Source organism: Mycobacterium sp. ITM-2016-00318, assembly GCF_002968285.2.
Taxonomy (GTDB): domain Bacteria; phylum Actinomycetota; class Actinomycetes; order Mycobacteriales; family Mycobacteriaceae; genus Mycobacterium.
Map to the genome: position 1 here is coordinate 5,345,897 of NZ_CP134400.1, position 112,826 is coordinate 5,458,722.

Annotated in this window: 104 protein-coding genes and 6 pseudogenes (1 of these 110 cut by a window edge); 48 read left to right on the forward strand and 62 right to left on the reverse strand. The window is 66.8% G+C overall.

What is annotated here, in order from left to right; translation table 11 throughout:
- Both C6A82_RS26335 and C6A82_RS26340 read right to left on the reverse strand, forming a co-directional pair.
- A protein-coding gene (locus C6A82_RS26335; RefSeq protein WP_105342164.1) for an SDR family NAD(P)-dependent oxidoreductase crosses the window boundary here: on the reverse strand, positions 1-92 show its 5' end (the start). Its footprint begins 799 nt before the window's first position; 92 of the gene's 891 nt are visible here — the first part of the coding sequence; it begins with the start codon at positions 90-92; its stop codon lies beyond the left edge, outside the window.
- On the reverse strand, positions 89-1,222 hold the full coding sequence (locus C6A82_RS26340) for an FAD-dependent oxidoreductase (protein ID WP_311101936.1): 1,134 nt from the start codon (positions 1,220-1,222) through the stop codon (positions 89-91). The genes C6A82_RS26335 and C6A82_RS26340 overlap by 4 nt, the downstream gene beginning before the upstream one ends.
- 46 nt (positions 1,223-1,268) lie before the next feature.
- On the opposite strand from C6A82_RS26340, the gene C6A82_RS26345 reads away from it, so the two are divergent.
- Both C6A82_RS26345 and C6A82_RS26350 read left to right on the forward strand, forming a co-directional pair.
- Positions 1,269-1,529 carry a hypothetical protein gene (locus C6A82_RS26345; RefSeq protein WP_105341306.1) on the forward strand — a complete coding sequence of 87 codons (261 nt, stop codon included), beginning with the start codon at positions 1,269-1,271 and terminating at the stop codon, positions 1,527-1,529.
- 36 nt (positions 1,530-1,565) lie between these two features.
- Entirely contained in the window at positions 1,566-2,966 is a 1,401-nt protein-coding gene (locus C6A82_RS26350) for an HNH endonuclease signature motif containing protein (RefSeq protein ID WP_311101556.1), read from the forward strand.
- Here C6A82_RS26350 and C6A82_RS26355 read toward each other — a convergent pair.
- From C6A82_RS26355 to C6A82_RS26365, 3 genes and pseudogenes are all read right to left on the reverse strand, one after another.
- Positions 2,963-3,787 carry an alpha/beta fold hydrolase gene (locus C6A82_RS26355; protein WP_105341579.1) on the reverse strand — a complete coding sequence of 275 codons (825 nt, stop codon included), beginning with the start codon at positions 3,785-3,787 and terminating at the stop codon, positions 2,963-2,965. The genes C6A82_RS26350 and C6A82_RS26355 overlap by 4 nt on opposite strands.
- A 41-nt stretch (positions 3,788-3,828) precedes the next feature.
- Positions 3,829-3,927, reverse strand: a pseudogene (locus C6A82_RS26360) (carotenoid oxygenase family protein); the annotation flags it as partial.
- Positions 3,928-3,977: 50 nt separating this feature from the next.
- Positions 3,978-4,931: a hypothetical protein gene (locus tag C6A82_RS26365; protein ID WP_233216710.1), complete on the reverse strand. Its 954-nt coding sequence runs from the start codon at positions 4,929-4,931 to the stop codon at positions 3,978-3,980.
- A gap of 279 nt (positions 4,932-5,210) precedes the next feature.
- Here C6A82_RS26365 and C6A82_RS26370 point away from each other — a divergent pair, with 279 nt between their 5' ends.
- On the forward strand, positions 5,211-5,792 hold the full coding sequence (locus C6A82_RS26370; protein WP_105341578.1) for a forkhead-associated protein: 582 nt from the start codon (positions 5,211-5,213) through the stop codon (positions 5,790-5,792).
- Positions 5,793-5,815: 23 nt separating this feature from the next.
- Here C6A82_RS26370 and C6A82_RS26375 read toward each other — a convergent pair whose 3' ends face one another.
- Complete coding sequence (locus tag C6A82_RS26375; protein ID WP_311101557.1) at positions 5,816-6,496, reverse strand: hypothetical protein; 681 nt, start codon at positions 6,494-6,496, stop codon at positions 5,816-5,818.
- A 9-nt stretch (positions 6,497-6,505) separates the two neighbouring features.
- The gene (locus tag C6A82_RS26380) at positions 6,506-7,396 is read right to left on the reverse strand and encodes a DMT family transporter (protein ID WP_233217038.1); all 891 of its coding nucleotides are present in this window, start codon (positions 7,394-7,396) and stop codon (positions 6,506-6,508) included.
- Between the two features lie 67 nt (positions 7,397-7,463).
- Between C6A82_RS26380 and C6A82_RS26385 the strand changes: the two genes are divergently transcribed.
- The gene (locus C6A82_RS26385) at positions 7,464-8,423 is read left to right on the forward strand and encodes a DNA polymerase domain-containing protein (RefSeq protein WP_105346947.1); all 960 of its coding nucleotides are present in this window, start codon (positions 7,464-7,466) and stop codon (positions 8,421-8,423) included.
- Here the strand turns inward: C6A82_RS26385 and C6A82_RS26390 are convergent.
- From C6A82_RS26390 to C6A82_RS26400, 3 genes are all read right to left on the reverse strand, one after another.
- Entirely contained in the window at positions 8,411-9,490 is a 1,080-nt protein-coding gene (locus C6A82_RS26390) for a spore photoproduct lyase family protein (protein ID WP_105346946.1), read from the reverse strand. The two genes, C6A82_RS26385 and C6A82_RS26390, sit on opposite strands and share 13 nt — an antisense overlap.
- Positions 9,491-9,732: 242 nt before the next feature.
- Positions 9,733-10,905 (reverse strand): metallophosphoesterase, encoded by a 1,173-nt coding sequence (locus C6A82_RS26395; protein ID WP_105346945.1) that lies wholly within the window; start codon positions 10,903-10,905, stop codon positions 9,733-9,735.
- 3 nt (positions 10,906-10,908) lie between these two features.
- Positions 10,909-12,099, reverse strand: coding sequence for a hypothetical protein (locus C6A82_RS26400; RefSeq protein WP_105346944.1), 1,191 nt, complete (start codon positions 12,097-12,099; stop codon positions 10,909-10,911).
- 149 nt (positions 12,100-12,248) lie between these two features.
- On the opposite strand from C6A82_RS26400, the gene C6A82_RS26405 reads away from it, so the two are divergent.
- From C6A82_RS26405 to C6A82_RS26415, 3 genes are read left to right on the forward strand one after another with little or no spacing between them, the layout of a single operon-like run.
- Positions 12,249-12,491 (forward strand): BatC protein, encoded by a 243-nt coding sequence (locus C6A82_RS26405; protein WP_105346943.1) that lies wholly within the window; start codon positions 12,249-12,251, stop codon positions 12,489-12,491.
- Positions 12,492-12,501: 10 nt separating this feature from the next.
- Positions 12,502-13,710, forward strand: coding sequence for a cupin domain-containing protein (locus tag C6A82_RS26410; protein WP_105346942.1), 1,209 nt, complete (start codon positions 12,502-12,504; stop codon positions 13,708-13,710).
- Positions 13,707-14,603 (forward strand): sucrase ferredoxin, encoded by an 897-nt coding sequence (locus tag C6A82_RS26415; protein WP_105346941.1) that lies wholly within the window; start codon positions 13,707-13,709, stop codon positions 14,601-14,603. Before C6A82_RS26410 ends, C6A82_RS26415 begins: the two co-directional genes overlap by 4 nt.
- On the opposite strand, the gene C6A82_RS26420 is transcribed toward C6A82_RS26415, so the two are convergent.
- Both C6A82_RS26420 and C6A82_RS26425 read right to left on the reverse strand, forming a co-directional pair.
- The gene (locus C6A82_RS26420) at positions 14,582-15,688 is read right to left on the reverse strand and encodes an acyl-CoA dehydrogenase family protein (protein WP_105346940.1); all 1,107 of its coding nucleotides are present in this window, start codon (positions 15,686-15,688) and stop codon (positions 14,582-14,584) included. The two genes, C6A82_RS26415 and C6A82_RS26420, sit on opposite strands and share 22 nt — an antisense overlap.
- A gap of 7 nt (positions 15,689-15,695) precedes the next feature.
- A complete protein-coding gene (locus C6A82_RS26425; protein WP_105346939.1) occupies positions 15,696-16,871 on the reverse strand; it encodes an acyl-CoA dehydrogenase family protein in 1,176 nt (391 codons plus the stop codon).
- A gap of 232 nt (positions 16,872-17,103) precedes the next feature.
- Between C6A82_RS26425 and helR the strand changes: the two genes are divergently transcribed.
- Positions 17,104-19,311, forward strand: a complete 2,208-nt coding sequence (gene helR, locus C6A82_RS26430; protein ID WP_199193863.1) for an RNA polymerase recycling motor ATPase HelR — start codon at positions 17,104-17,106, stop codon at positions 19,309-19,311.
- A gap of 39 nt (positions 19,312-19,350) precedes the next feature.
- On the opposite strand, the gene C6A82_RS26435 is transcribed toward helR, so the two are convergent.
- The 5 genes from C6A82_RS26435 to C6A82_RS26455 form a co-directional block, all read right to left on the reverse strand.
- The gene (locus C6A82_RS26435) at positions 19,351-19,542 is read right to left on the reverse strand and encodes a hypothetical protein (RefSeq protein ID WP_142406002.1); all 192 of its coding nucleotides are present in this window, start codon (positions 19,540-19,542) and stop codon (positions 19,351-19,353) included.
- Positions 19,543-19,676: 134 nt separating this feature from the next.
- Positions 19,677-20,396, reverse strand: coding sequence for a CoA pyrophosphatase (locus C6A82_RS26440; protein ID WP_105346950.1), 720 nt, complete (start codon positions 20,394-20,396; stop codon positions 19,677-19,679).
- A gap of 194 nt (positions 20,397-20,590) precedes the next feature.
- Positions 20,591-20,815 (reverse strand): anti-sigma factor, encoded by a 225-nt coding sequence (locus C6A82_RS26445; RefSeq protein ID WP_105346949.1) that lies wholly within the window; start codon positions 20,813-20,815, stop codon positions 20,591-20,593.
- An 8-nt stretch (positions 20,816-20,823) separates the two neighbouring features.
- Positions 20,824-21,459 carry an RNA polymerase sigma factor gene (locus C6A82_RS26450; protein WP_105346937.1) on the reverse strand — a complete coding sequence of 212 codons (636 nt, stop codon included), beginning with the start codon at positions 21,457-21,459 and terminating at the stop codon, positions 20,824-20,826.
- Positions 21,456-21,965 carry a YkgB family protein gene (locus tag C6A82_RS26455; RefSeq protein ID WP_105346936.1) on the reverse strand — a complete coding sequence of 170 codons (510 nt, stop codon included), beginning with the start codon at positions 21,963-21,965 and terminating at the stop codon, positions 21,456-21,458. The genes C6A82_RS26450 and C6A82_RS26455 overlap by 4 nt, the downstream gene beginning before the upstream one ends.
- A gap of 110 nt (positions 21,966-22,075) precedes the next feature.
- On the opposite strand from C6A82_RS26455, the gene C6A82_RS26460 reads away from it, so the two are divergent.
- Positions 22,076-22,240 carry a hypothetical protein gene (locus C6A82_RS26460; RefSeq protein ID WP_311101558.1) on the forward strand — a complete coding sequence of 55 codons (165 nt, stop codon included), beginning with the start codon at positions 22,076-22,078 and terminating at the stop codon, positions 22,238-22,240.
- A 369-nt stretch (positions 22,241-22,609) separates the two neighbouring features.
- Here the strand turns inward: C6A82_RS26460 and C6A82_RS26465 are convergent, their stop codons facing one another.
- Genes C6A82_RS26465 through C6A82_RS26485 form a run of 5 tightly spaced genes read right to left on the reverse strand, consistent with a single transcriptional unit; the run spans position 22,610 to position 25,801 of the window.
- A complete protein-coding gene (locus C6A82_RS26465) occupies positions 22,610-23,227 on the reverse strand; it encodes a TenA family protein (protein ID WP_105346935.1) in 618 nt (205 codons plus the stop codon).
- A 10-nt stretch (positions 23,228-23,237) separates the two neighbouring features.
- Positions 23,238-23,462 (reverse strand): hypothetical protein, encoded by a 225-nt coding sequence (locus C6A82_RS26470; RefSeq protein WP_105346934.1) that lies wholly within the window; start codon positions 23,460-23,462, stop codon positions 23,238-23,240.
- Positions 23,463-23,504: 42 nt separating this feature from the next.
- The gene (locus C6A82_RS26475; protein WP_105346933.1) at positions 23,505-24,236 is read right to left on the reverse strand and encodes an SDR family oxidoreductase; all 732 of its coding nucleotides are present in this window, start codon (positions 24,234-24,236) and stop codon (positions 23,505-23,507) included.
- 9 nt (positions 24,237-24,245) lie between these two features.
- On the reverse strand, positions 24,246-25,394 hold the full coding sequence (locus tag C6A82_RS26480; RefSeq protein ID WP_199193864.1) for an RNA polymerase sigma factor: 1,149 nt from the start codon (positions 25,392-25,394) through the stop codon (positions 24,246-24,248).
- Positions 25,394-25,801 carry a YciI family protein gene (locus tag C6A82_RS26485; protein ID WP_105346932.1) on the reverse strand — a complete coding sequence of 136 codons (408 nt, stop codon included), beginning with the start codon at positions 25,799-25,801 and terminating at the stop codon, positions 25,394-25,396. Before C6A82_RS26485 ends, C6A82_RS26480 begins: the two co-directional genes overlap by 1 nt.
- A gap of 287 nt (positions 25,802-26,088) precedes the next feature.
- Between C6A82_RS26485 and C6A82_RS26490 the strand changes: the two genes are divergently transcribed.
- The 3 genes from C6A82_RS26490 to C6A82_RS26500 all read left to right on the forward strand — a co-directional run bounded on the left by C6A82_RS26490 (position 26,089) and on the right by C6A82_RS26500 (position 27,324).
- The gene (locus C6A82_RS26490; protein WP_199193862.1) at positions 26,089-26,229 is read left to right on the forward strand and encodes a hypothetical protein; all 141 of its coding nucleotides are present in this window, start codon (positions 26,089-26,091) and stop codon (positions 26,227-26,229) included.
- Between the two features lie 87 nt (positions 26,230-26,316).
- The gene (locus tag C6A82_RS26495; RefSeq protein ID WP_105346930.1) at positions 26,317-27,030 is read left to right on the forward strand and encodes a GAF and ANTAR domain-containing protein; all 714 of its coding nucleotides are present in this window, start codon (positions 26,317-26,319) and stop codon (positions 27,028-27,030) included.
- A gap of 6 nt (positions 27,031-27,036) precedes the next feature.
- A complete protein-coding gene (locus tag C6A82_RS26500) occupies positions 27,037-27,324 on the forward strand; it encodes a hypothetical protein (RefSeq protein WP_105346929.1) in 288 nt (95 codons plus the stop codon).
- Positions 27,325-27,332: 8 nt separating this feature from the next.
- On the opposite strand, the pseudogene C6A82_RS26505 reads toward C6A82_RS26500, so the two are convergent.
- A pseudogene (locus C6A82_RS26505) lies at positions 27,333-27,970 on the reverse strand (ANTAR domain-containing protein).
- Between the two features lie 98 nt (positions 27,971-28,068).
- A pseudogene (locus C6A82_RS26510) lies at positions 28,069-28,898 on the reverse strand (LLM class F420-dependent oxidoreductase).
- A gap of 87 nt (positions 28,899-28,985) precedes the next feature.
- Here C6A82_RS26510 and C6A82_RS26515 point away from each other — a divergent pair.
- Positions 28,986-29,108 carry a hypothetical protein gene (locus tag C6A82_RS26515; protein ID WP_255419254.1) on the forward strand — a complete coding sequence of 41 codons (123 nt, stop codon included), beginning with the start codon at positions 28,986-28,988 and terminating at the stop codon, positions 29,106-29,108.
- A gap of 35 nt (positions 29,109-29,143) precedes the next feature.
- On the forward strand, positions 29,144-30,334 hold the full coding sequence (locus C6A82_RS26520) for a metallophosphoesterase (protein WP_105346928.1): 1,191 nt from the start codon (positions 29,144-29,146) through the stop codon (positions 30,332-30,334).
- On the opposite strand, the gene C6A82_RS26525 is transcribed toward C6A82_RS26520, so the two are convergent.
- Positions 30,306-31,490 carry an MFS transporter gene (locus C6A82_RS26525; RefSeq protein ID WP_105346927.1) on the reverse strand — a complete coding sequence of 395 codons (1,185 nt, stop codon included), beginning with the start codon at positions 31,488-31,490 and terminating at the stop codon, positions 30,306-30,308. The two genes, C6A82_RS26520 and C6A82_RS26525, sit on opposite strands and share 29 nt — an antisense overlap.
- 44 nt (positions 31,491-31,534) lie before the next feature.
- Here C6A82_RS26525 and C6A82_RS26530 point away from each other — a divergent pair, with 44 nt between their 5' ends.
- Positions 31,535-32,152, forward strand: a complete 618-nt coding sequence (locus C6A82_RS26530; RefSeq protein ID WP_105346926.1) for a CGNR zinc finger domain-containing protein — start codon at positions 31,535-31,537, stop codon at positions 32,150-32,152.
- A 34-nt stretch (positions 32,153-32,186) separates the two neighbouring features.
- On the opposite strand, the gene C6A82_RS26535 is transcribed toward C6A82_RS26530, so the two are convergent.
- Positions 32,187-33,764, reverse strand: coding sequence for an FMN-binding glutamate synthase family protein (locus C6A82_RS26535; protein ID WP_311101559.1), 1,578 nt, complete (start codon positions 33,762-33,764; stop codon positions 32,187-32,189).
- Positions 33,765-33,904: 140 nt separating this feature from the next.
- On the opposite strand from C6A82_RS26535, the gene C6A82_RS26540 reads away from it, so the two are divergent.
- Entirely contained in the window at positions 33,905-35,164 is a 1,260-nt protein-coding gene (locus C6A82_RS26540; protein ID WP_105341274.1) for an MFS transporter, read from the forward strand.
- 218 nt (positions 35,165-35,382) lie between these two features.
- Here the strand turns inward: C6A82_RS26540 and C6A82_RS26545 are convergent, their stop codons facing one another.
- Positions 35,383-36,261: a nitroreductase gene (locus C6A82_RS26545; protein ID WP_311101560.1), complete on the reverse strand. Its 879-nt coding sequence runs from the start codon at positions 36,259-36,261 to the stop codon at positions 35,383-35,385.
- A 144-nt stretch (positions 36,262-36,405) separates the two neighbouring features.
- Between C6A82_RS26545 and C6A82_RS26550 the strand changes: the two genes are divergently transcribed.
- Complete coding sequence (locus tag C6A82_RS26550; protein ID WP_105342107.1) at positions 36,406-36,867, forward strand: SRPBCC family protein; 462 nt, start codon at positions 36,406-36,408, stop codon at positions 36,865-36,867.
- A 10-nt stretch (positions 36,868-36,877) separates the two neighbouring features.
- Complete coding sequence (locus C6A82_RS26555; protein ID WP_105342114.1) at positions 36,878-38,227, forward strand: NAD-dependent epimerase/dehydratase family protein; 1,350 nt, start codon at positions 36,878-36,880, stop codon at positions 38,225-38,227.
- Positions 38,228-38,463: 236 nt separating this feature from the next.
- Here C6A82_RS26555 and C6A82_RS26560 read toward each other — a convergent pair whose 3' ends face one another.
- Positions 38,464-38,667 (reverse strand): zinc-ribbon domain-containing protein, encoded by a 204-nt coding sequence (locus tag C6A82_RS26560; RefSeq protein ID WP_105342112.1) that lies wholly within the window; start codon positions 38,665-38,667, stop codon positions 38,464-38,466.
- A 27-nt stretch (positions 38,668-38,694) separates the two neighbouring features.
- On the opposite strand from C6A82_RS26560, the gene C6A82_RS26565 reads away from it, so the two are divergent.
- Positions 38,695-39,120: an EVE domain-containing protein gene (locus tag C6A82_RS26565; RefSeq protein WP_105342105.1), complete on the forward strand. Its 426-nt coding sequence runs from the start codon at positions 38,695-38,697 to the stop codon at positions 39,118-39,120.
- 9 nt (positions 39,121-39,129) lie between these two features.
- On the opposite strand, the gene C6A82_RS26570 is transcribed toward C6A82_RS26565, so the two are convergent.
- Positions 39,130-39,516, reverse strand: coding sequence for a hypothetical protein (locus C6A82_RS26570; protein WP_105342103.1), 387 nt, complete (start codon positions 39,514-39,516; stop codon positions 39,130-39,132).
- A gap of 124 nt (positions 39,517-39,640) precedes the next feature.
- Between C6A82_RS26570 and C6A82_RS26575 the strand changes: the two genes are divergently transcribed.
- The 3 genes and pseudogenes from C6A82_RS26575 (at position 39,641) to C6A82_RS26585 (ending at position 42,721) form a co-directional block, all read left to right on the forward strand.
- Positions 39,641-40,192, forward strand: coding sequence for a TetR/AcrR family transcriptional regulator (locus C6A82_RS26575; RefSeq protein ID WP_105342101.1), 552 nt, complete (start codon positions 39,641-39,643; stop codon positions 40,190-40,192).
- A gap of 72 nt (positions 40,193-40,264) precedes the next feature.
- The gene (locus C6A82_RS26580; RefSeq protein ID WP_105342111.1) at positions 40,265-41,293 is read left to right on the forward strand and encodes a fused (3R)-hydroxyacyl-ACP dehydratase subunits HadA/HadB; all 1,029 of its coding nucleotides are present in this window, start codon (positions 40,265-40,267) and stop codon (positions 41,291-41,293) included.
- Positions 41,294-41,367: 74 nt separating this feature from the next.
- Positions 41,368-42,721: pseudogene (locus tag C6A82_RS26585) on the forward strand (NAD(P)/FAD-dependent oxidoreductase).
- An 8-nt stretch (positions 42,722-42,729) separates the two neighbouring features.
- Here the strand turns inward: C6A82_RS26585 and C6A82_RS26590 are convergent.
- The 7 genes from C6A82_RS26590 to C6A82_RS26620 form a co-directional block, all read right to left on the reverse strand.
- Positions 42,730-43,710 (reverse strand): MOSC domain-containing protein, encoded by a 981-nt coding sequence (locus C6A82_RS26590; RefSeq protein WP_105342717.1) that lies wholly within the window; start codon positions 43,708-43,710, stop codon positions 42,730-42,732.
- Positions 43,711-43,719: 9 nt separating this feature from the next.
- Entirely contained in the window at positions 43,720-45,129 is a 1,410-nt protein-coding gene (locus C6A82_RS26595) for a cation:proton antiporter (protein ID WP_233216788.1), read from the reverse strand.
- A 5-nt stretch (positions 45,130-45,134) separates the two neighbouring features.
- On the reverse strand, positions 45,135-45,992 hold the full coding sequence (locus C6A82_RS26600; RefSeq protein ID WP_105342718.1) for an ABC transporter permease: 858 nt from the start codon (positions 45,990-45,992) through the stop codon (positions 45,135-45,137).
- Complete coding sequence (locus tag C6A82_RS26605) at positions 45,992-46,849, reverse strand: ABC transporter ATP-binding protein (RefSeq protein ID WP_233216789.1); 858 nt, start codon at positions 46,847-46,849, stop codon at positions 45,992-45,994. Before C6A82_RS26605 ends, C6A82_RS26600 begins: the two co-directional genes overlap by 1 nt.
- 19 nt (positions 46,850-46,868) lie before the next feature.
- Positions 46,869-52,421 (reverse strand): type I polyketide synthase, encoded by a 5,553-nt coding sequence (locus C6A82_RS26610; protein WP_311101561.1) that lies wholly within the window; start codon positions 52,419-52,421, stop codon positions 46,869-46,871.
- Positions 52,422-52,465: 44 nt separating this feature from the next.
- On the reverse strand, positions 52,466-54,229 hold the full coding sequence (locus tag C6A82_RS26615) for an NAD(P)/FAD-dependent oxidoreductase (protein ID WP_396836842.1): 1,764 nt from the start codon (positions 54,227-54,229) through the stop codon (positions 52,466-52,468).
- Positions 54,230-54,388: 159 nt separating this feature from the next.
- The gene (locus C6A82_RS26620) at positions 54,389-55,258 is read right to left on the reverse strand and encodes an alpha/beta fold hydrolase (RefSeq protein ID WP_105342675.1); all 870 of its coding nucleotides are present in this window, start codon (positions 55,256-55,258) and stop codon (positions 54,389-54,391) included.
- A gap of 173 nt (positions 55,259-55,431) precedes the next feature.
- Between C6A82_RS26620 and C6A82_RS26625 the strand changes: the two genes are divergently transcribed.
- On the forward strand, positions 55,432-57,513 hold the full coding sequence (locus tag C6A82_RS26625; RefSeq protein ID WP_105342672.1) for an AMP-binding protein: 2,082 nt from the start codon (positions 55,432-55,434) through the stop codon (positions 57,511-57,513).
- A 35-nt stretch (positions 57,514-57,548) separates the two neighbouring features.
- Here C6A82_RS26625 and C6A82_RS26630 read toward each other — a convergent pair whose 3' ends face one another.
- On the reverse strand, positions 57,549-58,661 hold the full coding sequence (locus tag C6A82_RS26630; RefSeq protein WP_105342670.1) for a glycoside hydrolase: 1,113 nt from the start codon (positions 58,659-58,661) through the stop codon (positions 57,549-57,551).
- A 552-nt stretch (positions 58,662-59,213) separates the two neighbouring features.
- Here C6A82_RS26630 and C6A82_RS26635 point away from each other — a divergent pair.
- Positions 59,214-59,474, forward strand: a complete 261-nt coding sequence (locus tag C6A82_RS26635; RefSeq protein ID WP_142405882.1) for a hypothetical protein — start codon at positions 59,214-59,216, stop codon at positions 59,472-59,474.
- A 411-nt stretch (positions 59,475-59,885) separates the two neighbouring features.
- Here the strand turns inward: C6A82_RS26635 and C6A82_RS26640 are convergent, their stop codons facing one another.
- The 6 genes from C6A82_RS26640 to rpsF form a co-directional block, all read right to left on the reverse strand.
- Positions 59,886-61,268: an LAGLIDADG family homing endonuclease gene (locus C6A82_RS26640; protein WP_311101562.1), complete on the reverse strand. Its 1,383-nt coding sequence runs from the start codon at positions 61,266-61,268 to the stop codon at positions 59,886-59,888.
- A 109-nt stretch (positions 61,269-61,377) separates the two neighbouring features.
- A complete protein-coding gene (gene dnaB, locus C6A82_RS26645) occupies positions 61,378-62,760 on the reverse strand; it encodes a replicative DNA helicase (protein ID WP_105341647.1) in 1,383 nt (460 codons plus the stop codon).
- 480 nt (positions 62,761-63,240) lie between these two features.
- Complete coding sequence (gene rplI, locus C6A82_RS26650; RefSeq protein ID WP_105341646.1) at positions 63,241-63,699, reverse strand: 50S ribosomal protein L9; 459 nt, start codon at positions 63,697-63,699, stop codon at positions 63,241-63,243.
- A 29-nt stretch (positions 63,700-63,728) separates the two neighbouring features.
- Positions 63,729-63,986 (reverse strand): 30S ribosomal protein S18, encoded by a 258-nt coding sequence (rpsR, locus tag C6A82_RS26655; protein WP_105341644.1) that lies wholly within the window; start codon positions 63,984-63,986, stop codon positions 63,729-63,731.
- A gap of 37 nt (positions 63,987-64,023) precedes the next feature.
- On the reverse strand, positions 64,024-64,536 hold the full coding sequence (locus tag C6A82_RS26660; protein WP_105341642.1) for a single-stranded DNA-binding protein: 513 nt from the start codon (positions 64,534-64,536) through the stop codon (positions 64,024-64,026).
- A 105-nt stretch (positions 64,537-64,641) separates the two neighbouring features.
- Complete coding sequence (gene rpsF / locus C6A82_RS26665) at positions 64,642-64,932, reverse strand: 30S ribosomal protein S6 (RefSeq protein ID WP_311101563.1); 291 nt, start codon at positions 64,930-64,932, stop codon at positions 64,642-64,644.
- 151 nt (positions 64,933-65,083) lie between these two features.
- Here rpsF and C6A82_RS26670 point away from each other — a divergent pair, with 151 nt between their 5' ends.
- Positions 65,084-66,403, forward strand: coding sequence for an adenylate/guanylate cyclase domain-containing protein (locus tag C6A82_RS26670; protein WP_105341448.1), 1,320 nt, complete (start codon positions 65,084-65,086; stop codon positions 66,401-66,403).
- Between the two features lie 92 nt (positions 66,404-66,495).
- Here the strand turns inward: C6A82_RS26670 and C6A82_RS26675 are convergent, their stop codons facing one another.
- The 4 genes from C6A82_RS26675 to C6A82_RS26690 all read right to left on the reverse strand — a co-directional run bounded on the left by C6A82_RS26675 (position 66,496) and on the right by C6A82_RS26690 (position 71,912).
- Positions 66,496-67,236, reverse strand: a complete 741-nt coding sequence (locus tag C6A82_RS26675) for an SGNH/GDSL hydrolase family protein (protein WP_105341446.1) — start codon at positions 67,234-67,236, stop codon at positions 66,496-66,498.
- Positions 67,233-68,792 (reverse strand): glycosyltransferase family 87 protein, encoded by a 1,560-nt coding sequence (locus C6A82_RS26680; protein WP_311101937.1) that lies wholly within the window; start codon positions 68,790-68,792, stop codon positions 67,233-67,235. Before C6A82_RS26680 ends, C6A82_RS26675 begins: the two co-directional genes overlap by 4 nt.
- A gap of 182 nt (positions 68,793-68,974) precedes the next feature.
- Positions 68,975-71,485 (reverse strand): transglycosylase domain-containing protein, encoded by a 2,511-nt coding sequence (locus tag C6A82_RS26685; RefSeq protein WP_396836758.1) that lies wholly within the window; start codon positions 71,483-71,485, stop codon positions 68,975-68,977.
- The gene (locus tag C6A82_RS26690; RefSeq protein WP_105347563.1) at positions 71,478-71,912 is read right to left on the reverse strand and encodes a DUF5318 family protein; all 435 of its coding nucleotides are present in this window, start codon (positions 71,910-71,912) and stop codon (positions 71,478-71,480) included. Before C6A82_RS26690 ends, C6A82_RS26685 begins: the two co-directional genes overlap by 8 nt.
- Positions 71,913-72,023: 111 nt before the next feature.
- On the opposite strand from C6A82_RS26690, the gene C6A82_RS26695 reads away from it, so the two are divergent.
- The 11 genes and pseudogenes from C6A82_RS26695 to C6A82_RS26745 all read left to right on the forward strand — a co-directional run bounded on the left by C6A82_RS26695 (position 72,024) and on the right by C6A82_RS26745 (position 83,447).
- Complete coding sequence (locus tag C6A82_RS26695) at positions 72,024-72,929, forward strand: DUF1707 domain-containing protein (RefSeq protein WP_158261661.1); 906 nt, start codon at positions 72,024-72,026, stop codon at positions 72,927-72,929.
- Between the two features lie 17 nt (positions 72,930-72,946).
- A pseudogene (locus C6A82_RS26700) lies at positions 72,947-73,707 on the forward strand (DUF1707 domain-containing protein).
- Positions 73,708-73,845: 138 nt separating this feature from the next.
- Positions 73,846-74,397 carry a PadR family transcriptional regulator gene (locus C6A82_RS26705; RefSeq protein WP_105347547.1) on the forward strand — a complete coding sequence of 184 codons (552 nt, stop codon included), beginning with the start codon at positions 73,846-73,848 and terminating at the stop codon, positions 74,395-74,397.
- 48 nt (positions 74,398-74,445) lie between these two features.
- Complete coding sequence (locus C6A82_RS26710) at positions 74,446-75,522, forward strand: inositol-3-phosphate synthase (protein ID WP_105347561.1); 1,077 nt, start codon at positions 74,446-74,448, stop codon at positions 75,520-75,522.
- Between the two features lie 99 nt (positions 75,523-75,621).
- Positions 75,622-76,539, forward strand: coding sequence for an alpha/beta fold hydrolase (locus C6A82_RS26715; protein WP_105347545.1), 918 nt, complete (start codon positions 75,622-75,624; stop codon positions 76,537-76,539).
- 111 nt (positions 76,540-76,650) lie between these two features.
- Complete coding sequence (locus C6A82_RS26720) at positions 76,651-78,735, forward strand: PhoX family phosphatase (protein ID WP_105347543.1); 2,085 nt, start codon at positions 76,651-76,653, stop codon at positions 78,733-78,735.
- A gap of 22 nt (positions 78,736-78,757) precedes the next feature.
- Positions 78,758-79,549, forward strand: coding sequence for an LLM class F420-dependent oxidoreductase (locus tag C6A82_RS26725; RefSeq protein ID WP_105347542.1), 792 nt, complete (start codon positions 78,758-78,760; stop codon positions 79,547-79,549).
- Positions 79,550-79,646: 97 nt separating this feature from the next.
- Positions 79,647-80,333, forward strand: a complete 687-nt coding sequence (locus C6A82_RS26730) for a GntR family transcriptional regulator (protein WP_105347540.1) — start codon at positions 79,647-79,649, stop codon at positions 80,331-80,333.
- A 49-nt stretch (positions 80,334-80,382) separates the two neighbouring features.
- Positions 80,383-82,182 (forward strand): ABC transporter substrate-binding protein/permease, encoded by a 1,800-nt coding sequence (locus tag C6A82_RS26735; protein ID WP_105347538.1) that lies wholly within the window; start codon positions 80,383-80,385, stop codon positions 82,180-82,182.
- On the forward strand, positions 82,182-82,922 hold the full coding sequence (locus C6A82_RS26740; protein ID WP_105347536.1) for an amino acid ABC transporter ATP-binding protein: 741 nt from the start codon (positions 82,182-82,184) through the stop codon (positions 82,920-82,922). Before C6A82_RS26735 ends, C6A82_RS26740 begins: the two co-directional genes overlap by 1 nt.
- 57 nt (positions 82,923-82,979) lie before the next feature.
- Positions 82,980-83,447 (forward strand): MarR family winged helix-turn-helix transcriptional regulator, encoded by a 468-nt coding sequence (locus C6A82_RS26745; RefSeq protein ID WP_105347535.1) that lies wholly within the window; start codon positions 82,980-82,982, stop codon positions 83,445-83,447.
- Here C6A82_RS26745 and C6A82_RS26750 read toward each other — a convergent pair.
- Entirely contained in the window at positions 83,444-84,784 is a 1,341-nt protein-coding gene (locus C6A82_RS26750) for an MGH1-like glycoside hydrolase domain-containing protein (RefSeq protein ID WP_105347560.1), read from the reverse strand. The two genes, C6A82_RS26745 and C6A82_RS26750, sit on opposite strands and share 4 nt — an antisense overlap.
- A gap of 34 nt (positions 84,785-84,818) precedes the next feature.
- Here C6A82_RS26750 and C6A82_RS26755 point away from each other — a divergent pair, with 34 nt between their 5' ends.
- Positions 84,819-85,484 carry an SDR family oxidoreductase gene (locus C6A82_RS26755; RefSeq protein ID WP_105347558.1) on the forward strand — a complete coding sequence of 222 codons (666 nt, stop codon included), beginning with the start codon at positions 84,819-84,821 and terminating at the stop codon, positions 85,482-85,484.
- 48 nt (positions 85,485-85,532) lie between these two features.
- Here C6A82_RS26755 and leuS read toward each other — a convergent pair whose 3' ends face one another.
- On the reverse strand, positions 85,533-88,409 hold the full coding sequence (leuS, locus tag C6A82_RS26760; protein WP_199193900.1) for a leucine--tRNA ligase: 2,877 nt from the start codon (positions 88,407-88,409) through the stop codon (positions 85,533-85,535).
- A 171-nt stretch (positions 88,410-88,580) separates the two neighbouring features.
- Between leuS and C6A82_RS26765 the strand changes: the two genes are divergently transcribed.
- A complete protein-coding gene (locus tag C6A82_RS26765) occupies positions 88,581-89,477 on the forward strand; it encodes an LpqN/LpqT family lipoprotein (RefSeq protein WP_105347533.1) in 897 nt (298 codons plus the stop codon).
- Positions 89,478-89,511: 34 nt separating this feature from the next.
- Complete coding sequence (locus C6A82_RS26770; protein WP_105347531.1) at positions 89,512-89,904, forward strand: hypothetical protein; 393 nt, start codon at positions 89,512-89,514, stop codon at positions 89,902-89,904.
- Positions 89,905-89,920: 16 nt separating this feature from the next.
- Here the strand turns inward: C6A82_RS26770 and C6A82_RS26775 are convergent, their stop codons facing one another.
- Positions 89,921-90,526, reverse strand: coding sequence for a YqgE/AlgH family protein (locus tag C6A82_RS26775; protein WP_311101564.1), 606 nt, complete (start codon positions 90,524-90,526; stop codon positions 89,921-89,923).
- 78 nt (positions 90,527-90,604) lie between these two features.
- Between C6A82_RS26775 and C6A82_RS26780 the strand changes: the two genes are divergently transcribed.
- Positions 90,605-91,888, forward strand: a complete 1,284-nt coding sequence (locus C6A82_RS26780; protein ID WP_105347529.1) for an MFS transporter — start codon at positions 90,605-90,607, stop codon at positions 91,886-91,888.
- A 10-nt stretch (positions 91,889-91,898) separates the two neighbouring features.
- Entirely contained in the window at positions 91,899-92,672 is a 774-nt protein-coding gene (locus C6A82_RS26785) for a TIGR03084 family metal-binding protein (protein WP_105347555.1), read from the forward strand.
- A gap of 31 nt (positions 92,673-92,703) precedes the next feature.
- Here C6A82_RS26785 and C6A82_RS26790 read toward each other — a convergent pair whose 3' ends face one another.
- The 3 genes from C6A82_RS26790 to C6A82_RS26800 form a co-directional block, all read right to left on the reverse strand.
- A complete protein-coding gene (locus tag C6A82_RS26790; protein ID WP_105347527.1) occupies positions 92,704-93,174 on the reverse strand; it encodes a peptidoglycan-binding protein in 471 nt (156 codons plus the stop codon).
- Positions 93,175-93,355: 181 nt separating this feature from the next.
- Positions 93,356-93,778, reverse strand: coding sequence for a pullulanase (locus C6A82_RS26795; protein ID WP_105347525.1), 423 nt, complete (start codon positions 93,776-93,778; stop codon positions 93,356-93,358).
- A 17-nt stretch (positions 93,779-93,795) separates the two neighbouring features.
- Positions 93,796-95,226 (reverse strand): CCA tRNA nucleotidyltransferase, encoded by a 1,431-nt coding sequence (locus C6A82_RS26800; protein ID WP_105347524.1) that lies wholly within the window; start codon positions 95,224-95,226, stop codon positions 93,796-93,798.
- Positions 95,227-95,304: 78 nt separating this feature from the next.
- Here C6A82_RS26800 and C6A82_RS26805 point away from each other — a divergent pair, with 78 nt between their 5' ends.
- From C6A82_RS26805 to C6A82_RS26835, 7 genes and pseudogenes are all read left to right on the forward strand, one after another.
- Positions 95,305-96,186 (forward strand): NUDIX hydrolase, encoded by an 882-nt coding sequence (locus C6A82_RS26805; protein WP_105347522.1) that lies wholly within the window; start codon positions 95,305-95,307, stop codon positions 96,184-96,186.
- The gene (locus C6A82_RS26810; protein WP_396836759.1) at positions 96,183-98,600 is read left to right on the forward strand and encodes a hypothetical protein; all 2,418 of its coding nucleotides are present in this window, start codon (positions 96,183-96,185) and stop codon (positions 98,598-98,600) included. The genes C6A82_RS26805 and C6A82_RS26810 overlap by 4 nt, the downstream gene beginning before the upstream one ends.
- Before the next feature lie 110 nt (positions 98,601-98,710).
- On the forward strand, positions 98,711-102,394 hold the full coding sequence (gene murJ, locus C6A82_RS26815; protein WP_396836843.1) for a murein biosynthesis integral membrane protein MurJ: 3,684 nt from the start codon (positions 98,711-98,713) through the stop codon (positions 102,392-102,394).
- A gap of 120 nt (positions 102,395-102,514) precedes the next feature.
- A pseudogene (sigM, locus tag C6A82_RS26820) lies at positions 102,515-103,081 on the forward strand (RNA polymerase sigma factor SigM); the annotation flags it as partial.
- Between the two features lie 268 nt (positions 103,082-103,349).
- A complete protein-coding gene (gene trxB / locus C6A82_RS26825; protein WP_105344848.1) occupies positions 103,350-104,348 on the forward strand; it encodes a thioredoxin-disulfide reductase in 999 nt (332 codons plus the stop codon).
- Positions 104,345-104,686, forward strand: a complete 342-nt coding sequence (gene trxA, locus C6A82_RS26830; protein WP_105344850.1) for a thioredoxin — start codon at positions 104,345-104,347, stop codon at positions 104,684-104,686. The genes trxB and trxA overlap by 4 nt, the downstream gene beginning before the upstream one ends.
- Before the next feature lie 195 nt (positions 104,687-104,881).
- Positions 104,882-106,066 carry an N-acetylmuramoyl-L-alanine amidase gene (locus C6A82_RS26835; RefSeq protein WP_105344852.1) on the forward strand — a complete coding sequence of 395 codons (1,185 nt, stop codon included), beginning with the start codon at positions 104,882-104,884 and terminating at the stop codon, positions 106,064-106,066.
- 9 nt (positions 106,067-106,075) lie between these two features.
- On the opposite strand, the gene C6A82_RS26840 is transcribed toward C6A82_RS26835, so the two are convergent.
- The 9 genes from C6A82_RS26840 to rpmH all read right to left on the reverse strand — a co-directional run bounded on the left by C6A82_RS26840 (position 106,076) and on the right by rpmH (position 112,281).
- The gene (locus tag C6A82_RS26840; RefSeq protein WP_105344854.1) at positions 106,076-106,846 is read right to left on the reverse strand and encodes an acetyltransferase; all 771 of its coding nucleotides are present in this window, start codon (positions 106,844-106,846) and stop codon (positions 106,076-106,078) included.
- A gap of 218 nt (positions 106,847-107,064) precedes the next feature.
- A complete protein-coding gene (locus C6A82_RS26845) occupies positions 107,065-108,036 on the reverse strand; it encodes a ParB/RepB/Spo0J family partition protein (protein ID WP_105344856.1) in 972 nt (323 codons plus the stop codon).
- On the reverse strand, positions 108,033-109,019 hold the full coding sequence (locus C6A82_RS26850; RefSeq protein ID WP_105344857.1) for a ParA family protein: 987 nt from the start codon (positions 109,017-109,019) through the stop codon (positions 108,033-108,035). Before C6A82_RS26850 ends, C6A82_RS26845 begins: the two co-directional genes overlap by 4 nt.
- The gene (gene rsmG, locus C6A82_RS26855) at positions 109,016-109,714 is read right to left on the reverse strand and encodes a 16S rRNA (guanine(527)-N(7))-methyltransferase RsmG (RefSeq protein WP_105344859.1); all 699 of its coding nucleotides are present in this window, start codon (positions 109,712-109,714) and stop codon (positions 109,016-109,018) included. Before rsmG ends, C6A82_RS26850 begins: the two co-directional genes overlap by 4 nt.
- Before the next feature lie 58 nt (positions 109,715-109,772).
- Positions 109,773-110,348 carry a R3H domain-containing nucleic acid-binding protein gene (locus tag C6A82_RS26860; protein WP_105344860.1) on the reverse strand — a complete coding sequence of 192 codons (576 nt, stop codon included), beginning with the start codon at positions 110,346-110,348 and terminating at the stop codon, positions 109,773-109,775.
- 37 nt (positions 110,349-110,385) lie between these two features.
- On the reverse strand, positions 110,386-111,444 hold the full coding sequence (gene yidC, locus C6A82_RS26865; RefSeq protein WP_233216913.1) for a membrane protein insertase YidC: 1,059 nt from the start codon (positions 111,442-111,444) through the stop codon (positions 110,386-110,388).
- A 43-nt stretch (positions 111,445-111,487) separates the two neighbouring features.
- Positions 111,488-111,760 carry a membrane protein insertion efficiency factor YidD gene (yidD, locus tag C6A82_RS26870; RefSeq protein WP_105344864.1) on the reverse strand — a complete coding sequence of 91 codons (273 nt, stop codon included), beginning with the start codon at positions 111,758-111,760 and terminating at the stop codon, positions 111,488-111,490.
- Entirely contained in the window at positions 111,757-112,116 is a 360-nt protein-coding gene (gene rnpA, locus C6A82_RS26875; protein WP_105344866.1) for a ribonuclease P protein component, read from the reverse strand. Before rnpA ends, yidD begins: the two co-directional genes overlap by 4 nt.
- A 21-nt stretch (positions 112,117-112,137) precedes the next feature.
- The gene (gene rpmH / locus C6A82_RS26880; protein ID WP_082932683.1) at positions 112,138-112,281 is read right to left on the reverse strand and encodes a 50S ribosomal protein L34; all 144 of its coding nucleotides are present in this window, start codon (positions 112,279-112,281) and stop codon (positions 112,138-112,140) included.
- Between the last annotated feature and the right edge of the window lie 545 nt (positions 112,282-112,826).

The following is a 112,826-nucleotide window of genomic DNA, read 5'->3' on the forward strand; positions in this document are numbered from 1 at the left end:
GTGCCGAGACCGACCCCATTGGTCGCACCGGTCACGACGACGCGCTTACCTGCAAGATCGCCCAGCCGGTCCGTGGTCCACTCCGCTGTCACGGGGTCAGGTTAATCGGTCGGTTGTCGCGGACGCCGCGGTAGATGCCCCAGCGCACGATCACCGGCATCAGCACCCGGTCGAACGACCAGGCGGGGAAACGGAACGCCTGCCCTTTGGGGGTGAAGACCTCGAGGCCGTTCGGCTGGACACCGAGCACCGAGCCCCAGCGCCGCTTCGGCGCCCGGTAGGCGCGCAGCGGCTTACCCGCGTATGCGGCCTTCACGTTGTAGGCGAGAATTCCGTCGCCCCGGTTCCGGGCCGAGCTGCGCAGCGGGTCGGTCGCCGCGACGTCGCCGACCGCGAACACGTTCGGGTGGCCGGGCACCTGCAGCTGCGGAGTCACCGTGACGAAGCCCCGCTCGTCGAGGAGTTCGGCGGGCAGCCAGTCCGTGTTGGGCCGAACCCGGCCGATCGCCCACACCACCGCATCGGCCGAGGACGGCGGCTGCCCGGTGCTCCATTCGACGGGCTCGCCGGTGATCTCGTCGCAGTCGAAGCCTGCGGGTATCACAGCGCGGTGGCCGGGATGTAGTCCCACGCCGGCGTCGCCGAGCCGCCGCCGCACCTTCTCCCAGATTCCGGGGTGGTGCGAGGGCAGCGCGCGCTGGCCGGGAAAGTACAGGTCGACCCGTTTGTCGGGCCACGTGGTGGCGATCTGGGCCGCGCTGCTGATCGCGGCGGCGCCACCACCGACGACGATGACGGATCCGGCGTCGGTCAGCCGGGTGTGCGCGTGGCGCAGGTCTTCGCCGATCTCCTTGTGCGACTGCAAGTTCGGTGTGCGCCAGAAGCCATTCGTGACACCGGTCGAGATGACGAGGGCATCGAAGTGCTCGTGAATACTGGCACCGTCGTCACCACGGACGGTGACGATGCGGGCATCCAGGTCCACACCGATGAGCGTGCCGTGCACGGTGCGCACCCGGTCGAGCGCCCTGAACCGGTCGAACGGAATCCAGTTGGCTCTGGCCCATTCCTCGGGCCGCGACAGCCGCCAGCCGAGTTCCTGACCGCTGACCAATGCGGGCTTGGCCGATATGCCAACGACGTCGAAGTCTTTGGCCAGCCGGATGGCGGTGAGGACGCCGCTGTCGCCAAGTCCGGCGATGACGACGCGGTGGCGGCTGATCACACCGTTGAGGCTGCCATATCGGAGGGCTAACCTAAGAGCCACCATGACGCACTCACTGCGAAGGCTGACGGCGGCGGCACTGTCGGCAGCGGTGCTGGCCGCGGTTCCGATGGCCGGGGTCATCGTGTTCACGCCTGCGATCAGTTCGGCATGCCTACCCGGCGAGACCGCGGGCGCCGACGCATGCGCAGCGTTCTGTCTGCCCGGCAAGGCGCTCGACGTCGCCACCGGGTTGTGTGTGCCGGTGCCCAATCCCGCGCCCAACGGCGTGAACCCGCCGATCTATCCGCCGGACTCTGCCTAACGGTTCTTGTCGGTGCTTCGAACTAGTGTTCGAAGTATGAGTTCGGTTGGCCTTGATAAGCGCATCGATGAGATGAGCGCGATGTTTGAGGCGGCGCTCGCCGAACCTGTGGACGGAACGGCTGCTGAGCGCGCTGCCGCGGCCCAAAAGTGGGAGGTCTTCAAACGTCGGTGCGCGGTAATGGATCACCGCATCGTGGTCTCGCTGGGGGAGCTGCCGGTTGAGGAGTTGGGTGAACCGTCGATGGCCGCGGCGTTGTCCACGCTGTTACGGATCTCGCGCGAGGAAGCAAACCGCCGGATCAAGGAAGCCAAGGATCTGGGGCCGCGCGTGGCGCTGACCGGCGAGCCGCTGGATCCGATGCTGTCCAACACCGCGGCTGCGCAGCTGCGCGGCGACATCGGGTTCGAACACGTGAAGATCATCCGGAAGTTCTTCAAAGACTTGCCTGGTTTCGTCGATCACGACACCCGCGAAGCCGCCGAAACCCAACTCGCCGAGTTGGCGTGCGGGCTGGGGCCCGACCAATTACGCAAGGCCGCTGACCGGCTGGCGATGATCCTCGACCAAGACGGCGAACTATCAGACGCCGACCGGGCCAAGCGCAGCTACTTCACCAAGGGCAGGCAGCGGGCCGACGGCATGAGCGAGTTTCGCGGTTGCGCGGATGCCGAACTGTCCGCACTGCTCGACGCGGTGTTCGCCAAGTGGGCGGCACCGGGGATGTGCAACCCCGATGACGAAGCCCCCGGTGTGGACGGCGAGCCCAGCCTTGAAGCGATCAGAAAAGACCTACGCACCGCCGGGCAGCGCAATCACGACGCCCTCAAAGCCCTCTGCCGAGCCTTGTTGGCCTCCGGGCAACTCGGCAGCCACAAGGGACTGCCGATGACGATGGTCGTCTCCACGACTCTCAAAGAGCTGCAATCCGGTGCAGGTCATGCCGTCACCGGCGGCGGCACCCTGCTGCCGATGCGCGAGGTCATCAAGCAAGCCGCCGCGGCCCACCAGTACCTGTGCGTGTTCGACGACCACACCGCAGAGGCGCTGTATCTGGGCCGGGCGAAACGACTCGCCTCCAAGGCCCAACGCCTCGTGCTCTACGCCCGCGACCGCGGCTGCACATTCCCCGGCTGCACCGCACCGGCGTATCACAGCGAGGCACACCACCGCAACGGCGACTGGTCCCAGGGCGGACTGACCAACATCGACGACCTCACACTGGCCTGCGGCACAGACAACCGCCGCGTCAAACCCGGCGGCTGGACAACCCGCACCCGCGCCGACGGCCGCACCGAATGGCTGCCACCGCCGAACCTCGACACCGGGCAGCGACGCGTCAACAACTACCACCACCCCGAGCGCTACCTCATCCCCGACGAACACGCCACCGAAAACAGCGAGGGCGACGAAGACGGCGAGAGCGACAAACCCTAGGACTGCAAGAACTTCAGCAGGTCGGCGTTGATGACGTCGGCGTGGATTGTCGGCATGCCGTGCGGAAGGTCCTTGTAGGTCTTGAGGATTCCGTTGGCCAGTAACTCGGCCGACTTCGGTCCTGCCGCCACATACGGGACTATCTGGTCGTCCTCGCTGTGCATGACCAGGACGGGGATCGTGATCTTCTTCAGGTCCTCGGTGAAATCGGTCTGCGAGAACGTGACGATGCCGTCGTAGTGCGCCTTGGCTCCGCCCATCATTCCCTGCCGCCACCAGTTCTCGACGATCGCCTCCGACGACTCGACGCCGGGGCGGTTGAAACCGTAGAACGGGCCCGATGGCAGATCGCGGTAGAACACCGAACGGTTCGCGGCGAGTTGGGCCTGCAGATCGTCGAATACGGCCTTCGGCAGTCCCTCGGGGTTGGCGTCGGTCTTCACCATCAACGGCGGCACCGCGCTGATGAGCGCCGCCTTCACCGCACGACTCTCGCCGTGGCGGGCCAGATAGTGCGCGACCTCGCCGCCGCCTGTCGAATGCCCGATGTGGATCGCGTCGTGCAGGTCGAGGTGCTCGACGACGGCCGCGAGATCGTCGGCGTAATGGTCCATGTCGTGGTTGTCGGCGACTTGCGAGGACCGTCCATGGCCGCGCCGGTCGTGCGCGATCACGCGGTAGCCCTTCGACAGGAAGAACAGCATCTGGTTGTCCCAGTCGTCGGCCGACAGCGGCCAGCCGTGGCTGAAGACGATCGGCTGACCCGAGCCCCAGTCCTTGAAGAAGATCTCGACGCCGTCGTTCGTGGTGATGGTGGGCATGACGACGACTCTAGAGAGTCACAGCAGCGGCTGGGACCGCGCTACGACGCGGGCGTCGGCACCCAGTTGCCGTGGAATCCGGCCGGAACCCGATGAGGCACCTTGATGCTCGCGACGTCGTCCAGCGTCTGGGCGTCGATCGCGACCGCGTCCACGACTCGTTGGCCTCGGCCAGGACGCGAATCGGTTCCTAGGCGTCGTTCAAGCCGGTCCGCAGCAGGTCCCATGCGAGCCTGCGGGCCTCGGCCGCCTTCTCGTACATGAGGCGCTGCACCGAAGGAATCGGATTCGGCTCGCTCGCGCGGCCTTCGACGATGTCGGTGCAGACGTCCTGCGCTACCTGGATTCCCATCAGGACCGCCTCGTTGACACCCTCGAGCGCCTGATTGAGGCGGTTGTCGTCGACGATCTTGTGAGCGTTGGCGAGCTCGACCGAGAAATCGTTCACGACCTGACCGATCTGCTCGAAGATCGGCAGCATCGCCTGCTCCCGCTCGACGCGGTCGGTGCTACTCAGGATGCCCGCACCCCGGTTCCACAGCGTCGCCAGCATCTGGGTATGCAGGCTCACCGCCCGCGACACCTCGATCACCGCCTGCTTCTGCAGCTGACTCCGCAGATGGGTGCGCTCGAGCGAAGCCTGCCTGCGTTGGGCGTCCAACTCCGCGCGGTGCGTCTTCTGCCGGCTTTCCAGCTCGGCCTCATGGAGTTTCCGGTTCTGCGCGAGCTCGCGCGCCAACCGATCTTCGGCCGCGACGACCTCGGCGGCCGAGCGCGCTTCGGCGGCGGCCATCTCGTGGCGCAGCCGGTCGGCGGCTTCTGCGGCCCGCTGATTCGCCTGACGCTGAATATTCACGGTTTGCCACATGAGTATCAGGACGGCCCCCAGCACGACGGCGCCGAAGAACCAATCCGACTTCGAACCGGTCTCGCCGGGAGCGAGCAGGATGAACCACGCGATCGCCAGGCCGCCCGCGGCGCCACAGGAGAGCCAGCCGACTCCGCGCCAACCGTCGATCGCAGCGAACAGCCCGCTGGCCTCGCCGCGCAGGGACACAGGCTCGGGCGTGGGCTCTACACCGTGCCGCGCCTCAGCGCGTTCTGACTGGTCGTCGGCCGTGGAGGACTCGACTACTCCGGTCATTCCGATCTCCCGTTCCGCCCCGAGCCTCCCCGCCGTGCGGGGCACAGACCAGAGCCGTACCGCGCACCATCTTCACACCGTCGGTCCGGCTCGGTTTCCCCGAGGTTTGAGGTCGGCGGTTTTCCGCAGGTCACAGTTGGGCGGGCAACTGGCGGTAACGCGCGGCGCCGTCGCCCGCTAGTGTCAGTCCGTGCTCAAGTCGAGCGGGGCGACCGGCAAGCACGCGTCGTCGGCTGCTCACCGCTATCGGAATTGACCTCTCTTCAGATTCGAGGGCCCATGGGACAGTCCGTGCCACAAGACGATTCGTCGATCATCGTCAGCCTTTCCGAGGCGGCGATGCACATGTACAGCGCCGCCATCGACGCGTTGCCGTTCGCCGAGGACAAGAAATTTCACAAGCGGGCCGATGTCGTGCTGGAGGGGATGCGCAAGCTGCGCACCGCCCTGGCCGACGCAGCAAGCACAAGCAGGCCGTCATCCGCGGTGATCGTGGAGCTCAGCAATGTTCGGCGGCGTTACGACCTCCTGATAGAGCACGCCGCGGCGGCACCGGGGTCGAGCCTCGGGCAGCAGCTGTACGTCACCCGTGTGCACGCCAAGCTGTCGGCCGAAGAAGTCGCCAACGGCGCCGGGCTGCCCACCCGCCTGCCCGACGAGTTGGAGGCGGGCGGCACGCCGAACGATGACCAGGCAGCAAAGATCAGGGACACGATCGTCGCGCTCGGCGGCGTGCCGGGCACCGAGCATCACCTCTACCACGATCCCGAGCCCGGCAATGACGAGTCGGAACACCACGACCACGACGAGCATCACGTCAACGGTCACGAAGAACAGTTCGCCGAAGAGCACGCCGGCTGAGGCACCCGCAAGGCGTGCGGCAACTAGCCGTCGAGTTCGCCCGTGATGCCGCGTTCGATCGCGGCGCGGGTCCGCTCCGGCAGCACCACCAGCCCGTCGAGTTCGCGGCGTGCGACGTCGAAGGCGCGCTCCCGCTCATGCGGTGTGGCCGCGGAATCGGTCGCGATCCGCATCGCGCCGTGCGCGCGCGACAGTCGCTGCTGCTCCTCGCGTGAGAAACCGCTGCGCCGCTTGCGGATCGCCTCGGCTTCCGCGACGTCGAACGCCGTCACGTACTCCTCGACGGCGTCGAGGTACTGGCGCGCGGCCTCGCTGTCACCGAGGAGGTCGCCCGCGTCGGCGGGACGCAACATGTCGGCACGCAGCTTGGCACGGTGGAACCGCTGCGTGAGCGGTTCACGCATATCGGTCATGAGCGGATAGTCGAGCAGCTTGCTGACGTCGATCTCGTAGTCGAGCCAGCGGGTGTCGGTCCGGTCGTGCTCGCGCACCATCCGCATGATCGCCTGCCACTGCGCGGCCTTGTTGGTGCGTTCCTGCTCCGCGCGCCCCGTGCTTCTCGCGTCCGCGGAAGCGTCGAGCTGCGGGGTGTCGTCGGTGCGCTCCCGGACCTTGGACACCGCCTTGTAGCCGCCGTAGACCAGACCGATCACCGGCACGGCCACGATCAGCAGCTCGATGATCCGGACAATGAGCAGGCCCACACCGCCAGGCTACGGCGGTGTCTGCGTTTGCGTTTGCGGCGACTCCCGAGCGCCGAGGAGCAGCGCGACGACGACGAGCGCGATGCCCGCGATCTCGGGCGGCGTCGGCACCTGGCGCAGCACCACGACCCCGATCAGCGACGCAGTGACCGGCAGCAGCGCCAGCAGAAGGGCGAACTTGGCACTGCCGATCTGCACCAGGACGAGCTGATCGAGCACGTAGGGAATCGCGGTGGACAGCAGGCCGATACAGACGCCGAGCAGCCATGTCCGCGGGTCGCCGAACACCGAAGCGTCGACGGCGGCCTGCGGAACGAGGATGACGGGGGCGGTGACGATGGCGGCCAGCGCCATTCCGACCGCGAGCGAGTCCAGTCCGGAGCCGGCATCGGCCACCCGTTTACCGAGCAGGATGTAGCCGGTCCACATCGCCGCGGCCGCCAAGGCGAACAGCACGCCCGCGAGGTTGCCGTCGAACTCCACTCCTGCCAGCAGCACCACGCCGACCGACGCCAGTGCAACGGAGAGGACGTCCCTGCCGCGCCGCGATCCCAGCGCTGCAACGGCGACCGGACCGAGAAACTCGATGGCGACGGCGGTGCCCATCGGGATCCGTGCCATCGCTTCGTAGAAGGCGACGTTCATGGCGGTCGTCACGAGGCCGAACATCAATGCGACACCGGCTTGCCGCCGACTCCATCGGTGGCGCCACGGCCTGCGCCACGCCACGAGCGCGACGGCCGCAGCCGCAATTCGCAACCATGCGACGGTCGACGGTTGGGTGGTCTCGAACAGGAAGACGCCGATGGCGGCGCCGACATACTGGGAGACGGCCCCGACGATGAAGACGATCGGGATCGTCCATCCCGGCAGCAGCGATCGAGAAGCGATGGGACGCAAGACTACGTCAGTGCTGACGCGCGATCAGGCTGCGGCTCACCATGCCGTCAGCGCCTAGGGTGGCGACATGGGCGCTGAAAGCGAGGAGCGCGCGGGGGTCACGCTCACCAACCTCGACCAACCGCTGAGCCCGGACGCCGGCGCCACCAAACGCGACCTCGTCGACTACCTTGACGCGGTCGCGGACAGGATGCTGCCGACTCTGGCCGACCGGCCGCTGACCGTGCTTCGGGTGCTGCGCGGCCAGAAGCCGTTCATGCAGAAGAACGTGCCGAAGTACACGCCGGACTGGGTGAAGACCGTCCCGATGTGGGCCGAGGCGTCGAAGCGGGAAGTGCACTACGCGTTGTGCGATGACCGGAGGACGCTGTTGTGGTTCGCCAACCAGCGTGCGGTCGAGTACCACCCGACGTTGGGCCTGGCCGACAACATCTACCGGCCGACTCACATGGTGCTCGATCTCGATCCGCCCAGCGACGACGACTTCGCCGCCGTGGTCGCGGTCGCGCATCTGGTCCGGCAGGCGCTGATGGACAGCGGGTTGTCGGGCGCGGTGAAGACGAGCGGCGCCAAGGGGATTCACGTGTTCGTGCCGATCGACGACGCCGCGCCCGTCGACGACGTCGCAGCAGCCACGCGCGCGCTGGCGGCGCGGGCCGAGGCACTCGATCCTTCCGTGGCCACAACGGCGTTCATCGTCGCGGACCGCGGCGGCAAGGTTTTCGTCGACTCCACCCGCGCAGGGGGCGCCACCGTCGCGGCCGCCTACAGCCCGCGCCTGCGCCGGGGCACCCCGGTGTCGTTTCCGCTCGACTGGTCGGACCTCGACCGCGCGAACCCCGGCGACTTCACGGTGCACACCGCGATCGAGGCGCTCGGCGGACACGACCCGTGGGCGGATTCGATGCCCGAACCTCAGCGGCTACCGGCAGATCTGATCGAGCAGGGGCGCACCATTCCCGTCGCCCGGGTGGCCGCGATGCACGAAGGCAAGCGCCGCGCCCGCGCGCGCCGTCAGAAGGCGTAGCGGATGCGGCAGGTCGGCAGCTTCTCGGCGACGAGGTCGGTGAGCTGCTGCACCCACCGGCCTTTCCACGGCGACTTGTATCGCACGTTCCACTGTCCGCTCTGACTTCGTTTGAGCTGCTGCAGGTCTGGCCGCCACAGCAGTTCCTCGCCCTTGGGATGCCAGCCGAGATTAACGTCATGCAGCCCTTCGTTGTGGGTCAGGAAGATGACCTCGGCGGCGAGCTGGGCCTTGGCGCGGTCACTCGTGCCGTCGGCGATCTGCTCGAGCAGCTCCGCCCAATCGGCGAGCCAGTCCTCACCGACGATGACCGGGCTGAAGTTGAGGTGCACCTCGTAGCCTGCGTCGACGAAGTCGTCGATGGCGGCGATCCGGTCTGCGATCTTGGACGTCCGGATGTCGACGACGCGCGACGTCTTCTCCGGCATCAGAGAGAACCGCACGCGGGTGCCGCCGCGCGGATCGAGGTCGAGCAGGTGGCGGTTCACCAGCTTGGTCGCGAAGGTGGCCTTCGCGTTCGGCACCCGGGCGAAGAGGCCGATGAGGTCGGCGACGTTGTCGGACACCATCGCGTCGACCGAGCCGTCGCTGTTCTCGCCGATGTCGTAGATCCAATCGACGGGGTCGCACTGGTTCGGGTCGGGCTTGATGCCCTGTCGGGCGGCGTGGCGTTCGAGGTATCCGAGGATCTTGTCGATGTTGGCGAAGACGGTGATCGGGTTGGCATAGCCCTTTCGGCGCGGGACGTAGCAGTACGAGCACGCCATCGCGCAGCCGTTGGCGGTGGACGGCGCTATCCAGTCGCTGGACCGTTCGTTGCGCCGCGCCGAGAGGCTCTTCTTCTCGCCGAGGACGAGGACCTCTCGCTTGGTCCGCACCCAGTCCTCGACGTTGCCCTCATTGCCGTAGAGGCCCGGAATCGCCTGATGGGACGGAACTTCGATCAGCTCGGCATCGGGAAACCGGTCGAGCACCTGGCGAGCGCGGTCGAACCGGTCGATACCCGGCTCGTGGTAGATCCGCTTGATGTCCAGAAGCCGTCCGGCGAGGTCGATCGAGGCAGTCACGCAGCGGTCAACGGTTGACCTTGGACCGCGGTTCCGACGATCAGGCGACGAGGTCCTGCGCCGCGACGCTGTCGCACGACGCGCATGCCTCGTTCTCGAGGTCGAAATGGCCGCAGATCGGACAAATGAAGTCAAGCATCAGCCGCGCCTTCCAGGCTGGAGTGTGGAAAATAGGCGCCGGCCGTCTGCAGCGCTGGTGAGCTTGTTACCCGAGGGCCGCCGAGGCGAAACCGGGCCGGATATTACGAGTTATTACGGCTCGGCTCGAGCGCCACCACGGTGATGTCGGGCGGTGCACCGACCCGAACGGGCGGGCCCCAGAAGCCGGCGCCGCGAGTGACGTAGAGCTGCGTTCCGTCAACGGTCGACAGTCCGGCGAGCGAGGGCTGCACCGCATCGACGATGTAGTGAAACGGCCACATCTGACCGCCGTGGGTGTGTCCGGACAGCTGCAGGTCCACGTTGCGCGCGGCGGCTTGCGCCACCTCAACCGGTTGATGGGCAAGCAGAATCGTCGGCCGCGACCGGTCCACGCCCGACAGTGCGCGGTCGAAATCGGGCGGGTCCGATTTCTCCTTCCCCGCGACGTCGTTGACGCCGACGAGGTCGAACGCCGCCGCCCCGCGTCGGATCGCCGTGTTCTCGTTGCGCAGCGGCTGGATACCGAGCCGTTCCAGCTCGCGCAACCAGGACGCGGTGTCGTCGACGAAGTACTCGTGGTTGCCGGTGACGAAGAAGGCGCCCTCGGAGGACACCAGATCCCGCAACGGTTGCGCCGCCGACCCGAGCTCCGCCACGGTTCCGTCCACCAGATCGCCGACGATCGCGACCAGGTCGGGCTCGGTCTCGTTGATCAGCGAGACGATCCGTTCGGTGTGGGCGCGGCCTGCCAGCGGCCCGAGATGGATGTCGGACACCACCGCGATCCGGAAGCCGTCGAAAGCTGGATCGAGGCGACGCAGCCGTACCGGGATCCGAAGGAGTTCAGGTGGGCCGAGCGCACTCGCCATGCCCGCGCCGACGAGGCCGACCGATGCGGCGCCCGCGGCGACGGCGCTCGCCCTTGCGAGGAAGACGCGGCGGCTGAGCGCCGTTGGTTCGGCCTCGGGTGTGTCCTGCGGATCGCGTTTCACCCAACGTCGCATCGCAAGTCGGACCGGCTCGAGTGCCAGCAGGGTGAGAAACAGGTACACGATCACGCCGAACCAGACGTATCCCGGCCACGCGAACCAGGACGATTCACGCCACCCGAGCACTCTCGGCAGTAGCAGGGTCCCGACCAGAAGCACGAGCAGGGCGACGAGTACGGCGGAAAGCATCCGGCGGGCGCGACCCGTCGTGGTGTCCTTGATGAGCCGCTTCCACACGTACAGGTGCATCAGCCCGAGGACTGTGCCGAGGATGACGATGAACATGCGTCAACAGGTCAACGGGGGCAGGGCGTCGACACGCAGGACGCCTGTGCTCGGCGGCGGCTCCGTGTCCGTTGCGCCGAGGCCGACCGCGACGGACCCGCCGTTCGCGCCGCCGACGGACGGTCGCAGGTAGGTCAAGGCACCTGACCGGGTGTCGACGACGGCTGCGCTGGTGTCGTAACTGCTGTCGTCGCGCCCTTTCTCGACGACGATGTAGGGCCCGACAACCTGCAGCGGCAACGGCTCCTGCGCGCCGCCGTGCGGAACTCTTCCGGTGATGCGCACCAGGCCGGACTTCGGTGACCAGTACGCGAGAGCGGGCTGCGCTCCGCTGGTTCCGGTGGCCCACGCGTAGACGTTGCCGTCGGTGACGAGCGTGAACTGGTCGCGACCGGTGCCCAGCGCACCGGCGACCGGCGGCGGCAACGCGTCGGGAATCTTCAGCTCGGTCCTGGCGCCGGTGGCCTGGCCCCACGCCACCTCCCAGGACAAACCCGCGGCGCTCGCCCGCACGTTGCGCATATCGCCGGAGGCGACGTCGGTCACGGCGCCGGTGTTGAGGTCGTAGGACCTGATCGTGCCGGTGTCGCCGGGGTAGGTGTCGCGGGTGATCCAGTAGACCTTGCCGCCGAAAAGGGCGAACGAGTCGATGGTTTTGCCGCCCGACGACAGGTCGCCCGACGAACTCTCCACGACGTTGCGGAGCGGCCCGCCCTGGCGGTCGACCACATCGATACGCATCAACGTGGGAAGCACCCCGTTAGCGGCCCGTGGCTCGTGTGCCACGCCGACGATCACCCACCGGTCGTCCATCGCGACGGTCCCGATCCGGTGCCGATCGGGCTCCGGCACGGCGTAGATCTCGGTGACGGCCTTGTCGGCGCCGACGAGCAGGAGATCGCGGGTGTCTCCGTTGTCCCGCGACACGGCGACCTCTCCCTGTCGACCGACAGCCATCGGGACGTTCGAGACGCCACCGGTGTCGACGACGCTCTCCTCGATCGCCGTCTGCCAGGCAGCGGGTAGCGCCGTCTCGCAGGACGGCAGCGTCGTCGACTCGGGCGCGGCGACCGTACTCACAGTGGTCGCGGCGGTTCGTTCGGGGGCGGATTCGGTCGAACAGGCCGACGCGGCAGCCGTCAGGACCGCAACCGCAAAGGCGCCTGCGGCTACGCGCAGCGCAACATCGACCACACCGGGAGACTAGCGTGCGCACGCTCCGTCGGCGCTGTCGCAGCGACGAAGTCCGACCCGTCGTTTCGTTTTGCTGTTCTGCGGCAATTCTCCTGCGCACGTGGCCGCACCAGCTCGCGTTGCGGCCACGACGAGAGAAAGGATCGCGCATGGCGCTCGACGATGACGACATGACCACCTCCGGCGGTGGCGGGGAGGGTACCGCTGACGGCGGCTCGAATCCCGAAGGCCACGACGGCGGCGCCGACGGCAGCGCGGGCGAGGGCCCCGCGGACGGCGGCTCGAATCCCGAAGGCCACGACGGCGGCGCCGACGGCAGCGCCGGTGAAGGCCCGGCCGACGGCGGCTCCAACCCGCAGGGTCACGACGGCGGCGCCGACGGAACCGCCTGACCGCTGCTCCATGCTGAGCCGCTGCATCGCGATCGATCCCCAGACGTTCGCAACGGAGTACTGGGGTCGAAAGCCACTGCTCAGCCCAGCCGACGCGCTTCCCCGCGACTTCGGTGATCTGTTGTCGCCCACGACGGTCGACGAGTTGATCGCCGAGCGCGGGGTGCGCGCGCCGTTCATCCGGCTCGCCAAAGAGGGCGACGTACTGGCCAAGGACTGCTATCTCGGTCCCGCCGGATTCGGCGCGGAGATGCCCGATCAGGTCGACTCCGCCAAAGTGCTCGCGCAATTCGCCGCAGGCGCCACCATCGTGCTTCAGGGCCTGCACCGGCTCTGGCCGCCGCTGATCGACTTCGTCCGGCAGGCGGTCGACGACCTCGGCCATCCTGTACAGGCGAACGCCTACATCACGCCGCCGACGAACCGCGGCTTCGATCCGCACTACGACGTGCACGACGTCTTCGTGCTGCAGGCGGCGGGCCGGAAGCGGTGGATTGTCCACGAACCGGTGCACACCCACCCGCTGCCGTCGCAGCCATGGACGCAGCACCGTGCCGCGATCGCCGAACGCGTCACCGACGATCCCGTGATCGACACGGTGTTGTCGGAGGGCGACGCGTTGTACCTCCCGCGAGGATGGATCCACTCGGCCCAGGCGATGGACAGCACGTCGGTCCATCTCACCATCGGCGTGTCCCCGCTGACCGGACTCGACGTCGCGCGCTCGGTCATCGACGAACTCGCGACAGTCGACACGTTCCGCAAGCCGCTGCCGATGGGCGCCGACCCGACCGACCGGGATGAGATCATCGCCACGGTGACCAAGGTGATGGCCGAAGTGGTCGACGCACTGCGCGACGAGGCGTCGGTGCTGAGCAACGGCGCGGCAGCCAAACTGCTACAACGCCACGCCGACCGGACCCGCCCTGCGGCGGTCCGTCCACTGGCCTCTCTGCAGGCCGGCGAAAACGCCTCCGCGGCAAGGGTTCGCTGGCGTCACGGACTCGCGTCGACGGTCGAGCACAAAGGCGGCCGTGCCGTGCTTCGGTTGCCCGACAAGGTGATGACACTGCCGATGTCATGCGCGGAAGCCGTCGAGGCCCTGCGTACCGGACGGGTCACCGACGCGGGCACGCTACCCGGCCTCGACCACGCCGACGGAACGGTCCTGATCCGCAGGTTGCTGCGAGAGGCGATCCTCGTACCGGTCATCGAATGACGGCTGCGAGACGGGTGCCGTGCAGCGACCAGTCGCTGGCCCGTGACGATCCGATGTACGGTACGGCCTCCGCAGGCTTCTCCTGGGTACTACTCGAATTGCCCGGCGCCTGGGGACCTTCGGCGTTCTTCCAGTCTCCTAACATCATCGATCCCGAGCTGGGACGCGCCATCGTCCGCCGCGTTGAGGCGGCGAAGATGCGCATCGCGGCGATCCGCCGCCCTGGCCGCCGACCGGCCGAACCGCAGTGGCGATGGTTCGTGGCGCATTCCCGTGAGGGCAGCGAAGCGTTGTACAGCGGCGCCGTCACCGACCCCCGCGAATATCTCGACATCGCCCTCGACGGCAGTGACGGCACCCTGTCGACCGATCCCGTCGTCGCAATCTGCGCGCACGGCAAGCACGACCAGTGTTGCGCCGTGCGGGGAAGAGGCGCGTGTCAGGCGATCGCGGCGCGGTATCCCGAATTCACGTGGGAGTGCTCGCATTTGGGCGGTGATCGCTTCGCCGCTACCATGCTCGTCCTGCCCGAGGGACTCTGCTACGGGCGAGTCGACTCGGCGGATTCGGAGGATCTGATCCGGCTGTACCTCGAGGGCCGGCTCGACAACCGCTTCCTGCGTGGGCGGACGTCGTTGCCGCACGCGGTGCAGGCCGCCCAGTACTTCGCCAGGCACGCGTACGGCGACGACCGCATCGCGAGCCTTTCACCGCTGTCGGTCGACAAGGCCGAGCACAGAATCCGGGTGACGCTGCGCGGCGATACGGGGCCGATCAAGGTGGATCTGACGGAGGAGATGTCGGAGCCGCTGCTGTCGCAATGCCACGCCAGCGTCGCAGGCAGCGTCCGGATGTTTCGGCTCGCCTCGATTCAGAGGGAAACGGTTCCGTAGGAGCCGATGTTCGCGACGAGCACGCGCGTCTGGTCGTCGGCGGTGCCGAAAGTGTTGTCGATGGCCGTGAGTCGGGCCGCATAGTGGCCGACCGGGTACTCCGCGGTCATCCCGATACCACCGTGCAGCTGGATGGCCTCCTGCGCGATATGCCGTCCGGACCGGCCGATCTGCAGCTTGGCCCTCGCGGCGACGACAGGATCGAACCGGCCGTCGGCAATCGACATGGCGGCATAGAAATTCATGCTCCGGGCGAGTTCCAGCGACACGTACATATCGGCGGCCCGCTGGGTGAGCGTCTGGAAGTTGCTCAGCGGGACGCCGAACTGTTTGCGTTCACCGAGATACCCGGTCGTCAGCTCCAGCGCTTCCTCCATCGCACCGACGGCTTCGGCGCAGAACGCCGACTGGTACCGGATGACGGTGCGCGCGATGTGCTCGCCGGCATCCCCGCCGGATCCCAGCGGCTCGGCGGGCACGGAGTCGAAGTCGAACTGGGCCGCCCGTCGGCCGTCGAACGTGCGGTAGGAATGCCGGTCCGCTGCGGCGGCGTCTACCAGGAACAGTCCCTGCCCGCCGTCGGGGAGGGACGCTGTCACGATGACCTTGTCCGCCGAATCACCTGCCAGCACAGGGTTTTTCCGGCCACTGACCGCCCAGGTGTCGCCCTTTCGCTCGGCCCGGGTGGTCAGCCCGCCCGCGGGTACCCGCATCCCGGGTTCGTCGTGCGCGAAGGCGAGCAGCGTCTCGCCGGCCGACACCGCGTCGAGGAGGGCCTTCTGTCCGTCGGTGCCCACCTCGGCGATCAGGCCGCCGGGGATGAGCGCCGCCTGCGCGACCGGTTCCGGCGTGAGCCGCCTGCCGACCTCGGTCATGATCACCATGATCTCGATCTGGCCCGCCTCTGCCGGATCGAAGCCGAGGCCGAGCAATCCCACCTCGGCGAGCTGACTCCACACCTCGCGGCTCCAGCCGAGTTCACCGCCGATGACCTCGTTGTAGCCGGCGATGTCGTAGTTGCGTGACAGCACCTCGCGGGTGACATCGCGCAGCAGTTGTTGCTCCTCGGTCAGTCCAAAGTCCACAGTCGGCTCACAATCCCAGAATCGTCGACGCGATGATGGTGCGTTGAATTTCGTTGGTGCCGCCGTAGATCGACGTCTTCCGGTAGTTGAGGTAACGAGGTGCGGCGTTCTGTGCCCACGGCGGCACGTCGACGCCATCGCCCGCCTCGAACGGCAAGGCGGCGGGGCCTGCCACTTCGACGAGCAGTTCGGTGGCGGCCTGCTGCAGCTGGCTGCCGCGCAACTTGAGGATCGACGACGCCGGGTTCGGCTTCCCGTCGGCTTCGGATCCGCTCACGCGCATCTGCGTGAGTTCCAAAGCCAGCAGCCCGTTTTCGATCGCGGCGACCCTGGCGGCGAACAGCGGATCGTCGAGCAGCGTCCCGCCGTTGAGTTGCACTTCGGCGGCGCGTTCTTTGACCTGCGCCATCCACAGCTTGGTGTTGCCGATGCGGGCGATGCCGGTGCGCTCGTTGCCGAGAAGGAACTTCGCATACGTCCAGCCGTGATTCTCCTCGCCGACAAGCTGGTCGGCAGGCACCCGCACGTCTTCGAAGAACACCTCGTTGACTTCGTAGCCGCCGTCGATCAGCTTGATGGGGCGCAGCGTGATGCCCGGGGTGTCCATCCTCGCCAGCAGGAACGAGATACCCGCCTGTCGCTTGGGGGCGTTCGGGTCGGTGCGGGCGAGCAGGAAGATCCAGTCGGCGTACTGACCGAGCGTCGTCCATGTCTTCTGGCCGTTGACCACGTAGCTGTCCCCGTCGCGTACGGCGGTGGTGCGCAGCGACGCCAGATCCGATCCCGCCTCGGGTTCGGAGAACCCCTGACACCACCAGATGTCGAGGTTCGCGGTGGGCGCCAGGAACCGCTCCTTGAGCTCTTGCGAGCCGAACTGGGCGATGACCGGACCGACCATCTTCGCGTTGAAGGGCAGCGGTTCAGGCACCCCTGCCAACTGCATCTCGTCGAGCCAGATCTGTCGCTGCAGCGGCGTCCAGTCCTTACCGCCCCATTCGACCGGCCAGTTCGGCACGGCCAGTCCGTGCTCGTTGAGGATCCGCTGGCCGGTCACCAGGTCGTCCGGGTAGCGAAGGGCGCCCGCCTGCGCCCGCCCGCGGAGGTCATCGGGGACGGCGGTGGTGTAGATGCGCCGTAACTCCTCGCGGAAGGCGGCATCCTCGTCGCTCAGCGCCAACTTCACACCTGAACCCCGTTCTGTAGCAGCACTGCACCCGTCGCTCACCCGAGATACCCGCTGAGGGCGGCGCCCATGTGGCGCCAAAGAAAAAGGGAAGGGATCGATTTCCCTTCCACTATCAATCTATAGCGCACCCCGGGGCTTGCGGCAAGGCCGGGGTCATGCTTCACAATCATCGCCTGACCTGCAGCCGTTGGCGTAGGCCGGTACAGCGATTCGCACCATTTGGGGGCATGTGACCACTCGAGAGTACGACGACGAACTGCAGTCCGAACAGCAGCACGTAAGCGACCTCTACCGACGGCTCGACGCCGAACGGGCGCGGGTGCGCGAGAGCTACGCAGCAGCTTTGCGGAGCCCGATCGACAAGAAGGACGGCGGCACCCTCGTGCAACGGGATTCCGAGGTGCGTGCGCTCGCCATGGAGATGCGGCGGCTCGACGTCGCCGACACCGGGTTGTGCTTCGGCCGGCTGGACGCCGTCTCCGGCGAGCGGTCCTACATCGGCCGCATCGGCATATTCGACGCCGATGACGACTACGAACCGCTCCTGACCGACTGGCGCGCCCCTGCGGCCCGCCCGTTCTACACGGCGACCGGCGCGAACCCGGAGAACATGCGTCGTCGTCGCCAGTTCCACAGCCGAGGTCGGCAGGTGGTCGACTTCACCGACGAGATCCTCGGCCGACCCGACGGCAGCGAACGGGGCGGCACGGGCGATGCCGCCCTGCTCGCGGCGGTCAACGCGCCGCGCGGCGACGGTATGCGCGACATCGTCGCCACCATCCAGGCCGAACAGGACGAGATCATCCGGCTCGACCACCCAGGAGTGCTGGTCATCGAGGGCGGTCCCGGTACCGGCAAGACCGTGGTGGCTCTGCACCGCGTCGCATACCTGCTCTACACCCAGCGTAGGCGGATCGAGAACCACGGCGTCCTCGTCGTCGGTCCGAACTCGGCGTTTCTGACCCATATCGGCCGCGTCCTACCGTCGCTGGGCGAAACGGACGTGGTGTTCATGACCGCCGGGGATCTGGTCCCCGGTCTGCACGTGACCGCCGACGACACCCCGCACGCCACGCGGCTCAAGGGCTCCCTGCAGATCCTCGACGTCCTGGCCGCCGCGATCGCCGATCGGCAACGGGTGCCCGCGCATCCGATACTGGTGGAGCTGACCGACGTCACGGTGCGCATCGACGCCGAGACCGCGCAGTGGGCCATCGAGGAGGCGCGCGGCAGCGGCCTGCCCCACAACGAGGCGCGTGCGAAGTTCGTCGAGATCGTCACCTACGTGCTGACCGAGCGCGCAATCGCCAGGATCGGACGCGGCTGGCTCACCCGGGAAGACCGCCAGGCGTGGGAGAACCTGCGCAGCGATCTGCTGGCCGAGCTCGCGGCGAACGAGACCTTCACCGCTGCCGTCGACGAGCTGTGGCCCATCCTCACCCCAGAGTCGCTGCTGGCGTCGCTGTTCTCGTCAGCCGAGCGGCTTGCGGCCGCGGGGGCCGACGCCGCGCTGTTACGCAGCCAAGGCGACCCGTGGACGGTCTCCGATGTGCCGCTGCTCGATGAACTCGTCGACCTGCTCGGCCCCGACGAGCCGGTCGACGATGCCGCCGAGCGGGAACGTCGGGCAGAGGCGCAGTACGCCGAGGGCGTGCTGGACATGATGGTCAGCCGTGAGGACCTGATGTCCGACGAGGACCACCTGCTGGCGACGGACCTGCTCTATGCGGAGGACCTCGCCGAGCGCTTCGTCGAGCGCGACACGAGGGAGCTCGCCGAGCGAGCCGCGGGGGACCGGGACTGGACGTATCGCCACGTCGTAGTCGACGAGGCGCAGGAACTGTCCGAGATGGATTGGCGGGTGTTGATGCGACGCTGCCCGAGCCGCTCGTTCACTGCGGTCGGTGACCTCGCGCAGCGGCGATCCGTCGGCGGGGCGACGTCGTGGGATTCCATGCTCGAGCCCTACGTCCCCGGCCGATGGGTGTACCGCTCACTGAGCGTTAACTACCGCACCCCGGCGGAGATCATGGCTGTCGCAGCAGACCTGCTCGCCGAGTTCGCGCCGGGCGTCCAACCGCCTGACTCGGTCCGCTCGACCGGCGTACGGCCGTGGTCGAAATCGGTCACCGAGAATGAGTTGCCTTCGGCGATAGCGGAATTCGTCCGCGCGGAAGCCGAGCGTGACGGCACGAGCGTGGTGATCGGTCCCCCCGGCGTGCCCGGCACCGTACCGCCCTCGAAGACGAAGGGGCTGGAATTCGACGCGGTTCTGGTTGTGGAGCCGGGCCGCATCCTCGACCAGGGACCGCGTGGCGCCGCCGAGTTGTACGTCGCGCTCACCCGCGCGACGCAACGACTCGGTGTGCTGCACAGTGGGCCGCTGCCTCGTGCTCTTGGCAGGCTCGAGGGTAAGGACGCCGACGCTCGGATATGAACGTGAACCCGACGGCGCCGGCCTGCACTGCAGCGAGCGTCAGCGTCGGCGGAAGTTGATCACCACGGCGTTCTCGCGGTCTTCGCGTGGCTCCGGACGCGGACCCTGATAGGACGGGTGCCTGCGCATCGCCGCCCGCAGTTCGGCGGAGCGCCGGCGGGCCGAGCGCCGGGCAGGATGCGTCTCGAGCGATATGACATTCGCTGCTGCGGCCGTCGTGGCCACGGTCATCACCACCTCGCTGGACAACGGGGTTGTCGTTGCTGCCGATGGTGCCCGGCGTAACTGAGTCGAACCATCAGAGCCACCCGTGAACTGGCTGAGAAATGCCCCGGTTTACGGATCCGTAAACCCCGTCAAAGCACCTATTTCCAGGCGAAAACCGGCTGCTCGAGCTGGTCGACGGGGTCCTGTCGTCCCTCCAGCCCCAGCCACCGCAACTGCAACAGCACCGCCCCGGTCGGGGCATGAATCAGGTCGTTGCCCAACGGGATCTGGACCACCGGCCGCGGGCTCTCCGGAATGGAGATGAAACGGGGCGAATCGTCGCGCTGCAGCTGATGAAGGCCGACCCGGTAGACCGCGACCACCTCGTCGGGTGAGGGTTGCGGGTCGAGCCGCCCACCGCCCCAGATGACCACCGGGGTGATGACGTAACCCGACCGGGTCGGATAGTCGTCGAGCAGGCCGATGACGTCAGACTCGTTGCACCGCACACCGACTTCCTCGTCGAGCTCGCGCAACGCGGCGTCGACGACCGTCTCTCCCGGATCGAGTCTGCCGCCAGGAAGAGCCCACTGCGCCGCATGTGTGGACAGCCGGGTTGCTCTCCGGCACAACAGGAACGCTGCACCGCCAGACACGTCCACCATGCGGCCGTCGAGGCCGGCCAACGCCACCTCGCGGCCGTCGTTCCAGTGGTCCACGTTCACCGGATCGACTCTGTCGTCGCCGATCTCCGAATCGACGAGCACGACTGCGACGGCCGCGTGCCGCTTCGTCGGATCAGTCACGGCCCGCCGCGGGTGTTGCGCGAGGTGGCTTCTGATCCGTTCCCGAAGCGCGTCGTCGTAGGTGATGGTCACCGCTCGACCATAGAACCACCGCGCGGCGGTCAGCACACGGCGTCGACGTACACGGTTGACGATCACCGCGTGGCCGGCCTCCTGCAGTTGCATGACGACCGTGTTGACGTCGCGCGGGCCTCCGGAGCATGGTGATCCGTTGACGCCGTTGACAATCGGTGGTGGCCAGATACGTCCCGACCGTTACAGAGGTGCTACCGCCAGTCGCGGAACGCATTCATCAATCGGTCGCGGAACGACGGATCCAACGTCTCGTCGTCGACCTTTCCCAAGGTGTCCACCGTCGCGCGAAATTGCTGCAGATAGTTCGCGCAACCGTCGCATTCGAGCAGATGGACGTCGACACGTGCCCTGGTGTCGGGATCGAGCGATCCGTCGAGATATGAGGTGACGAGCTCGACGAGCTCATTGCAGTCCATGTCGCCGGTCACTTCGCATCCTTCAGATAGTCCTCGAGCACCTGTCGTACCGCGGCCCGTCCGCGGTGGAGGAGCACGCGCTGATTGGCCACGCTGATGTCCAGCAGCTCACGCACTTCGGCCGAGTCGAAACCCAGCATGTCGCGCGTCGTCACCACGACTCGCTGTCGCTCCGGCAACTTCTCGAGTTGGTTGCGTGCGACGGTGATGAGTTCGTCGCCGAGCACCGCGCCCTCCGGCGTTTGCGGAAAGGGCTCGGGCGCAGCATCTTCGCGCCAGTGGCCGGGCCATTCGTCGTCGGCCGCGCGGAAGCGCCCGGAGTCCACCGTGCCGCCGGTGAAGGCCATCACTTCCACCTCCGTATCACGCCGTTCCCTCAGGGCGCGCGCTTTGGCGATGTTGATGAGGATGCTGAAAAGCCATGTGCGCAAAGAAGTCCGGCCCTCGAACTTGGGAATGCCTTTGATCAGCGCGATCCATGCTTCCTGCACCACTTCCTCGGCGCTGGCGTGGGTTCGCACGTATCCGCGGGCGACGCGCAGCATCGACGGCGTGTGGCGGTCGACCAACGCGGCGTAGACCGCCTCATCGCCGACCCGCAGGCCCGCGATGACAGCGGTCTCGTCGCTTGCAGCCGTGGTCATCTGGGCGACAGCGTAACCATTTCAGCGGTCAACCGGGCCGAGCGCAGGGCATCGGTGAGGGTCCAGATCGACAGGCCGAGCAGCGCCACGTCCTTGATGAGGAACTGGCCCGATGTCGACAGCATCGGGAATCCGGCCTGCGACGCCTCGAATACGCCGGGCGTGGTGAACAGGAACGTGATCGTCGCGGCGAACAGCCCGATCGCGATGACGCTGCCGATGGCCGACAGGCGCGGTGCCCACGGCTTCACCGCCAACAGCACCGCCGCGGCGACTTCCACCGCACCGAGCAGCGCGGAGAACGTGGTGACGGAGAAGAGGTCGTACATCCAGCTCATCAGGGGACTGTTGACCACCAGTGGTTCGATGCCGTATGCCTCGAAGGACGTGAATTTCATCAGGCCGATCCAGCCGATGACGACCACGAGGCCGTAACGGGCGAAGTGCCCGGCGAGACCGTCGAGGGCCGTAGCCGGTGAAGCGGTGGTGTTGAGAGTGTCGGTCATGACGTCGGCTCCTTCTTCAGATCTTCAATGGTTGTATCTGCTCAGTGCCGACGACGAGTCGAACCGTTACACGTCTGCCGGGACGGGGCGCGGACGAGGACGATGGAGGCGTGCCCGAGGGTGACACCGTGTACGCACTGGCCCGCCGCCTCGACGAGGCGCTGCGCGATCGCGTGCTGACCCACGGCGAACTGCGGGGGTGCCCGCACATGCGACGGCGGACCTCGCCGGGCACACCGTGCTGGCTCATGTCACGCACGGCAAGCATCTGCTGACCCGGCTCTCCGGCGATCTGACACTGCACACCCACCTAGGCCTCTCGTCGCAGCCCTGCTCGACCAGCGGTGCGTGGCGGGGTTCGGCAACCTGTGGGCCAACGAGTTGTGCTTCCTGCGCGGACACAATCCGTGGACACCGGTCGCAGATGTCGACGTACCGGCGGTGTTGGACGTGGGGGCCAGGGCGCTGCGTCATTCGGCGACGGTCCTCGGCGCGATGCAGGTGACGGGTGACCGGCCGTGCGGGCCGCCCGTGCCTGCGGTGCGGAACCCGGGTCCGCGTCGTCGCCGAGGTCGCGAACGACCCGCAGCGGCGCCGGACCTGGTGGTGTCCAGCCTGCCAGCCCGAACCGGGGTGCGGCTGACTCAGTGCCGCGGTGTGAGCGACGCCTCGAAGAACGCCAGTTCCAGCCGCATGGCACGCCGATAGGCGCTGCGCACGGCAGGCGTGTCGGGCTGTTCGTCGAGCAGCCGTTCCAACGCCGCGGCGGTCGACTCGAATTCGGGGTCGGCGTAGGTCTGCACCCACTGCGCGTACGGCCCGGCGGTCTCGGCGTCGAGCGACGTTCCGAGCCACGCGTACAGGCGCATGCAGGGGGTCATGGCCGCGAAGATCACGCCCAGATCCTGCGTCGCCGCCGTTGCGAGAAGGAACTCGGTGTAGGCGAGGGTCGCAGGCAACGGCTCGACGCCGGCCATGTCGATACCCCAGGAGCCTGCGTAGGAGCCGTGTAGTCCCAGCTCATGCCGCACCCCGGCGAGAAGATCGGCCAAGGTGAGCAGAGTCGAGGTGTCGGTGCTGCGAGCGAGCGCCAAAGCATATGCGCGCGCGAAGGATTCGAGGAAGAAGGCGTCCTGGGCGAGGTAGCCCGCGAACGCCTCTTTGGACAGCGAGCCGTCGCCGATACCCCGGACGAACGGATGCGCGAGCACGTCGGCGGCGACATCGGCGCTGTCCGACCACAGTGCAGCAGACAGTGTCACGTCGGACCGATCAGCGCTTCAGCCAACCCTTGACAGCGTCCAGGTCCCTGGATGTGGACATCAGGATGTTGTCCTTGTACAGCGCGCCCCCGCTGATCGCGTGGCTGCCCTGCCAGACGATGTGAACGCGATCGGGCCTGCGTAGGTAGTAGTCGCTGCGGTCGGCGTCCCTGTGCTGCCAGCCGGCCTGCTCGGCAAGGCTGATCACCTCGTCGCGCTCGGCGGTTGCCGTCATGGCACGTACCTCCTCTGTTGCATGGCTACGCTATCGCCGAGTTCAGACCTGAGACAAACCGCCGTCGACGCACAGTTCGACACCTGCGACGAAGCTGCTCTCATCGCTGGCCAGGAACAGGGCCGCCGCTGCTATCTCCTCGGGTCGACCGAGGCGGCCGATCGGGATCGTCGATGCCAGTTCCGAGCGGACCGCTTCGGGCACGGATTCGAACATCGCGGTGTCGGTGGGGCCGGGACTCACGACGTTGACCCTGATCCCCCGCGGTGCCAGTTCGGTGGTCCACGTGCGCGCCAACGCCCGCACCCCGGCCTTGGCCGCGCCGTAGACGCTGAACCTCTCGGTGCCGACATTGGCGGCGATCGAGCCGACGAGGACCACCGTTGCACCTCGAGTCATCAGAGGCAGCGCCGACTGCACGGCGAACAACAGGGACCGGAGGTTGACTCCGACGAGACGATCGAAGTGGTCCTCGGTGATGCTGTCGATACTGCTGGGTTCGCTGAAGCCGGCGTTGACGACTAGGACGTCGATCCGGCCGGAACGCGAGCCGACTTGATTGACAACGGCTTTGACATCGTCGAGCCTGCCCGCATCGGCCTGCACCGCGTGCGAACGCTGCCCGACACGAACGTGGGCCGCATCGAGGTCGGCCTGCCGGCGGCCGGTGAAGTACACCTCGGCACCTTCGGCGGCGAACCGTTGCGCGATCGCCAGCCCGATGCCGCTGGCGCCGCCGATCACCAACGCCACCTTGTCGTCGAGTCTGCTCATCGCCGAACTCTAGCCCCGGCGGAGCGCGGTGGCACGCAGCGTGAGGTGGTTGCGTTCGGCCATGCTCTGCGCCTTCTCGGCCGCCTTCACATAAAGCTCGACCGCTGTCTCGATGTCGCCGGCCCGCTCGTGAAAATAGGCCCTCGCCGCGGTGTGTCGCGGAAGCTTCTGGTCAAGCCTTTCGAGGGCGGCCAGGCCGGCCTGCGGGCCCTCGGCTTCACCGACCGCGACAGCGCGGTTGAGCTGCGCGACAGGATTGTCGGTGAGACGGACCAGCTCGTCGTACCACTCGACGATCTGCACCCAGTCGGTCTCGTCGGCCACCCTGGCGTCGGCATGCAGCGCCGCGATGGCGGCCTGCGCCTGATATTCGCCGAGCCGGTCACGCGCCAGCGCGGCCTGCAGCACGGCCACGCCCTCGGCGATCAGATCGGTGCGCCACAGAGTGCGGTCCTGGTCGGCCAGCGGCACCAGGCTGCCGTCGGCGCGGGTCCTTGCGTCGCGTCTGGCGTGGTGGAGGAGAAACAGGGCGAGCAGCCCGGCGACCTCTGGGTGGTCGGTCGTCGCGAACAGCTGGCGGGCCAGCCTGATCGCCTCCGCCGCCAGGTCGACGTCTCCGCCGTAGCCTTCGTTGAACACCAGATAGAGCACCTTGCACACCGTGCGTAGATCGCCTGCACGATCCAGCCGGACGTCTACGACGGTCCGCTTGGCTCGTGAAATCCGTTGCGCCATGGTCGATTCGGGAACGAGGTAGGCCTGTGCGATCTGGCGCGTGGTGAGACCGCCGACAGCCCGCAGTGTGAGGGCGACCGCCGAGGACGGACTCAGGCTCGGGTGAGCGCACAGAAAGTACAGGGCCAGGGTGTCGTCAGTGGTTTCGGTCGGTCCCGGCGGCACGTCGGCCGCCAGAGATTCTCGGTTCCGTCGCGCGGAGTCGGCTCGTGCGAAGTCGACGAAGCGGTGCCAGGCGGTGGCGACAAGCCACCCCTTAGGGTCGTCGGGCGGGTTTTCTGGCCACGTCTCGACGGCCCGGATCAGCGCCTCCTGTACGGCGTCCTCCGCGGTGGCGAAGTCCGCCCCGCGGCGGACGAGGACCGCCAACACGCGCGGGATGAGCTCACGTAGCCGAGCCTCGTCCACCGCGCCGGAGGACATCACTCCGTGACGGTGGCCGGAGAGCCCATGAAGGGCCGCACCTCGAGCCACTCGTGGATCGGCCTGCCGCCGGCCCCCGGCGCTGCCGACAACTCGCCCGCGAGTTCGACGGCGCGCTCGAATGAATCGACGTCGATGATCATGAAGCCGGCGATCAGGTCCTTGGTCTCGGCGAACGGGCCGTCGGTAACCGGTGGCCTGCCCTCGCCGTCGTGGCGGACCCATGCCCCATCGGCAGACAGGGCCTGGCTGTCGACGTATTCGCCGCTGTCCTTGAGGCGGTCCGCGAAGTCGTCCATGTACTTGATGTGCGCCTCGACCTCCGCGGGCGTCCACTGGTCCATCGGCACGTCGTTGACCGCTGCGGGTGCGCCTCGGTAATGCTTGAGGAACAGGTACTTCGCCATCGTTTTCTCCCTTCAGGTTCGCGACCCTAGTTGGTCGCACATCCCTGGGACGGAGCCGTCAAGGCGTTCTCGACATCCCCGCGAGAATTCTGGGCGACCGGGTGCTGGCACCACGGCGACAAGCCGGTGACCCCGCCCTGATGTCCAGTGTGGCTTCGCCAAGAGGAACCCGGCGTTCGCTAGCCGTGAAGTCAAGATCGGTCAACGCTTTGCGGCTGGCTGTGACGGGTGAACGCGCGCAGTACGGGTATGCGGCACGGATCAACGACACCACTGAGGGGCGAACGATGAACCAATCGGGTATGGCCCGGAAGGGCATCGACCCTGACGCCGATCCGGAGATCAAGACATCGGGCACTGAACAGCCGGACCAGGCCGAGGGTGAAGCGGACGACGCGGAAACCGGAGAGGCTTCGACCGAGGGTTAGAGGGCTACGTTTGCGCGTCGGCCGGTGTGGTAGTCCACCGTCGTCCGCCGAGTAGACCGTGTATGCATTGCGAGGAGGTGACGTCTGGTGACGACGGACCGGGGCCCGGCCGAGGAGTTGGCAGGTGCGTTCGCCCGCATCTCGGGAATGTTGCTCAGCGAGGCGACAGTCGCGACCGCCCTTTCGACGGTGACGTCGCTCGCCTCGGACACAATCGCCGGCAGCACCGGATCGGGTGTCAGCCTGCTCGATTCCTCCGGGCAGCGGATCACGTCCGCGGCAACGGATCGTCTGGTGGAACAACTCGACGACCTTCAGTACCACCTGGACGAAGGGCCGTGCCTGACCGCGTGGCGCGATCTCACTGTGATCCGCTCTTCCGGCTCCGGTGATCAGCGGTGGCCGTCGTGGCGGCCGCGAGCCCAGGAGATGGGCCTGCGTTCCTTCATCAGCGCACCGTTGATCCACGGCGAAGACGCGCTCGGTGCCATCAAGGTCTATTCGACCGCCGTCGAGGCGTTCGACGATCGTGATGAAGACCTGCTGCGGCGCTTTGCCGCGCAGGCGGCGATATTCGTCGCCAATGTCCAGACGGTCCGCGCCGCAGAACACCTCAGCGATCGGCTCAAGGAGACACTGCGCGCCCGCGAATTGATCGCGATGGCGCGCGGCATCGTGATGGAACGCCGAAAGGTGGGACCCGATCAAGCCTTTCGCGAGCTGGCGGCCGAGTCTTACCGCAGCAGGCGGCTCCTGCACGATGTTGCGGCAAGCATCGTCGCTTCTCCGGCGGACGGCTGACCGCCGATGACGACCCCCGGCGACCTGCGTCAGCGCTTCAACCAGGCGTTCGAGGCGGCCGACCTGACGCTCGACGAACTGTGGATGCGCTACTTCAGCCTCGGCGGAAACGCGGGTCACTTCGAGCTGGACGCGTATCTCAACGGAGCGATCGCACTGCCTCCGCTGCAGCACGACATTCTCGCGCAGGCAATCAACGAGCGACTCGACGAGATGGCGCCGCCGCGTGCTCCCTACAGTGACGACTTCCATCGGGTCGACCCAATAGACGAGGGCGGGCCCGCAGCGCCGTGAGAGCCGGCTCAAGAATCGCCGCGGGTCGCGATGACCTCGTGCGCGATGTCGACCAGTGGAGTGTTCTTTTTCCTGCGAGAGCCGCCGCAGCATGTCGAACGCAGCAACGTCGTGGATGTCGAAGCACTCCATGAGGATTCCCTTGGCCTGACCGATGCGATCCCTGCTCGCCACCGCTGAGCGAAGCTGCTCGCTCTCGAGGTTGGACGTGATCGCCGCGACGGCGTGGGCGGCGAGCACCGCTCCGGTCGTCTGTCGTTCGGCATCCCGTTCCGTCGGCTGGTAGTTGATAGGTGAGCGCCCCCGCCGTCCGCTCGTGTGTGTACAGCCGGAAAGAGAGCCCGCTGAGGACACCGAGCTTGCGGGCAGCGGCGGAGTAGGCGGGCCATCGACTCTCTTGTCGAAAGTCCTCGGTGCGTACGACATCGTCGTGGAGCGCCGCATCGATGCACGGCCCTTCTTGCAGCGCGTGCTGCAGTTCGTCGAGTTCATGCGGCACCTCGTCGGTACCGGCATGCGATTCGAACGTCCGACCCATCTTGAAAGGGAGTATCCCTGGGATCAGCTCCACCGCGGCCTTGCTCACCGCTTCGAGAACGGTCTCCGCGGAGCGTGGTGCCACGACGGCGCGGGCCAGCTCGGCCATCCGCACCGCCAGCCGATCATTGGCGGCTGAGCCATGCACCCCGCTTGCCCGGTCAACGCTTGATCAAACCGGCCGGCCGCACATCGGACCCTAAGCGCTCATCCGCGGTACTTCGCCACCTGCTCGGCGTACTCGTCGAGCAGACGCAGCGACTCGTCACGCGGCTTGGTCGGCAGCAGCAGCGCAAGCTGGCCGAAGCCCAGTTCCTCGGTGGCGCCCCAGTAGCCGGGATCGACGGGTGTGCCGAATTGCGCGAGCGGAACATCATGGCCTGCGCCGTCGCGCATCTCGTTGATGCGCTGGGTCAGCCGTTCGACCGGAAGCGGGTTGGAGATCCAGCCGGCGCCGTGGCGGACCACCCGCTTGACGGTGGCGTTGGAGTCGCCGCCGATGAATATCGGCGGGTGCGGCTTGCGAACCGGCTTCGGACGCAGATAGGACGAGCCGAACTCGACATAGGCGCCGTGGTACTCGGCGGGTTCGTTGGTCCACAGCGCCTTGATGGCCTCGATCCGTTCGTCGAGCAGGGCGCCCCTCGTCTTGGGATCGGTGCCGTGGTGGCGCAATTCCTCGATGTTCCACCCCGCCCCGACGCCGAATACGAAGCGACCGTTGGAGATCAGGTCGATGCTTGCGGCCTCTTTCGCCGTGATGATCGGATCACGCTGGATGAGCAGAGCGATTCCGGTGACCAACCGATCTTCGACGTCACCGCCGCGGCGGCGGCCAGCGTCACGAACGGGTCCAACGTCCGGTAGTAGATGGACGGCAACTCGCCGCCCATCGGATACGCCGACTCGCGGCTGGCGGGGATGTGCGTGTGCTCGGCGATCGACAGCGCTTCGAACCCGCGCTCCTCGACGGCGCGCGCCAAGGAGACCGTGTCGATTGTGTCGTCGTTGACGAACGTCGAGATCCCGATCTGCATGTGCGCTGGCAACGCTCGCTCACATGGCGCTATTCCCCCCGCGCCGCCTCGATGATTCGCGGCGGCCGCTGCGGGTAGTCCGGTGCAGTGACCGCGCCCGGTCGGGATGTGCCCGACGAACAGCAGGAAGGCGCTGAGACGGTGCCACCGGCAAGCCCTGCGTACTCCACACCGCCGCCCGAGGGAATGCCCGACGCGGACGACGACTAGGTGGAGGGGTCCGTCGCGTCGGTAGCGTCGTTGAGGTGACAGACACCCCTGCCGAAGTAGTCGAGTCGACCGAATCGCCTGCGCGGTCTCCGCGGAGGTGGCGACGGCTGGCCGTGGTGCTCGCCATCCTCCTCCTGTTGTTCGGCGTGCCGGCCTGGACGCTGTTCGGACCCGGCACCCGGTGGCCGACCGCCGTCGTCGCAGCGGGGGCCGCCGTGTTCGCCGCGGCGTTCGTTGCCCTGCCGGTGCTGATGATGCTCGGTCACGGCCGCAGGCACCGTGACCGAGCGGCCGTGGCCGCAGACGCGTTGCTCGGGGCGGCCTGGGTGCTGTTCGTCTGGTCGGTGCTCGGCCTGGTCGTGGAGTCGATGCTGGCGCTGGCCGGTGTCGACGACCCGCTGTTGTCGCGAGTCGTCGCGGCCTCGGTGGTGGTTGTCGTCGCGGTGCTTCTCGCCTGGGGTCACCTCGAGGCGATGCGGGTCCCGCGCGTCAAAGCCCTCGACGTCGACATCGACGGACTCGGGCCGGGGCTCGACGGCACACGGGTCGCGGTGATCACCGACACGCATTACGGACCGATCGACCGCTCACAGTGGTCAGCGGGCGTGGTGGCGAGGGTCAACGAACTCAGCGCCGACATCGTGTGCCATGTCGGCGACATCGCCGACGGCACCGTCGGCATCCGTGAGCAGCAGGCCCGACCGCTCGCATCGGTGAAGGCGACGTCGGCCAGGGTCTACGTCACCGGCAACCACGAATACTTCAGCGAGGCGCAGGGCTGGCTGGACTACATGGAGAGCATCGGCTGGACGGCGCTGCACAACCGGCACGTCGTCGTCGAGCGCGACGGCGAACGGCTCGTCATTGCCGGCGTGGACGACGCCACGGCACGCGGCTCCGGTCTGCCGGGGCACGGCGCGGATCTGGCCGCAGCACTCGCAGGTGCCGATCCCGGTCTACCCGTGGTCCTGCTCGCACATCAACCGAAGCAGGTGGTGCACGCAGCGCGCGCGGGTGTCCAACTGCAGATCTCCGGCCACACCCACGGCGGCCAGATCTGGCCGTTCAACTTCCTGGTTCGGCTGGAGCAGCCGGTGGTGCACGGACTGAGCCGCCACGGCGACCGGACCGCGCTGTACACGAGCCGAGGAACGGGCTTCTGGGGTCCGCCGTTCCGGGTGTTCGCGCCCAGTGAGATCACGCTGCTGACACTTCGTCGCTCCTGAGGCGCCGGCACAGGGGCAGGCCGCCCGCCACCAGGATCGTGCCGGTGAGCGCGAACGCGATACGCAAGTCGGAGGCGGCGGCGATGACGCCCATCACGGCGGGCCCGGCCACCCCGCCGACGCCGAGGCAGCTGAGGGTGAGGACCAGGCCGCTGGTCGGATGGCGTGGATGTAGCCGTTGGTTCCAGATCGCCAGCAGCGCGGCGAACGGCATGTACGCGAAGCCGAACGTCAGCGCGGCCACGGCGGCCACGGCGGCGTTCGACGGCGATACCGCCAACCCCGCGATCGAGGCGGCCAACACCGCCACGGCAGCTTGCAACGACTGGGCAAGACCCCAGCGCGCCACCGCAGCGCCGCTTGCGAGGCCGCTGACGCCGCCGATGCCGACGATCAGCCACATCAGCGCGCTCCAGCGGGCGCCAAGGCCCTCGCTGCGGACCATGTCCACCGCGAAGGTGAAGAAGACTGCGCCCGCCGCTCCGTAGAGCGCGCTCATGAGGCATACCGGCAGCGCGTCGGCCGTCGGCCGGAAGCGTGCCCGCGTCTGCTCGGCGGCCGGGCCCGTTGGCCTGCCGCTCGCCATTGCGCGGTACGCCAGCAGGGTCACCGCCGCCGCAGCCGCGGTGAGGACCAGCCAGATCGCTCGCCAGTTTCCGCCGGGCCGGTCCGCTGCCCAGAGCGCCAGCCCGCCGGCGATGATCAGGCCGAACGTGGTGCCGCTACTGATGACCGACAGCGCCGGATCCCGCAGGCGCGACGCCACACCCGTCGTCACGGCATCGGCGAACGGACCCCACACCATTCCCGAACTGGCCGCCGCGATCACCACACCGGCCATCAGCGTCGGGGTACTGCCTGCGCACGCGATCAGGGCGAGTCCGGTGACGGCCGCGAGATTGGCCAACAGCACCGGCAGCCGGGGGCCGTAGCGCGCGGTCAGCGCGCCGCAGCTGAGCAACGACACGAGGTACATGACCGAAGCGGCGCTGCTGATCGCCCCGATCGTGGCGGTGGTCAATCCGAACTCGGCCCGGAAGGCGGACACGAACAATCCGAAGCCGTATCGCGCGAATCCGAAGCCGACGGCGACCGCCGCACATCCCGCCATCGCCATGGGCAGCGCCGCCGAGTCACGTGGCGTTGTTACCGTCATAATATGTTTGACGGTAACATGCTGACGGTCGATACTGAAAGGCGATGAGAACGCCGGAACGTGCAAGCGACGCCTCAGCCGTCGAAGAGCTCCTCGACAAGGCGCTGTCGCTGAAACCCGCGCCAACGCCCCTGCACCATGTGCAATTACTCCTCAACACGCGCAATCTGCTCGCTGGATACGACCTGCTGAGCGACGAAGCGACGGCGCGGCGGTGCCTGGCCCTCATCGGCGCCAGGGACGGCCACAGTGCGCCGCGCGACCGCGACGACGCCATGTTGTCGTCGCTCATCGATGTGCGGGAGGCGGTTCGTGAGTTGTTGTTGTCTCATGCCGCAGGCCGGACGCCCGACCAGAAAATCCGTGAGCGGATCCGGGCGGCCGGCGCAGCCGTGCGCCTGAGCGTCGACCTCGATGCGTCAGGCATGCCGATCGTGGTGCCGCCCGAGGACGCCAGGGGTGCAGACCGCATCATCGCCGATGTGATGGCGGCGATCGCCTCAGCGGATCCCGACCAGCTTCGCCGATTGAAGGCGTGCGTCAACCCAGAGTGCGGCTGGGTGTTCTTCGACACGAGCCGCAGCCGCAGCGGCACATGGTGCGCGATGAACGTGTGCGGTGCCCGGCACAAGATGGAGCGTTACCGAAGCCGCGGGCGCTGATGCCGGTCTTCAGTGCTCCTCAGCCTTCAGTGCCTCAGCCGACCGCGGACGACGACGACGGCGCAGAACCACCCTGCGTGTCAACGATCGTCATCAGCCGGATGATCTCCTCGCGGTCAGCGGCCGACGGCATTCCCATGCCCGGCTTGTAGTCGTAGACCTCGTGCAGCGGTGTGGATCCCGTGCGGCCGGTCAGGATGTCGACCGCCTCTGAGTCGATCAGCCCGGGATGCTCGACGCCACATGTCTCGGCGACTTTGACCAGATCGCGGCGCAGCGCCTTGATGTAGTTCGCGACCCGCTCCGCCTTCACCTCCGGCACCAGGCCGCGGGCCAGCCACGCGTTCTGGGTGGCGACGCCCGTGGGACAGGTGTCGGTGTGACACTTCTGCGCCTGAATACAGCCGATCGCCAACATCGCCTCTCTGGCGACGTTGACCATGTCGCAGCCCAGCGCGAAGGCCACAACCGCGTTGTCGGGCAGTCCGAGCTTGCCGCCGCCGATGAAGGCGACCCGCTCTGCCAGTCCCTGCTCGGCGAAGATCCGGTACACCCGGGCGAAACCGACCTGGAAGGGCAGCGACACCGTGTCCGTGAAGATCAGCGGCGCCGCGCCGGTGCCGCCCTCGCCGCCGTCGATCGTGACGAAGTCGACGCCTCGGCCCGTCGACCGCATGAGATCCGTCAGGTCGTACCAGAAGTCGTCGTCGCCGACCGCGGACTTGATTCCCACAGGAAGACCGGTCTCCGCGGCGAGCAACTCGACCCAGTCGAGAAGACTGTCGGCGTCGGAGAACTCGGCATGCCGCGACGGGCTGACGCAGTCGTGCCCCTCCGGTACGCCGCGGGCCTCGGCGATCGCGGCGGAAACCTTCGCGGCGGGCAGCAGACCGCCGAGACCCGGCTTCGCGCCTTGGCTCAATTTGATCTCCAGGGCGCGCACGGGAGCCCCTGCCACCGCCGCCTTGAGTCTCTCGAGGTCGAAACGACCGTCGGCGTCGCGGCAGCCGAAATACGCGGTGCCGATCTGGAAGATCAGTTCGCCGCCGTGCCGATGATGGCGGGAGATGCCTCCTTCTCCGGTGTTGTGCAGACAGTCGGCGAGCGCCGCACCACGGTTGAGGGCTTCGACGGCGTTGGCCGACAACGACCCGAAGCTCATCGCGGAGATGTTCACCACGGAGGACGGCCGGAACGCGCCGGTTCTGTCCCGTGCCGCGCCGATCACCTTGGCGCACGGGAGCACCACTCCGTGCGAGGCCTTCGGCGCGGACGCAGGCGTGGCATGGGCGAACGTCCTGTGCTTGATCACCGGATAACCGGCCGTGTACTCGATGTCGTTGTCGGTGCCGAAACCGAAGTAGTTGTTCTCGTTCTTCGACGACGCGTACACCCACCGACGCTGGTCGCGGGTGAAGGGACGCTCTTCGTTGTTGGCTGCCACGATGTACTGCCGCAGTTCCGGTCCGACAGCCTCGATCAGATATCGCGCGTGGCCGATCAGCGGATAGTTACGCAGCAATGCATGTCTGCGCTGCAGCACGTCGCGCACGGCAACGGCACCCAGCGTCGAGGCGGCCGCCGCGGCGACGGCACGAACAGCCCTGTTCATGCGGTCAGTGTTGCCCCGGCGCGCCCTCCCGAAACGGGCGCACGTCGCCAGCGCACGGACTGAGGCCAAGGCAGGAAACATCGAAGTGCTATGTATAGAGACATGCCTTCTGTCACCGCGAGCCGCTCCGTGGCAGTCGGATGACCGCGCAGACCACCGCCGCTGTTCGCCCGCGAAGCGCGCTGGGGTTGATGTTCGACCCCGTTTTCGGCGCGCTGTTCTGGGGCAAGATGTTCGCTGTCGTCGCCGTGTGGACGCACGGCATCGTCGCCGCGATCGTGATGTACGACGCGACGGGATCGGCTCTGATGGTCGGCCTGGTCGGTGTCGCCCAGTTCGGTCCTCAGCTGATCCTCACCCCGACGAGCGGTAAGTGGGCCGACACCGGCGACCCCTCGCGACAGATCCTGCTGGGCAGGGTGCTGTGCGTGGCGGGCTCCGGTTTCACTGCGGTCTGGCTGTTCGGCGACTCGGGACTGCACGGCATGTCCGCCGCGGTGCCGGTGCTCATCGGGTCGTTGCTCGTCGGGTTCGGTTTCGTCGTCGGTGGACCGGCAATGCAGTCGATCGTCCCGAATCTCATTCGCGAGGGCGAGCTTTCGACCGCGATGGCGCTCAACAGCATGCCGATGACCATCGGCCGCATCGTCGGTCCCGCGTCCGGCGCGTACCTGGCGGCACACCTTGGCCCGGAAGCCGGTTTCGCCGTCAGCGCGGGCCTGCATCTCGTGTTCGCCGTCTTCCTCGTCGCGGTGCGCTTTCCGGCGCCGCCGGAGCGTCACGCGGGCACCGATTACCGCGTGCGCACCGCCGTCAGATACGTCTTGCAGGACCGCCCGCTGCTGCTCGCGCTTATCGCGGTGGCCACGGTCGGCATCGCATCCGACCCGTCGATCACGCTGACGCCCTCGCTAGCCGACCAGCTCGGCGGCGGCACCCGGATGGTCGGCACCTTGTCGGCGACGTTCGGAATCGGCGCTGCGGTCGGGATGGTCACCCTGGCGCTGATGAGGGGCCGGTTGGCTTCGCCCAAGGTGTCGTCGATCGGCCTGGCGGGCCTGACCGCCGGCAGCGGAGTACTGGCGCTCGGCACGGTCCCCACGGTGGCGATAGCGGGGTTCGCCCTGGCCGGCCTCGGTTTCGGGTGGGCGATGACGGGGCTGGCGACGGTGGTCCAGGAACGCGCGCCGGAGATATTACGCGGCCGAATCATGGCGTTGTGGCTCGTCGGGTTCGTCGGTTCGCGGCCGATTGCCGCCGCACTGCTCGGCGGCACCGCGGATGTGGTCAACGTGCAGGCGGCCTTCGCAGTCGCGGCGGGGCTGTGCTTGGTCGTGGCGATTTTCTGCCGGCCGTCCCGGTTGGCCGGGCCGTTCCCGGCTCAGCTGCGCACCGGCTGAGGCGGCGACTCGCCGCGTCCGCGGCGTATCCCACTCACGACGACCGAGTGTCGTCGCCTTCGTCGTCCTCGGTGGTCGGTAGCGCCTCGGCTCCCGGCGTGGCCGGGGTGGTCAACACTTCGTCGGTCTCATTGGACGGCTCCGGTGATGTCATTGGTCTGACGTACCCGCATGACGACTGCGGTAACCCGTCGAGGATCCGCGCCGGCGAGCGACGGTCAACCGCCGCCGAACCTCGAACTCCACGTTGTCGTTTCGCTCACCGTCCGTCTCGGCAACAGCGGCGGCGGGTCGGCATCCGCTGCGGGCGCGCCGAGACGGATCAATGCCTGGGTGTGAGCTTCGCCGTCGAACACCTCGCATGCGAGCGCGAGACGACTCCGCACGTCGTTCAGCGGCTCGGTCAACGGACACGTCGCGAGCCCAAGCGCAGCGGCGGACAGGACCACCCGGCTGAGGGCTTCACCGGCCTGCAGCCGCGCGAGGTCATCGTCGCGGTTCGTTGCGAGCACCAGCAGCACGGCGTCGTCGGCCGACGCATCGGAACGCACAGCCGACGCCTCGCCATACCGCAACGCGACACCACCGTCGCGGAGCCTGCTCCAGCGTAGGCGCGGCACGACAGACAGTTCCACTCCCAGCCGTGCCGCCCGGATGTGCAGCAACTCCAGCGTGCCCGGCGTCAGCCGTGACGCTGTATAGGCCCGCCGGTCCGCCCGACGCAGAGGTATCGCCGCTGCCAGTTCCACGTGGAATTCGCCGGGCGGCTGATCGACCACCTCAAGGATCGCCAGCGGGCCGTCACGGTCAGGGCGCCCAACTCGGCGAACGCGCGGAGTCCAACCGGCGACCGCGAGCGCCATCGCGCAATGGTCGAGCACCGCGCCGCAGCTCAGGAGAACGTCGCGACGGTCGGCCGGGCCGTCACCTGCTCGGCGACGCCAATCGGCGTAGAGGTGCACTCCGGCGTCATCGACGTGCCATCGCCAGGGCTGAAGGTTCCGCAACGATGGCGCGCGGGCGGCGACGTCGAGCGCACCCTCCAGTGTCGCCCTATCCGGGGAAGGACTCGTCAGCCGTCTCACCTCCGTGATCACCCGTCACCTCATCATTGTGCGCAATGGGTGCGGGCGAGTGCATACCGCTCGTGGAATCCGGTGCCGCAACCGTCATGTTTACGGCGGCATGGTCGGCGATGTGGCGGGTAATGCGTAGCCACCGGACAACGAGAGGAGATTGCGATGAGCACGACGACCGAGTCAGTCGACGTGAACCGCCCGATCGGCATGGTTTACAACCAGTGGACGCAATTCGAGTCCTTCCCGCAATTCATGGAGGGCGTCGAGCGCATCGACCAGAAGGACGACACCCATCTGCACTGGGTCGTCAAGGTCGGTCCGGTCACCCGCGAGTTCGACGCCACCGTCACCGAGCAGCATCCCGAGGAGCGGGTGGCGTGGAAGTCCGACAGCGGCCCCGACCACGCGGGCGTGGTGACCTTTCACCGGCTCGATGACGACACCACCCGGGTCACCGCTCAGATGGACGTCGACCCCGAAGGCTTCGTGGAGAACGTCGGCGACAAGCTGGGCATTCTGAAGAGCCGGGTGAGCGGAGATCTGAAGCGGTTCAAGGAGTTCATCGAGAGCAGACCGGCCGAGACCGGCGGCTGGCGCGGGGACGTCTCACGCCCTGATGCCTGACGGCCCGGGTATGCGCATTGTTGTGACGGGCGCCTCGGGCAATGTGGGCGCAGGTGTCCTCCGCGCCTTGACCGCGAAGGAGCCCGATGCGGAGGTCGTCGGTGTCTGCCGGCGGCCTCCCGGGCCCGTCGGGGTGTACGAACGGGTGCGTTGGCATGCCGTCGACCTGTCCTCGCCGACAGCCGCCGCCGAGTTGGCGCCCGCGATGCAAGGCGCCGACGTGGTGATACATCTCGCTCTGGCCATTCGGCCCGTGACCGACCGCGACTACCTCTTCCGGGCCAATGTGCTGGGCACCAGGGCGGTGCTCGATGCGATGACCGCGGCTGGCGTGCCCCAGTTGATCTACGCCTCCAGCCTGGGGGTGTATGCGCCGCACCCGTCGGGACCCGTGCGGGAGGAGTGGTCGACGGCCGGCCAGCCGCGATCGACCTACAGCCGACACAAGGTCATGGCGGAACACCTTCTCGATGACTTTGAAGACCGCAATCCCGAAGTGACCGTCGCACGCTTCCGGCCGACGGTCGTGGTCCAGCGCGAGGCGGCTTCGGAGATCCGGTCGCTTTACGTCGGTCCGCTGGTGCCACGGGCAGCATTCGATCTGCTCAGGCGGGGGCGACTTCCCGTCCTTCCGCTGCCGAAAGGCCTTGCGCTGCAGTTCGTCCACGCCGACGACGTCGGTGACGCCGTGCACCGGATGCTGGAACGCCGCGCCAGAGGTTCGTTCAACGTGGCGGCCGACGTCCTGGACAGCACGGCGCTTGCGGGATTGATCAAAGCTCGTCCGATTGCCGTCAACGCGCGCCTGATGCGCTGGATGGTTGGCTTTCTCAGTCGTTTTCGTGTCATTGCGGTCACCGGCGGTTGGTATCTGGTTGCCACCAACAGCCCGTTGATGGACACCTCGAAGGCACGTCGTGAGCTCGATTGGAAACCCTCGTGGTCATCGACCGACAGTGCGCGCGAGCTCATCGACGGCTTGGCCGAAGGAGTTGTCGGACCGACCGCGGCGATGGGGCCGCAGACCGGCGATGTGGTGGACCGTCGAGGCGGGCTCGAGTGGATGCACGACATCACGCTCGGGCTGTGGGGACTCCTGTCCGTCGTCCGCGCCACCGGCCATGGCCGTCCCGGACTCCCTGACGCCGCGGTCATCGCGGCCAACCTCGTCTCGGGTACCCCCATGGCTCTCACGCGTGTCGCCCAGCGACGCCGTGATCCGGTGGCGTTGGCGGCGCCGGTCGCAGTTGCGGCGGCACTGACCTCGGCGCGTCGCGGTGGGTGGGCGACGGTCGTCACCACCGCCGCCCTTGGCATGCTCGCCATCGCGGACCGGCGACGGACCGGTGCCCGCGCATGACGGCAGGGGGTCGCGCTGCTCACCGCAGGTGCGCGTCGAAGAACGCCACGATCCGGCGCCACGCGTCCTCGGCCTGAGGCGTCGATGATGAACGCCTGCAATGCGTTCGACGATGTGAAACGCAGACGGCGTCTTCCACTCGTTCATGAAGCTGTGGCCAACGCCCTGATACTCCTTGATGTCGCGTGCGACGCCGCTTGCCGACAGTGCGTTCTCGAGCGGCGGCGGTAGCAGGCTCACTCGGCCACGGCGGCACCGCAGATGCCACAGACCTGGAACTGCCTGCGCTTCCACCGCGCGATCGGAATGAAGAACAGCGTGCACTGCCTGAACTCCCGCATCCGCGTCCATTGCGTGGTGTTGTGGCAGCGCGGACACGTCCGCACCTCGCCCGCGCCGAGGAACTTCTGCTTGGTGGCCAGACCGAAGAACAAGAACAACACCACACCAGGGTAGGGAAACTGTTCGTGGCGCCGATACGCAGCGTTACCGCCGAAGCGCTGGGGGCGTGGGTCATCAAGTGCAACCCGCGCAAGACACCGGTGGACCAGATGCGCGCGGCCGGCGAGACCAAGCCGATCTGGTGCGTCGCCGACAACTATCGTTCCCGGCTCATCCGGCCAGGCCACTGTGTGCTGTTCTGGGTCACCACCCATCCCCAGCGCGGAATCTGGGGTGCGGGCCGGGTGACCGGCGAAGTGACCCAAGAAGACGGCGCGCTGCAGGTGCGTGTACACATTCCGTTGTTCCCCGCGCCCGTGACGGCTGCGCAGCTGCTTTCGATCGACGGGTTGGCGTCGATGGAGGTGTTCCGTTCGCCGCAACAGGCCAACCCTTCCTGGGTGAGCAGAGAGGAAATGGCGGTCCTCGCGCCGCAGCTGCCGTGGACCTGAGGTCCTGCGTCAGGCGGCATCTGCGAGCTCGTGACGCGCTGCCGCCGCGCCATGGTCACCACCCGCGCGGGGCATCGAGGCCGGCTGCGCAGGTTCGCCGGGTGTACCGCGGTATCTCAGCTGATACCGGTCGACTTGGTCGGTGCGCAGTGGTTCGGCCCAGAAGCTCACCTTGTGGGTCACTTCGGCTGCCGCGCTTGCCCGCGCGAGCTTCGAGGAGCCCGCGCGGAACCCGGCGATGGAGACGCCGAGAACGGTCAGCAGAGCGACGCCGGCGAGCGGAGCCATGGCGCTGCCGTGGGCGAGTGCCGCAACGAAGACGCCCAGCAGGACGAACGCGACGAGCAGTAACAGGTACGCGATGTATGAGGTGGTGGCCGGCCCAAGTCTTTTCACGACAATCCCTTCTTGCCTATTCACGACGATCCAGTCTTTTGATACGCTACGCGTAGCGTATCGCTACGGTCAGTGTAGCGTTGCGGGCGCGACAGTTATTCCTGGTGACCGGCGTGGGGCGGCGATGGCGCAGGACGGAAGTGTCGAGGAGCGGATCACCTCCTCGACCCTGCGGTTGCTGCGCACCGGCGGGCCGCGGTCTGTGACAGTAGAAGCCGTTGCGGCGGCCTCCGGCGTTGCGAAGACCACGATCTATCGAAGACATCGGGATCGGCGCGAGCTGCTCATGACGACCCTCTCGACGCTTGCCACGCCTGCACCCCTCGATCCGCATACCGATCCGCCCGGCCGGCTGCGCTGGATCATCGACCGCGCGATCGAGACCGTGCAGGACGGCGTCGGTCTAGGGGGAGTCGCAGCAATGTTGAGCGACGAGGACCCCGAGTTCAGCGCGCTGTTTCGCCGCATCCTGATCGAGCAGCGTGGCCACCTGACTGCGGCGATCGACGCCGGTAAAGCACACGGGTCGATACGTGACGACGTCGACGGGCCGACGCTGATCGATGCGATTGTGGGCGCCTACATCGCCGAATACGCCCGCACCGGCACCGTGGCCGCGCAATGGACATCGCGGCTCTTCGATCTGCTGTGGCCCGCAGTTCAACCGCTTCGTTGATTTCCGCGACCACGCGTTACTGTGCTTCGGTCGGTCCCAGCGAACAAGCCGACGGAAGAGTTGAGCAGATTGATGACCGCAGCATCGGAAACGTCGCCGCTGGAAGCGCGCGTCGGGCACTGGTACCAGATGGAAGACACCTACCTGGTCGGCCGCGAGAAGGTGCGTGAATACGCCCGCGCCGTGCAGGACTACCACCCGGCGCACTGGAAGGCCGCGGCAGCGGCCGAGTTGGGCTATTCAGACCTGGCCGCGCCGCTGACCTTCACGTCCACCCCGGGCATGACCTGCAATCGGCGGATGTTCGAAGAGATCGTCGTCGGCTACGACACCTACATGCAGACCGAGGAGGTCTTCGAACAACACCGGCCGATCGTGGCGGGCGACGAGCTGCGCATCGACGTGGAGCTGACGTCGGTCCGCCGGATCGCAGGCAGAGACCTCATCACAGTGACCAACACGTTCACCGATGCGTCCGGCGAACTCGTCCACACGCTGCACACCACCGTCGTCGGCCTCACCACCGAGGACGTCGACCCGTCGATCAAGACGGCCGTGCACAAGATGATGATGCATGACGTCAACATCCTCGCCGTCGGTCAAGGCGGGGGCGCCTATGAGAAGGAGATGCGGCCCGAAGGCGAGGTTCGCGTCGCCACCGACACCGCCCGCGCCCCGGGGACCCCGAGCTTCGACGACGTCAAGGTCGGCGACGAGCTGCCGGTGCACCACGCCCGGCTGTCCAGGGGCGATCTGGTGAACTACGCGGGCGTGGCGGGCGACGCTAATCCGATCCACTGGGATGAGGGCATCGCAAAGCTGGCCGGTCTGCCCGATGTGATCGCCCACGGGATGTTGACCATGGGCCTCGGCGCGGGCTTCGCCTCCTCATGGTCGGGCGACCCCGGCGCGGTGACGCGCTATGCCATTCGCCTGTCCGCGCCCGCCATCGTGTCGGCCGCCGAAGGGTCCGACATCGAGTTCAGTGGCCGAATCAAATCGCTGGACCCCGAAAGCCGAAGCGGTGTCGTGATCGTCGGCGCGAAGTCCGGCGGCAGGAAGATCTTCGGGCTGGCGACACTGAACATCCGCTTCTGCTGAAGCTGCTCCTCGCACCCAGGTGGTTAATGCCCTTCGAACGGGTACGGCTTGGTCATGACGGCGGTTGCATCACCATGAGCGAAGCGCGCCCCAAGGTCCTGATCATCGGCGGTGGTTTCGGTGGGGTGTTCTGCGCCCGCCGCCTCGGACGCGTCGACGTGGACGTGACGCTCCTCGACCGCGCGGCCTGCCACGTATTCCAGCCACTCCTCTACCAATGCGCGACGGGCACCCTGAGCATCGGCCAGATCAGCAGGTCACTGCGTGAAGAACTCCAAAACCACGGCAACGTCAAGACAATCCTCGGCGAGGCCATCTCGCTCGACGCTGACGCACGACGTGTCACGGCGCGCCGTCCTGACGATTCGAAGTACTACCTCGACTACGACTATCTTGTGCTCGCGGCGGGCATGCGTCAGTCGTATTTCGGCAACGAGGAGTTCGCCGCGTGGGCGCCCGGCATGAAGACGCTCGACGACGCGCTCAGCATCCGGCGCCGGGTCTTCGGCGCCTTCGAGATGGCCGAGACGTTGCCACCCGGTCCCGAGCGGGACCAGTGGCTCACCTTCGCCGTCACGGGGGCCGGTCCGACGGGTGTCGAATTGGCCGGGCAGATAAGGGAACTCGCAAACCCGTTCGCTGGCCAACGAATTTCACAGCATAGAACCCGAGGACGCGCGGGTGCTGCTGTTCGACGGCGGAGACCGCGTGCTCAAGAGTTTCGGCCCGGGGCTCGCGGACCGCGCGACGCGCACACTCGAGGAGTTGGGCGTCGAACTGCACTTCGGCGTGCACGTCACCGACGTCCGGCGTGACGGCGTGACGGTGAGCCCAAAGGGCGGCGGCCCCGACGAGGACTACGCCACCCGCACCGTGCTGTGGACGGCCGGTGTCGAGGCGGTCCCGTTCGCGCGGCATGCGGCGAAGATGCTGGGCGCCGAGACCGACCGGTCGGGGCGCATCTCCGTGAACGCCGACCTCTCGGTGCCGGGCCGTGCCGAAGTATTCGTCATCGGCGATCTGGCCGGCCGCGACGGGCTCCCGGGGGTGGCCGAGAACGCGATGCAGGGCGGTCTGCACGTCGCGGCGTGCATCCGGCGCGACCTGAAGGGGACCAGTCGCAAGGATTTCCGTTATCGCGACCTCGGTTCGGCGGCCTACATCAGCCGGGGCCATGCCCTGTTGCAGGCCGGGCCGGTGAAGCTCACGGGTGTCCTGGGATGGCTCGGCTGGGGCTTCATCCACATCGCGTTCCTCACCGGCGTGCGAAACCGCTTCAGCACGGTGGGTACGTGGATGGCGACGATTGCGCGGGCCAATCGCGGCGACCGCTCGTTCATCCTCGGCGGATCAGGTCACCCCGAGGAGCCCTACACCTGGGAGTCGCCGGTGCATCAGAGCCACAACTCGTCACGCGACAGCGCTTAGCACCGTGCTCAGGACTTCTCCCTCAGCACCGTGGCCTCGAGGAGTCTCTGAGCGCCCCTGGTGGCCGCCCGGCTCGCCGCGGACGTCGCACGCTTGAGAGCACCGGGCCTCGACGATGGGTGCGCGCGAACCTCGTCACCCACCCGGACGACGCCGGCCGTCGCGACGTCGGCGTACACACCGAGAAAGCGGTCGGTGCGCTCGGCCAGCAGTCGGGAGATACCCGTGTCCCGTTCGATGCCGGGTTGCGGGCGGGTCGGCACCACGCACCTGATCGTCGGATTGGTCACTCGCAGTGTCACCGCGCCGAGTTCGACTTCGCCTCCTACCCAAGCAGATTCGGGAAAAGGATCGCCGTTGCCGGCGTCGACCAGAACATTGGGCCGGAACCTACGCACGTCATACGGCGTACCGTCGGCCGCCAGGCTGAGAAGGCTAGCGGTGCTCAACAGGTGCACCGGGCTGAGGTCCACGAACGTCCCCGGCGGAGTCGTGTAGCGCGCCAGTGTGATGATCTGGCGCGTGGTGAACATCGTCGCGTCCGGCAGGTCGTCGGACTGGCCGAGATTGAGGTCCTTGCGGACCTGCGAAGCCGAGAAGTTGGCCACCGACGCCTGCATCAACATCCGGTGCTGGCTGGTGTCGCCCGCCGGGGGAAGGGCAACGAGCCGCGTTTCGCGCCCCGCCAGCTCGGTCAGCGCATCGTTGACTGCCGGGTCGTCGCAGGCAAGCTCGCGACCGTCCGGGAAGGTGATGACGACCTGCGGCACGTTGCCCGGTCCGGCGTCGTCGCCGGGTTCATCGGTGTAGCGGGCCGAACAGCCAAGGAGAGCTGGGACTCTGCGGGCGGAGACGGTGGCACCCTTCTCCACATCCCGTACCGCCCAAAGCCGGTCGGCGTGCACCCCGCGTCGGTCGATACGGACCGCCTCGACCTCGGTGCCGCCCATTGACTTCACCGGAAAGCGCCACAGCTGCGTGACTTTCATCGGTAGATGCTATGTCGGTCGCCCGGTGAAGGTCGAGGGCGCTGATCGCGGCGCGGTGTCGAGCGACGACTTCGACGAAGCCCGCGGCACGTCGCCTGAAGGTTCTTCCCCGTCGCGGCCGAATCTCGATCCGGACCTGCGCAGACGGCGCTCGAACAGACGCTGCAGCGGAGTGGCGACCAACGTGGTGATGATCGTCATCAGCGCCAGGATGGTGTAGAGCTTGCCGGAGATCAGCGCCGCCTCGAAGCCGATGTTCAGCAGGATCAGTTCCATCAACCCGCGAGCGTTCGCGAGTGCTCCCATCGAACCGGCCTCGTGCCAACTCATGCCCTGCCACCGCGCCGCAAGTCCGACCGCGCCGAACTTCGCGGCGAACGACACCACAAGGACGACGGCGGCCATGAGGAGTGTGGGTCCGTCCAGGATCAAGGTCAGCTGCGTGTTCAGCCCCGAGTAGATGAAAAATGCCGGTATCAACAGGTAGGCGGTCAACGGCTCGAACCGCTCCCTGATCGCGTCGAGCAGCGCACCGCGCGGCATCGCGGCACCAGCCACGAAAGCGCCGAACACTGAATAGATTCCGACCACGTCGGTGAACCAGCTCGCAGCCAGGACGACGAGCAGCACGATGCTGACATGCGCGATCGGGACGCCGCCGGTGCGCTCGACATCGGCGCGGCGCGGCGTCCAGGACTCGAGTCTGACAAGCAGCGGACGGCCGATGTACACCATGAACAGCAGATAGCCCAGCCCGCCCCCGATCGCCAGGAACGCCCCGAGCAGACTGCCTTTCGCCGTCGCCACCACGGTTGCGAGCAGTACCCATGAGCACGCGTCGTCGACCGCGGCGCAGGACAACGACATGGTGCCAAGCCGCGTGTCGAGCAGTCCGGAGTCGTAGATGATCCACGCCAACATCGGAAACGCGGTGATGGCCACGGCGGCGGCCACGAACAGGCCGCCCTGCCAGTGCACGACCCGGTCTGTGAAGTAGCCGCCCACGCTGACCATCCACCAGCCGACGACACCGCCAAGGATCAGCGGAACACCGATACCGGCCGCCGAGGTGGCGCCTGCCTGCCGCAGGTGCGCGCCGAGGATGTCCAGCTTGAACGAGGCCCCGACCAGGAACATGTACAGCACGAGTCCCAGCTGGCCCACGACGTAGATGGCGGTGAGGTTGGGATGAGTGAATGTCTCGGCCCCGATCGTCAGCTTGGTCGGGAACAGCCACTGTTGCGCGGCGGGCCACAGCCATCCCAAGACTGACGGTCCGAGCAGGAAACCAGCCACCATGATGGCGACCACCTGCACCTGGGCCAGCCGCCGGAAAACCGGCCAGAGCAGGCGGTACGTCAGCAGAATGACCGCGATCTGCAAGAAGAAGTGCGAGGTGATCGACAGGAGGGACGGCACCGAACTCAACTCCGATCCGACCAACGGAATACGGACAGACAGGCGATCAGGCCGCCGATGCTCCACGCTGCGAGCATGAGAAACGTTCGCCAGTGCTCCCATGTGCCTGCCGGTTCGAAGATGACCATCTCCGGTGGCAACAGGACCGACCGGAATCCCTGCGCCATCCACTTGACCGGAAAAATCGAGCCGACTACCAACATCCACGTCGGCAGCAGCATGACCGGGACGTAGGTTCCCGACACGAACTGCAAGCCGACCGCCGGGCCGTTGGTGATCACCGCAGCCGAGACCGCGTTGCTTGCGAGGTTGCTGACGAACAGGCCCAGCAGTGAGCAGCTGACGATGCCGAGGAGGAAGACCCACGTCAGCGTGAACCATCCGTAGAGATCTGACGGTAACCGGAGTCCGAAGATCGCTACGCCGACAGCGAGGAGGATGACCGCCTCGGCGAGGCTCGCGATGGCGACAAGCGCGACCTTTCCGATGAAATACGACGTTGCCGTCGCCGGCGTGCCACGAAGCCGTCTCAGGGCACCCGTTTCACGGTCAGCCGCGACGCTGATGCCGAGATTGATGAAGGAGGTCGAGAGGATCCCATAGGCAAGCATGCTCCCGGCAATGACCGCGCCGGTACTGATGTCGCTGTTCGGCAGTCTGGCCGCGAAGATGGATCCCAACAGGATGCAGATGACCGCAGGCATCGAGAATGTCAGCGCCATCTGCTCCGGTCGGCGGTAGAACATCTTCAGCTCGGGGACGATCCGTGACACCCCGATGCGCAGCGCAGAGGGAAGCGTCGGATCCGAGCGGTCAGCGCGATGTCTTGACTCCGACACCGTCTCTGCGCGTTCGATCGTCATCACGCCAACCCGATCAACTGTAGATAGGCGTCTTCGAGCGATGGCCGGGTCACGGTGAGCCCGGCCAGTTCGCGGCCCTCGCTGGAGCGTCGCCTGATCAACTCGGTCGGATGGTCGGTCACCTCTTCGTGGACCTCATCACCCTCCACCCATCGAACCGTCGCGGCCGAGTTCACGTGCGCGGTCAGCCGGGCCGGTGAATCCACCGCGACTACCCTGCCCTCGGCCATGACCGCGACCCGGTCCGCCAAGGCGGCGGCCTCCTCCAGGTAGTGCGTGGTCAGCAGGATCGTGGTGCCGTCGGCGGCCAACATCTTGATGAGGCCCCAGAACTGTCGCCTGGCCTCCGGATCGAACCCGGTGGTCGGCTCATCGAGAAACAGCAGTTCGGGCGCCGCGATGATGCCGAGAGCGACGTCGAGCCTGCGGCGTTGTCCGCCGGACAGATTCCTGATCCGCGAGCCGGAACGCGATGCGAGACCGACGAGTTCGAGCAGGTCCTCGGCGGCCCGGGCCTTGCCGTAGCACTTGGCGAACATGCGCACGGTCTCCAGCACCGTCAGCATCCCGAAGTCACTGGTCTCCTGCAGCACGATGCCGATCCTGGCGCGCCAAATCCGGCCAGCAGTCCCCGGATCCTCCCCGAGGACGCGCACCTGTCCGGCATCGCGCTTACGGTGGCCCTCCAGAATTTCGATGGTCGTCGACTTGCCCGCACCGTTGGGGCCGAGGATCGAGAAGATCTCACCGTAGCCGATGTCGAGGTCGAGGTCGCGCACCGCGTGCTGCCGCCCGTAGACCTTCGACAAGCCTCGAACATGAACTGCGGCAGTGTCATCGGCGTGCGTCACAGTCACGGCCGCGCCTCACGGAGCATCACGGGCTCACCTCTCCGCTTTCCGTCTGAACCGTCTCGCTCTCCAGTTCAGCCAGCAACTGGCGCAACTCGGTATCTGACAGATCGTTCATCAGGCGGTCCATGTCGTCGTCGGCGACGGTCTTTTGGGGAGGCGGTTCGTCGACCGCAGTCGGCACATCGCCGTGAACGTAATGGAGTTCGCCGAGCACTCGGTCGGCCACGACGTTGACGCTGACGCCCCGGAGTATCTCGAGCACGGGAAGATCGATCGAGAAGACAGTATTGATCCGCACCCGGAAGTCCATGGCCATCATGGAATCCAGGCCGATGTCGTCAAGCATGTCGTCGGGCTCGATGTCGGTCACCGAACAGTCGAAGACAGCGGCGACGATGCGTCGCACGGAGTCGGCGATCACGCCAAGTCTGTCGGCCTCCGGGGTGCCAGCGAGGACCTCGAGTATCGACCCCTCGGAATCGAGTTGCGCAGCCGGGCTTTCGGCCGTTCCGAGTTCGGAGAAGAGCAGTGGTAGCCGGCCACCGAGCCCAGCCTGTCGGGCCCGCCCCCAGTCGGCACTCATGGCGACGACGGCAGGTGTTCGCTGAGTGAGGAGCCGATCGAGGATCCGCGTCCCTACCGCCGGGGTTATCAGCTCGATTCCCCTCTGCGCGTATACCTTTTCGAGCTTCAGTTCCTCGACCATTCCCACCGACCATGGCCCCCAACCGATGGTGAGCGCAGGCAGACCCTGCGCCTGACGCCAGTGCGCGAACGCGTCGAGAAACGCGTTGGCGGCCGCATAGTTGCCCTGTCCTGGGGCGGCGATGGTAGACCCGGCAGAGCCGAACATGACGAAGAACTCCAGATCCTGTTCGGCGAAGGTGTCGTGTAGAACGCGAGCGCCGGTGACCTTGGGCGCCAGTACCTTGCTGAAGTCGACTTCACTCGTGTTGACCAGCAGTTGGTCGTTGACCGACCCCGCGGCATGGACGATTCCTCGGATCGGCCTGCCGCCGTTGCGGATGTGATCGTCGAACCATGCCCGCACCTGGTCGCCGTCGGCGACGTCGACACTGGCGGTGGTGACCTGCGCGCCGAGTCGTTCGATCGCGCGAATCGCGGTCACCGTGGCGTAGAACGGGTCCTCGTCGGTCAAAGCGGGCCAACCGCTCCGCGGTGGGATGACACGTCGGTTGAGCAGGGTGATGTGCCGCGCGCCACGCTCGGCCAGATAGGTGGCGACGACGCGGCCCAGCGCTCCCGCTCCGCCGGTGACCACGTAGGCGGCATCGGGAGTGAGCTTCGTCGGGAAGGGCTTCGTGAGGCCGTCGCACGAACGCAGACGCGGGACGAACGTGGTCTTACCCCGGATCGCAATCTGGTCTTCAGGCCCGTCGTCGAGAAGATGTTCGCAGATCCTTGTGGCGGTGACAGCGAGATCATCGGCACGGTCGATGTCGATGAGACCGCCCCAGTGTTCGGGGAACTCCTGGTGGCCGATGACTCGGCCGAGCCCCCAGATGGCCGCCTGGTCAACCGAACTCAGCGGATTACCCGGTGCCGGTTGCGCGTTCGCGGTGACGAGGAACAGACGTGGCTTGACGGTGTCGTGCTCGGCGAGGGCTTTCACGAGGCGGAGAACGGTGAAGGCACCCAGGTGATGTGTTTGGTCGTCGTTGCCTCCGGGGATGTCAAGCGGCCAGCAGTTGACGATTCCGGCCAGGTCTCGGTGATCTCCGAAATGTGTGAGCAGTTGGCCGATTTGGTCGGCACGACCGGCATTGAGCACGACGCTGTCGCCGGTCTCGATGAGCGCATCGACGGGTCGGTGTTCGACTCGGTGAACGCGATGGCCCCGTAGCCGCAGTTGCTCGGTGACTGTCGTACCGACGCCGGTGTCGTCGACGAGCACGAGCCACGACGACGGGCCCACCGGGGCCTCGTGTTGACCGTCTGTGGCCGCACTGTCGTCGACCGCACACCATTGGACTTCGAGCAATCCCTTGTCGATGTGATCGGGTGACATGCGCGAGGAGGCGCTCAGCGACTGCACCACGAAGCCGTCGATCACGGCCAGCGGCGTTCCGGCATGGTCGGTGATCGTGATGTCGCTCTCGACATGTTCTCTGGTCGCCGACAGGACGCGAACGTGGACCCGCATGGTCTGTTCGACTGAGCCGTAGACCGCGCAGTGCCTGATGCGGGTGGGCAGATAGGGCTCGTCGTTAGACACCTGCCCGAGGAAGGGCGCTCCGAAGAGCGTCTGGAACGCCCCGTCGATGAGTGCCGGGTGGAACTGGTATTCGTCGAGTTCGCCGACGAGCGACGCCGGTACGGCGATCTCGGCGACGGCCCAGTCCTCACCGGCGGTAACGCCGTGCACGGACCGGAACGCGTCACCGTAGTCGAACCCGATGGCTTGAGTCCGGAGGTAGAAGTCCTCACCGCCGATGGTGGTGATCTGGTCGGCGTCGGGTTGCGCGTTCTCGGGCCGAGGCGCTGCAGGCAGGGTGCTCAGTTCCGCTGTCGCCGTGATCGTCCATTTGGATTCCCCGTCGGCTGTCGCGGTGAATGCGGTGAACTCCAGTGTGCCGTCGTCCTCGTTGAGCGTGGTCCGCAGAATCGGGTCGCAGGCCTCATCGAGGATCACGGCGCGGCGAAGTTCGAGATTGTCGACGCTGTGGCTGGACCCGTAGGTGGCCTTGGCCGCAGCCAGAGCCATCTCGACGTACACGGCGGCGGGGACGACGACACTGCCTTGCACTCGGTGATCGGCGAGGAAGGCATTGACGACGGTGCTCAACTCGACTTCCCACGTGGGATGGACGGCGCTCACCGGCTGGCCCAACAGCGGGTGCACCGGGTGGTAGAAGAGGGCCTCCACCGTTTCCTGTGTCTCGTTCCAGTACCGCTTCGTCTGCCAGGGATACGAAGGTAGCTTCAGCAGCCTGCCCCGATGGTGGGCGTGGCCACCGTTCCAGGAGATGTCGTAGCCCGCACAGTGCAGTTCACCGACACTCTTCAATAGTGTCCTGTTGTCATCCTGGTCGCGACGTTGAGTGGCAATGACCGAAATCCGCTGTGTTCCTGCTGTTTCCAGAATGGATGCGGCAAGTACGGGATGTGGACCGAGTTCGACGAAGTGCGTGTAGCCGTCCTCGAGCATCCGGCGGACCGCCGGCTCGAAAAGGACTGTGGCGCGGGTGTTCTGCCACCAGTAGGCGTCACCGGACTGATACCCGTCCAACCGTTCGCCGGTGACGGTGGAATACAGCGGAAGCGCGGCGGCCTTGGACGACAGCCCGTCGAACGCGCGGAACAGATCGTCTTTCACCGTCTCCATGTAATGCGTGTGATACGGCACCTTGCCGACGAGGTACCGATGAAACACTCCGGCCTCGTTCAACTGCCGGGCGATGTCGTCGAGGATGCCGCTGTCGCCGGCGATGGTCACCGCGGACGGGCTGTTGATGGCAGCCACCGAGATCCGCCGTCCGAACTCGCCGCGTGCCTCGTCGTCGATCGTCTGCATCAGGGCTTCGGAGTCGAGGCCGACGGCGAGCATCCGCCCCTGTCCGCTTGTGCGCTGCTGGAGTCGGCTTCGGTGGTAGATGACCTCGATCGCCTGCTCGAAGGTGAGCAGTCCGGCCAGGTGATGCGCGGCCACTTCACCGGCGCTGTGTCCGATCACGGCGTCCGGCGCGACCCCGAACTGCGCGAGCTGCTCGGCCAGCGCAATCTGTATCGCGAAGTTCGCCGGCTGCGCAATCTCGGTGTCCCCCATCCGAGAACTCGCTTCGTCGCGGCACAGCTCATCGAGCAGAGACCAGGTCGTGTAGCGGGCGAGCGCTCGGTCCGTTCGCACGATGCTGTCCCTGAAGGCCGGGGAGACGTCGAGCAGGTCGCGACACATCCCCCACCACTGCGGACCCATACCGCTGCACACGAATGCGAGCTTGGGCGCCGCTGCACCGACGCGATTGGTGGAGATCTGCCCTCCGTCGGCAAGGGCCTGAAGTTGCTCGCGCGCTTCGCCGATGGTGCCGACTACCAGCGCCTGCCTGTGATTGAGGTGAGCACGCCGGCGGCCGAGTGTGTAGAGCAGATCCGCTAGCGAGGCTTGCGGGTGGACGTCGAGGTAGCCGGCCAACCGGCCTGCTGTCGCGGCAAGCGCGTCCTCGCTGCGCGCGGAGATCGGCAGAATGGCCGGTGCCCACGTTGCGGGTTGATCCCGGCCGGCCCGGGGGTGGGGGGCAGGCGGTTCGGCGAGCACGACATGAGCGTTGGTGCCGCCGAAGCCGAACGAGTTGACCCCGGCTATGCGCCGTTCGCAGTCGGGGAACGGCCGGCCCGTTGCCGGCACCTCGATCTTCAGCTGCTCCAGCGACACGTGTCGGGTCGGCGTCCGAAGATGCAGATTGGCGGGGATGTGCCCGTGTTTGACCACCAACGCCGCTTTGATCAGCCCGGCCACACCGGCGCCCGCCTCCAGGTGCCCGATATTGGTCTTGACCGATCCGATCACAAGCGGACTGGTCGCCGGTCGATCCGACGTCAACGCGCTCGCCAGTGCGCGCATCTCGATGGGATCGCCGACCGGAGTGCCCGTGCCGTGTGCCTCGACGTACCCGACCTCGGCCGGCCACACGCCCGCTCGTTCGAGAGCAGTTCTGATCGCCGCTTCCTGGGCCTCCTCGCGTGGCACGGTGATGCCGTCGGTGTGGCCGTCCTGCGAAACGGCGGTGCCGAGGATCTGAGCGTAGATTTCGTCGTGGTCGCGAAGGGCGTGCTCGAGCGGTTTGATGATGACGACCGCGCCGCCTTCTCCGCGCGCGTATCCGTCGGCGGAGTCGTCGAACGCCTTGGAACGTCCTTCGGGACTGAGGAATCCGCTTTTCGACTCCGCGATCGCGGTATTCGGCCCGATCATGATGTTCACGCCGCCGGCGAGAGCGACATCACACTCGCCGTTCCAGATGCTCTGCGCCGCAAGATGTACCGCAACCAGCGAGCTCGAACACGCCGTGTCGACGGTCATGCTGGGTCCGCGGAAGTCGAACGCATGAGAGATGCGGTTCGCCAGCATCGTCATCATCATCCCCGTCGACGAATGCGACTTGAACCGGTACCGACTTGTGCGACCCTGGTTTTGAAGCAGCTGGTAATCGAGGGTGAAGCCGCCGACGAAGACGCCGACGTCGGTGCCCGCCAGATCGTCGGCGGGAATTCCCCCGTCCTCCAAAGCCTCCCACGCGACCTGTAGCAGAAGACGTTGCTGCGGATCGAGTGAATGGGCCTCGCGCGGGGACATCCCGAAGAACTGGGGGTCGAATTGATCGATCTCGCGCAGGAAACCTCCCCGCCGGGTCACGATCTTGCCGGCCTTCGACGGATTCGGGTCGTGGTATCGCGCGGCGTCCCACCGTGTTTCGGGGACCACGCAGGTGGCATCCGTATCGTTGACCAGCAGGCTCCACAGGGTGTCCGCGGAGTCAGCCTCGCCAGGAAGCCGGCATCCGATTCCAACGATTGCCAGCGGTTCGTGGCTTCTGTCTGTGGTCAGTGTGGTCATCCTGGGAGTGCTTCCGTCCGGCGGCAACGCGAATTGGTCGTCAATCAACTGGGCTGAAGTATCGGTGCCGATGCGACGATCCAGTCCCCGCTGATCGGGTCCGCCGGTTGTTCTCGACGGTAGAGCGACCGCAGTTCGCGCAACAGCGGATCTCGTTGCCACGCTTGTATCTGCCTCATCGCGCTGTCGTCTCCGAACATCGCCGACTTGTCGGTGAGAACGGTCTCGAAAAGCTGGCCGGCCAAGCGGCGCAGCAGCCGGGCGTTGGCGTCGAACTGCTCGGTGAAGTCGGGGTTCGTCCCCATCATCGCGGTGTGGAGCGTCACCATGAAGTTCAGTGGTGAATACAAGTCCACGAACGGCGCCGACGGCGTGCCGTTCTCGACCGCTGCCCACTCCCGGAAGAAGCGCTGGACGCGATTGCTCAGCGCGATGAGCCCGTCGAGTTGAGGGACGAAACCCGGATCGTCGGCAAGTGTCACGAAGCGATCGTTCATGTAGAGCAAACCGATGAAACCCCAGTAGAACGCCACGTCCCAGATGATCTTCGCCGACATCACGATCGGCGTGCCCATCAACGTGTACTGATCCTGGTACACGGCCAACCACATCTCGGTGAGGGATCGGAACAGGGCGTCGCTGATGTGCGACCGGGCGACGACATCCTCACCATCGAGGTGGCGGACGACCATGTCGGTGATCAGGCCGTTGCCGATGGCGACGAGGTCGAGCCCTGACGAATACAACGGGTCGAGGAACACCCCTGCGTCGCCCGTCAGGCACCAGCGGCGCGAACCGTCGAAGACTTTCGTCGCACCATGGCTGTACTTCTTCATCACGCGGAAGTCCATGATCGCATCGGCGCTCTCGGCGATGACCGCCGCGCACTGCGGCTCGTGTTTGCGCAGCCATGCCCTCGACTTCTCCAGCGTGTTGAACGATTCGAACGCGTGGACGTCAGGGTCCGCCACGATCCCGACGCTGGTGGCGCTGGAGGCCAGTCGAATGAGCCAGACCCAGTAACCCTCGCCCATCAGGTGATTGGTGGACATCGCGCGATCGCCCTCGACAAGGCGCCCCTGCCAGGTGGGATCATCGCTCCAGCGACCGATGTCGATCTCGGTCGCGACGCGAAACCACGCGGCGTTGCACCGGTGGTCGTTGGCCTGCTTCAGATCCAATTGCCGCGGCAACATCCGGTTGCGGCCCGAAGCGTCGATCACCCACCGTGCCGACGTGCCGCTGACAGAGTCCCCACGCTGAACGGTGATGCGGTGCGGATTGCCCGATGCGCCCAGCTCGACCGAGCGGACTCGCCCGTGAGCGAATTCGATGCCGTTCGAAGCGCAGCGTCGCGCGAGCTCGTTCTCCAGTCTGCCTCGATCGATCTGGTAGGTCACCTGCGGAACGAACGAAGAGCTGCCGAGTTCCATCCGCTGTGCGATATCGGCGTTCGCGTTCTTCGAGAAGAACATCCTCAGCCCCATCTTGCGTAGCTGAGCGGACTGCAGATGGTCGGCCAGCCCCAGTTGGTCGCGTAGATAGTGCGCGGAGACCTCGACGGTGGACTCGCCGACAGTGTGGGTGATCTCCGGTATCGGATGGGGGTTCGGCTCGATGATCAGGATCCGGGTGGTCGGGCGCGCCCGCCGGATCTGCAGCGCGAGGGTGAGTGCGGCGACTCCGCCTCCCACGATGGACACGTCGTGGTCGGCTTCGGGCTGATCGACGCGGGGGAGGCGAGACCTGATCCGTCGTGCGAGAGCCTCCCGTGTCTCTTCGCTCAATTGAGACACCTGTGCCCGCACGTCCACGCTCTACCCTCCCGGTCGCCTTAGCAGGAGGCGACTGCCGCCGCCGAAGTCCGCCACAATTCGAGCGAATCACATCTACGGCAGCGAAGGGTCGTCGAGCGGATTACCGAATGCTGACGTCTCGGCGCGCGGCTTTCTCAGTCAGCGATGCGGTCACTGATGCGGCGAGAGGCTCTCCGCGGCCGCCGGAGTTGTCGCGATGAAGTCGTCGATGAGGTCCACCACTTCGTTCGGCGCCTCGACGTGCGCGAAGTGACCAACATTGGGCAGCACTTCGAGGCGGCAATCCGGCCGCGCCTCCAATGCCGCGTAAGCGTGGTCGACGGGAATGATGGCGTCGTCCTCACCCCAGATGGCCAGGGTGGGCAGGTCGGCTCTGAGCTGCAGGCGATTCAAGGCGCTGACGGACTGCCCTCGGTAGTCGACGACCGAGCGGAGGGTGCGCAGAAACGACCCGCGGGTGGCAGCATCGGAGAACGACGAGTATGCGCTCCACATCTCCGCGCCACGTGGTGATCGAAGGCCCAACGACGACAACCACGACTTCAGTGAATCACCGGCGCGCAGAACGAAACCCGGCGCAATGACCGGCATGACCAATTCGGCGCCCGGTGCCGAGAGCAAGCGAAGGACCCACCCGACGTCCGGGCCCAGCCCGCCACTGCTGATGAGCACAAGCCGACGGCAGTAGTCGGGATGCTGGTACAGGAACTGCATCGCGATCCCGCCGCCGAGCGACTGACCGACCACGGTCGCCGCGCTCACCTCGAGTTCGTCGAGCAGGTCGCGCAGTCCGACCGCAAACGCGCCGAGCGAATAGTCGGTCCGCGGCTTGGCCGACCGCCCGTGGCCCAGCAGATCGGGCGCGATCACCCGGTACCGCCTGGCCAGCCGGGGCAATACTTCCCGCCAGGTCTGAGAACTGCCCGCCATGCCGTGAATCAGCAGAACCGTCTCGCCCTGGCCCTCGTCGTAGTAGGCCAGCCGTTCCCCGTGGATCTCCAGGAATTTGTGTTCGAACAACACGATGCCTCCGTTCCCCGCGCCTCACTCTACCGATGGGTAACTTCGCTGCGACCACGCTCGGTCGATCACTTGGTTGCGGAGCCCAGTCGGCGGAAAAGTTCCGGCCGGCGGGCTGATGAACCACAATGTGTTCTCTTGGTCGGCCGATAGACAAACCTGGCAGGACGAGCGTGGTACACGAGGTGATCGCCTTCGACATGGCGCTGGATCACCCGTGCCCAGATGTCTGGCGAATTCTCGAGGCACCAGACTGGTATCCGCGGTTCTTCAGAGGACTTGGGTCGTGCGAGCAGATTTCCGGCAGCGCACAGCAGTTCCAGGTCCGGCTATCCACACCCCGCGGCACCGCCGTGGTCCGCGGAATGGGTCAGACGACCCTGCGGGCCCGTGCGGAGATGCGGGTCGAGGCGACAGAGGTGGGTCGTTGCTTCGCGTCGATCCGCCTGACGCCCGAAGCGGCTGGGACACGGGTCGCGGTGAGGATCTTTGCGCTCGGCCTGCTCCACCCCGACCTCGCGAAGGTCAGCGACACCGCCGTCCGGCACTGGATCCGGGACGGTCTGCTTCGGGTCTGCGACTATCTCGAAGGCAAACAGTCATCGCTGTTGGTCAATATGGGCGACGGCCATTCTCTGCACCTCAGTGTGATGAAGACGATGCTCGTCAGCGGTGTGGTGCGCGCATCGCGGCCCGATCGTGGCATCCGACAGCTGAATTCCCTTGCCAAATGGGGCTTCACGCTCGCAGGGGGTCTCGGGGCGGCTGCCGCGCGGTCACCGGGTAATACGGCATCGATCGATCGTTACAGGACGCTGACCTACGGAGACATGGCCGAGCGCACCGGACACCTGACCGCGGGCCTTGTCGCAGGCGGCTACACCAGGGACAGCAAATTCGCAGTTCTGGCTCGCAATCACTCGGCGATGGTCGAAGCCATGGTGGCTGCCAGCAAGTTGGGTGCCGAGCTGGTGTTGCTCAACACCGGCCTTGCGGCCCGTGCGATCGAAGAGATCGTCGAACAGAACGCGGTCGATGCGATCTTCGTCGACGACGACTTCGAGCCGCAGGTGTGCTACCTGCCCCCGGAGATTCGCCGGATCTCGATGCATCCGAATTCCGCGGTGCCGCAGCGTCAATCGATCGACGACATCATTTCCGCAGGCGCGCGGGCGCCATCGGTTCCGCCGCCGAAGCAACCCGGCAGGCTGGTTGTTCTCACCTCGGGCACCACCGGCACGCCCAAGGGCGCACGCAGGCCGACGCCGCCCGGCTTCGGCGCGATCGCCGCGATGTTGTCACGGATGCCGCTTCGCCGTGACGAAGTGATGCTCCTTGCCGCGCCGCTGTTTCACGCGTGGGGGCTCGCCGCGCTGCAAGTGAGCACTCCGATACTCGCGACGGTGGTGCTGATCGAACGATTCGACCCCGAGGAGTGTCTGAGAACCATCGAGCGAGTGCGCTGCACGGCCTTGGTTCTGGTTCCGGTGATGCTGCAGCGCATCCTGGAGTTGCCGGCCGAGGTGATCAGCCGATACGACACGTCGTCGCTGAAGGTGGTCGCCAGCAGCGGGTCACCGATTCCTGGCGCAGCCGTCGTCAAGTTCATGGACACGTTCGGTGACGTGCTGTACAACTTCTACGGTTCCACCGAGGTGTCATGGGCGACCATCGCCGATCCCACCGACCTGCGCGTCGCCCCGACAACCGCCGGTCGACCACCGCTCGGTACGCGCGTTGCCATCCTCGATCACAAAGGCGATCCCGTGCCGGTCGGGGCCGTCGGTCGCATTTTCGTCGGCAACGACATGCTGTTCGACGGCTACGCCAACGCCCCGTCACCCGCCATCGAGGACCGGTTGATGGACACAGGTGATCTCGGGTACCTCGACGCAAGCGGCCGGTTGTTCGTCGCCGGACGCGATGACGAGATGATCATCTCCGGCGGCGAGAACGTGTTCCCGCGGCCCGTCGAGGAAGCCATCGCGGTCCTGCCGCAGGTCTCCGACGTGGCAGTGGTAGGCGTTCCGGATCCGGAGTTCGGTCAGCGCCTCGCCGCGTTCGTCGTCCGCGCCAGAGGGGCCTCGCTGGACGAAGACATGGTCAAGGGCTACGTCCGAAACCGTCTGAGTCGTTTCTCGATTCCGCGCGACGTCACCTTCGTCAGCGAGCTGCCGCGCACGGCGACGGGAAAGATACTGAAGCGTCGGCTGATCCACGGTCATTTTCCACTGGACACAGACTGGCCGGGCTAGGGCGGCGGCTTGGCCATTGCTGATCGACGTTCTGGTCAGCGACGTGGTGTCGTGGTGATGTGCACGTGGTCATAGTGGCCGTAACCCGAGCCCTGCGGACCGCCCGGCGTGTAGTAAGTGCCGCGCCAGATCACATCCTGTAACCCGAATCGGGCCGCATTACTCATCGCAAACGCGAGAATCTCGTCGCCGAGCGCGATGCCCTCGGGACTGCTGTGGTTGGGAATCATGATGTCGATCGCCAGACCGTTCGGATGCCACGGTTTCGAGTCCGGCCGAACGCCGTCGATATCGGCGATCTGCGGGAACCTTGCGCTGACGGCCCTGGCGGCCACGATGGTGTTGGGCTGCATGCCGGCCTCATATGCCACGCCGACGGGCAACGCCTCCGGGATGTCTAGTCGAGCGACCGCGAGAGAAGGATCAACGGCTTCCGGGGCCTGGCCGGGCATTGCGACGATCGCCGGGTCTGCTGGGACCGGCGCGCCCGGCACCGGCGGAGGCGGGACCGCGTTGTCGATCACCGCCTGCTGTTGCGGTGTCAACGCGGTGTACTGCGCCTCTGCGGCGATGATCTGACGCTGCAGTTCACGCCACTTGGCCTGCAGGTCTGCGCGGACCGCGGAGGCCTGCTCGGCCGCGGCGCGGGCGTCGGCGGCCGAGGTCTCCGAGGCCTTGGCAGCCGCGGCCGCGCGCTCACGGCCTGATCGATAGGCCTTCATCTGGTCGGCCGTCTCGGCGGCTACCACCCGCTGCAGCGACAGCTGGTCGATCAGGTTTTGCGGGGATGTCGTGGCCAGCACCGCCGCGAATTGACCGGTGCCTCCACCCATGTAAGTCATAGCCGCTATTCGGTCGACCGCGGCTTGAAAGGGCTCCAGCTGGGAGTTCGCAACCTCGAGGGCCGCCGCATCAGCACGATGGCGCTCTTCGGCCGCTGTCTGGACAGCCAGTTTGGCGTCGGCATCGCGTTGGGCCGTCGTGACGGCCTCGCGGGTCTGCACCGCCTGACGGGACAACTCGTTGAGTTTGGCCAACGCATCAGCCGCGGGATCCGCCGTGACGACGCCCACCGACATCGCCAGCACCAGCACCGCGGCCGCCGCGCCGTACGCCGCTCGCCGGAGTGAATGGCGAGCCCTGGTCATTCGGCTTGTCACGATCCTTCGCTATAGGGACCGACGGTGGTCCGGCGCGTGCGTCTCGCAAAGGCTACGAACTACGCGCGACGATGTCCACCCTGGGGTCATCGCGCTTGCCGGCTGGGATGGCGGTGAACACCGACGACATGCGCTCTCCAGGCGGGCATCATCGACGGACGTCGTCCGACGCTTGACCGCCGACTCGAGAAGAGGCACTCCGATGGACTGGAAGCGAAGCGACACCGCTGTGGTTGTTCATCAATCCGCAGAACCGCAGCTGCGGTGAGGACTGCCAGGGGGTCCGGAGTGTGACCCATCGTCCACGAACCAGCCGGCAACCTTTCCTGGCGGTTCTACGTCAACGCTTCAGTCCTGCCCGAGCCCGTTTTCGAAGATTCCCGTGTTGCTGGCCGACGGTGGCAGCAATCTCGGGCGCAGCACTAGTTCAAAGACCGTGCAGCGCATCGCCAAACGCGCGGACGGCTGGCTGCCGTATCTTGCGGCGCCGGGCCGGCCGGAGCCGCAGAACTGCGTGCAAGCTGGGACCGAATCCGGGAGATGGCTTCCGAGTATGGCCGGGACACGAGCCGGATGGAGATGGTCGTGGTGGGAAACGTCACCTTCACCGACCGGCCTGCAGAATCCGACCGATCGACGTTCGTCGGCACCCTTGACCAGATCTTGGACGATGTCCGAACGGCCGCGGACGCAGGCGCAGCCGAACTCATCATTGACCTGAATCTGCAGGACTGGTTCGCCAGCACAAGCCAGATGCTCGAGACGGCGGTGGAGATCCGCGAGCGTGCGGCCCCTTCGTGACAACACCGATGACAAAGCATGAAGCCTGTGGTCCGGCGCGGTTGTTGCTCGACGGACCCGAGGCGCGTTCGGCGATCAACGCCGCTCGCCGGTGTTCCCGTTCCTCGACGCTGCGAGCTGAACAGCTGCATCGACCAGGCGCGACTGTCGGCTCGAACCGCTCATGCGCGAAGGATGCCTACCGCCGCCTCCGCCGCCACTGCCAGACGCCGTGATCAAGGTCCGTCGGCGACACGCCCATCTCCGCGGCCGCTGCGGTCAGGATCCGTAGAGCGAACCCGGTCGTGACGGCGCGACGGGGCGTCCCAGCGCGTCGACGCAGCGGCAGATCTTCCGGTCCGGCTTCGTCGGCGCTCCGGCACCTTCGACATCTAGCCATACGACCGCAGACGGTCGCCGTGGGTACTGGCATCACCCCGGTTGTCGCACAAAGACACCTTCGACCACCACGGGGTGCATCAGGCCCTCGAAGGTGTAGACCTCCCGGCGACCCAAGCGCGTGATAGCGCTGACTTTGTCCCAGTAGACATCGTTCGTCGCAAGGTCGTGCAGAACCGGATCGTCCATGACGCCGGCAATTCGGTGCAGCCTTGTCCGACCCGGCGCGTGTGTCCACATGCGCGGACCATCGAATCTGGTGTTAGTCGCAACCGCGAAATCCATCTCCGACCAGTTACGTTGTTTAAGTGAGGCTTTGACGCGAGTCCATATCTCGATTGGAATCGTGTCTCTACCGGGTCGGCGTGTTCGCCCAGCAAGCTGGCGGATAACCTCTCTGGCCTTCACTCCACGCTCGCCGTGCACCCCTACCTTGGTGAGGAACACAATCTGGTTGGCAGCGCGATTGATAGTCAGGTGCCAGCAATCGCGATAGCCCTCCTTCGTCGTCCGGGTAATGCTGCTCTGTACTCCCATACGTAAGAGCAGGTTCACAACGTCATCGATCAGCCGTCGGCTAGTCGAGGCGTAGTACACCTGCCCGTGCGCTATGTTGGCGTCCCAGCGCACCGACCCATCTGTAGCCCATAGATGCCGCAAAAATAGGGCGACCTGTTCATTCGGCAGTGCGAAAATCTCCCTCGGCACGAATTTCTCGTGACTTCTCATGCCGAAGAGGCCGAGACCGTCTAGCCATTCGGCGATCGGGTTGCGCTTGCCGTGTGTCAGACGATAGGGCGCTCGCAATCGCAAAGTCGTCACCCGAGCGGCCGCGTATTCGTCGCGGACCGGTGTCACGCCGAAATGTGCTGCTGCAATCGTCACAGCTGCGAGATTGTTCTCATCGACTGATGCGTAGCGAATCGGCTGTCGCTTGACGCAAGAGCCGTCGCCAATCATGTGCGCCAGCATGATGATCTCTGAATCATGCATAGGCGTTGGATGAGCCGGCTCGGGCAGTCGCCGAGGGACTGCGATCCGGCTGCCAGAACTCAGTTTCGTCGGTGAACTCCAGCCATCCACCATGAGCACTTCTTGGCCGGACGTCATGTCGAGAGCCCGCCCCGATGCGAGGGTCAGCCTTGAGACTTCTCGATTACGGATCAGAATCCGTCCCGTTGCACGTCGCTTCGTCAGGCGCATCCTGTCGTCTATCGACCACAGAAGCGGTTTGTCGGGTGCGATTATCAGCTCGTTGAGGGGCGCTTCAAATCCGTTATCTGCTCTCGAGACTCGAGGTCGCTGCGACGCCGTCTGATCTGACAGTGAAGGCTGAGGCTCACGACTTGCCCGCCTCAAACCGTCCGGTTCAAGGTCTACGTCACAGACGGTCGCGGGATCTTCCAGCTCTGCCATGGTATGAGACTATTGATACCCCCCGACAATAGTCGCTTACCGGATCATCTTGCAGCATTAGCTTATTCACTGTCACGGGAGCGGCTGGGGACGAAGCGATGCACCCGCGTCACTTCGCCATATTAGTGAAACGCGAGAGATGCAGTTGATGCGCGACCGTGACAGTCTTTGTCGGGCCGTTGCGATGCTTGGCGATGATGAGGTCAGCTTCACCGCCGCGGGGATCGTCTCGTTCGAAGGCGTCGGGCCGATGCAGCAGGATAACCATGTCGCTGTCCTGCTCAATGCTGCCGGATTCCCTTAGATCAGCTAACATTGGCTTCTTGTCTGTGCGCTGCTCGGGTCCACGGTTCAGCTGACTCATCGCCACAACAGGAACCTCGAGTTCCTTCGCCAAAAGCTTTATCTGGCGAGAGAATTCGGAGACTTCCTGCTGACGTGACTCGACCTTCTTGCCGGATGTCATCAGCTGCAAGTAGTCAATGACGATCAGCTTGAGATCGTGCTTTTGCTTGAGTCGGCGCGCCTTGGCGCGGATCTCCATCATCATCAGGTTGGGCGAGTCGTCGATATATAGAGGCGCCTCGCTGATCTCACTCATCCGTCGCGCCAAGCGCGTCCAGTCGTCGTCGCTCATCCGGCCGGAGCGCATATCCGTCAGCTTGATCTTTGCCTCCGCCGACAAGAGTCGCATCACAATCTCGGACTTGCTCATCTCCAATGAGAAGATGACGCTCGCCATCCGGTTTTTGATTGAGCACGAGCGCAAAAAATCCAAACCGAGCGTGCTTTTGCCGACGCCGGGCCTCGCCGCGATCACCACCATCTGTCCGGCATGCAAGCCGTTGGTGAGCTCATCGAGCTCCAGGAAACCCGTCGGCACACCTGCGGCCAGCCCGCCGTTCGACGCGATCGCGTCAATCTCGTCCATCGTCGGCTGCAGGAGGTCTTCCAGCGCGACGAAGTCCTCTGACGTGCGGCCGTCGGTGACGTCGTAGATCTCGGCCTGCGCGCGGTCGACGATCTCGGCGACATCGGCGCCCTCTGCGCCCGCATAGCCGTACTGGACAACGCGCGTGCCCGCGTCCACGAGCCGACGCAGCAGCGCCTTCTCCGCGACGATGGTCGCGTAGTAACCGGCGTTGGCGGCGGTCGGCACGGTCGAGATCAGCGTGTGCAGATAAGGGGCCCCGCCGATGCGGCGGAGGAGGCCGCGTCGGTCGAGTTCGGCGGCGACAGTCACAGCGTCCGCGGGCTCGCCGCGACCGTAAAGATCGAGGATGGCGTCGTAGACGCTTTGGTGATTGGGCCGGTAGAAATCGCCGGGCCGTAGCCGCTCGAGCACGTCGGCGATGGCGTCCTTGCTCAGCAGCATGCCGCCGAGGACCGCCTGTTCTGCGGCCTCGTCTTGCGGTGGCTGGCGACCGAAGTCTTCGGAAGGCGGTGAAACGTCGTCGATACCGGAACGGCCACGGTCATCCACGACAGCCACCGCGGCCCACCTCCCCTCCAGCGCTCGAACGTGCGTTCGAAGAACCTTATCGCGACTGTAAGTCAAACCCCCGACGGGGACAACCTCCCCGGCACCGCCACAGCCTTGCGACGGCCAACGCTAGACGTTGCTGGAGAGACCGCAAGGGGGGCCTGTTCATGAACCTGTGGATGGGGTGTGGATATCTCCGCTCGGCCGTGTTGAGGTCTTGGGGAGAACCTGTGGAAGAACGCCGGTGTGAACCACATCCCCGCAGATAAGCGGACCACAGGGGTGGGAGTTAGTTGTGGATGACAAATTCATCGGCGTGTCGGGCCGGGTTACGGCTTCGGGCGTGTTGTGTTTCACCTCAGCGCCCCCGAGGTTAACGGCAGGTTAGCTTCGCTGGGCGGATAAGGCCGATTACTGTTCGCCAGAAATTGCAGCAACGGCGGCGTGAAGGCCGATCATGGCCTTCACGCCGGGAATTAACGCGTGCGTCTAAGACTCGGCGACGACGTTCACCGACACGGCGGCATCCACTTCGGGATGCAGCTTGACCGCTATCGGATGGCTGCCGAGGGTCTTGATGTGTCCCTTAGGTAATTGCACCGTGCGCTTGTCCAGATTGGGGCCGCCGGCTTTCTTGATCGCGCCGACGACATCCGCTGCGGTGACCGAGCCGAACAGCTTGCCGCTGTCGGATGCGGTCCTGGCGGGCAGTTCCACTGACCCGAGTCCCTCGAGCGCCGTCTTCAGTTCGTTGGCGTGTTCGATGCCGCGGATGGTCTTGGTCTCGCGCGCCCGACGGATCCCGTCAGCTTGTCGCTCGGCACCCTTGGTGGCCACGATCGCCAGGCCGCGCGGCAACAGGTAATTGCGCCCGTAGCCGTCCTTCACCTCGACGGTGTCGCCTGCCACGCCGAGGTGCTCGACCTCAGCGGTGAGAATCAGTTTCATCTTCGGTGTCTTTCCTTAGTTCTGCCGACTCAGCGGGTTGACGAGCTGAACGGCAGCAGAGCGACCTCGCGGGCGTTCTTGACGGCGATCGCGATGTCACGCTGGTGCTGCACGCAGTTGCCGGTCACCCGACGCGCACGGATCTTGCCCCGCTCGCTGATGTAGGTGCGCAGCAGCGCGGTGTCCTTGTAATCGATCTGCTGCCCCTTCTTGGAGCAGAACACGCACTTGCGTGTCTTGACCGGCTTCTCTGGAGCCGGACGCCTCTTGGTCGAGGACTTGGCCATGTGTCTATCTCTTTCTCAGTTGCTGATGTGCGTTATCTCAGAAGGGCGGTTCGTCGTCGCTGCCGGAAAACGATCCGGACGCCGGTGCGCTGCCCCATGGGTCGTCCTTGGGCTGCTGTGAGCCGCCGCGGTCGCCGCCGCCACCGCCGCTGCTCCCGAAGCCGCCGCCGCCTCCGCCGCCGCTGCGGCTGGCCTTGTTGACCTTGGCCGTGGCGTAGCGCAGCGACGGACCGATCTCGTCGACCTCGAGCTCGACGACCGTGCGCTTCTCGCCCTCGCGGGTCTCATAAGACCGCTGCTTGAGCCGGCCCTGCACGATCACCCGCGAGCCGCGAGTCAGGCTCTCGGCCACGTTCTCCGCGGCCTCGCGCCAGATGCTGCACCGCATGAACAGCGCGTCGCCGTCCTTCCACTCGTTGCTCTGCCGATCGAAGATCCGCGGAGTGGACGCCACCGTGAAGTTGGCGACGGCGGCGCCCGAAGGGGTGAAGCGCAGTTCAGGGTCGGCGGTCAGATTTCCGACGACGGTGATGATCGTGTCACCAGCCACGGGGTCCTCCTGGGCAGTAGTTCCGGCTCTTCGCGCAAGCGCTCATCGCGGGGGCGGTGGTTGTCGTGGGCGAGCCTACGCAGCGCCTCCGACTCCCATCGGCCTTTAGTGCTTGTCGGTCCGAAGCACCTTGGTCCGCAGAACGGATTCGTTCAGGCTGAGCTGACGGTCGAGCTCGGTCACAGTGGCCGGCTTGGCCTTGACGTCGATCACCGCATAGATGCCCTCGGCATGCTTGGCGATCTCGTATGCCAGTCGGCGGCGGCCCCAGATGTCGATCTTGTCGACGGTCCCGCCGTCCTTGCGGATGACGTTCAGGAACGTCTCCAGCGACGGGCTGACAGTGCGCTCGTCAAGGGTGGGGTCGAGGATGACCATGATTTCGTATGGACGCATGAAGACCTCATCACCTCCTATGGGCTAGTCGGCCACGGCCTATCCGTGGCAGGAGGGTCGCCTGCGTCGGCAACCGGGCCAGGTTACAGGAACCCCTGCTGATCTGCGAAATCGCACTGCTCTTCGGGTCGATCCAGACATACACTTGGCCGTGTTCTCCGAGACGCGCTACGCCCGCAACGGGGATCTGCGCGTCGCTTATCGCGCATCTGCGCCCGGTGAGCGCGACATCGTGTTCGTGCCGAACTGGTTCACCTGTTGCGAAGTCATCCCAGAAATGCCGGTCTTTCAAGGCTGGATCGAAGCGATGGCCTCGCTAGGTCGGTTCGTCTTCTTCGATCAGCCTGGCACCGGCGGGTCGGACCCCGTCGCCTCGGGGGCACTGCCAACCCTGGAGCAGTGGACCGACAGCATCACAGCCGTACTCGACGAGCTGGGCAGCCGCGAAGCGGTCCTGCTCGCAGTCGACGGCGCGTTCGCGCCTGCGGCCCTCTACGCCGCGACGCATCCTTCGCGCACCACTGCACTCATCGCCCTCGAGTGTTATGCCCGCACGACAGGTGAACGCCGTGCGGACCGCACCGTCGACGAGTTCCGCACCGCAATGGCCGCGGCGTGGGGCACGGGCACGTTTCAAAGGGTGCTCAATCCGGAGATGCCATGGAATGAGGAGATACGTTCCGTGTGGGCGCGCCATGAACGCATGGCGGCGAGCCCGGGAATCGTTGCGCTCATGCTGCCGCTCCTCTTCGACTTGGACGTGCGGGCTCTCCTTCCGGCGATTCGGGTGCCGACCCTTATCGTGCAGCACACGGGCGACAGCATCATCACCGCCGAAATGGGCAAGTACCTTGCCGACCACATAACCGACGCGAAGTACGTCGAGCTCCCCGGACGCAACATGTACCAGTTGGTGGAACCGGGATGGCGCGCGTCGTTCCAGGAGGTCGCCGGGTTCCTCACCGGCCACCGGACCGATTTCGCAGACGACCGGGTTCTCGCCACCGTGCTGTTCACCGACATCGTCGGCTCGACGCGAATGGCCGCTCAACTCGGCGACAGCAACTGGCGCGCGCTGCTCGACGCGCACGACGCCGTCGTGCGGTCGCAGCTCACGCGTTTCCGCGGACGGGAGGTCAACACCTCCGGCGACGGCTTCCTCGCAACGTTCGACGGTCCACAGCGGGCCATCCGCTGCGCCATGGCAATTCGCGATGCCGTGCAGGCGCTCGGCATCGAAGTGCGGGCGGGCTTGCACACCGGCGAGTGCGAACTGCGCGGCGACGACATCGGCGGCATCGCCGTGCACATCGGCGCGCGGGTCAGCGCGCTCGCTCAGGCCAACGAAGTCCTCGTCTCGAGTACCTTGCGCGACCTGGTCATCGGGTCAGGGCTCGAATTCGACGACCGCGGCGCACACACACTCAAAGGCGTGCCGGGCGAATGGCATTTGTTCGCGGTGGCGACGTAGCGCATGGCCCCCGCGCAGCTGGGGACAGACGCAAAAGTGCCCCCGCTTGGCCGATTTCGGGCACTTTTGCGTCTGCTCGCGGAATAAAGTGACTACTTGCAGGGCGCGGGGACCTTCTCGGTCAGCTCGTCCGCCCACTGCTGATACGCCTCCGGGGTCGGGTGCACGCCGTCTTCCACCCACTGCCCCTCGTCGGCCTGTTGCTTGTAAAGCTCCCGTAGATCAACGAATTCGGCGTTATGGGCCGACGCCTCCTCGATCAGCACATCGTCATACGCCGCGCGTTGCGACGGAACGCTCTCGCCGTAGTCGACACCCACTGGAGACCGGGCCCAGTCATTCTGGGCGAGGACGATGACACGCGCTCCGCTTCCCTTCGCCGAACTCAGCACCTGTTTGACGTTGTCGCGGTACTCGTCGATCGGGATGCCATTGGCGATGTCGTTGCCGCCTGCCTGGAACGTGACGATGGTCGGCTGGAACGACTCGATCTGCGGCACCTGCTCGGCCAAAATCTGCCCCGCCGTGTAGCCGCTGATCCCCGCGTTCTGCAGTTCGACGTCGCAACCGTCGGCCCGCCAATGCTCGGCCAGCAGCGCCGGGAAGGCGCCCGTGGTCTCGTCGACCGCGCCGACACCCTGGGTCAACGAATCGCCAAGGGCGAGATACCGGACGCCGCCGGACGCGGGCGGCGCGCCGGTCGGTTCGGCGGTGCTCGTGCCTTGCGGCGACGGCGGCGACTCGGACTGCACAGTCCGGGTTCCGCTGCAGCCCGCGATCACCGCAGCCACGGCACAGACCGCGGCGCCCAGCTGCCGGGTTGCCCACCTCACGCGTTGAGAATAGCCGTGGGTCTCTCTTCGGGAATGGTGTTTGCGTCTTCTCTCGCGGTGGGCCGTAACCGCTTCGGCAGCCAGTCCGGTGGCCGGTCAGGCGCCTCGTCGAATATGCCGCCTGCCGGGTCGTCGAGCCGACCGTGATTGCGCACCAGGTCGACCCCGGGCCGGTAGATCTGCCGAATCACCAATGCGCACAGCGCGATCACCGCGATGTCACGCAACAGCACGGTGACCGTGAACCACTGCTCGGGCAGACCACGGTTCTGTTCGCCGTACAGAAAGAGCATTCGTGGCACCCATACCAGCGCGTCGATGGTCATCCACGCCAACAGGACGCGCCGATGCGGCAACGCCAACACCGCAAGCGGCACCAGCCACAGCGAGAACTGCGGGCTCCACACCTTGTTGGTCAGAAGGAACAATGCGACGACGAGGAAGGCCACTTGCGCCAACCTCGGCCGCCGCGGCGCCGTCAGCACGATGTAACCGACGCCGGCCCAACATGTTACGAACAGCACCAGCACGACGGTGTTCAAGATCGTCGGCGGCTCCCACAGGCCGAGGCCGGTGTCGAAGCCCTGCCAGTCGGTGAATGACTTCACCACGTTGTACAGCGAATCCATGTCGTCGCCGCGTCGGGTGTTGAGCCGGAAGAACTCCGACCACCCCCGCGGGAACAGCACCATGATCGGCAGGTTGACCACCAGCCACGCGACAGCTGCCGCCGCGGCCGTCTTGCCCACCTCTCGCAGTCGCCCCGTGCGTAGCCCGAGGAGCGCCAGCGGGACCAACAACAGGATCGGATACAGCTTGGCCGCGACGCCGAGACCGATCAGCACCCCTGCGAGGACGGGTCTTCGTCGCGCCCACGCCAACAGCGCCCCCGTCGCGAAAGCCGTTGCCAGAGCGTCGAAGTTGGTAAAGATCTGGAAGATGACGATCGGTGAGCCCGCGACGAGGGCCGCGTCCCAGATGCGTCTGCCCGCCAGTTTCGATGTCGCCCACACCGTGGCGAACCACGCCAAGGCCAGACCGAACGCGGAGATGTTGAAGAACATCACCACTTCGGCGATCGTTGGAATGGGCACCAGCTTGGTCACCGCGGTGTAGCTCTTGGCCAGCGCCATCGACAGGTACTGGTAGGTGCCGGTGATGACCGGATACTCCATGTACCGCACAGCGACGTTGCCGTCGAACTGCTTCTGCGGCCTGCCCTGGCTGTCCTTCTCGATCCAGCTCGACTTGTATGGGAACTTTCCGAGGTTCAGCAGTTCCGCTGTGTAGAGCGGCACGGTGTCGGAGTAGCACAGCTCGTAGTACGCCCGCTGGTTCTTCCAGTTGGCCACCTTCTGGTCGGCGGTGCCCGTGCCCGTGCTCACCAGGCAGGCCGCTTTCGACGTGTAGCCCAGCGACAGGAAGATCACAGCGATCACCAGCATCACCCGCAGCGGGGTGAGAAAGCGGGTCCGCCCGATCAGGGCGTGCCTGCCGACCGGTCCGCCGGCCAGCTGCGACAGTGCACCGCCCAGTACGTCTGTGCGGCTGGGCATATCGCGGTCGTCGGCACTGCGCCGGTCGAGCGCAAGTGGCTGTGGGGACACGGCGGCGGGCCGCTGCGACGACACGGCCGCGGGCCGCTGCGATGACACGGCGGCAGGCCGCTGCGATGACACAGTCGAACGGAGCGGCTTGCGCGCCGCTCCGTCATCTGCCCCGATGTCACCGCCGTCTGTCACGGTGGCGGAGGCGGCGGCGGTTGCGGACCGGGAAGCGGCCCGGCCGGCGCTACGGGTGCCGCTGGTGCGACAGGAGCGTACGGGTCGGGCACGGGCGCACCCGGCGGCCCGGCTGGCACCAGCGTCGGCGGACCGAACGGAATGGTGATGCCGGGCGCGACCTCTATGCTCGGCTGAATCGTCGTCTCGGTGGGCGGCGGCGGAGACGACGGCTGCGGCGGCAGCGGTGCGGCCGCAGGCGGGCCGGCATACCCGCCGATCTCCGTCGGCTTGGGGAAGGACTCGTTCTCGGTGTCCTCCAACGCCCCGTCCATCGTCGCCTTCCAGATGTCGGACGGCAGGCCGGAACCGTACACCGGTGAGCCCCACGTGTTCTCGAGTGGCTTGTCACCCTGGGTGGTGCCGACCCACACCGCAGTGGACAGCGACGGGGTGAAGCCGACCATCCATGCGTCCCGGTTGTCGCCGGTGTCGCCAAGCTGGTTGGTGCCTGTCTTGGCCGCGGACGGTCTGCCACCCGCCAGCGCGTGTCCGTTGGAGTACGAGGCGATCGGCTGCATCGCAGACGTCACATTGTCGGCGACGGCCTTGTCGATGCGCTGCTCACCTGAGTTGTCCTCGCCCGCCGCGTCGAAGAGCACCTGGCCGTCGGCGTTGACGACCTTCTGCACGAAGTGCGGCCGGTGGTACACACCCGACGCCGCGATGGTCGCGTACGCCGACGCCATGTCGATGACGCGGCTCTGGTACTGCCCCAACACGACGCCGTTGTTCGGCGGTCCGCCCTTGCCGTCCTCCGACAGCGTGTGCTCGACGCCGGGGAAGCTCTCGGCGATGCCGGCCTCGTGAGCGGCCTTGGCGACGTCGGACGGACCGTTCTTCAACTTCAGCATGAGCCGGTAGTAGGCGGTGTTCAGCGACCTCTTCAGCGCCTCGGCGATGTTGCAGGTGCCGCAGCCGGCGCCCTCGACGTTGGTGATCTTGATGCCGTTGACGTCAAGCGGCGAGCTGTCCACCTGATAGCCCAGCCCCATGCCCTGTTCGAGCGCGGCCACCAAGGCGAACACCTTGAACGACGACCCCGTCGGCAGCCCGGCCTGCGCGAAGTCGAAGCCCTGCGCGTCGGTTCCACCGAAGTACGCCTTGACGCCGCCGGTCCTCGGGTCGATCGACACCACAGCGGAGCGCATATCGGGGTCCTGGCCTTCGAGCGTCTCGGATACCGCCTCTTCGGCGGCCGCCTGCGCCTTCGGATCGATGGTGGTGGTCACCTGCAGGCCCTCGGTGTTCAGGGTCTGTTCGTTGATGTCGAACAGGTCGAGAAGTTCCTTCTGCACCTGGCGCTCGATGAGCCCGTTCGGACCCGTCGTCTGGTTCTGGTTCTGCGCCAGATCGGGTGGCACCGTCGGCGGGAAGACCTGCGCCGCCCGGTCGGTGGGCGAAAGGGCGCCGACCTCGACCATGCCGTCCATCACCCAAATCCACCGCGTCAGCGCGTCCTCGGGGTTGACCGCGGGGTCAAGGCGGGAGGGCTGCTGGATGAGGGCGGCCAACAGCGCGCCGTCGGCCACCGTGAGCTGCTCAACCGGTTTGTCGAAGTACGCCTTGGCCGCCGCGGCGATGCCGTACGCGCCGCGGCCGAAGTAAATGATGTTCAGATAGGACTGCAGCACTTGGTCTTTGGACCATTCGCTGGACATCTTGGTGGAGATGACCAGTTCCTTTGCCTTACGGATGACGCCGCCGAGCCCGGCCCGCGCGTCACCGACCAGCGCGTTCTTGACGTACTGCTGGGTGATGGTCGAGCCGCCCTGGGTGTCGCCGCCGAAGATGTTGTTCTTCGCGGCTCGCGCGAAGCCGGTGAACGAGAACCCCGGGTTGGAATAGAAGTCGCGGTCTTCTGCGGCCATCACCGCGTCACGCACATGCACCGGAATCTGGTCGATGTTGACGTCGACGCGGTTGCCTTCAGGCGGAACGATTTTCGCGAGCTCGCTACCGTCGCTGGCGAGAATCGTCGACACCTGGTTGGTGCGGATGTCGCCCGGCTTGGGCACCTCCACGATCATGTAAGCCATGCCGAACGTGATGAGCGGCAGCAGGACGAGGGCGGCGACCGCCACGTAGATGCCGCGCCGCACCCATTTCCAGTTGATCTGCTCGACCGCAGGCAGCTTGCGGGGCCGCCGGCCCCCCGGCCCAACGGGACCGCCCGGTCCGCCACCACCTGGCGGCGGGCGGCGCGGCGGCACCGGAGGCGGCGGCTTGGGCGGAGGTGTGCCGTCGAGTGCCGCCTTGACCGCCTCGATCGGGTCACGAATCGGTCGGGTGTCGTCGTCTCGCACCGCCGGGATGATCGCGGTGTGGCGGTCGTCGAAATGGCTTACCGGCCTGCGCAGCGGACGGGGCCGCTTGACCTCGACGGTCTCGCGGTCGTCCACACCGTCAGCAGCATGTCCCTTATGGACATCGCCGGTTGACCGTTTGTGGCGCCCTTCGCTATTCACTGGCCGTCCGCGCACCATTGCGCGCGGTCCGTGGCGAGCGCGGTCCCCGGGAGGGGCCTGTGGGCCGAACCGCGCCGAGCACGTAGGACTTCACCAAGTGATTCCAGCTGCAGGTCCGGCATACCTCCACCACGTGTACCGAGAACTCGTCGTAGCGGGAGGCCAGCAGGACCAACTCCTCTGCGGTGCGCGCCGAACCCGATACCGCGCCGAGGTGATCGCCGAAGACCCAGGACACCAACGTGAGCTGTTCCTTGCGGCAGATCGGGCACATCACCGAACTGGGCTTCCCGTGATATTTCGCAGCTCGCAGCAGATAGGGATTCGCGTCGCAGACCTCCGACACACCGGTGCGCCCCGAGTACACCTCCGCCAGCAGGGACCGCCGCCGAAGCGCATAGTCCACCACCTGTCGCTGCAATCGCACGATGACCAGAGTACGTCGGCTCCTTCGGCGTGGAGGCGTGACGGGGTCAGGTGGTTGGCGCGTCGGCATCTGTCTGCGGCGATGGTGTCCGGCCTCTTACGATCTTCTTCCGTGGCAACGGGTAGACCCGGCGGCACCCGGACGAAGGACAGCGACCGCACCGCGACCTGCCAGATTCTCGACAGCGCCTTCGCCGAGGGCCAGCTGTCGATGGAGGAGCATCGGCAACGGGTGAACGCCGCTACCACCGCCGCCACACCCGGCGAGCTGGAGTCGTTGGTCGCCGACCTGCAGACAGCCGGCGCGCTGCAGCCGTTCGCGACGGGCCCGAGGTCGGGCCGCGGGCCGCTCGTCATCGCCGGTATGACGGTCGCGGCGGTGGTCGTCCTCGCCGCAGTCGCCGTGGTGCTGATGAACAATGACTCGTCGTCCTCGGACACCACCACCTCGAGCCCGAGTGCCGCGGCGCCGGAGACCCACGAGCTGGCCGCCGAACCGTCCACCCGGGCCGTCGAGTCGGCGCAGGCGCCGGCGGATCCGCCCCCGGTGGTGCTCCGTCCGCTTCCCGATCTGCACGCTGCGGAGGGTCTGACCCTCGTGCTCGACGAGATCCGCAACCGCTTCGGCGACACGATGGGCTACGAGCTGGCCATCACGCCTGACGAGGCGACGCTGGCCCGTCCCGCCCCCACCCACGAGCAGTCGAAGTTGATCTACTCCTTCCATCGTGGCTGGGGCGATCCCTCGACCAGGCCCCGCTCGGACACCGATGATTTGACCGACCTCGCCGCATTCGACGTGCCCGCGGCGGCCGCCGCTCTGCAGCCCGCCCCCGGAACGCTGCGGATCGCGCGTGGCGACGTGACCGAAACGTTCATCGACATCGACCACATCGCCGAGCCGCCCGGTCCCGGCGCACTCGAGCTGTTGGTGAGGGTCTCCACGAGGGCGCACACGGATGGCTGGATCTACCTCGACTCCGCGGGCACCGTCAAGCGCGTGGAAGACCCGAGCTGACCTCTACGATCATCGACGTGGCGACGCGGCAAACCCCTGGAACGCGGGCAAAAGACAGCGACCGTTCCGACACCTGCCAGGTACTCGACAGCGCGCTCGCCGAAGGCCAGCTGTCGATGGAGGAACACCGGCAACGGGTGAGCAGGGCCACCAACGCTGCCACGCTCGGCGAGCTGCAGTCGCTGGTCACCGATCTACAGACAGCCAATGCCCCGGTGAAATCCCCTCAAGCTTTGGGCCCAGCCGACCTTGAGGAAGCGGCCCAGCCTTCCCAACGGTGCCGGCTGGGGTCTGCGCCTCGCGACCGCCGCGGTGCTCGTGCTCCTCGGCATGGGCATCGGCTGGGGCCTCTACGGCAACACCAGCTCGCCGCTGAGCTTTCAGACCGATCCCGGCGCCAAGGTCCGACGGAGTTCCCGCCAAAGTGCTCACCCCGCCCCGGCAGCTGCAGTCGATGGGCGGCCTCAACGGGTTGTTCGAGCAGATGCGGCAGAAGTTCGGCGACACCATCGGCTTCGAGATGAACATCCGGCCCGATCGCGCCACGCTCTACCGACCCGGCGCCGACGACCCGCGCCGCAAGCTGATGTACGACCGCGGGGCGCCAGAGACGCTGAAGATCCCGCGCAAGGACATCTCCGACACCTGGATCGACATCGAGCCGTCAAGGATTCAGCCACCCCCGACGCCGTCAACGTTCGTCGTCAGCAGCGATTTCGGCAGCGGCTACATCGACCTGGCGCCGGACGGCGCGATCAAACAAGTCATGGCGCAGTAACGAAAGCCGAGCTCAGGAGCGTCTCGGTGACCAACTTGTGGCGTCAAATATATCGGCGCGATACAGTTGTGCGAGGTGTCGGGACGTCGTAGCGGCGTGGGGACCCCAGCGCAGCGAGGGGACAAAGGAGGTGGTTCGATGCTGGAGCTCGCAGTGCTGGGTCTTCTGCTCGAGTCGCCCATGCACGGCTACGAGTTGCGTAAAAGATTGACGGGCCTCCTCGGTGCTTTCAGGGCCTTCTCCTACGGCTCGCTGTATCCGGCATTGCGCCGGATGCAGGCCGACGGCCTGATCGTCGAGGACGCGGCGCCCGACGGGGCCTCCAAGGTGCGCCGTGCGCGCCGGGTGTATCAGCTGACCGACGCGGGCAAGAAGCGCTTCGCCGAGTTGGTGGCCGACACGGGCCCACAGAACTACACCGACGACGGATTCGGCGTTCATCTCGCCTTCTTCAACCGCACCCCGGCCGAAGCCAGGATGCGGATCCTCGAGGGCCGCCGTCGACAGGTCGAGGAACGCCGAGAAGGTCTGCGCGAAGCGGTCGCACGGGCCAGCAGTTCGCTTGATCGTTACACCCGCCAACTGCACCAGTTGGGATTGGAGTCCAGCGAGCGCGAAGTGAAATGGCTCAACGATTTGATCGCGGCCGAGCGGGTAGCTCAAAGTCGCGCCGAGCAGTCCCCCAGCTAGCAAAAAGCATCAGATTTCCAAGTGTGGATCGAGAGGAAGAACGTCGCCATGACTGAGAACACCGAGGTGCGGGTCGCGATTGTCGGTGTCGGTAACTGCGCAGCATCGCTTGTCCAGGGTGTGCAGTACTACCACGACGCCGACGAGACCAAGACGGTTCCCGGCCTGATGCATGTGCGATTCGGTCCGTATCACGTCCGCGACGTCAACTTCGTCGCCGCCTTCGACGTCGACGCCAAGAAGGTCGGCTTCGACCTCTCCGAGGCGATCTTCGCGTCGGAGAACAACACCATCAAGATCGCCGACGTGCCGCCGACGAACGTCACGGTGCAGCGCGGCCCGACCCTCGACGGCATCGGCAAGTACTACGCCGAGACCATCGAGGTGTCCGACGCCGACGCCGTCGACGTCGTGAAGGTCCTCAAGGACAACAAGGTCGACGTGATGGTGTCCTACCTGCCGGTGGGCTCCGAAGAGGCCGACAAGTTCTATGCCCAGTGCGCCATCGACGCCGGTGTCGCGTTCGTCAACGCGCTGCCCGTGTTCATCGCCTCTGACCCCGTGTGGGCCAAGAAGTTCGCCGATGCCGGTGTGCCGATCGTCGGTGACGACATCAAGAGCCAGGTCGGCGCCACCATCACCCACCGCGTGATGGCCAAGCTCTTCGAGGATCGCGGCGTGCAGCTCGACCGCACGATGCAGCTCAACGTCGGCGGCAACATGGACTTCCTCAACATGCTCGAACGCGAGCGCCTCGAGAGCAAGAAGATCTCCAAGACCCAGGCCGTAACGAGCAACCTGCAGCGCGAGTTCAAGACCAAGGACGTGCACATCGGCCCGTCCGACCATGTCGGCTGGCTCGACGACCGCAAGTGGGCCTACGTGCGGCTGGAAGGCCGCGCCTTCGGCGACGTGCCGCTGAACCTCGAGTACAAGCTCGAGGTCTGGGACTCGCCGAACTCGGCGGGCGTCATCATCGACGCGGTCCGCGCGGCGAAGATCGCCAAGGACCGCGGCATCGGCGGCCCGGTGGTCGCCGCCTCGGCCTACCTGATGAAGAGCCCGCCGCAGCAGCTGCCCGACGACGTGGCTCGCGAGCAGCTCGAAACGTACATCGACGGCTAGAAGCCGAAGCCGAGCTCTGCTGGTACGTCGGTGGCGAACGCCGCTGGCACATCGCGACATCCAGCGCATCTGAATTTCGGTCGTGCGTAGGGTTTAGCCATGGCCGAGATCTCCGACGACGACCTGCTCAACCTCGACGAGTTCGCACTGCTGCCGGAGAATGCCGAGCAGATCGGCCACACCGGCCCACTGCCCACCGTCAGCCGGATCGATGCCGGTGATATCAGCGCCCTGAAGTGGGGCAACGAGCCGCCGGAGGCGGTGTTTCTTCACGGCGGCGGCCAGAACGCGCACACGTGGGACACCGTCATACTCGGTCTCGGCGTGCCCGCGCTGGCCGTCGATCTGCCAGGGCACGGCCGCTCGGCGTGGCGCGACGACGGCGACTACGGCCCCAAAACGAATGCCGAAACACTGCGGCCGCTGCTGCGCGAATGGGCGCCCAGCCCGCGACTTGTCGTCGGGATGTCGCTGGGCGGTCTCACCGCGCTGCGGCTCGCGGCCACCGAACCGGCGATGGTTCCCGAGCTCGTGCTCGTCGACGTCACGCCCTCCGCGCCGGAGCGCCACGAGGAGATGACGAAGGCGCAGCTCGGCGCGGTTGCGCTCGTGCGGGGCGAGCGGGAGTTCCCGTCTTTCGAGGCGATGCTCGGCGTGACCATCGAAGCCTCGCCGCACCGCGATCGGAAATCGTTGCGGCGCGGCGTCTTCCATAATTCGAAGCGCAACGACGACGGCACTTGGACGTGGCGCTACGACACCTTCCGCGGCGGCAAGGACAGGCAGATGCCCGAGTCGTTCCAGGGCCTCTGGGACGACGTGCCCGCGATCACCATGCCGACCACCCTCGTGCGCGGCGCCAACTCGTTTTTCGTCAACGACGAGGACGCCGCCGCGTTCGCCGAGGGTGCTCCTGGTTTTCAGCGCACCCACGTTGTCGCGGACTCGGGCCACTCGGTTCAGGGCGACCAGCCCCGCGCTCTGGTCGAGATTCTGCGCGGGGTGCTCGGCGCCTGACGTTGCCGGTTGTTCACCCATAAGTTCCCAACCGCTTGTCGGCTTGACGTACATTCCGCCGTACCGGCCGCCAGCCCGCGGCCGGTACTCCTGTCGGAAGGATCCGCAGCCATGGCGCTCGTGCCGTTGAACCTCTTCGTCACCCACGACGGGAAGTCCAAGCGGCAGCATGTGACGTGTCGGTACAAGTGCGGCGACGCCTGCTCAAAGCCCGTCCGAAATACCAGCGACAACGAATACTTCGGCGACATCGCCAAGGCAGTCTCGCGTCGTTCGATGCTGCAGGCGAGCGGCATCGCGGTACTGGCGGTGGGCGCGGGTTCGGCGCTGGCCGGCTGCGGAAGTAGCGAACAGCAGGCGGCGACCCCGACGTCATCGACCGAGCCGGTAGGGGAAACACCGGCAGGCATGAAGTTCGACGCGGTTGCACCCAACAGCGAAGACGCCGTCGTCATCCCCGCCGGGTACAAGCAGGGCGTCGTGATCAGCTGGGGCGACCCGATTCTCGACGGTGTACCGAAGTTCGACATCCGCAACCAGACCGGCGCCGCCCAGCGCGGGCAGTTCGGCTTCAACAACGACTTCGCCGCCCTGCTGCCGATGGCCGGGCAGCCCAACCGGTTCCTGTTGGTGACCAACCACGAGTACGTCACGCCGTTGTTCATGTTCCCCGGCTACAAGGTGGACGCACCCACCCGCGAGCAGTTCGACGTCGAGATCGCGGCGATCGGGATGGGCGTCGTCGAGGTCGAACGGGTGCCCGGCGGCGGCCTCAAACCCGTGATGAGCACCTACAACCGGCGCATCACCGCCGACACCCCGATGACGCTCGTCGGGCCCGCGGCGGGCACCGACTTCGTCAAGACGGCCGCCGACCCGGCAGGCCGCACGGTCCTCGGCACGTTCGCCAACTGCTCTGGCGGCATAACACCTTGGGGCACAATCCTTTCCGGTGAGGAGAACTTCCAGCAGTACTTCGGCGCCGCCGAGGGCACCGCGAAGCCCGGTCCGGTGGACGCCGACCGGTATGACCGCTACGGCATTTCGGCAAAACCATCCGAACTGCTGTGGGAGACGTTCGACCCGCGCTTCGACGTATCGGGGAGTCCGAATGAGCCCAACCGGTTCGGCTACATCGTCGAAGTCAACCCGTGGGATCCGAACTCGACGCCGGTCAAGCACTCCGCGATGGGCCGGTTCAAACACGAGGGTGCCAACATCTACATCACCGACGACGGCACCGTGGTGGCCTACAGCGGCGACGACGAGCGTTTCGACTACATGTACAAATTCGTCTCCAGTAAGAAGATGCGGTCCGCGGGAGACAAGGGCGACCCGACGGCGCTGGCCCACAACATGACGCTGCTCGACGAGGGCACGCTCTACGCCGCCAAGCTGTCCAGCGACATCCCGCCCGCTCAGATCGACGGCTCGGGCAAGCCGCCGGCAGGCGGCGCCTTCCGCGGGACGGGAACGTGGCTTCCGTTGCTGCGCTCGGGCCCTGACGGTCAGGCCGAGTCGCTCGTGGCCGGCGTGACCGCGCAGGAGGCCGCGGTGTTCACCCGGCTCGCCGCGGACAAGGCCGGCGCCACCAGAATGGACCGCCCAGAAGACTTCGAGGCCAACCCGCAGACGGGCAAGGTGTATGTCGCGCTCACCAACAACGACGAGCGCGGCGCGCCCGGCGAGGCGCCGCCGGACGCCGCCAACCCGCGCAACGACAACAAGAGCGGGCAGATTCTCGAGATCACCGACAGCCACGCGGGCACCGACTTCACCTGGGACCTACTGCTCGTGTGCGGCGATCCGGCAGCCGCCGACACGTACTTCGCCGGATTCGACAAGACGAAGGTCAGTCCGATTTCGTGCCCGGACAACGTAGCGTTCGACAGCCACGGGAATCTGTGGATCTCCACCGACGGAAACGCGTTGGACTCCAACGACGGACTGTTCGCCGTCGCACTGGAAGGCCCGAACCGGGGTGAGACCAAGCAGTTCCTCACCGTGCCACTCGGGGCGGAGACCTGCGGGCCCATCATCAGCGACGATCTGGTGACGGTCTGCGTGCAGCATCCCGGCGAATACGACGACAACAGCATCGACAACCCGCTGTCCCGATGGCCGGAAGGCGGCAACGGTACAGCGCGCCCATCGGTCGTCGCGGTGTGGCGGACCGACGGTCGGATTGGTGTCTAGCCAAACCGGGAATGATGGACCTGTGCCTTCAATTCGTGTCGGCGTGCAGCTGCAGCCGCAACATTCCCCCACCTACGGCCACATCCGCGACGCCGTTCGACGGTGTGAGGACATCGGTGTCGACGTCGCGTTCAACTGGGACCACTTCTTCCCGCTATACGGCGACCCCGACGGTCCACATTACGAATGCTGGACGATGCTCGGCGCATGGGCGGAACAAACGTCGCGCATCGAGATCGGCGCGCTCGTCACGTGTAATTCGTACCGCAACCCGGAATTGCTCGCCGATATGGCACGCACCGTCGACCACGTCTCCGACGGCAGGCTGATCCTCGGCATCGGGTCGGGCTGGAAGCAGAAGGACTACGACGAATACGGCTACGCGTTCGGCACTGCAGGCAGCCGGCTGGACGATCTGGCGGAAGCGTTCCCGCGCATCCAGTCGCGGCTGGGCAAGCTCAACCCGCAGCCGACACGCGACATCCCGGTGTTGATCGGCGGCGGCGGTGAGAAGAAAACGCTGCGCCTTGTCGCGGAATACGGCGATATCTGGCACTCATTCAGCGATAGCAGCGAGTACCCGCAGAAGTCGGACATCCTCGCGCGACACTGCGCCGACGTCGGGCGCGACCCTTCGGCCATCGAACGATCGGCCGGGGTCTCCGGTAAGGGAACCGACGCGCTGCTCGCCGAAGCCGACGCCCTGGCCGACCTCGGAGTCACCCTGTTGACCGTCGGCGTCAACGGGCCCGACTACGACCTGAGCGACGCAGAAGCCTTGTGCCAGTGGCGCGATAGGCGCGCGGGGAACTAACTCAGCTTAGGCTGGGCGAGTACCGCAGACACACGAATGTGTCTCATTCTGCCAATTTCTGCCTAGCGGCCAATTCGCGTGATTAACTTGCGCCGCTATGCCGAAGAGGTATGGAATCAAGGAGAAGGACCAGGTTGTTTCTCATCTCATCAACCTGGTGCTCACTGGCAAGTTGCGTTCGGGGGACCGCGTCGACCGCAATGAGATCGCGCACGAACTCGGGGTGAGCCGGGTGCCGATCCAGGAGGCCGTGGTTCAGCTCGAACACGACGGAATCCTGTCGACGCGCTACCACCGCGGCGCCTTCGTCGAACGCTTCGACGAGTCCGTCGTGCTGGAACACCACGAGCTTCACGGCCTGCTGCTCGGCCTGGCGTCGGGGCGCGCGGCGAGCGATCCGCGACAGGCAGTGCTGTCTGCGCTCACTACGTTGACCGACTTCATGATCGCCAACCGCGAATCGCGCGCATTCCAGGAAGCGGCCTGGCAGTACCGGCAGACCATCAACGAGGAGTACGCGGGCCCGCGGTTGCTCGCCGAGATCCGCGCCTCGCAGAGCTTCATTCCTCGGTCGTTCTGGGTGACCTACCTGAACAACCACGACGAAATGCTGCCGTTCTACGAAGCGGAGACCACCGCCATCCGCAGCCACGACGCCGACGGTGCGCGAGCCGCGTGCGCAGGCCGCGCGGAAGCCATGGGGCGGATCATGGTCGCCGAACTGGTACGCCGCGGCGTGTTCAGCCCGTCGGCCCTGGCCACGCAGCCGCCGGTTGCGTTCTGAATGAGCTGAAGCCGGTTTCAACGTTCGCTCGGCGGCTACGTTGATTCCAATGACCCCCCTCCCGGGCCGGACAGCCAAAGCGTTCGTCCTCGCGCTCGTCGCGCTGCTGGTCTTCAGCCTTCCAATGGCCGGCCCCGCCGTCGCCGACGCCGACCAATGCGCGCCGCCTGGCGTCGACAGCGCGAGCGCAGTACCGACGAACCTCGCATCCGCGGCGGCGGGTCCCGGTGAGGACAAGTACACGACGCCCACGGTCGCACCGCTGGACACCGTGAAGCCCGATGCGCTGAATCTGGGCACACCGGGAGTGCTCACCGTCGGCACACTGTCCGACGCCCCGCCGAGCATCTGCATCGACTCAGCGGGCCAGTTCACCGGCTTCGACAACGAGCTGCTGCGGGCGGTCGCTGAAAAGCTGCGCGTGCGAATCAATTTCGTCGGCACGGAGTTCTCCGGGCTGCTCGCCCAAGTGGCCTCGCGCCGCTTCGACGTCGGCTCCTCGTCGATCACCACCACCGATGCGAGGCGGCGCACAGTCGGGTTCACCAACGGCTACGACTTCGGCTACTTCTCCCTTGTCGTGCCAACGGGGTCACCGATCACCGGATTCGACAAGCTGGCCGCAGGCCAGCGCATCGGCGTGGTTCAGGGCACCGTCCAGGAGGCCTACCTCGTCGACTCGTTGAAGCTGGACCCCGTCAAGTTCCCCGACTACAACACCGTCTACGCCAGCCTGAAAACCAAGCAGATCGACGCGTGGGTCGCTCCGTCACAGCAGGCGCAGGGTACCGTGCAGCCCGGCGACACCGCCGAGATCATCGAGAACACCTTCAGCCTGGACAACTTCGTGGCCTACGCGGTCGCCAAGGAGAACAAGCCGCTGATCGACGCGCTGAACTCCGGGCTGGACGCCGTCATCGCCGACGGCACATGGGCGCGGTTGTACGCCGACTGGGTGCCGCGCGAACTTCCGCCCGGCTGGAAGCCGGGTTCCAAGGCCGCGCCGGTGCCGCAGCTGCCTGACTTCGCCGCGATCGCAGCGAGCCATCAGGACGAGCGGGTGGATTCGGCTGCGGCTCAACCGAAGTCGACGATGTCACGATTGGCCGCCTCGTTCCTCGACTGGGACCTGTACAAGCAGGCGATTCCCGACCTGTTCACGACCGGCCTGCCCAACACGTTGATCCTGACCGTCAGCGCCAGCGTGATCGGCCTGCTGCTCGGCATGGCGCTGGCCGTCGCGGGCATCTCGGGCTCCCGATGGCTGCGCTGGCCCGCGCGCGTGTACACCGACATCTTCCGCGGCCTGCCCGAGGTGGTGATCATCCTGCTGATCGGCCTCGGCGTCGGGCCCATCGTCGGTGGCTTGACCGGCAACAACCCGTACCCGCTCGGCATCGCGGCGCTCGGATTGATGGCCGCGGCCTACATCGGCGAGATCTTCCGCTCCGGCATCCAGAGCGTGGAACCGGGCCAGCTCGAAGCGTCGCGCGCGCTCGGCTTCAGCTATCCGGCCTCGATGCGACTGGTCGTGGTGCCGCAGGGGATCCGGCGTGTGCTGCCCGCGCTGGTCAACCAGTTCATCTCGCTGCTCAAAGCCAGCTCGCTGGTGTACTTCCTCGGGTTGGTCGCCAATCAGCGCGAGCTGTTCCAGGTCGGCCGCGATCTCAACGCACAGACCGGCAACCTGTCGCCGCTGGTCGCCGCGGGCCTGTTCTACCTTGCGCTGACCATTCCGCTGACTCACCTGGTGAACTACATCGACGCCCGCCTGCGGAAGGGCCGCCCGGCCGAGCCGGAGGATCCGCTGTCGCCATTGAACCCCGCCACGCCGCAGGAGATGATCTGATGCCGGCCGCATTCACGCCAGTCTCCCTGGCAGGCAGTGATATTCACCTGGCGTTCGGACCGAATGCGGTGCTGCGCGGTGTCGACATCGAGGTGCCTGCGGGTAACACCGCCGCGGTGATCGGGCCGTCCGGATCGGGCAAGTCGACGCTGCTGCGTACGCTCAACCGACTCTACGAGCCCGACAAGGGCGACATCCTGCTGGACGGGAAGTCGGTGCTCGGCGACAACCCCGACGCGTTGCGGCAGCGGATCGGCATGGTCTTCCAGCACTTCAATCTGTTTCCCCATCGCACCGTGCTCGACAACGTGACGCTGGCACCGCGCAAGCTCAAGAAGCTCAGCGCCGACGAGGCCCGCGAGCTCGGGCTGGCTCAGCTCGAGCGCGTTGATCTGCGGCACAAGGCCGACGCCCGGCCTGGCACGCTGTCCGGCGGCCAGCAGCAGCGTGTCGCCATCGCGCGCGCCCTCGCGATGACACCGCAGGTGATGTTCTTCGACGAGGCCACTTCGGCGCTCGACCCTGAACTCGTGAAGGGGATCCTGGCATTGATCGCCGACCTCGGCGCCGACGGCATGACGATGGTCGTCGTGACGCATGAGATGGGCTTCGCCCGCTCGACGTCGGACACCGTGGTGTTCATGGATCACGGCAAAGTCGTCGAATCGGGGCCGCCCGAGCGGATCTTCGACGGCGCGGAGACCGAAAGACTACAGAGATTCCTGTCACAGGTGCTGTAACCACAAACATTGCGCGATTGCATACCGTCAGACCCTGACAGGTTAGACTAGCGAACTATGGTGGAGACCCAAGCGCAGGTCGACGAACTGGCAGCTGAGCTGCAGCGCGTCCTGTCCAAGCTGTTCTCCGTCCTGCGACGCGGTGACGCCAATCGGGGCACGGCAGGCGACCTGACCCTGGCCCAGCTCTCGATCCTGTTGACGCTGCTGGAAAAGGGCCCGATCCGGATGACCGATCTGGCTGCCCACGAGCGCGTCCGCACCCCGACGACGACCGTTGCGATCCGCCGCCTCGAGAAGCTGGGACTCGTGAAGCGGTCGCGCGACCCCTCCGATCTGCGCGCCGTCCTGGTGGAGGTCACCCCGCGCGGCCTCGTCCAGCACCGCGAGGCACTCGCTGCGCGCCGGTCCGCGCTGGCCGCGATGCTCGGCAGGCTGACCGATGACGACGTCGAAACCCTGACCAAGGCGTTGGGCCCGATGGAGCGGCTCGCCGATCAGGAAGCCGGCCAGGAAGGCAGCTAGCCCAACCAGTCCAGTACCGCCGCGGCGGTCCATGACTGTTGCATGCTGCCCAACGGTTCTCCGGTGAACGGTTCGTAGTACTCGGCGAAGGTCCCGTCGCTGGCCTGCCGGAGACCTTCGCGGCGCAGAATCAGCGACCGCTCGGCCCAGCCGCGGCGGGCGAATGCCCAGGAGAACAGCCAGGTCATCACCGGCCAGACCGGTCCGCGCCAGTACTCCCTGGAGCGGAAGTCACGCGACACCGGCGATGTGGACGGGATCAGCGCGTACTTCAGGTCGGGATGCCCGCAGAACCGCGGACCTTCCAACAACCGCAGCAGTGTGCGCTCCTTGGCGTGCGGAAGCCCACCACACAGCAGCGGCGCGAACTGAGCGACGGTTTCGGTGGCGACCAGCCTGCCGGCGCGGACGTCGTAATCCCTTGCCGCGCCGGTTCGTTCGTCAGCAATCTCGACGACGCCCGCGCGGAACCTGTCCGACCATGCGTAGAGATCTCTGACATCGGCGTGCGGGCGTTTGTAGTCTTCGCCGATCTCGGCGAGCACGGAGCAGGCTACCGACAAGATCGCCGACACGAAGACGTCCTCGACGGCGAAGCTCATGACCTTGGGCAGCAACTCGTCGTCGTAGCGCACCGACTTCATCTCCTCGACCAGCCACAGGTAGCGGTCGTACTCCGTGTCCGACGGCCGTTGGCTGGCATCGGTGACGATGGTGTTGTCCTCGCGCCGGTATTCCGGCACATTGCCCGCAATCACGTTGGCGTAGGCGGCATCCCATCGCGGTGAATTGTCCATGCCGGACTCCCACCCGTGGTAGAGCGTCACCCGGCCGTGCGACTTCGGGTCGCGCGCCTCGGCGAGCCAACGGTGCCAGCGCACCAGGTCGTCCCAGCGACGGTCCAGAAAGGCTTCGGCCACCGCGCGGGTCGAGCGGCCGCGGGACCGGGCGTGGTCGAGGATGCGCTGCACGGCGATCGCATGCACCGGCGGCTGAGTGATACCCGATGTGTGCCGCGACCGCGGCGCGTAGGCGGCCAATGCGGACGTCGCCCACCGCGCTGGTCCGGGGAAGTAGCCGTCGACGCCGTTGGCGAACACGATGTGCGGGATCATTCCGTTGGCCCACTGCGCCGAGAGCAGGGTGTCGAGCTCGACGACCGCGCGCTCGACGCTCAGCGGCGCGAGGCCGATGGCGACGAAAGCGGCGTCCCAACTCCACATGTGTGGGTACAGCAGCGGCGCCGCGGTCGTCATCGAACCCAGGTCATTGCCGCGCAGCAGATACGCGGCGCGTGCCGCGAGTTGCGTGGGGGCGAAGCTGGGATCGGGTGCCATCTCCACAATGATCGCAGTCGGTAGGGTGACCGGCATGCCGACCGCCTTCATCACCGGGCCAGCGGGTGGGCTGGGCACGGCCATCGCCGATGCCCTGGCCCCCACCCATACGCTGTTCCTCGGTGGTCGACCGTCGGACCGGCTCGACGCGCTGGCGCAGCGGTTGGGTGCGACGACGTGGCCGTTGGACCTGGAAGACAGCGAGTCGATCGCCGCGGTCGTCGAGCCGATCGACGAGCTCGACGTGTTGATCCACAATGCGGGCGCGGCCTTCCCCGGACGCGTCGCCGAGTCGACTGTCGACGAGTGGCGGGTCACGATGGAGGTCAATGTCATTGGCGCGGTTGCGGTTACGCTCGCGCTGCTGCCCGCGCTGCGCAGTGCAGGCGGTCAGGTGGTGTTCATCAACTCCGGTGCGGGCATCAACGCGTCGCCCGGTCTGGCGTCGTACACGGCCAGCAAGTTCGCATTGCGCGGCTTTGCCGAGTCGCTGCGCAACGACGAGCCCGAGCTGCGCGTGACGTCGATCCATCCCGGACGGATCGCGACGGCGATGCAGGAGGACCTCGTCGCCTACGAGGGTCGCGACTACAAGCCCGAACACCTCTTGGCGCCCGACACCGTCGCGAAGATCGTCGCCGAGGCCGTCAACGCACCGCCCGACGCCGATATCCGCGAGGTCATCGTCCGCCCCCGGTGATTTGGGCGCTCGCAGTCACGCTGAGGATGACTCAGGGCGCCGAAATCGCTAGACGACGAGGTTGACCAGGCGACCGGCCACCACGATCACCTTCTTGGGGGTCGCGCCGTTCAGAAACGCCTGCACCTTCTCGTCGGCCAGCGCGGCCGCCTCCATCGCATCGGCATCCGCAACGGCGGGCACCGTGACGTGCCCGCGCACCTTGCCGTTGACCTGCACCGGCAGCTCGACGGTGTCGACGGTCAGATAACTCTCGTCGGCAACCGGGAACGGACCGTGCGCCAGCGACGTGTCATGGCCGAGCCGAAGCCACAGTTCCTCGGCAAGGTGCGGCGCCAGCGGCGCCACCATCAGCACGAGCGGTTCGACCGCCGCCCGCGGCACATCCCCGCTGTGCCGCTTCGTCAGGTGGTTGGTGTACTCGATCAGCTTGGCGCCCGCGGTGTTGTTGCGCAGCGACGCATAGTCTTCCGAGACCCCGGCGATCGTCCGGTGCAGTGCCCGCAGCGTCTCGTCGTCCGGAGTGTCATCACTGGCCCGCAACTGCCCGGTTTGTTCGTCGACCACCAACCGCCACACCCGCTGCAGGAATCGGTACGCGCCCACAACGTCTTTCGTCGCCCACGGACGCGACGCCTCAAGCGGACCCATCGACATCTCGTACATCCGCAGCGTGTCCGCGCCGTAGTTGTCGCAGATCTCGTCGGGCGACACCGAGTTCTTCAGGCTCTTACCGATCTTGCCGAACTCCTGATTGACCTCGATCTCACCGTCGGGTCCCGTCCAGAAGAACTTCTTCTCCCGCTCAACGACTTCCGCGGCGGGCACATAGGTGCCGCGCGCATCGGTGTAGGCGTGCGCCTGGATGTAACCCTGGTTTACCAGCCGCCGGTACGGCTCCCGCGACGACACATGGCCGAGGTCGTAGAGCACCTTGTGCCAGAACCGCGAGTACAGCAGGTGCAGCACCGCATGCTCGACACCGCCGACGTACAGGTCGACACCGCCCGGGTCGTCCTGGCCGTGCTCGGCGGGTCGCGAGCCCATCCAGTACGCCTCGTTCTCCTTGTCGCACAGGGCTTCCGAGTTGCGCGGGTCCGTGTAGCGCAACTCGTACCACGAGCTGCCTGCCCACTGCGGCATGACGTTGGTGTCGCGGGTATAGGGCTTGAGGCCGTCGCCGAGGTCCAGCTCGACGTTCACCCAGTCGGTCGCCTTGTTCAGCGGCGGCGACGGCACGCTGTCGGCGTCGTCGGGGTCGAACAGCACCGGAGAATAGTCCTCGATGTCGGGCAGTTCGACCGGCAGCTCGGATTCCGGCAAGGGGTGCGCGCGGCCGTTTTCGTCGTAGACGATCGGGAACGGCTCGCCCCAGTAACGCTGCCGCGCGAACAGCCAGTCGCGCAGCTTGTACTCGACGCGGGAGCGTCCGCGACCGTCGGCCTCGAGCCGGGCGGTCACCGCCTCCTTCGCCGATGCCACGCTGAGGCCGTCGAGAAAGCCTGAGTTGACCATCTCCCCGTCGCCGTTGTAGGCCCCCTGTGAAATGTCGCCGCCTGCAACGACTTCGACGATCGGCAGCCCGAACTGCGTCGCGTAGTCCCAGTCGCGCTGGTCGCCGCCGGGCACCGCCATGATCGCGCCGGTGCCGTAGCCGAGCAGCACATAGTCGGCAATGAAGATCGGGATACTCGCGCCGTTGACGGGGTTGGTCGCGTAGCTGCCGAGAAACACGCCGGTCTTGGACTTGTTCTCCTGGCGCTCCAGGTCCGACTTCGCGGCGATCGAGGCGCGGTATGCGGCCCCGGCGGCCGCCGGGGTGGCTCCGTCGTAGGTCCACCGGGGGTCGACGCCGTCGGGCCAATCCGCGGCGGTCAGCTGCTCGACGAGCGGATGCTCCGGTGCCAGCACCATGTAGGTCGCCCCGAACAAGGTGTCGGGCCTTGTGGTGAAGACTTCGATGTCGCCCGCATCGGTGCCGAACAACACCGCGGCGCCTTTGGACCGACCGATCCAGTTGCGCTGCATGGTCTTGACCTTGTCCGGCCAGTCCAGCACGTCGAGGTCCTCGAGCAGCCGATCCGAGTAGGCGGTGATCCGCATCATCCACTGCCGCAACCGCTTCCGGAACACCGGGAAGTTGCCGCGGTCGCTGCGCCCATCGGAGGTGACCTCCTCGTTGGCCAGCACTGTGCCGAGCCCGGGACACCAGTTGACCATCGAGTCGGCCCGGTATACCAACCGGTGTGAGTCGATCACCTCGGCGCGCTCGTCGGCGGACAACGCCGGCCACGTCCTGCCGTCCTCGAGGCTCCGCTGCCCGGAGTCGAACTCACCGACCAGTTCGTCGATGCGGCGGGCCCTGTTCAGCTGCTTGTCGAACCACGCGTCGTAGATCTGCAGGAAGATCCACTGTGTCCACTTGTAGAAGTCGACATCGGTGGTGGAGAAACTGCGCCGCGCGTCGTGGCCGAGCCCGAGCCGGCCCAGCTGTCGGCGGAAGTTGACGATGTTGGCCTCAGTCCGGGTCCGCGGATGGGTACCGGTCTGCACGGCGTACTGCTCCGCGGGCAGACCGAACGAGTCGAAGCCCAAGGCGTGCAACACATTGCGACCCGTCATACGGAAGTAGCGGGCGTAGACGTCGGTCGCGATGTAGCCGAGCGGGTGGCCGACGTGCAGACCCTCGCCCGACGGGTAGGGAAACATGTCCAGCACGAACATCTTGTCGGCCGGAACCGGTGTGCCGTCCGACGGCGCGAGTGAGCCCACCGGGTTGGGCACATGGAAGGTTCCCAGCAGCTGCCACCGCTCCTGCCAGGCATGCTCGATCTCCCCGGCCAGCTTCGCGGTGTACCGATACTGCGGGGTGTCGGCGTCGGTGACCGACTCGCTACTCACGTGAACAGGGTAAAGGTCTGCCACCGCCCGTCCGTCGGCCACGGGCAGGTATCGGTTGCGTTGCGGAGCGGTCAGAGCTTCATTCCAGCTCGGTTCCAAGGCTGGTGGCTGACTCCGCGCGGGGGTTACGGTCGCCCCCTGACCTGGGGCATGTCCTGCCCGTGGCAGGGGGACTCTCACGAAGGGATTCGGGCGATGATCGGAGATGCTCGCCGCTGGCGGATTCTGGCAGGTGCGGTGGCTGCGGGCATGGCCGGCGTGCTCGGGGTGACGGCCAACACGGCCGCGGCCGAACCCCTCTATCCCCTGCCCCCACAGCCTTCGCCCGCGTCCCAGCCGGTCACCGTCATGCCGGGCTCGGCGCAGGCCAGACAATCCACCGGCCAGCTCGGCATCGCACCTGCCGCGCCCGCGGCGCAATCACTGGCCACCCCGGCACTGCCGCCCGGCGCGGCGGTGCCGGCCCCACAGACGCTGATACCTGCGAACTCGCAGACCCTCAATGACTACTTCCATGAGAAGGGCATCAAACTCGAACCGCAGGCGGCCCGCGACTTCACGGCGCTCAACATCGTGCTGCCCGTGCCGCGCGGCTGGTCGCAGGTGCCCGATCCGAACGTGCCCGACGCGTTCGCGGTGCTCGCCGACCGGGTCGGCGGCGACGGGATCTACACCTCCAACGCGGCGCTGGTGGTCTACAAGTTGGCCGGCGGCGACTTCGATCCGAAGGAGGCAATCACCCACGGCTTCATCGACAGCCAGTTGCTGCCTGCGTGGAGCACCACCAACGCATCACTTGCGGACTTCGGCGGAATGCCCTCGGCGATGATCGAGGGCTCCTACCGCGACAACAACATGTCGCTCAACACCGCGCGCAGGCACACCATCGCGACCTCGGGTCAGGACAGTTACCTGGTATCGCTGGCGGTCACCACGACGGTCAGGGAAGCCGTCCCCACCGCGAACGCCACCGACGCAATCACCAACGGCTTCAGGATCACTGCGCCGGGCGCGCCCGCTGTGCCGGCACCCGCCGCGCCCGCTGCGGCAGCAGCCGCTGCGCCTGCACTGGCGCAGGCGCCGCCCCGGTAGCGCGCGGGCTGCGGCGCCCTTTAAGGTAGGCCGCATGCTTTTCGCGGCGGTGGGATGCCTGTGTGCCGCCCTTGTCACCGCCGCACTCGGCGGATGGACGTTGTCCCGCCCGCGCTCCGCCGACGTCGTGCGACAGGTCCTCCGCGCTGTCGCCCCCACCCAGCTCGCCGCCTCGGCGATGTTGACCGTCGCGGGCGTGGTCGCGCTGTCGTTGCAACCCGAGACGGGTGCTGTCGTGGTGATCGTGTGCGTGCTCGGCGCCGTCGCCACGGTCGCGGCCGGTTGCTGGCAGAGCGCCAAGTTCGTGGTCGCTCAGACCACGGGGGCTGCCGCGTGCGGGACCGCATCCAGCGGATGCGGCGGCGGCGCCTGCGCAAGCTGCACGCTGTCAAGGGGCCCAGCCGCGCAGGCCGGTCATACCGCTTGAGGCCGGCCGACCGGAACTAGTTGCGGCTGATATCGATCGGGTGGGTCGCCAGCAGCGACAGGGGAAGCGGCTGACGGCGCAGCACCCGTCCCCACAGGTCCACCCTCGCCGAGACCAGAACGTCGGACGGTAACGCGGACAACACGATCCAGTCGTCGCGCGCGATCTCGCCCTCGAGTTGGCCGATCGTCCAGCCGGAGTATCCAGCGAAGATCCGCACGCCTTCGACCATCGGCGCTATCGTCTCGGGTTCGGCGTCCAGATCCACCATCACCATCCGGCCCTGCACATGCCGGATACCCGGCACCCCGTTCGGTTCGGTGCCCACCCGCAAGGTGGCCAGGCACAGCGCGGCATCCCGCTTGACCGGGCCGCCGATGAACATGGTCTTGGGTTTGGTGGCGAGCTTCGCCCACTGCGGCAGCACGTTGTACACCGCGGTTTCGCTTGGCCGGTTCAGCACCACCCCGAGGGTGCCGCCGTCGTTGTGTTCGACGATGTAGATGACGCTGCGGCGGAACGTCGGCTCGAGCAGATCGGTGTTGGCCAGCAGCAGAGTTCCGGCGCGCACCCGGTTCGCTGTCGGAGCGACAAAGTCCTCCGGATCCTCTGACTGTGCCACTCCACCATCATGGCACCAGCGAACCATTGAGGTGGCGAACGGGCGCGGCCCGCCGGGATATTTGTACTGTGAATTCCCGTGGCTGACGCACGCGCTCCGCTGGACCTGTGGCGGTCCGTGCGCGGCCTACCCCACTTCTGGCGGCTGCTCGAACTGCGGACGACGAGCCAGTTCGGTGACGGCCTGTTCCAGGCCGGGTTGGCGGGCGGACTGCTGTTCAACCCCGAACGCGCGGCGGGACCGTGGGAGCTCGTCGGAGCGTTCGCCGTCCTGTACCTGCCGTACTCGGTCCTCGGCCCGTTCGCAGGCGCCCTGCTCGACCGCTGGGACCGCCGGACCGTGCTGATCGGGGCCAACGCCGCGCGCGTCTTCCTGGTGCTCGGCATTGCCGCGCTGCTGGCCTCCGGCGCCGGCGACCTGTCGATCCTGTTCGGCGCGCTGATCGCCAACGGCTTCACCCGGTTCGTGTCCTCCGGCCTGTCCGCCGCACTGCCTGACGTCGTGCCGCGCGGACAGGTCGTGACGATGAACTCGGTCGCGACAGCCACCGGAGGCGTGGCGACGTTTCTCGGCGCCGGGTTCATGCTGGCGTCGAGACCGTTGCTCGGTTCCGACGACAAGGGCTCTGCGGCAGTCCTTTTCATCGTCGTGGTGCCTGTGTTGCTGGCCCTGCTGTTGTCGGTGCGCTTCCCCCGCCACGTGCTCGGACCGCACGAGAGTGCGCGGGCCATCCACGGTTCCGTGGCCTACGCTGTCGCGACCGGATGGCTGCACGGCGCCCGCACCGTGCTCGCCGTTCGGACCGTCGCGGCCACGCTCGGCGGCCTGGCCACCCACCGGATGGTGCTGGGCATCAACAGCATGCTGGTGTTCGTCATGGTGCGCCATGTCGACACCCACAGCGTCGCAGGGTTCGGCACCGCGGCACTGTTCTTCTTCATCACCGGGATCGGGTCGTTCATCGCCAACGTGATCACCCCGAGCGCGGTCGGCCGGTGGGGCCGCTACCGCACCGCCAACGGGGCGCTGCTCCTCGCGGCGGTCATGCAGCTCGGCGGCGCAGGCCTGCAGATGCCGATGATGCTGCTGTGCGGGTTCCTGCTCGGCCTGGTCGGTCAGGTGGTCAAACTGTGCGCCGACACAGCCATGCAGATCGACGTCGACGACGCGCTGCGCGGTCACATGTTCGCGGTGCAGGACGCGTTGTTCTGGATGTCGTTCATCGTCGCGCTGACCGCTGCGGCGGCCGTCATCCCCGCCGACGGCTACTCGCCGGGACTCGTCGTCGCAGGCTCAGTGCTCTATCTACTCGGGTTTGCGCTGCACGCCGGCGTCGCTCGCCGTGCCCGACCGCCGGGCTAAGGTGACCCGCATGGCGACAGCCCGCCCGATCGTGGATGACCTTCGCGCCGAAAGCGACCACCTCGACGGATTGGTCGCCGAGCTTCCCGATGAGCGCTGGGCAGAGGCCACCCCCGCAGCGGGGTGGACCATCGCGCACCAGATCGCGCACCTGCTGTGGACCGACCGGGTCGCGCTGCTGTCGGTCCATGACGAGGCCGCCTTCAACGAGGTGCTGGGCGCCGCCGCGGAAGATCCGCTCGGGTTCGTCGACCGCGGCACGGAGGAGGTCGCCGCGGGCGCGCCGACCGAGTTGCTGGCCGACTGGCGCGCGACCCGAAACCAGCTGCACGACGCACTGCTGACGGTGCCCGACCGCCGCAAGCTGCCGTGGTTTGGGCCGCCGATGAGCGCCGCCTCGATGGCCACCGCGCGGCTGATGGAGACCTGGGCGCACGGCCTCGACGTCGCCGACGCCCTCGGGGTGAAGCGGCCGCCGACTGCACGGCTTCGCTCCATCGCCCACATCGGCGTCCGGACACGCGATTTCGCGTTCGCGATCAACGGCCACGCCGCACCGGAAGATCCGTTCCGCGTCGAGCTCGCCGCACCCAACGGCGATACCTGGACGTGGGGTCCCGAGGACGCGCGGCAGCGGGTGACCGGTTCGGCGGAGGACTTCTGCCTGCTGGTCACCCAGCGGCGGCCTCCCTCGACCCTCGACGTGACGGCCGAGGGTGACGACGCGCAGCGCTGGCTGACGATCGCGCAGGCCTTCGCCGGACCGCCGGGACCGGGGCGCTGACACCCGGTCCCGACGCCTGCGTTCTGCGCACTCAGCTGTAGAGCGCTTCCCACGTCTTGGGGCCGACGATGCCGTCGACTTTCAACGGGACGTTGTCGCAATCGGTGAGGATGGCCTGCACATTCTTGACAGCGGTCTCGGTCAGCTTGCCGTAGTCGCCGTCGACCGGGCCCGGGTCGTAGTCCGGGTAGCCCCAGCTCTTGAGAATCTCCTGCACCAGGAATACCGGGTTCCCCTTCGAGCCCTTCTTGATGATTGGCGGGGTCAGTCGCGACCACGTCATCGGCCCGACGATGCCGTCGACGGCCAACGGGAACGAGAACGAGAAGAATTCGCCGACGCTGCGGTCCAGCTGATAACGGATGACCCGGTTGCGGGTGATCGGTCCGAATACGCCGTCGACCTCGCTGAGGTCGACCAGATAGCGGCGGCAGTACAGCGCCTGCTGTGCCTTCTTGACCGCTTCGCCGGTTGAACCGATTTTGATGATGGGATCAGCCATGGGAGTGCTCCTTTCGTGTGGTTCGAGCAGGACGAACGGTCCCGCTTCGGCGTCGGGAAATCCCGAGTAGGCGGCTACCTGAATATGGGGCGCGCGCTCCCTGACGCAGCGAGTAGTGCGCGCCCTGTGAAAGTGCGTGTGCGCCAGCGCGGTCGGCTACGGTCAGCCCGCGCCGCGCGAGCTACAGGTCGTTGGCGACGTCGGCCCTGCCGTCGCCGTTGCTGTCTGTCAGCTTGAGGTCCCACGTTCCGTCGCCGTCGGTGTCGACATAGCCGAGCCCGTCGCCGAGCGCGCGGTCGGCCAGCCCGTTGCCGTCGACGTCGAGCAGGCGCAGTCCCCTAGCAAGCTGGGGGCCCAGCCCGTCGCGATCCACGCTCACCGCCCAGGTGCCCGACCCGTCATCGGTGAAATAGTTCTGCCCGTCGAGCACGGCGTGATCGGCGACGCCGTCGCCGTCGAGGTCGGCAAGCAGGTCATCGACGGTGCCGTCGCCGTCCACATCGAGACCGATCGCGTCCAGTGCGCCGTCGGCATCGAGGTCGGTGTTCGGCGGTGCGCTCCACATCGTGGCCGAGCCGTCGCCGTCGGAAAGGCAGTAGTCCACACCGATTGGACGTCGGCTCAGCTCCTGGCGTTCCACCACTTCAGCAGTTCGGCCACCGCCTCGTCGTGGCTGAGGGGCCCGCGGTCGAGGCGGAGCTCCTTGAGGTGGTTCCACGCCTGCCCGACCTGCGGGCCAGCCGGGATGTCCAGGATCTTCATGATCTCGTTGCCGTCGAGGTCGGGACGTACCCGCTGCAGGTCCTCTTTCGCCGCCAATTCGGCGATCCGCGCCTCGAGGTCGTCGTAGTTGGCCTGCAGCCGGGCCGCGCGCCGCTTGTTGCGGGTGGTGCAGTCGGCGCGCACCAGCTTGTGCAGCCGCGGCAGCAGCGGGCCGGCGTCGGTGACATAACGCCGCACCGCCGAATCGGTCCACTTTCCGTCGCCGTACCCGTGGAAGCGCAGGTGCAGGTACACCAGCTGCGACACATCGTCGACCATCTGCTTGGAGTACTTCAGCGCCCGCATCCGCTTGCGGGTCATCTTCGCGCCGACCACCTCGTGATGGTGAAAGCTCACCCCGCCGTCGGACTCGTGCCGACGCGTCGAGGGCTTGCCGATGTCGTGTAGCAGTGCCGCCCACCGCAACACCAGATCGGGACCGTCCTCGAGCGCGATCGCCTGCCGCAGCACAGTCAGCGAATGCTGGTACACGTCCTTGTGCTGGTGATGCTCGTCGATGGCCATCCGCATGGCACCGATCTCGGGCAGCACCACATCGCCGAGGCCGGTGTCCACCATGAGGTCGACGCCCGCAGGCGGATCCGAGCCGAGCATCAGCTTGTCCAGTTCGGCGGCCACCCGCTCGGCCGTGATCCGGCCCAGCTGGTCTGCCATCGCCACCATCGCCTCCCGCACCCGCGGCGCCACGCCGAACCCGAGCTGCGAGACGAACCGGGCCGCACGCAGCATCCGCAGCGGGTCGTCGCCGAACGACACCTCCGGCGCTGCGGGGGTGTCGAGCACGCGGGCGCGCAGCGCCGCCAAACCGCCCAGCGGATCAAGGAATTCGCCGGGACCCTCTGGCGTGATGCGCACCGCCATCGCGTTGACGGTGAAGTCGCGGCGGATGAGATCGTCGTCGAGACGGTCGCCGAAGCGCACCTCCGGATTGCGGGACACCTGATCGTAGGTGTCGGCGCGGTACGTGGTGATCTCCATGCGCTGGTCGCCCTTGCCGACCCCGAGCGTGCCGTATTCGATGCCGGTCTCCCACAGCGCATCCGCCCACGACCGCAACATCCGCTGCATCTCGTCGGGCCGCGCATCGGTGGTGAAGTCGAGGTCGGTGCCGAGCCGGCCCAGCAACGCGTCGCGCACGCTTCCGCCGACCAGATACAGCTCGTGCCCGGCGTCAGCGAACAGTCGCCCGAGACCGCGAAGGACATCGGCGTGCCGATTCAACGCCACCTGGGCGGCGACGAGCGGTTCAGCGTTGTCGGACACGGTCAATGAGCGTAGAGGTAACGGTCCTGCACCGAGCGGCGAGTGCGGGAGGAGCGAATTCTCATGCCAGCTACTATCGCTTGGGTGTCGGACGGCGAACAGGCCAAACCCCGACGGCGCCGAGGGCGTCGTCGCGGTCGGCGCGCGGCCGGTCCACCCGACACCGCCAAGGGACAGCGCAACAACAACTCGACGCCTGGGAAGAACACTGACGGCCGAGCCGTCGATTCCAGGACTGACGGCCGAGCCGTCGATTCCAGGACTGACGGCCGAGCCGTCGAATCCAGAGGCGACGGCCGGGCTGTCAGTTCAACCGACGCGCCGATCCCTGACGGCAGGCCGAAACCGCACAAAAGGAATTCGCGCCGGGGCCCCGACCGGCTGCGCACCGTGCACGAGACGTCGGCGGGCGGCCTGGTCATCGACGGAATCGACGGCCCGAAGGACGGTCAGGTCGCGGCACTGATCGGGCGGGTCGATCGACGTGGCCGCATGCTGTGGTCGCTGCCGAAGGGCCATATCGAACTCGGGGAGACCGCCGAGCAGACCGCGATCCGAGAGGTGGCCGAGGAGACCGGCATCCAGGGCAGCGTGCTGGCCGCGCTCGGCAGCATCGACTACTGGTTCGTCACCGAGGGCAGGCGGGTGCACAAGACCGTGCACCACTATCTGATGCGGTTCCTCGGCGGCGAGCTCTCCGATGAGGACGTCGAGGTCAGCGAGGTGGCGTGGGTGCCGCTGACCGAACTGCCGTCCCGGCTAGCCTACGCCGACGAGCGCAAGCTCGCCGAGGTCGCCGACGAGCTGATCGACAAGCTGCACCACGACGGGCCGTCAGCGCTGCCGCCGCTTCCCCACAGCTCACCGCGCCGGCGTGCTCAGACGCACTCCCACACCCGCGCCCGCCGTAACGGCGACACGGGCCCGCCCAAGCCGCGGACGAACGGTTGCGGACAAGGGCCGTGACCGCCCGCCGGGGCTCCGGCACGGTGACAGCCCGACTGTTCGCCGTGCTGGTAGGCCTGATCCTGATCGTCGCACCGACGGTGTCACCGCACGCCGCCGCGGGCGAGCCGGGTTCACTGCCGTTCCTTCAGGTCCGTATCGACCGCGTGACGCCAGAGGTGGTGACGACCACCAGCGAGCCCGTCGTGACCGTGACCGGCACTGTGCTCAACGTCGGCGACCGCCCCGTCCGCGATGTAATGGTCCGCCTCGAGCACGCCGCCGCCGTTGCCTCCTCCACAGGCCTTCGGACGAACCTCGGCGGTGACAACGACCAATTCGAAGCGGTGGCCGACTTCACCACCGTGTCAACGGAATTGCAGCGCGGCCAGAACGTTCCGTTCAGTCTGGTTGTGCCGCTGCGTGCCCCGCAGGGTCCGTCGCTCGGCATCGACACACCGGGCGTCTATCCGCTTCTCGTCAACGCCAACGGCACGCCCGACTACGGTGCGCCTGCCCGCCTCGACGACGCCCGGTTCCTGCTTCCGGTGATCGGGGTGCCGCCGGAGCCCGCAGCCAACCCGTCCGCCGACACACTCGCCGCCGTGGTGGCGCCGGACACGTCCAAACCGGTTCGGCTGACCGTCATGTGGCCGCTGGGCGACCGGCCCCGGCTCGCCTCCGGCGCACCCGGCGGCGCAACACCGGTCCGCCTTGTCGACGACGAGCTCGCGGCATCGCTGGCCGCGGGTGGTCGCCTCGACACCCTGCTTTCGGCCGTCGACTTCGCCACCAGCCCGTCCGTCGACCCGGGCGGTCAGGTACGCAGCGCGCTGTGTCTGGCCATCGACCCTGACCTCCTTGTCACGGTGAACGCAATGACAGCTGGCTACGTCGTCAACGACGGACCCGACGTCGGACCGACGACGCCGACGCATCCCGGCACCGGCCAGGATGCCGCGGTGACCTGGCTCAACCGGCTCAGAGTGGTGGCCCAGCGGACGTGCGTCGCTCCCGCGAACTACGCGCAGGCTGACCTCGACGCGTTGGCGCGGGTCGGCGATCCCGGCCTGAGTGCGATCGCCACCAATGGCGCGGGCAACATCGTCGACCAGATTCTCGGCATCGCCTCCACGCGCGGCGCAACGCTCGTCGGCGACGGACCGCTGACCGACCGGGCGGTGCAGCTGCTTTCCGGGCAGGGGCCGACCGTGGCGATTGCCGCGGCCGGCCTCACCGCCGACGACGGGGAACAGGCGACCGCCGACGTCAACCCGGTCCGCTACACACCCGAGGTCGTCGCCGCACCATTCGATCCGACCGTCTCCGCTGCGCTGGCCGGTGTGGGCACTGATCCGTGGTCGCCGTCCTATCTTGATGCGGGACTTCATGTTCCGGTTCAACACGACTCGGCGGTGGCGCGACGGCAGGACGCGTTGGGCTCAGTGCTGTGGCGCACCCTGGCCCCCGCGGCCGAGCCGCGCAGCCAGATCCTGATGCCGCCGATGGACTGGGGTCTCTCGGCAGACGACGCGGCGTCGGTCCTGTCCGCGGTGGCCACGTCGATCCGGGCGGGCCTGGCCGCGCCGCGGCCGCTGACCGCGGTGATCGCCGAGAGCGCGGCGATCCCGCAGAGCGACATCCGCCCGACACCCGACAAGGTGCCCGCCAATCCGCGCGCCCGCTTCGACGACGCGGTGATTTCGGGCATCGCGAGCACCACCGGCAAGCTGTGGGGGTTGACCGCGGCGCTGACCAGAGACGAGCGCACCGGTCTCAGCGGCACCGAGTACACTGCGCCCCTACGTGAGGACATGCTGCGCGCGCTGAGCCAGTCGGCGCCGCCGGACGTTCGCAACGGGCTGGCCGAGCAGCGGCTGACGATCACCCGCGACACCGTCAACGACCTTTTCAACGCGGTGAGGATCGTGAACCCCGGGGGCTCCTACACGCTGGCGACCGAACGCAGTCCGCTGCCGCTGGCGCTGCGCAACGACCTGCCGGTGCCCATCAGGGTCAAGCTGTTAGTCGATGCCCCGCCCGGAATGACCGTCAACGACATGGGCGAGATCGAGCTGCCGCCGGGCTACCTGCCGCTTCAGGTGCCGATCGAGGTGCACTTCACCCAGCGCGTCGCGGTCGACGTCGCCCTGCGCACCGCCGACGGTTTGCCGCTCGGCGAGCCGGTGCGCCTGTCGGTGCACTCCAACGCCTATGGCAAGGTGCTGTTCTTCATCACCCTGTCGGTGGGTGCGGTGCTCGTCGCGCTGGCCGGTCGCCGGCTGTGGCACCGGTTCCGCGGGCAGCCCGACCCCGCCGACCTGGACCGTCCTGATCCGCTCGATACGGCGCTGGCGCTCGACGACGAACCCGAGGCCCCCTCCCCTGCCCTTCGGGCGTGGGCCCAGCACCGCGGCGAAGATCGGGAGAGATGAGTACCACCGGCCGACCCTTCGGGCCGGCGCAGCCGCCGTTCGACCGAAGCGGCGGCGCCATGGGTCGACACGCGATGCCGCCGCCGGATCCCCCTCCTCCACCGCCGCGCATGCCACCACCGGGCTATCTGCCGCCGTCACCGCCCCGCCGCGTGCCGCCGTCTCCCCCGCGGCAGCGCATCCCGCGCGGCCCGGCACCGCGGCGGCGCGCAGGCAGGCCCGAGCTCAGCGATGCGGCCGTGGTGTCGCGGTCCTGGGGCATGGCGCTTGCGACGCTGGTCAGCCGGATCACCGGCTTCGTCCGTATCGTGCTGCTGGCCGCCATCCTCGGTGCGGCACTGTCCAGCGCCTTCTCGGTGGCCAACCAGCTACCCAACCTCGTCGCGGCCCTGGTGCTCGAGGCCACCTTCACCGCGATCTTCGTGCCGGTGCTCGCGCGGGCCGAGCGCGACGATCCCGACGGCGGCACGGCCTTCGTCAGGCGGCTCATCACGCTGGCCACCGCGCTGCTGTTGGTCGCGACGGTGGTGTCGGTTGTCGCTGCCCCGCTACTCGTCCGGTTGATGCTCGGCAGCGACCCGCAGGTCAACCAATCGCTGACCACGGCCTTCGCCTACCTGCTGCTGCCGCAGGTGATCTTCTACGGCCTGTCCTCGGTGTTCATGGCGATCCTGAACACCCGCAACGTCTTCGGGCCGCCCGCATGGGCGCCGGTGGTCAACAACATCATCGCCATCGCCACGCTCGTGCTGTATCTCATTGTGCCGGGCGAGCTTTCGATCAACCCGGTCGAGATGGGCAATGCCAAGCTACTGGTGCTCGGCATCGGCACCACGCTCGGTGTGTTCGCCCAGACCGCCGTGCTGCTGATCGCCATGCGTAAGGAGCGGATCAGCCTTCGACCGCTGTGGGGGCTCGACGACCGACTGCGCCGGTTCGGCGGGATGGCCGCCGCGATGGTGCTCTACGTCTTGATCAGCCAGGTCGGTCTGATCGTCGGAAACCAGATCGCCAGCGAGGCTGCGGCATCCGGCCCTGCCATCTACAACTACACATGGCTCGTGCTGCAGTTGCCGTTCGGGATCATCGGCGTGACGGTGCTGACGGTGGTGATGCCACGGCTGAGCCGCAATGCGGCGGCCGACGACACCAGGGCAGTGCTCGGCGATCTCTCGCTGGCGACCCGCCTGACCATGGTGACGCTGATTCCGATCGTCGCCATCATGACCGTTGCGGGGCCCGCCATAGGCAGCGCGCTGTTCGCCTACGGCAACTTCGGCGATGTCGACGCGGGCTATCTGGGCATGGCGATCACGCTGTCGGCGTTCACGTTGATCCCCTATGCACTTGTCCTGCTGCAGCTTCGGGTCTTTTATGCGCGCGAGCAGCCGTGGACGCCGATCATCGTGATCGTCGTCATCACCGCAGTGAAAATAGCCGCGTCCCTTGCCGCCCCGCACCTGACCGACGATCCCGACCTTGTCGCCGGATACCTCGGCGCGGCCAACGGGATCGGATTCTTGGCCGGCGCCGTGGTCGGCCATATCTTGTTGCGCGCCAACCTCAATCCACCGGGCGGTCGGCTGATCAACGTGGAGGTGGTGCGCACCGCCCTCGTCGCCACCGCCGCCTCGATCCTCGCCGGTCTGCTCGCCCACGTCGTCGATCAGCTGGTCGGCCTCGAGTCGCTGACCTCCAATGGCGGCGGCGCCGGCTCGATGCTGCGGCTGGCGCTGCTCGGATTGATCATGGTTCCTGTCATCGCCGCGGTCATGTTGGCCGCTCGCGTGCCGGAGGCCCAGGTCGCCCTCGCCGCGGTGATGCGCCGCCTCGGCAGGACCCCCAAAGTAGCCGGGCGCGCAGTCGGCCCTTCCGTCCGACCACGCCCGGCGGACCCTCTCACGTACTCTGATCACAGGAATTCGCTCGCGTCGCGGGGTCGTCACAGCCCGCCGGCCGCTTGGCGCGGGCCTCCGGCCCCGGTTGCCGGAGCGGGGATGCGGAAAGGACCAGCGGTGACCGACGACTCCGCAGGCGATTCCGCGCCGCTGCCTGACAACGGCGCGACCACGAAAATTCCGCGCCCCACCGCCGACGACTTCGAGCCCGACGTCCCCGTCGACGCCGAACCCGGCGTCGCCCCCGGCGGCGACGCCCAGCAGCGTGAACCGGGAACGATGCCGGTCAGCACGGTTTCGCCGCCCGCATCGGGCAGGCCGCCGGCAGACTATGGCGGCGACCCGACCCGCGAAGGACTACCCTTCGACATCCCGCGAGGCGAACCGGCGATCGAGGCCGCGACCTCCGACGAGGATGTCCACCTCATCCCCGGCGCCAGCATCGGCGGCGGCCGCTATCGGCTGCTTGTTTTCCATGGCGGGCCGCCCAACCTGCAGTTCTGGCAGGCCTTGGACACCGCGCTCGACCGGCAGGTCGCCCTGACGTTCGTCGACCCCGACGCGGTGCTGTCCGACGAGGAACTACGCGGAATCCTGGACCGCACGCAGCGGCTCAGCCGTATCGAAAGCCCCGGCATCGCGCGCATCCTCGATGTCGCGAACACCGGTTCGGGCGGCTTGGTCGTCAGCGAGTGGATCCGCGGGGGGTCGCTGCAGGAGGTGGCCGAGACAACTCCGTCGGCGATCGGCGGCGCCCGCGCGATGCAGACTCTGGCCGCTGCGGCCGAGCAGGCCCACCGGGCCGGTGTCGCGCTGTCGATCGACCATCCCAGCCGGGTCCGCGTCAGCATCGAGGGTGACGTCGCGCTCGCGTTCCCCGCGACCACGCCCCACGCCACCCCCGAGGACGACATCCGCGGCATCGGCGCGGCGCTCTACGCGCTGCTGATCAACCGCTGGCCGCTGACCGAGTCCGGGGTGAGAAGCGGTCTGGCACCTGCCGACGTCGACGCCGCTGGTGAGCCCGTCGAGCCCCGGTCGGTCGACCGCGACATTCCGTTCCAGATCTCGGCGGCGGCCGCTCGGTCGGTCCAGGCGGGCGGTGGCATCCGCAGCGCCCCGACGCTTCTCAACCTGTTGCAGCAGGCCACCGCCATTGCCGACCGCACCGAGCTGATCAACCCCGTCGACGAACCCGCCTCACCGCAGAAGCCCGCGGCCGTTCGCGCGCCTGTGCCCGACGATCCCGACGTCGCGGGTCGTCGGCGGAAGGGGTTGATCGTCGGCCTCAGTGTCGGCGCCGCGGTCATCGTCATCGCGCTGATCGTGCTCGCATCCGTTCTCAAGGGCATCTTCGGCGACGTCGGTGGCTTCTCGAAGGACGAACTCGGCCTCAACGCGCCCACCACATCCGGCGAAGGCGGCGGCGACGGCGGCAGTTCTGGTGCAACGATCACACCCACAAAGGCCACGGTGTTCTCACCGGAGGGCGAGGCCGACGCACCCGATCAGGCGCCGCTGGCGATCGACGGCGACGCCTCGACCGTGTGGCCGATCGACACCTACAGCGACCCGGTGCCGTTCCCGAACTTCAAGAACGGCGTCGGGCTGATGCTGCAGCTCCCGCAGCCCACCGCGATCGGTGAGGTCACCATCGACCTCAACAGCACCGGCACCTCGGTGGAGATCCGCTCGGCGCAGACCCCGACACCGTCGTCACTGGCCGATACAACGGTGCTCACACCGGCCACTGCGCTCAAACCCGGCACCAACACCATCACGGTGGACAATGCCTCGCCGACATCCAATGTGATGGTCTGGGTGTCGACGCTGGGTCAGGTGAACGGCGAAAGCCGTTCCGACATCGCCGAAGTCACCCTCAAGGCGGCGTCCTAACGGTCGCACGCTGCGCTACGCCGCGTTATCCCCAGGACCGATCGGCGCGAAGCACCACGTCAGCGACGTCACCGAAAACTGGTGCGGAGCCAGTGCTCACGGGGTGCTTACGGTTCGCTGGTGAGCAGCTTCGATGGCGCCGAGACCGACCGCAGCGACTCCGAGCTTCTCGCCGCGCATATCGCCGGTGACCGGTACGCCTTCGAGGAGCTGTTCCATCGTCATCACCGCCAGCTGTACCGGTTGGCGATGATGACCAGCCGCAACCCCGATGACGCAGCCGACGCGCTGCAGGACGCACTGCTGTCCGCCCATCGCACAGCGACGTCGTTCCGCTGGGACGCCGCGGTGAGCAGCTGGCTGTACCGCATCGTCGTCAACGCCTGCCTGGACCGGCTGCGCCGCAACAGGTCTCACCTTATGGTCGAGCTCAGCGACGATGCCCACACGGTCGGCGACCACACCCCGCGGGTGGATACCGCAATCATGGTGGAGCGTGCGTTGATGCGGCTGCCGCTCGAACAGCGCGCGGCTGTGGTCGCGGTCGACATGCAGGGCTACTCCGTCGCCGAAACGGCACGGATGCTCGGCGTTGCGCAGGGCACGGTGAAGAGCCGGTGCTCACGGGCCCGCGCCAAGCTCGCCGAGGCCCTCGGCTACTTCGACACACGGGTGCCCGCCACGGCATGCGGTGAGTCACCGTTGCGGGACGCGGGAGGGCGAAGCGGAGCCTCCCGCGCAGCGGGTCCGAGCGCGCTCGGCCGGCTCGGCGCCGACCGTGCCTCGGCGCATGAGGTGACGGTGCCTCGCTCACCGGCCGACACGCCCAAACCGGTGGTCACCGGCCCGTGATGCGGGCGGGCGAGAATGTGGGAACACCCCGGCTTACGCTGGTGTTTGTATTCGTGCCGCGCTGATATCGGTGCGCCGCTATCAAGCAGGCAGAAAGGCTCGCATGACTACTGCATCCACCTCCGGGGACGCTGCCGTCCACGATTTGATCATCATCGGCTCGGGGCCGGCCGGCTACACCGCCGCCGTGTACGCCGCGCGTGCCCAGCTCACTCCCCTCGTGTTCGAGGGCACCCAGTTCGGCGGTGCGCTGATGACCACGACCGAGGTCGAGAACTTCCCGGGCTTCCGCGACGGGATAACCGGCCCCGAATTGATGGATCAGATGCGCGAGCAGGCGCTGCGTTTCGGCGCCGACCTGCGCATGGAAGATGTCGACGAGGTGTCGCTGTCGGGTCCGGTGAAAACCGTGACGGTGGGCGACGAGATCTACCGGGCGCGCGCCGTCATCCTCGCGATGGGCGCGGCGGCTCGCCACCTCGGCGTTCCCGGTGAGCACCGGCTGCTCGGCATGGGCGTGAGCACCTGCGCCACCTGCGACGGGTTTTTCTTCCGCAACCAGGACATCGCCGTAATCGGCGGCGGCGACTCCGCGATGGAGGAGGCCACCTTCCTGACCCGGTTCGCGCGCAGCGTCACCCTGATCCACCGCCGCGACGAGTTCCGCGCATCGAGAATCATGCTCGAGCGGGCCAAGGACAACGACAAGATCCGTTTCATGACGAATACACAGGTCCTCGAGGTGGAGGGCGACAACCGAGTGACGGGCGTGCGCGTGCGCAGCACCGACACCGGCGAGGAGTCGACGCTGGCGGTCACCGGAGTCTTCGTCGCGATCGGTCACGATCCGCGCTCAGAACTGGTGCGGGGCCAAATTGATCTCGACCCGGAGGGGTACGTCTCCGTACGTGGCCGGACCACAAGCACCTCGGTCGACGGGGTCTTCGCGGCGGGCGACCTGGTGGACCACACCTACCGGCAGGCCGTCACCGCCGCAGGTACCGGCTGTTCCGCCTCGATCGACGCTGAGCGCTGGCTCGCCGAGACTGCCACCGGCACAACACAAACCATTGATCCCGATTTGATTGGAGCGCAACCGTGACCGGCACTGAGAAGACGAGCAAGACGGTCAACGTCACCGACGACACCTTCTCCAACGACGTGCTGTCGAGTAGCACCCCGGTTCTGGTGGACTTCTGGGCCACCTGGTGCGGGCCGTGCAAGATGGTCGCCCCGGTACTCGAGGAGATCGCGGGCGAGAAGGCCGGTGAGCTGACCGTCGCGAAGCTCGATGTGGACGCCAATCCCGCCACCGCGCGCGATTTCCAGGTCGTGTCGATTCCGACGATGATCCTGTTCAAGGACGGCGAGCCGGTGAAGCGCATCGTCGGCGCCAAAGGCAAGGCCGCGCTGCTGCGCGAGCTGTCCGACGTCGTCTGACCCGGACGACGATCAAGCCGCGAGGTACTGGCCGCGTTGTAGAGTCCGGCACGCCGTCGAGGCCGCCGGCCATTCCGGCGGTGACCCGCCTGGCGTTTTCCTGATTCGGGCCGGCTTCTGAGATAATTCCGCTTAGCCTGTCCTGCAATCGTCAGCTGGACCACCGCTGATACGTGTTATCGAAAGGGCCCAGTTATGTCGAGTCTGCGTCGAGGTGACCGCGGGGGTGCGGTCGCCGAGATCCGGACCGCCCTCGCGGCGCTGGGGCTGGTCGACAGCCCGGACGCCGACCTCAGCACGGGTAAGCATGTCGCGGTCGACTACTTCGACCTCGCGCTCGACGAGGCTGTTCGCGCCTTCCAGCAGCATCGCGGCCTGCTCGTCGACGGGATCGTCGGGGAGGCGACCTACCGCGCGCTGAAAGAGGCCTCCTATCGCCTCGGCGCTCGCATCCTCAGCCACCAGTTCGGCGCGCCGATGTACGGTGACGACGTCGCCACACTGCAGGCACGGCTCCAGGACCTCGGCTTCTACACGGGATTGGTCGACGGGCACTTCGGGCTGCTGACCCACAACTCGTTGATGTCGTATCAGCGGGAGTACGGCATGTCGCCCGACGGTATCTGCGGTCCGGAGACCCTGCGCTCGCTCTATTTCCTCGGGTCACGTGTCACCGGCGGCTCGATCCACGCGATTCGCGAAGAGGAGCTGGTTCGCCGGTCGGGTCCCCGCCTGTCTGGGAAGCGCATCATCATCGACCCGGGCCGCGGCGGCAGCGACCACGGCCAGATCACCCAGGGCACGGACGGGCCGATCAGCGAGGCCGACATTTTGTGGGATCTCGCCAGCCGGCTCGAAGGCCGGATGACGGCCATCGGTATGGAGACCTTCCTGTCCCGGCCGCCGAACCACAGTCCGTCTGACGCCGAACGCGCCATGACCGCCAACACCGTCGGCGCCGATCTGATGATCAGCTTGCGCTGCGCAACCCACACCAGCCCGTCTGCGAACGGTGTCGCGTCGTTCCACTTCGGCAACTCACACGGCTCGGTCTCCACCATCGGCCGCAACCTCGCCGACTTCATTCAGCGAGAAGTGGTGGCGCGCACCGGATTACGCGATTGTCGCACCCATGGCCGGACGTGGGATCTACTGCGCCTTACGCGGATGCCGACGGTTCAGGTGGACGTCGGCTACATCACCAATCCGCGAGATCGCGGCATGCTGGTCACCAGCCAGGCGCGCGACTCCGTCGCCGAGGGCATCCTCGCCGCCGTGAAGCGGCTCTACCTTCTCGGCAAGAACGATCGCCCCACCGGCACGTTCACGTTCGCCGAACTGCTCGCGCACGAACTGTCGGTCGAGGCCGGTCGCAGCTAGCTGATTCCGTCAGCAGATGCCGGCGCCCGCACCGACGGGTTGCTGCAACTTCTCCGATTCCAGCAGCCGCTCCAGCGCCGCTTCGACGCCGGCCTTCCAGCCCAATCCGCTTTCCAGCTCGAGGCGCAGACGCGGGAAGTAGCGGTGCCTGGAGACCTCCACGAATCCCACCTGTTCGAGGAAGTCCGCATCCAGCACGCACTGCTCGACCGAGCAGTCGCCGAGCACCTCGACGACGGGCCGGAGTTCCGCAGGGACCAGCCGCGGGTCGGCGAGTTCCGCAGTCGCCGCGGTCCGGCCGAAGGCTTCCAGCGCCCGCACGCCGCGCTGAACCAAATCCGCGACAACCGCCACGATCAGGCTCTGCGGCAACCCGTCCGCGACCGGATCGGCGCCGCTTCTGCCCGGCGTGACGCAGTGCTCCACCCCTAACGACGTGAGCAGTACCGCGTCGGCGCTGACCGGTCCGCTCGGAAAGCGCTGGGCGCGCGGTACGACCCCTGGCGGTGCATAGAATGCGTAACCAAGGCATGGGGCATCGGAGTCGTCGGTGTCGTCCGAGGAGCCGAGGCCAGTGGCCGGTGCGGACGCAATCTGGCCACAGGACCCCCACTCCAGCATCACCATCGACAACCAGGCTTCCTTCTCGAATTCCGGGTCGCTCAGGTGGTCGTCGCGGTCGAGGGTCGCCGGGTCGACTTCCCAGAACACGCATCGACGAGCGTGCTTGGGCAGCTGCTCGAAGGCTTCGAGACGCATGGGCGTGATTCGCGCTGACAACTAAACTTCCCCGGATCCAGGCGGCGCCGTGAGGTGTGACCGCCACTCCAGGATAGGAGCATGCGGGCCCGCTGGCCCGTTTTCGGCTCGTTGGCTCACGTCGATCGTTCGACGGATCGAAAGATGTTGCGTCGCACCATAATTGCGCCGTTGCGCGCAACCGGCCTCCTGCGCCGTGATCCCTGTGTCACAGTGACGTAATTTCCCCGTGTCCTTGTTCAGACCTTCGCAGCGTTCATGAGGTCGACTATTCGCTGCAGGTCGTCGACGGAGCCGAACTCGACGACGATCTTCCCCTTGCGTTTGCCCAGACTCACCGTCACGCGGGTATCGAATGCCGTCGACAGCCGCTCAGCAACATCTTGCAGTCCCGGCATGTGAATCGGCTTGCGGCGTGGTGCCGTCGGTGAAGACGGGTCCTCGCGGTTCGCCAGCGTCACGGCTTCCTCGGTGGCGCGTACCGACAACCCTTCGGCGACGATGCGGGCCGCGAGTTCTTCCTGCAACTCCGGGCCGCCTTCGAGCGACAGCAGCGCGCGGGCGTGGCCGGCCGAAAGGACGCCCGCGGCTACTCGGCGCTGCACGGCGATCGGCAGACGCAGCAGCCGGATCATGTTCGTGATCAAGGGACGCGACCGACCGATGCGGGCCGCGAGCTCGTCGTGGGTCACACTGAACTCGTCGAGCAGCTGTTGGTAGGCCGCCGCCTCTTCAAGCGGGTTCAGCTGCACTCGGTGAATGTTTTCCAACAAGGCGTCGCGCAGCATGGAGTCGTCAGCGGTCTCCCGCACGATGGCCGGGATGGTGGCCAGGCCAGCCGCCTGGGCGGCCCGCCATCGGCGCTCCCCCATGACGAGTTGGTACTGCGAACCGCCGGATTGCGCTGGGATCGCCCGCACGACGATCGGCTGCATCAGCCCGAACTCGCGAATGGAGTGCACGAGCTCCGCAAGCGCCTCGTCGTCGAACACCTGTCGCGGTTGACGAGGATTGCGCTCGATCGCCGACGGGTCGATCTCCCGGTAGACCGCTCCGACCGCACTGACGGCCTGCGCACCGCCGCCGAGTACGACATCGGCGGCGGCGTCACCCATCCGAGCCCCCATCGTGGCCGAATCGGAATCGGTAGGGCCCGTGGGGATCAGCGACGCCAGGCCGCGGCCGAGGCCGCTCCTCTTGGGCGGGGTCATCGGGCTTGTCCTCTCTCGGCTGCGCCGCGTTCGGCGATTTCACGACTGGCGTCCATGTAGCTCAGCGCGCCGCGCGAACCAGGGTCGTAATGAAGGATCGTCATTCCGTAACCGGGAGCCTCGGACACCTTGACGCTGCGCGGGATGACGGTTCCCAGTACCTTGTCGCCGAAGTGCGTGCGGACGTCGGAGGCGACCTGATCCGCGAGACGGGTGCGACCGTCGTACATCGTCAGTATCACGGTGGACACGTTGAGTTGCGGGTTGAGATGCGCCCTCACCATCTCGATCGTCCGGAGCAGCTGACCGACGCCCTCGAGGGCGTAGTACTCGCACTGGATCGGGATGAGTACTTCCGGTGCGGCGACGAGTGCGTTGATGGTGAGCAGCCCAAGCGACGGTGGGCAATCGATGAAGACATAGTCGAAGTCGTGGTTGCGTAGCTCGTCGAGCGCGGTGCGCAACCGTCCTTCACGAGCCACCATGCTGACCAATTCGATTTCGGCGCCCGCCAACTCAATCGTGGCAGGGACGCAGTACAACCGCTCGCTGTGCGGGCTGCGTTGCAGCGTCTGGTGTAGCGGAATCTCCCCGATGAGGACCTCGTAGGACGACGGGGTTCCCGGCCGGTGATCGATCCCGAGCGCAGTGCTCGCATTGCCCTGCGGGTCCAGATCGATGACCAGAACCTTCAGCCCTTGCAGCGCAAGGGCGGCAGCCACGTTGACAGCCGTGGTCGTCTTGCCGACGCCACCCTTCTGATTGGCGATGGTGAACACGCGCTGACGAACTGGGCGGGGCAGGTGCGCATCGGCGTGCAGCAGACGGACCGCACGTTCCGCCTCCGCTCCTATCGGCGTGTCAGCGATGTCCTCGGCCACCCAGCCCTCCGGTCGCGGCTCGGTCCATGTTTCACGTGAAACATTGGTCGTATCGGTGGCGCCACTCGGCGCACTCCCGCCGGAATCAGACACCGGATTCATCCCCTTCTCTCGTCCGCTCGTGGCCCTCGCCGATTCGCCGGACCCGACTTGCGCCGCGCGGTTACCACGGTGGCGGGCGGATTCAAGTAGTCCCCTCCACATGTCACCACCCTGGCATCCACCGCGCCGAGCGCTTCCATCACACGCCGGTGCTCATCGACCTCAGTCGCCGCGCGCTCGCCCTTGAGCGCCAACATGCGTCCGCCGGACCGAAGCAGCGGCATGCTCCATCGCGTCAGCTTGTCCAACGCCGCGACTGCTCTGGACACGACAGCGTCCATCTCCCCCACTTGTTGCCGTACGCCTTGTTCCTCGGCCCGGCCACGGACTACGGCGATCTCCAGGCCGAGGTCGTCGATGACCTCACGAAGGAAATCGGAGCGCCGCAGAAGCGGCTCGATCAGTGTCACCCCCAGGTCGGGCCGGGCCAACGCCAACGGTATCCCCGGAAGCCCGGCTCCACTACCGATGTCGGCAATCTTCTCGTGGCTATCCACCAATTCGGCCAGAGCGGCACTGTTGAGGAGGTGCCGGTCCCACAGTCGGTCCGCCTCGTGCGGCCCGATGAGTCCTCGTTCCAGGCCCGCGCCGGCCAGTATTCGGGCATAGCGCTCAGCCCGGTCCAGGCCATCGCGGAACACCGCCGCCGCTTCCGGAGGAGGAGCGGAGACATTCCCATGTTTCACGTGAAACATCCTCCGGATCTCCGCGCCGCCTAACTCCGCGGGAAAGAACTACACAGGTGTAACTCCGTTAGACGACGAGCACGACGACGCGCCGCGACGGCTCGGCGCCCTCGCTCTCGCTGCGCACACCCTCGACCGCGGCAACCGCGTCGTGCACGATCTTCCGCTCGAACGGTGTCATCGGGGACAGCTGCTCGCGCTCGCCGGACTCCAGCACCCGGCGCGCCACCTTGTCCCCCAGCGCGGCGAGCTCTTCGCGGCGCTTCCGCCGCCAGCGCGCGATGTCCAGCATCAGCCTGCTGCGCTCGCCCGTCTTCTGGTGGACCGCCAGCCGGGTCAGTTCCTGCAGCGCGTCGAGCACCTCGCCCTTACGGCCGACCAGCTTGGTGAGGTCGTCGCCGCCGTCGATGCTCACGATGGCGCGGTCACCCTCCACGTCTAGGTCGATGTCGCCGTCGAAGTCGAGGAGGTCGAGCAACTCCTCCAAGTAGTCGCCGGCGATCTCGCCCTCCGCCACCAAGCGCTCCTCCAGGTCATCGCCCGCGGGTGTAGCCGATTCGTCGCCGTTCTGTGACGCTTCCGTCTCCACGACGTTGGTCTGCTCGTCGCGTTCCTGCGTGGTGGGCTCGTCGAAGTCAGTCATCCTCTTGTCATCTCCCTCATTCGCCGGTCGGTTCCGGTCAACGCTTTCGTTTCTTCGGGCGGGCGCCTGGCCGCGGTGTCGCGCCGGGCTTCGGCGCGCGGTTGCCTCCGTCACTGCCGTTCGGATTGGCCGGTGCGTCCCCGCCCTGCTGGCCATCTGTCAGCTCGCTGCCCGTGCTCTCGGTCACCTCGAGGGGATCGGCCTGAGCGCCGTCACCCGCGGCCGCCTCCCCCTTGCGCGCCCGTTTCGGCTTGGCACCCGGCGCAGGCGCGTTGGCCGCTCGTCGCTCGATGGCTTCGAGCTTCTTGGCTTCTTCTTCCTTCTCGATCTTGCTGAACACGTAGTGCTGCTGCCCGAAGGTCCACACGTTGTTGGCCAGCCAGTACATGATGATTGCCAACGGCAGGAACGGACCGCCGACGACGACACCGAGCGGGAACACATACAACGCGAGCTTGTTCATCATCGCGGTCTGTGGGTTCGCCGCGGCTTCCGGGCTCTGCCGGGCGACGGAGGCCCGGCTGTTGAAGTACGTCGCGATGCCCGCCAGGATCATCAGTGGGACGCCAACCGCGATGACGGACGGGCGATTGAATTCGGTAAACGCCTCGAGCCCGTGCTTCTGGATCATCGTCGCGCCCAGCGGAGCACCGAAAAGATTGGCGTCCAGAAAGTTTCCTACGTCGGTCGCGCTGAACATGTAGTTGCCGAGGCTGCGGTTCTCCTCCACCGAAAGACCGAGTCGGCCGATGCCGGTCTGCGTCCGGTTGAACGACATCAGCACGTGGTACAGCCCGAGGAACACCGGGATCTGGGCCAGCATCGGCAGGCAGCCGAGGATCGGGTTGAAGCCGTGCTCTCGCTGCAGCTTCTGCATCTCCAGCGCCATCCGCTGGCGGTCCTTGCCGTACTTCTTCTGCAGAGCCTTGATCTGCGGCTGCAGCTCCTGCATCTGCCGCGTCGTACGGATCTGCCGGACGAAGGGTTTGTACAGGATGGCGCGCAACGTGAACACCAGGAACATCACCGTCAGTGCCCAGGCGAAGAAGTTGTCCGGCCCGAGCAGGAAGCCGAAGAGTCTGTACCAGACCCACATGATTGCGGACACCGGGTAATAGATGATGTCCAGGCTGAACCAGTTAAACAACCGACTTGCTCCTAGCGTCGTCGAAGGCGCTCTCCGGGTGTGGCCCGCGGCGTTCGGGTATCGGGTCCCATCCTCCCCGATGCCACGGACCGCACTTCGCGAGCCGGACCATCGCCAGCCATCCACCGCGGAGAACCCCGTACTCGCTGAGGGCCTCGACGGCGTACTGGCTGCACGTCGGCGTGAACCGACATGTGGGCAACCGCAACGGAGAGACGGTGTTGCGATACAGCTGGATCAAGAAAATCAAGGCGCGGGCGATCATCGCCGCGCCCCGTCGAGCAGGTGTGCCTTCTTGAGCGCTGCACGCAGCTGCTGTTCCAGGCGGACCGAGACGGCATACCTGCTACTGGGAAGCGCACGGATGACGATTCGGTCGGCCGGCTCCAGGTCGTCGATCACCGAGCGGGCGACGTGCCGGAGCCGTCGGGCCACCCGGTGGCGTTGCACCGATCCGCCCACCGACTTCGAGACCACCAGGCCTACCTTGGGGCCATCGTCTTCAAATGCGGCGCATCGGCATGCGTGCACCACGATGTCGGGCTGCGCTGCCCGCACCCCTCGATTGACTGTGGCACCGAATTCCGTCGACCGCGTCATCCGGTTGCGCGCCGGAAGCACCGCGCTTGATCCTGCGTCGTATTACGCAGTCAGCTTACGACGGCCCTTACCGCGCCGGCTGGCCACGATCGCCCGGCCGGCCCTGGTCCGCATCCGCAGCCGAAACCCATGTACCCGCGCACGGCGCCGGTTGTTGGGCTGAAAGGTCCGCTTGCCCTTGGCCACCGCTGTCACTCCTTGTTGCATCTGACAACCACGTTCGGCACACAGGCCTCGACGCGATCGCCGTTGGTAAGTTCTTCGTCTCGCTCGCTAACCGGCGCGGGCTCCGAAGTGGTGGTCCGGATCGCAGCCGTGTCACCACGTGCGGGCGACTGTTCGAGGGTACTGACGAGATTTCTGAAGGTCAAACCTACAACCGAGGCCATGGGAACGGCCTCAGCAGTCACAGCAGTAACCGGGTCCGCGGTGCCGACAACTTGCTCACAGGCAATGTCGCAGAACGGTTGGCGTATGCGCAGAAAACTGTTAGCTTCTGGCAATGCCGTTCCGACATCGGGGCGGCGCCAGACAACGAAGCGAGGAAGCCCGACAGGTCGCGAGCCCACAGCGTGCACAACAACTGTGACGAGCCCAGACCAGCGGCATCCTCGCCAGTAGACGACAGAGCGGCGGCGACTGTTCCTTCCACAGGCTGTGGATAACTATGTGGACAGTTCGTGTTCGTTCTCTTGGTGGTCCCTTGGACCAGCCTGAGGGGGTACCCGTCA

What these genes read in the sequence shown, in the direction of transcription:
- C6A82_RS26640 (WP_311101562.1), bottom strand. Translation starts at nt 61,268, where the DNA reads ATGGCAGAGCTGGAAGATCCCGCGACCGTCTGTGACGTAGACCTTGAA.
- C6A82_RS26490 (WP_199193862.1), top strand. Translation starts at nt 26,089, where the DNA reads ATGAACCAATCGGGTATGGCCCGGAAGGGCATCGACCCTGACGCCGAT.
- C6A82_RS26370 (WP_105341578.1), top strand. Translation starts at nt 5,211, where the DNA reads ATGGGACAGTCCGTGCCACAAGACGATTCGTCGATCATCGTCAGCCTT.
- C6A82_RS26610 (WP_311101561.1), bottom strand. Translation starts at nt 52,421, where the DNA reads ATGACCACACTGACCACAGACAGAAGCCACGAACCGCTGGCAATCGTT.
- C6A82_RS26540 (WP_105341274.1), top strand. Translation starts at nt 33,905, where the DNA reads ATGACCGCGCAGACCACCGCCGCTGTTCGCCCGCGAAGCGCGCTGGGG.
- C6A82_RS26445 (WP_105346949.1), bottom strand. Translation starts at nt 20,815, where the DNA reads ATGGACTGCAATGAGCTCGTCGAGCTCGTCACCTCATATCTCGACGGA.
- C6A82_RS26500 (WP_105346929.1), top strand. Translation starts at nt 27,037, where the DNA reads ATGACGACCCCCGGCGACCTGCGTCAGCGCTTCAACCAGGCGTTCGAG.
- C6A82_RS26720 (WP_105347543.1), top strand. Translation starts at nt 76,651, where the DNA reads ATGGCGCTCGTGCCGTTGAACCTCTTCGTCACCCACGACGGGAAGTCC.
- C6A82_RS26850 (WP_105344857.1), bottom strand. Translation starts at nt 109,019, where the DNA reads ATGAATCCGGTGTCTGATTCCGGCGGGAGTGCGCCGAGTGGCGCCACC.
- rplI (WP_105341646.1), bottom strand. Translation starts at nt 63,699, where the DNA reads ATGAAACTGATTCTCACCGCTGAGGTCGAGCACCTCGGCGTGGCAGGC.
- C6A82_RS26735 (WP_105347538.1), top strand. Translation starts at nt 80,383, where the DNA reads ATGACCCCCCTCCCGGGCCGGACAGCCAAAGCGTTCGTCCTCGCGCTC.
- C6A82_RS26785 (WP_105347555.1), top strand. Translation starts at nt 91,899, where the DNA reads ATGGCGACAGCCCGCCCGATCGTGGATGACCTTCGCGCCGAAAGCGAC.
- C6A82_RS26470 (WP_105346934.1), bottom strand. Translation starts at nt 23,462, where the DNA reads ATGACGGCAACCGCCGAGCGCGACGAGGTGATCAGCCTTGCCGAGCAG.
- C6A82_RS26475 (WP_105346933.1), bottom strand. Translation starts at nt 24,236, where the DNA reads ATGAGCAGACTCGACGACAAGGTGGCGTTGGTGATCGGCGGCGCCAGC.
- C6A82_RS26590 (WP_105342717.1), bottom strand. Translation starts at nt 43,710, where the DNA reads ATGAAAGTCACGCAGCTGTGGCGCTTTCCGGTGAAGTCAATGGGCGGC.
- C6A82_RS26635 (WP_142405882.1), top strand. Translation starts at nt 59,214, where the DNA reads ATGGCTTCCGAGTATGGCCGGGACACGAGCCGGATGGAGATGGTCGTG.
- C6A82_RS26450 (WP_105346937.1), bottom strand. Translation starts at nt 21,459, where the DNA reads ATGACCACGGCTGCAAGCGACGAGACCGCTGTCATCGCGGGCCTGCGG.
- C6A82_RS26535 (WP_311101559.1), bottom strand. Translation starts at nt 33,764, where the DNA reads ATGAACAGGGCTGTTCGTGCCGTCGCCGCGGCGGCCGCCTCGACGCTG.
- trxB (WP_105344848.1), top strand. Translation starts at nt 103,350, where the DNA reads ATGACTACTGCATCCACCTCCGGGGACGCTGCCGTCCACGATTTGATC.
- C6A82_RS26395 (WP_105346945.1), bottom strand. Translation starts at nt 10,905, where the DNA reads ATGTTCATCGTCATCCTCGGCACAGTCCTCGGGCTGATGCACCTGTAC.
- C6A82_RS26435 (WP_142406002.1), bottom strand. Translation starts at nt 19,542, where the DNA reads ATGACCGTGGCCACGACGGCCGCAGCAGCGAATGTCATATCGCTCGAG.
- C6A82_RS26835 (WP_105344852.1), top strand. Translation starts at nt 104,882, where the DNA reads ATGTCGAGTCTGCGTCGAGGTGACCGCGGGGGTGCGGTCGCCGAGATC.
- C6A82_RS26630 (WP_105342670.1), bottom strand. Translation starts at nt 58,661, where the DNA reads ATGACCAGGGCTCGCCATTCACTCCGGCGAGCGGCGTACGGCGCGGCG.
- C6A82_RS26770 (WP_105347531.1), top strand. Translation starts at nt 89,512, where the DNA reads ATGCTTTTCGCGGCGGTGGGATGCCTGTGTGCCGCCCTTGTCACCGCC.
- C6A82_RS26750 (WP_105347560.1), bottom strand. Translation starts at nt 84,784, where the DNA reads ATGGCACCCGATCCCAGCTTCGCCCCCACGCAACTCGCGGCACGCGCC.
- C6A82_RS26580 (WP_105342111.1), top strand. Translation starts at nt 40,265, where the DNA reads ATGACCGCAGCATCGGAAACGTCGCCGCTGGAAGCGCGCGTCGGGCAC.
- C6A82_RS26555 (WP_105342114.1), top strand. Translation starts at nt 36,878, where the DNA reads ATGCGCATTGTTGTGACGGGCGCCTCGGGCAATGTGGGCGCAGGTGTC.
- C6A82_RS26415 (WP_105346941.1), top strand. Translation starts at nt 13,707, where the DNA reads ATGACGGCTGCGAGACGGGTGCCGTGCAGCGACCAGTCGCTGGCCCGT.
- C6A82_RS26350 (WP_311101556.1), top strand. Translation starts at nt 1,566, where the DNA reads ATGAGTTCGGTTGGCCTTGATAAGCGCATCGATGAGATGAGCGCGATG.
- C6A82_RS26575 (WP_105342101.1), top strand. Translation starts at nt 39,641, where the DNA reads ATGGCGCAGGACGGAAGTGTCGAGGAGCGGATCACCTCCTCGACCCTG.
- C6A82_RS26345 (WP_105341306.1), top strand. Translation starts at nt 1,269, where the DNA reads ATGACGCACTCACTGCGAAGGCTGACGGCGGCGGCACTGTCGGCAGCG.
- C6A82_RS26765 (WP_105347533.1), top strand. Translation starts at nt 88,581, where the DNA reads ATGATCGGAGATGCTCGCCGCTGGCGGATTCTGGCAGGTGCGGTGGCT.
- C6A82_RS26680 (WP_311101937.1), bottom strand. Translation starts at nt 68,792, where the DNA reads ATGCCCAGCCGCACAGACGTACTGGGCGGTGCACTGTCGCAGCTGGCC.
- C6A82_RS26790 (WP_105347527.1), bottom strand. Translation starts at nt 93,174, where the DNA reads ATGGCTGATCCCATCATCAAAATCGGTTCAACCGGCGAAGCGGTCAAG.
- yidC (WP_233216913.1), bottom strand. Translation starts at nt 111,444, where the DNA reads ATGTGGGTCTGGTACAGACTCTTCGGCTTCCTGCTCGGGCCGGACAAC.
- C6A82_RS26755 (WP_105347558.1), top strand. Translation starts at nt 84,819, where the DNA reads ATGCCGACCGCCTTCATCACCGGGCCAGCGGGTGGGCTGGGCACGGCC.
- C6A82_RS26845 (WP_105344856.1), bottom strand. Translation starts at nt 108,036, where the DNA reads ATGACCCCGCCCAAGAGGAGCGGCCTCGGCCGCGGCCTGGCGTCGCTG.
- C6A82_RS26410 (WP_105346942.1), top strand. Translation starts at nt 12,502, where the DNA reads ATGCTGAGCCGCTGCATCGCGATCGATCCCCAGACGTTCGCAACGGAG.
- rsmG (WP_105344859.1), bottom strand. Translation starts at nt 109,714, where the DNA reads ATGTTTCACGTGAAACATGGGAATGTCTCCGCTCCTCCTCCGGAAGCG.
- C6A82_RS26860 (WP_105344860.1), bottom strand. Translation starts at nt 110,348, where the DNA reads ATGACTGACTTCGACGAGCCCACCACGCAGGAACGCGACGAGCAGACC.
- yidD (WP_105344864.1), bottom strand. Translation starts at nt 111,760, where the DNA reads ATGATCGCCCGCGCCTTGATTTTCTTGATCCAGCTGTATCGCAACACC.
- C6A82_RS26455 (WP_105346936.1), bottom strand. Translation starts at nt 21,965, where the DNA reads ATGACCGACACTCTCAACACCACCGCTTCACCGGCTACGGCCCTCGAC.
- C6A82_RS26730 (WP_105347540.1), top strand. Translation starts at nt 79,647, where the DNA reads ATGCCGAAGAGGTATGGAATCAAGGAGAAGGACCAGGTTGTTTCTCAT.
- C6A82_RS26365 (WP_233216710.1), bottom strand. Translation starts at nt 4,931, where the DNA reads ATGACCGGAGTAGTCGAGTCCTCCACGGCCGACGACCAGTCAGAACGC.
- C6A82_RS26405 (WP_105346943.1), top strand. Translation starts at nt 12,249, where the DNA reads ATGGCGCTCGACGATGACGACATGACCACCTCCGGCGGTGGCGGGGAG.
- C6A82_RS26385 (WP_105346947.1), top strand. Translation starts at nt 7,464, where the DNA reads ATGGGCGCTGAAAGCGAGGAGCGCGCGGGGGTCACGCTCACCAACCTC.
- C6A82_RS26745 (WP_105347535.1), top strand. Translation starts at nt 82,980, where the DNA reads ATGGTGGAGACCCAAGCGCAGGTCGACGAACTGGCAGCTGAGCTGCAG.
- C6A82_RS26480 (WP_199193864.1), bottom strand. Translation starts at nt 25,394, where the DNA reads ATGTCCTCCGGCGCGGTGGACGAGGCTCGGCTACGTGAGCTCATCCCG.
- C6A82_RS26525 (WP_105346927.1), bottom strand. Translation starts at nt 31,490, where the DNA reads ATGACGGTAACAACGCCACGTGACTCGGCGGCGCTGCCCATGGCGATG.
- C6A82_RS26550 (WP_105342107.1), top strand. Translation starts at nt 36,406, where the DNA reads ATGAGCACGACGACCGAGTCAGTCGACGTGAACCGCCCGATCGGCATG.
- C6A82_RS26710 (WP_105347561.1), top strand. Translation starts at nt 74,446, where the DNA reads ATGACTGAGAACACCGAGGTGCGGGTCGCGATTGTCGGTGTCGGTAAC.
- C6A82_RS26530 (WP_105346926.1), top strand. Translation starts at nt 31,535, where the DNA reads ATGAGAACGCCGGAACGTGCAAGCGACGCCTCAGCCGTCGAAGAGCTC.
- C6A82_RS26715 (WP_105347545.1), top strand. Translation starts at nt 75,622, where the DNA reads ATGGCCGAGATCTCCGACGACGACCTGCTCAACCTCGACGAGTTCGCA.
- C6A82_RS26485 (WP_105346932.1), bottom strand. Translation starts at nt 25,801, where the DNA reads ATGGCGAAGTACCTGTTCCTCAAGCATTACCGAGGCGCACCCGCAGCG.
- rpsF (WP_311101563.1), bottom strand. Translation starts at nt 64,932, where the DNA reads ATGCGTCCATACGAAATCATGGTCATCCTCGACCCCACCCTTGACGAG.
- C6A82_RS26355 (WP_105341579.1), bottom strand. Translation starts at nt 3,787, where the DNA reads ATGCCCACCATCACCACGAACGACGGCGTCGAGATCTTCTTCAAGGAC.
- C6A82_RS26705 (WP_105347547.1), top strand. Translation starts at nt 73,846, where the DNA reads ATGCTGGAGCTCGCAGTGCTGGGTCTTCTGCTCGAGTCGCCCATGCAC.
- C6A82_RS26740 (WP_105347536.1), top strand. Translation starts at nt 82,182, where the DNA reads ATGCCGGCCGCATTCACGCCAGTCTCCCTGGCAGGCAGTGATATTCAC.
- rpsR (WP_105341644.1), bottom strand. Translation starts at nt 63,986, where the DNA reads ATGGCCAAGTCCTCGACCAAGAGGCGTCCGGCTCCAGAGAAGCCGGTC.
- C6A82_RS26600 (WP_105342718.1), bottom strand. Translation starts at nt 45,992, where the DNA reads ATGACGATCGAACGCGCAGAGACGGTGTCGGAGTCAAGACATCGCGCT.
- murJ (WP_396836843.1), top strand. Translation starts at nt 98,711, where the DNA reads ATGCCACCACCGGGCTATCTGCCGCCGTCACCGCCCCGCCGCGTGCCG.